The sequence below is a fragment of the Rubripirellula lacrimiformis genome (assembly GCF_007741535.1).
In the GTDB taxonomy this organism is placed as follows: domain Bacteria; phylum Planctomycetota; class Planctomycetia; order Pirellulales; family Pirellulaceae; genus Rubripirellula; species Rubripirellula lacrimiformis.
The window spans coordinates 2,422,202-2,537,544 of the sequence record NZ_CP036525.1; the positions used below are offsets into that span (position 1 = coordinate 2,422,202).

The 115,343-nt window shown below is 56.5% G+C and carries 80 protein-coding genes and 1 pseudogene (2 of these 81 running past the window's edge); 13 read left to right on the plus strand and 68 right to left on the minus strand.

The window, feature by feature from the left end; all coding sequences use genetic code 11:
* From K227x_RS08615 to acnA, 3 genes are all read right to left on the minus strand, one after another.
* A protein-coding gene (locus K227x_RS08615; RefSeq protein ID WP_145169137.1) for a DUF1549 domain-containing protein crosses the window boundary here: on the minus strand, positions 1 to 937 show its 5' portion. It extends 842 nt beyond the left edge of the window; 937 of the gene's 1,779 nt are visible here — the first part of the coding sequence; it begins with the start codon at positions 935 to 937; its stop codon lies off the left edge, out of view.
* Positions 938 to 1,252: 315 nt separating this feature from the next.
* Positions 1,253 to 1,780, minus strand: coding sequence for a peptidylprolyl isomerase (locus K227x_RS31375; RefSeq protein WP_315854346.1), 528 nt, complete (start codon positions 1,778 to 1,780; stop codon positions 1,253 to 1,255).
* A complete protein-coding gene (gene acnA, locus K227x_RS08625) occupies positions 1,662 to 4,367 on the minus strand; it encodes an aconitate hydratase AcnA (protein ID WP_145169139.1) in 2,706 nt (901 codons plus the stop codon). The genes K227x_RS31375 and acnA overlap by 119 nt, the downstream gene beginning before the upstream one ends.
* Before the next feature lie 338 nt (positions 4,368 to 4,705).
* On the opposite strand from acnA, the gene K227x_RS08630 reads away from it, so the two are divergent.
* A complete protein-coding gene (locus K227x_RS08630) occupies positions 4,706 to 5,668 on the plus strand; it encodes a hypothetical protein (RefSeq protein ID WP_145169140.1) in 963 nt (320 codons plus the stop codon).
* Between the two features lie 290 nt (positions 5,669 to 5,958).
* Here K227x_RS08630 and K227x_RS08635 read toward each other — a convergent pair whose 3' ends face one another.
* On the minus strand, positions 5,959 to 7,083 hold the full coding sequence (locus tag K227x_RS08635; protein ID WP_145169141.1) for a glycosyltransferase: 1,125 nt from the start codon (positions 7,081 to 7,083) through the stop codon (positions 5,959 to 5,961).
* 591 nt (positions 7,084 to 7,674) lie between these two features.
* Here K227x_RS08635 and K227x_RS08640 point away from each other — a divergent pair.
* Positions 7,675 to 7,875, plus strand: coding sequence for a hypothetical protein (locus K227x_RS08640; RefSeq protein ID WP_145169142.1), 201 nt, complete (start codon positions 7,675 to 7,677; stop codon positions 7,873 to 7,875).
* Between the two features lie 95 nt (positions 7,876 to 7,970).
* Here K227x_RS08640 and folP read toward each other — a convergent pair whose 3' ends face one another.
* The 5 genes from folP to K227x_RS08665 all read right to left on the minus strand — a co-directional run bounded on the left by folP (position 7,971) and on the right by K227x_RS08665 (position 12,153).
* A complete protein-coding gene (gene folP, locus K227x_RS08645; RefSeq protein WP_246146678.1) occupies positions 7,971 to 8,843 on the minus strand; it encodes a dihydropteroate synthase in 873 nt (290 codons plus the stop codon).
* Positions 8,844 to 8,848: 5 nt separating this feature from the next.
* Complete coding sequence (lptE, locus tag K227x_RS08650; protein WP_145177511.1) at positions 8,849 to 9,400, minus strand: LPS assembly lipoprotein LptE; 552 nt, start codon at positions 9,398 to 9,400, stop codon at positions 8,849 to 8,851.
* 8 nt (positions 9,401 to 9,408) lie between these two features.
* Entirely contained in the window at positions 9,409 to 10,884 is a 1,476-nt protein-coding gene (locus tag K227x_RS08655) for a tetratricopeptide repeat protein (RefSeq protein ID WP_246146679.1), read from the minus strand.
* An 87-nt stretch (positions 10,885 to 10,971) separates the two neighbouring features.
* Complete coding sequence (recO, locus tag K227x_RS08660; protein ID WP_145169143.1) at positions 10,972 to 11,763, minus strand: DNA repair protein RecO; 792 nt, start codon at positions 11,761 to 11,763, stop codon at positions 10,972 to 10,974.
* Between the two features lie 66 nt (positions 11,764 to 11,829).
* The gene (locus K227x_RS08665; protein ID WP_145169144.1) at positions 11,830 to 12,153 is read right to left on the minus strand and encodes a hypothetical protein; all 324 of its coding nucleotides are present in this window, start codon (positions 12,151 to 12,153) and stop codon (positions 11,830 to 11,832) included.
* 329 nt (positions 12,154 to 12,482) lie between these two features.
* On the opposite strand from K227x_RS08665, the gene K227x_RS08670 reads away from it, so the two are divergent.
* Complete coding sequence (locus K227x_RS08670; RefSeq protein ID WP_218933866.1) at positions 12,483 to 15,878, plus strand: DUF11 domain-containing protein; 3,396 nt, start codon at positions 12,483 to 12,485, stop codon at positions 15,876 to 15,878.
* A 187-nt stretch (positions 15,879 to 16,065) separates the two neighbouring features.
* Here K227x_RS08670 and K227x_RS08675 read toward each other — a convergent pair whose 3' ends face one another.
* The 3 genes from K227x_RS08675 to K227x_RS08680 form a co-directional block, all read right to left on the minus strand.
* A complete protein-coding gene (locus tag K227x_RS08675; protein WP_246146680.1) occupies positions 16,066 to 19,506 on the minus strand; it encodes a PVC-type heme-binding CxxCH protein in 3,441 nt (1,146 codons plus the stop codon).
* Positions 19,507 to 19,550: 44 nt separating this feature from the next.
* Positions 19,551 to 20,513 carry a ThuA domain-containing protein gene (locus K227x_RS31105; RefSeq protein ID WP_246146681.1) on the minus strand — a complete coding sequence of 321 codons (963 nt, stop codon included), beginning with the start codon at positions 20,511 to 20,513 and terminating at the stop codon, positions 19,551 to 19,553.
* 2,743 nt (positions 20,514 to 23,256) lie between these two features.
* Positions 23,257 to 24,552, minus strand: coding sequence for a glycosyltransferase family 4 protein (locus tag K227x_RS08680; RefSeq protein ID WP_246146682.1), 1,296 nt, complete (start codon positions 24,550 to 24,552; stop codon positions 23,257 to 23,259).
* 338 nt (positions 24,553 to 24,890) lie between these two features.
* Here K227x_RS08680 and leuB point away from each other — a divergent pair, with 338 nt between their 5' ends.
* From leuB to acpS, 5 genes are all read left to right on the plus strand, one after another.
* On the plus strand, positions 24,891 to 25,964 hold the full coding sequence (gene leuB, locus K227x_RS08685) for a 3-isopropylmalate dehydrogenase (protein WP_145169146.1): 1,074 nt from the start codon (positions 24,891 to 24,893) through the stop codon (positions 25,962 to 25,964).
* Between the two features lie 3 nt (positions 25,965 to 25,967).
* Complete coding sequence (locus K227x_RS08690) at positions 25,968 to 27,053, plus strand: phosphatidate cytidylyltransferase (protein WP_145169147.1); 1,086 nt, start codon at positions 25,968 to 25,970, stop codon at positions 27,051 to 27,053.
* Positions 27,050 to 27,829, plus strand: coding sequence for a TatD family hydrolase (locus tag K227x_RS08695; protein WP_145169148.1), 780 nt, complete (start codon positions 27,050 to 27,052; stop codon positions 27,827 to 27,829). Before K227x_RS08690 ends, K227x_RS08695 begins: the two co-directional genes overlap by 4 nt.
* Positions 27,830 to 27,953: 124 nt before the next feature.
* A complete protein-coding gene (trpS, locus tag K227x_RS08700; RefSeq protein WP_145169149.1) occupies positions 27,954 to 28,931 on the plus strand; it encodes a tryptophan--tRNA ligase in 978 nt (325 codons plus the stop codon).
* A 20-nt stretch (positions 28,932 to 28,951) separates the two neighbouring features.
* Positions 28,952 to 29,338 (plus strand): holo-ACP synthase, encoded by a 387-nt coding sequence (gene acpS, locus K227x_RS08705; protein WP_145169150.1) that lies wholly within the window; start codon positions 28,952 to 28,954, stop codon positions 29,336 to 29,338.
* Positions 29,339 to 29,520: 182 nt separating this feature from the next.
* Here the strand turns inward: acpS and K227x_RS08710 are convergent, their stop codons facing one another.
* Positions 29,521 to 29,820, minus strand: a complete 300-nt coding sequence (locus K227x_RS08710) for a hypothetical protein (protein WP_145169151.1) — start codon at positions 29,818 to 29,820, stop codon at positions 29,521 to 29,523.
* A gap of 40 nt (positions 29,821 to 29,860) precedes the next feature.
* Here K227x_RS08710 and K227x_RS08715 point away from each other — a divergent pair, with 40 nt between their 5' ends.
* From K227x_RS08715 to K227x_RS08725, 3 genes and pseudogenes are all read left to right on the plus strand, one after another.
* Entirely contained in the window at positions 29,861 to 30,178 is a 318-nt protein-coding gene (locus tag K227x_RS08715) for a co-chaperone GroES (RefSeq protein WP_145169152.1), read from the plus strand.
* A gap of 84 nt (positions 30,179 to 30,262) precedes the next feature.
* Positions 30,263 to 31,879, plus strand: coding sequence for a chaperonin GroEL (groL, locus tag K227x_RS08720; RefSeq protein WP_145169153.1), 1,617 nt, complete (start codon positions 30,263 to 30,265; stop codon positions 31,877 to 31,879).
* Positions 31,880 to 34,138: 2,259 nt separating this feature from the next.
* A pseudogene (locus K227x_RS08725) lies at positions 34,139 to 35,502 on the plus strand (IS3 family transposase); the annotation flags it as partial.
* A 358-nt stretch (positions 35,503 to 35,860) separates the two neighbouring features.
* Here K227x_RS08725 and K227x_RS08730 read toward each other — a convergent pair.
* From K227x_RS08730 to K227x_RS08780, 11 genes are all read right to left on the minus strand, one after another.
* Complete coding sequence (locus K227x_RS08730) at positions 35,861 to 36,928, minus strand: acyltransferase family protein (protein WP_145169154.1); 1,068 nt, start codon at positions 36,926 to 36,928, stop codon at positions 35,861 to 35,863.
* 230 nt (positions 36,929 to 37,158) lie between these two features.
* Positions 37,159 to 38,505, minus strand: a complete 1,347-nt coding sequence (locus tag K227x_RS08735; RefSeq protein ID WP_145169155.1) for a nucleotide sugar dehydrogenase — start codon at positions 38,503 to 38,505, stop codon at positions 37,159 to 37,161.
* 147 nt (positions 38,506 to 38,652) lie between these two features.
* Positions 38,653 to 40,236 (minus strand): tetratricopeptide repeat protein, encoded by a 1,584-nt coding sequence (locus tag K227x_RS08740; RefSeq protein ID WP_145169156.1) that lies wholly within the window; start codon positions 40,234 to 40,236, stop codon positions 38,653 to 38,655.
* On the minus strand, positions 40,233 to 42,017 hold the full coding sequence (xrtU, locus tag K227x_RS08745; RefSeq protein WP_145169157.1) for an exosortase U: 1,785 nt from the start codon (positions 42,015 to 42,017) through the stop codon (positions 40,233 to 40,235). Before xrtU (K227x_RS08745) ends, K227x_RS08740 begins: the two co-directional genes overlap by 4 nt.
* Positions 42,018 to 42,203 (minus strand): hypothetical protein, encoded by a 186-nt coding sequence (locus tag K227x_RS08750; RefSeq protein ID WP_145169158.1) that lies wholly within the window; start codon positions 42,201 to 42,203, stop codon positions 42,018 to 42,020.
* A gap of 494 nt (positions 42,204 to 42,697) precedes the next feature.
* On the minus strand, positions 42,698 to 45,160 hold the full coding sequence (locus K227x_RS08755) for a polysaccharide biosynthesis tyrosine autokinase (protein ID WP_145169159.1): 2,463 nt from the start codon (positions 45,158 to 45,160) through the stop codon (positions 42,698 to 42,700).
* A 1,450-nt stretch (positions 45,161 to 46,610) separates the two neighbouring features.
* The gene (locus K227x_RS08760; RefSeq protein WP_145169160.1) at positions 46,611 to 48,455 is read right to left on the minus strand and encodes a hypothetical protein; all 1,845 of its coding nucleotides are present in this window, start codon (positions 48,453 to 48,455) and stop codon (positions 46,611 to 46,613) included.
* The gene (gene xrtU, locus K227x_RS08765) at positions 48,452 to 50,161 is read right to left on the minus strand and encodes an exosortase U (protein WP_145169161.1); all 1,710 of its coding nucleotides are present in this window, start codon (positions 50,159 to 50,161) and stop codon (positions 48,452 to 48,454) included. Before xrtU (K227x_RS08765) ends, K227x_RS08760 begins: the two co-directional genes overlap by 4 nt.
* 271 nt (positions 50,162 to 50,432) lie before the next feature.
* Positions 50,433 to 51,599: a glycosyltransferase family 4 protein gene (locus K227x_RS08770; protein WP_145169162.1), complete on the minus strand. Its 1,167-nt coding sequence runs from the start codon at positions 51,597 to 51,599 to the stop codon at positions 50,433 to 50,435.
* Positions 51,599 to 52,549, minus strand: coding sequence for an NAD-dependent epimerase/dehydratase family protein (locus K227x_RS08775; RefSeq protein WP_145169163.1), 951 nt, complete (start codon positions 52,547 to 52,549; stop codon positions 51,599 to 51,601). Before K227x_RS08775 ends, K227x_RS08770 begins: the two co-directional genes overlap by 1 nt.
* Positions 52,546 to 53,412 carry a class I SAM-dependent methyltransferase gene (locus K227x_RS08780; protein WP_218933867.1) on the minus strand — a complete coding sequence of 289 codons (867 nt, stop codon included), beginning with the start codon at positions 53,410 to 53,412 and terminating at the stop codon, positions 52,546 to 52,548. Before K227x_RS08780 ends, K227x_RS08775 begins: the two co-directional genes overlap by 4 nt.
* Positions 53,413 to 53,726: 314 nt before the next feature.
* On the opposite strand from K227x_RS08780, the gene K227x_RS31380 reads away from it, so the two are divergent.
* Positions 53,727 to 54,071, plus strand: coding sequence for a DapH/DapD/GlmU-related protein (locus K227x_RS31380; protein WP_315854347.1), 345 nt, complete (start codon positions 53,727 to 53,729; stop codon positions 54,069 to 54,071).
* Here K227x_RS31380 and K227x_RS08790 read toward each other — a convergent pair.
* The 43 genes from K227x_RS08790 to nusG all read right to left on the minus strand — a co-directional run bounded on the left by K227x_RS08790 (position 54,068) and on the right by nusG (position 111,736).
* Positions 54,068 to 55,111: a glycosyltransferase family protein gene (locus tag K227x_RS08790; RefSeq protein WP_145169166.1), complete on the minus strand. Its 1,044-nt coding sequence runs from the start codon at positions 55,109 to 55,111 to the stop codon at positions 54,068 to 54,070. The genes K227x_RS31380 and K227x_RS08790 overlap by 4 nt on opposite strands.
* 34 nt (positions 55,112 to 55,145) lie before the next feature.
* On the minus strand, positions 55,146 to 56,492 hold the full coding sequence (locus K227x_RS08795) for an O-antigen ligase family protein (RefSeq protein ID WP_145169167.1): 1,347 nt from the start codon (positions 56,490 to 56,492) through the stop codon (positions 55,146 to 55,148).
* Positions 56,492 to 57,817, minus strand: coding sequence for a glycosyltransferase (locus K227x_RS08800; protein ID WP_218933868.1), 1,326 nt, complete (start codon positions 57,815 to 57,817; stop codon positions 56,492 to 56,494). The genes K227x_RS08795 and K227x_RS08800 overlap by 1 nt, the downstream gene beginning before the upstream one ends.
* Positions 57,814 to 58,734, minus strand: a complete 921-nt coding sequence (locus K227x_RS08805; protein WP_145169169.1) for a glycosyltransferase family 2 protein — start codon at positions 58,732 to 58,734, stop codon at positions 57,814 to 57,816. The genes K227x_RS08800 and K227x_RS08805 overlap by 4 nt, the downstream gene beginning before the upstream one ends.
* Before the next feature lie 10 nt (positions 58,735 to 58,744).
* On the minus strand, positions 58,745 to 60,202 hold the full coding sequence (locus tag K227x_RS08810; RefSeq protein ID WP_315854348.1) for a lipopolysaccharide biosynthesis protein: 1,458 nt from the start codon (positions 60,200 to 60,202) through the stop codon (positions 58,745 to 58,747).
* Positions 60,203 to 60,204: 2 nt separating this feature from the next.
* Positions 60,205 to 60,615: an acyltransferase gene (locus tag K227x_RS08815; RefSeq protein WP_246146683.1), complete on the minus strand. Its 411-nt coding sequence runs from the start codon at positions 60,613 to 60,615 to the stop codon at positions 60,205 to 60,207.
* Positions 60,616 to 60,719: 104 nt separating this feature from the next.
* Positions 60,720 to 62,153, minus strand: coding sequence for a hypothetical protein (locus tag K227x_RS08820; RefSeq protein ID WP_145169172.1), 1,434 nt, complete (start codon positions 62,151 to 62,153; stop codon positions 60,720 to 60,722).
* Positions 62,154 to 62,316: 163 nt separating this feature from the next.
* Entirely contained in the window at positions 62,317 to 63,414 is a 1,098-nt protein-coding gene (locus K227x_RS08825; protein WP_145169173.1) for a nucleotidyltransferase family protein, read from the minus strand.
* Positions 63,380 to 64,093: an acylneuraminate cytidylyltransferase family protein gene (locus K227x_RS08830; protein ID WP_145169174.1), complete on the minus strand. Its 714-nt coding sequence runs from the start codon at positions 64,091 to 64,093 to the stop codon at positions 63,380 to 63,382. Before K227x_RS08830 ends, K227x_RS08825 begins: the two co-directional genes overlap by 35 nt.
* Positions 64,090 to 65,292: a UDP-N-acetylglucosamine 2-epimerase gene (gene neuC, locus K227x_RS08835; RefSeq protein ID WP_145169175.1), complete on the minus strand. Its 1,203-nt coding sequence runs from the start codon at positions 65,290 to 65,292 to the stop codon at positions 64,090 to 64,092. Before neuC ends, K227x_RS08830 begins: the two co-directional genes overlap by 4 nt.
* Before the next feature lie 11 nt (positions 65,293 to 65,303).
* Positions 65,304 to 66,341: an N-acetylneuraminate synthase gene (gene neuB, locus K227x_RS08840; RefSeq protein ID WP_145177520.1), complete on the minus strand. Its 1,038-nt coding sequence runs from the start codon at positions 66,339 to 66,341 to the stop codon at positions 65,304 to 65,306.
* 32 nt (positions 66,342 to 66,373) lie between these two features.
* A complete protein-coding gene (locus K227x_RS08845; RefSeq protein WP_145169176.1) occupies positions 66,374 to 66,994 on the minus strand; it encodes an acetyltransferase in 621 nt (206 codons plus the stop codon).
* Positions 66,994 to 68,202 carry a LegC family aminotransferase gene (locus K227x_RS08850; RefSeq protein ID WP_145169177.1) on the minus strand — a complete coding sequence of 403 codons (1,209 nt, stop codon included), beginning with the start codon at positions 68,200 to 68,202 and terminating at the stop codon, positions 66,994 to 66,996. The genes K227x_RS08845 and K227x_RS08850 overlap by 1 nt, the downstream gene beginning before the upstream one ends.
* Positions 68,199 to 69,194, minus strand: a complete 996-nt coding sequence (locus tag K227x_RS08855; RefSeq protein ID WP_145169178.1) for an NAD-dependent 4,6-dehydratase LegB — start codon at positions 69,192 to 69,194, stop codon at positions 68,199 to 68,201. Before K227x_RS08855 ends, K227x_RS08850 begins: the two co-directional genes overlap by 4 nt.
* Before the next feature lie 279 nt (positions 69,195 to 69,473).
* Positions 69,474 to 69,692 (minus strand): hypothetical protein, encoded by a 219-nt coding sequence (locus K227x_RS08860; RefSeq protein WP_145169179.1) that lies wholly within the window; start codon positions 69,690 to 69,692, stop codon positions 69,474 to 69,476.
* Positions 69,693 to 70,058: 366 nt separating this feature from the next.
* A complete protein-coding gene (locus K227x_RS08865; protein WP_145169180.1) occupies positions 70,059 to 72,683 on the minus strand; it encodes an O-antigen ligase family protein in 2,625 nt (874 codons plus the stop codon).
* Positions 72,684 to 72,778: 95 nt separating this feature from the next.
* Positions 72,779 to 73,759 (minus strand): GDP-mannose 4,6-dehydratase, encoded by a 981-nt coding sequence (locus tag K227x_RS08870; protein WP_145169181.1) that lies wholly within the window; start codon positions 73,757 to 73,759, stop codon positions 72,779 to 72,781.
* A gap of 34 nt (positions 73,760 to 73,793) precedes the next feature.
* On the minus strand, positions 73,794 to 75,041 hold the full coding sequence (locus K227x_RS08875; RefSeq protein WP_218933869.1) for a glycosyltransferase family 4 protein: 1,248 nt from the start codon (positions 75,039 to 75,041) through the stop codon (positions 73,794 to 73,796).
* Between the two features lie 2,193 nt (positions 75,042 to 77,234).
* Positions 77,235 to 79,625, minus strand: a complete 2,391-nt coding sequence (locus K227x_RS08880) for a polysaccharide biosynthesis tyrosine autokinase (RefSeq protein WP_218933870.1) — start codon at positions 79,623 to 79,625, stop codon at positions 77,235 to 77,237.
* Positions 79,626 to 80,506: 881 nt separating this feature from the next.
* Entirely contained in the window at positions 80,507 to 82,063 is a 1,557-nt protein-coding gene (locus K227x_RS08885; RefSeq protein ID WP_218933871.1) for a tetratricopeptide repeat protein, read from the minus strand.
* A 294-nt stretch (positions 82,064 to 82,357) separates the two neighbouring features.
* Positions 82,358 to 84,016 (minus strand): exosortase U, encoded by a 1,659-nt coding sequence (gene xrtU / locus K227x_RS08890; RefSeq protein WP_145169185.1) that lies wholly within the window; start codon positions 84,014 to 84,016, stop codon positions 82,358 to 82,360.
* A 656-nt stretch (positions 84,017 to 84,672) separates the two neighbouring features.
* Positions 84,673 to 85,266, minus strand: a complete 594-nt coding sequence (locus K227x_RS08895) for a PEP-CTERM sorting domain-containing protein (RefSeq protein WP_218933872.1) — start codon at positions 85,264 to 85,266, stop codon at positions 84,673 to 84,675.
* A 395-nt stretch (positions 85,267 to 85,661) separates the two neighbouring features.
* Positions 85,662 to 86,903, minus strand: coding sequence for a glycosyltransferase family 4 protein (locus K227x_RS08900; RefSeq protein WP_145169187.1), 1,242 nt, complete (start codon positions 86,901 to 86,903; stop codon positions 85,662 to 85,664).
* A gap of 813 nt (positions 86,904 to 87,716) precedes the next feature.
* Positions 87,717 to 88,904: a glycosyltransferase family 4 protein gene (locus tag K227x_RS08905; RefSeq protein ID WP_145169188.1), complete on the minus strand. Its 1,188-nt coding sequence runs from the start codon at positions 88,902 to 88,904 to the stop codon at positions 87,717 to 87,719.
* A gap of 61 nt (positions 88,905 to 88,965) precedes the next feature.
* On the minus strand, positions 88,966 to 90,435 hold the full coding sequence (locus K227x_RS08910; RefSeq protein ID WP_145169189.1) for an O-antigen ligase family protein: 1,470 nt from the start codon (positions 90,433 to 90,435) through the stop codon (positions 88,966 to 88,968).
* Positions 90,436 to 90,661: 226 nt separating this feature from the next.
* Entirely contained in the window at positions 90,662 to 90,850 is a 189-nt protein-coding gene (locus tag K227x_RS08915) for a hypothetical protein (RefSeq protein WP_145169190.1), read from the minus strand.
* Positions 90,851 to 91,189: 339 nt separating this feature from the next.
* Complete coding sequence (locus K227x_RS08920) at positions 91,190 to 92,005, minus strand: glycosyltransferase family 2 protein (RefSeq protein ID WP_218933873.1); 816 nt, start codon at positions 92,003 to 92,005, stop codon at positions 91,190 to 91,192.
* Between the two features lie 182 nt (positions 92,006 to 92,187).
* A complete protein-coding gene (locus K227x_RS08925) occupies positions 92,188 to 93,336 on the minus strand; it encodes an acyltransferase family protein (RefSeq protein ID WP_218933874.1) in 1,149 nt (382 codons plus the stop codon).
* Complete coding sequence (locus K227x_RS08930) at positions 93,333 to 93,710, minus strand: methyltransferase domain-containing protein (protein WP_145169193.1); 378 nt, start codon at positions 93,708 to 93,710, stop codon at positions 93,333 to 93,335. The genes K227x_RS08925 and K227x_RS08930 overlap by 4 nt, the downstream gene beginning before the upstream one ends.
* Before the next feature lie 30 nt (positions 93,711 to 93,740).
* The gene (locus tag K227x_RS08935; protein ID WP_145169194.1) at positions 93,741 to 94,892 is read right to left on the minus strand and encodes a glycosyltransferase family 4 protein; all 1,152 of its coding nucleotides are present in this window, start codon (positions 94,890 to 94,892) and stop codon (positions 93,741 to 93,743) included.
* A 549-nt stretch (positions 94,893 to 95,441) separates the two neighbouring features.
* Positions 95,442 to 96,401, minus strand: a complete 960-nt coding sequence (locus tag K227x_RS08940; RefSeq protein ID WP_145169195.1) for a glycosyltransferase family 2 protein — start codon at positions 96,399 to 96,401, stop codon at positions 95,442 to 95,444.
* 13 nt (positions 96,402 to 96,414) lie between these two features.
* Positions 96,415 to 97,554: a glycosyltransferase family 4 protein gene (locus K227x_RS08945; RefSeq protein WP_145169196.1), complete on the minus strand. Its 1,140-nt coding sequence runs from the start codon at positions 97,552 to 97,554 to the stop codon at positions 96,415 to 96,417.
* Between the two features lie 312 nt (positions 97,555 to 97,866).
* Positions 97,867 to 98,988: a glycosyltransferase gene (locus tag K227x_RS08950; protein ID WP_218933875.1), complete on the minus strand. Its 1,122-nt coding sequence runs from the start codon at positions 98,986 to 98,988 to the stop codon at positions 97,867 to 97,869.
* A 29-nt stretch (positions 98,989 to 99,017) separates the two neighbouring features.
* Positions 99,018 to 100,427: a lipopolysaccharide biosynthesis protein gene (locus K227x_RS08955; protein WP_218933876.1), complete on the minus strand. Its 1,410-nt coding sequence runs from the start codon at positions 100,425 to 100,427 to the stop codon at positions 99,018 to 99,020.
* A gap of 927 nt (positions 100,428 to 101,354) precedes the next feature.
* On the minus strand, positions 101,355 to 101,591 hold the full coding sequence (locus K227x_RS08960) for an acyl carrier protein (protein ID WP_145169199.1): 237 nt from the start codon (positions 101,589 to 101,591) through the stop codon (positions 101,355 to 101,357).
* A gap of 2 nt (positions 101,592 to 101,593) precedes the next feature.
* On the minus strand, positions 101,594 to 102,544 hold the full coding sequence (locus K227x_RS08965) for a ketoacyl-ACP synthase III (protein ID WP_145169200.1): 951 nt from the start codon (positions 102,542 to 102,544) through the stop codon (positions 101,594 to 101,596).
* Positions 102,531 to 102,806: a hypothetical protein gene (locus tag K227x_RS08970; RefSeq protein ID WP_145169201.1), complete on the minus strand. Its 276-nt coding sequence runs from the start codon at positions 102,804 to 102,806 to the stop codon at positions 102,531 to 102,533. Before K227x_RS08970 ends, K227x_RS08965 begins: the two co-directional genes overlap by 14 nt.
* 241 nt (positions 102,807 to 103,047) lie before the next feature.
* Positions 103,048 to 104,088 (minus strand): LbetaH domain-containing protein, encoded by a 1,041-nt coding sequence (locus tag K227x_RS31575; RefSeq protein WP_145169202.1) that lies wholly within the window; start codon positions 104,086 to 104,088, stop codon positions 103,048 to 103,050.
* 12 nt (positions 104,089 to 104,100) lie between these two features.
* Complete coding sequence (locus tag K227x_RS08980) at positions 104,101 to 105,339, minus strand: DegT/DnrJ/EryC1/StrS family aminotransferase (RefSeq protein WP_315854349.1); 1,239 nt, start codon at positions 105,337 to 105,339, stop codon at positions 104,101 to 104,103.
* 11 nt (positions 105,340 to 105,350) lie between these two features.
* The gene (gene rfbA / locus K227x_RS08985) at positions 105,351 to 106,262 is read right to left on the minus strand and encodes a glucose-1-phosphate thymidylyltransferase RfbA (protein WP_145169203.1); all 912 of its coding nucleotides are present in this window, start codon (positions 106,260 to 106,262) and stop codon (positions 105,351 to 105,353) included.
* 265 nt (positions 106,263 to 106,527) lie between these two features.
* A complete protein-coding gene (gene rfbB / locus K227x_RS08990) occupies positions 106,528 to 107,580 on the minus strand; it encodes a dTDP-glucose 4,6-dehydratase (protein ID WP_145169204.1) in 1,053 nt (350 codons plus the stop codon).
* 828 nt (positions 107,581 to 108,408) lie between these two features.
* Complete coding sequence (locus K227x_RS08995) at positions 108,409 to 111,156, minus strand: O-antigen ligase family protein (protein WP_145169205.1); 2,748 nt, start codon at positions 111,154 to 111,156, stop codon at positions 108,409 to 108,411.
* Positions 111,157 to 111,178: 22 nt separating this feature from the next.
* Positions 111,179 to 111,736 (minus strand): transcription termination/antitermination protein NusG, encoded by a 558-nt coding sequence (gene nusG / locus K227x_RS09000; protein ID WP_145169206.1) that lies wholly within the window; start codon positions 111,734 to 111,736, stop codon positions 111,179 to 111,181.
* Positions 111,737 to 112,129: 393 nt separating this feature from the next.
* On the opposite strand from nusG, the gene K227x_RS09005 reads away from it, so the two are divergent.
* Complete coding sequence (locus K227x_RS09005; protein ID WP_145169207.1) at positions 112,130 to 113,566, plus strand: IS4 family transposase; 1,437 nt, start codon at positions 112,130 to 112,132, stop codon at positions 113,564 to 113,566.
* A 1,321-nt stretch (positions 113,567 to 114,887) separates the two neighbouring features.
* On the opposite strand, the gene K227x_RS09010 is transcribed toward K227x_RS09005, so the two are convergent.
* Positions 114,888 to 115,343: the 3' portion of a TIGR04283 family arsenosugar biosynthesis glycosyltransferase gene (locus K227x_RS09010; protein ID WP_218933878.1), read on the minus strand. Its footprint extends 258 nt past the window's final position; only the last 456 of its 714 coding nucleotides appear in the window; its start codon lies off the right edge, out of view — the gene reads right to left on this strand; it ends in the stop codon at positions 114,888 to 114,890.

Here is a 115,343-nt window from a genome sequence, read left to right on the forward strand (position 1 = left end):
GGTAATCCGGCTGGCCACTGCGAACGCCCTGCAGCCCGTTGCTCTTCGCACTGGTATAGAACGCCGCCAATTGATGGAAGTCGGTTTGAAGTCCTTCACGCGGCGATTCGACGTCGCCCAAGTTGACGTTGCCAAGAAAGTCATCGTGGCACTGAAGACAGTCGATTCGCAGTCCCAAAAACGCACGCGACGTCCGAGCGGCTAACCGAATCGGATCGGGTGAATTGTCGTTGCTGTCGTAAGTCGAGGTCAGGAAATTGACTTCGGGTTTGTCGGTCCAGAGCCCTTCGGCCGTGATCAGTTGGCGGACAAGTTGGTCATAGCGAACGTTGCCGGCGAACTGTTCGCTAAGCCAGATTCGAAATCGACGACGTCGATAGACGACAAACTGACCCTCGTCCGTACCGACCAGGAACCTTGTCCAGCGTTCGGACCAATAGTGGTGGAATCGTGGATCGACTAGCAGCCGTTCCAGGTGAGCGTCGGCGCGTGCATGTTCGGGCAGTCGCTCGAGCTCTCGAATCTCTTCCAGCGACATCCCGCTGCCGACCATCGCCAGCGAAATCCGTCGACAGACCGTCATCCAGTTAGCAGGATCGGCCGGTTGATATCCTGATTCGGCCAGCGAGTCTCGCCACGTCGAATCCAGATTGGCGACAGTGTGGACCAGGTTTCCCGGCTTTTCCTCGTAGCCTGCCTTGTCCACGTCGCCCGCGGGATTTTGGTCCGGCGAGGCTATGGGCGATGGCGGCTGCAGGGCGTCGGTGGCAGGTTCGGCTGCCAACGAATCGTTGGTGACCGCGACTGCGTGTGCCGCCGCTTGGGGTGTCCCCGGTTCCGATAGTCCAGCCGCCATGTAACCGAAAACTAGCAACATCAGCAGCCCGAACCAGCCCCATCGAGCCGCCATCAGCAGAAAGGTTTTGGAGCGTGACATCGACACGGCAATCGAAAGAGGAGATTCGGGGCGTATGGAATGATTCGCCCTGACTCTCTCTATCTTGGCAGATGCGCCAAAGAAAAACGCGAAAATTCGCCGCCGAACCCGGCTGATCCAACAGAACGATACAAACGAAAAAACGCCAACCGATGGGACATCCGAATCCCAGGCTGGCGCGTATCAAAGATGTCTGAGGCATCGATCTCGTTGCGGACGTCCTAAACTTGGTCGGGCGTCCTTCACCGACGCAGGGAATTCTGGCAAATCCCACTGCGTCCCTCATGCGATCGAAGCTCCCCTACCCTGCGGCGATCAGTCGGTTCGCTCGGTGACTTCTAGCAGGTGGTAACCGAAGTCGGTTTTGACGGGGCCTTGGACTTCGCCCACTTCACCGCCAAAGACGGCGGCGTCGAATTCAGGCACCATTTGGCCAGGGCCGAACGAACCCAGTGCGCCGCCTTGGGCACCCGATGGGCAGGATGAGTGGGAAGCCGCCAGAGCAGCAAAGTCGGCTCCTTCGGCAATCTGTTTCTTCAGGTCCAAACATTCTTGCTCGGACGAAACCAGGATGTGACGGGCGCTTGCTTTGGGCATCGAATAGTCCTCGGGTAGCCGGCTCCGAAACCAATCGACGGAGGCCAGGGAAACAAAACTAGAATTCCGCGAGCAAGCCCGCGGATTGGGAAAGGAAACGTCCGCGACCGTAGCCGCAGATCGATGTTTACTTGGACAGGTTCCGCAGGACCGTCGGCAGGATCCCACCGTTTCGGTAGTACTGCATTTCGACGGGCGTATCGATTCGCACGACACATGGGAAGGTCTTGGCATTGCCATCGGCATCCGTAGCGGTGACGGTGATCGTCGAACGCGGTTGCAGGTCGTTGGACAGTTCAGGAATGTCGATCGTTTCTTCGCCGGTCAGCCCCAGTGATTGCCAGGTTGCGCCGTCGGCGAATTCTAGCGGCAGCACGCCCATGCCCACCAAGTTGCTGCGGTGGATCCGTTCGTAGCTGGCGGTGATCACTGCTTTGACGCCCAACAGCATCGTGCCCTTGGCGGCCCAGTCGCGGCTGCTGCCGGTGCCGTATTCGGCACCCGCCAACACAACCAACGGTGTTCCCGCGGCTTGGTACTTCATCGACGCATCGTAAATGCTCATCACGTCGTTGGTGGGCAGATAGCGAGTGACGCCGCCTTCGGTCCCGGGGGCCAGTTGGTTGCGGATACGAATGTTGGCGAAGGTTCCGCGTACCATGACGCGGTCGTTCCCGCGGCGGGAACCAAAACTGTTGAAGTCGCGGATGTCGACGGACTTGTCACGCAGGTAGGCCCCAGCAGGACCATCCGAAGCGATCGCTCCGGCCGGTGAAATGTGGTCGGTCGTGACCGAATCATTCAACAGAGCCAATACGCGAGCACCGTGGATCGGTGTGATGTCCGGAACGTCTTGTCCGGTCACGGCATCCAAGAACGGTGGGTGCTGGATGTACGTGCTCTCGTCGCTCCACGGATAGATCGCCCCGGTCGCCACTTCGATGGCATTCCACAGGTCGTTGCCTTTGACGGCTTCCCCGTATTCTTTGGTGAACATTTCGGGCTGAATCGAACTGGCGATCGTTTCGCGAATTTCGTCCGCGCTGGGCCAGATGTCTTTCAGGAACACGTCTTTCCCGTCATCCCCCTTGCCGATCGGTTCGGTCGCCAAGTCGATGTCGGTGGTGCCGGCGAGGGCGTAGGCGACGACCAGCGGTGGGCTGGCCAAGTAGTTGGCCTTGGTCAGCGGATTGACTCGGCCTTCGAAGTTGCGGTTGCCCGACAACACGGCCGACGCAACCAAATCGCTGGTCTTGATCGCGTTGGCGACCGGTGCCGGCAATGGTCCGCTGTTTCCGATGCAGGTCGTGCATCCGTAGCCGACGGTTTGGAAACCTAGTGTGTTCAACGATTCGGACAGACCGGCTTTGTTCAGATAGTCGGTGACGACGCGTGATCCCGGCGCCAGCGACGTCTTGACGTGCGATGGTACTTTTAGACCCTTTTCGACAGCCTTTTTGGCCAACAGACCAGCCCCGATCATCACCGATGGGTTCGACGTGTTGGTGCAGGAAGTGATCGCGGCGATGACCACCGCACCGTGCGTGATTTGGCTGCTGTGTCCGTTGTCGATGACTTCGGCGACTTTGCCCAGTTCGTTTTTGTCGAGTCCGAATCCGACTTTGCCGATCGGAGCGGTCAACGAATCATTGAACGACTTCTTCATTTCGGTCAGCGGGATGCGGTCCTGCGGTCGTTTGGGACCGGCCATGCACGGAACCACGGTACCCAAATCCATCGACAAGGTTTTGGTGTAATTCAGTTTGGGACCGTCGTCGGTCCGGAACAGGCCCTGTTCCTTGCAATAATTTTCCACCAATTGGACGTTGGCTTCAGTGCGTCCGGTTTGACGCAAGTAGTCCAATGTCACGTTGTCGACCGGGAAGAAACCCATCGTCGCACCGTATTCCGGCGCCATGTTGGCGATCGTGGCTCGGTCGGCCACGCTCATCTTGTTCATGCCGGGGCCAAAGAACTCGACGAATTTGCCGACCACGCCCTCATCACGCAAAACTTGGACGACCTGCAGGACCATGTCGGTCGCGGTGGCGCCAGCGGGCAATGCACCGGTCAGTTCGAAACCGATCACTTCGGGCATCAACATGTACAAGGGTTGACCCAGCATGTTGGCTTCCGCTTCGATGCCGCCGACGCCCCATCCCAGCACGCCCAGACCATTGATCATCGTGGTGTGGCTGTCGGTTCCAACTAGCGTATCGGGAAGCGCGACAGGACCGTCTGCGGTTTCTTGGATGGCGACGACGCGAGCCAAGTATTCCAAGTTGACTTGGTGAACGATGCCGACGTTCGGCGGCACGACCGAAAAGTTATCGAACGCTTGTTGGCCCCAACGCAGGAATTCGTAACGTTCGCGGTTGCGATCGAATTCGATCGCGACGTTTTCTGCCAATGACGAGGCGGTGCCGAAGTTGTCCACTTGGACGCTGTGGTCAATGACCAGGTCGACGGGGATCAACGGGTTGATTTTCTCGGGATCGCCACCGATTCGCTCCATCGCGCTGCGCATCGCTGCCAAGTCGACGACGGCCGGTACGCCGGTAAAGTCCTGCAGAACGACGCGGTAGGGTTTGAACGGCACTTCCTGCTTCGCGGGGGCAGCGGCGTTCCAGGCGGCCAGATTTTTGACGTCGTCTTCGGTCACCGAAAACCCGTCGCAATTGCGAAGCACGGCTTCCAGCAGAACTCGGATCGAAAACGGCAGCTTGCTGATCTCGCCCAAACCGGCTTCTTCCAGTTTGCTGAGCCGATAGATCGTCGCAGTCCCGTTGCCTGTATCGAACGAATCGCGAACTCCAAATGGGTCAAACGTCACGGTGTTATTCTCTTACGAATGAATGGATTCGAATGGTCTGGCGCGGAAGGCGAGGCCAGTGGCGGGTGATCGCGAAAGAGCGGGAAATGCCGCATAAATCGCAGCGACAGTCTAACAATTCGTGACCGGGCTGTCTGCCGGCATGCCGCCACGATCGGACAAGGGCGGCAAGATTCGCTGTTCTGGCCAGCGGAAACGCACTAATCCGCCGATGTCAAGATGGCGAAACTTTGCCGGTCCTTTCGGTTCTTTTGGTCATTCGGATTCTGACGCGTCGATACGTCAATAGCGACCATGCGGATCGTAAGCGTTAGCCGACCAGAAAGCCGAGTTTATCCATGTCAGTTCATTTTTCATCAAAGCGTTCATTCATCGCATCGGTCGTCGCCGGTGGCCTGCTGATGATGGCCCCCGCGATGGTGGCCAATGCGGGGTCCGGTTGCGGCTGCGAAGCCAGTTGTGGCTGTGGCGTGATGGCCGAGCCTTCCTGTGGCTGTGGCGAACCCGCCTGCGGTTTTGATGGGCCAACCTGCGGGTTTGAGGAACCTGTCTGTGGTTTCGAAGAACCAACCTGTGGATTCGACGGCGGCAGCGGTGGCTGTGGATGCGGGAAATGCGGCGGTGGACTGAATCTGCCAAAAATCCCGCGGATCCATCTGCCCAAAATCAACATGAAGCGGACGCTGGTCTACAAGGCGCTCGACGGAGTCGCCGGGGGGATCGAAAAGGTCTTCGGATTGGATCAGTGCCATTCCGGCTGTGGCACGCCAACCTGTGACGATGGATGTGACGCCGCCATGCTGGGCGAATTGGTCGTCCCCATGCCGCCCCAAATGCACACCTACGCCGAACCGATGCACATGCACAGCGATTCGGTATACGAGGGATCGGTTCACCACAATTCGGGGCACCATGGATCGTCAAACGTCGTCCAGCCACATGCCAACACTCACGGGCACGCGGTCGAATCGCCACAGTGGCAGCAAACGCCGCCCGTGGTCGCACCGCAAACCAAGATGCAAATGAGTCAGCCCCGAATCACGCCTCAAGCGTCCCGTCCACAGGTGGCACCGATTCCTAAATCGAATGCCCCCATGAATCGTCGCGCCGTTCCGGCCCCGGCGATCCCAGAAGACAAGTCATTGTTCGACGCTTTGTCGGATCCCTTCAGCGACGATGAAGTCAGCGTTCGCCGGATCCAAACCGTGCGTCCAAGCAGCTACGAAGCCCCGGCTCCGTCGGTGCCCCGCCGCGCCCTGTCCAGCTCGGATGAAACATCCAGCCGCCGCACCCATCGCTAGTCGATTTGGCCGCTAGCCTGGGTTGGGTTCCCCCAGATACCCCGGCATCGCCCAAACGCCAGCGCGGTCAAGCAATTCGTAGCGGAAGTCGCCAAAACTTTCGGTGATTCAACATCCATCGGCCGAAACTCTTGGCCAGTTGCGGTACCAGAAACCGCGCAAAACGTGGGCGGTGATGGTGAATCAGCCAAAGAGAGATGGGTCTGCGTCGATTACGATGCCGCAGAACTCCCTGCACCGGCAACTCCCTGCCGCAGAACTCAGCGGCGCAGAGCTCAGCGGCGCAGAACTCAGCGGCGGCCCGCCAGATCCCGATAGTGACTGCGGTAGGCATCGATCATCGTGGGGATCGAGAACTGGTTTCGCATTCGTTGGCGGTTGGCTTCCCCGACTCGGTCGGCAAGGCCCGCGTCGTTCAACAGCGGATCGGCTAAACGGGCCATGCTTGGGCCGTCGCCAACTTCGAAGGTTTGCTGGTCCCAGGTTTCGCCAAACAGTTCGGCGGATCCTTCGACCCGGCTGCAGACCGCCGGTCGCCCCGCCGCCATCGCCTCCATGACGACGTTGGGCATGCCCTCGTAACGGCTTGGCAGGATCAGCACACGGCAGCCACGCATCAACGGGGCCACATCGGATTGCCAAGCAATGCGTTGGGCTCGATGAGGCCCGATCCGGTCAATCCAGCGGTCGATCACTGCGGATTCAGGCCCGTCGCCAACGATCAATAGTCGCCGCGACGTGCCCGACGGTGCGATCGTGTCGATCTGGTCGCGAAGCAGTTCGATGCCCTTTTGTGGATGCAGTCGGCCCACGAACAACGCGACCGATGCGTCGGCCGGCCAACCCAATGTTTGCCAGTCAAACGCGGGTGCGGATGCGAAACGCGATACGTTGACCGCGTTGGGGATCACCCGAGTTTGGTCGGCTGGGCAGTTCAGCCGAGTCTCCGCGAACTGACGAACCGCATCGCTGACACACACCACACTGGTCATCTGCTTGACCGCCGATCGTTCGATTCGGCATCGAATGGGCCTGGCTTCGGCGACGCGCAATCCCCCGACCCGGACCTCAACACCCGCCGATTTGGCGGCATGCGTACCAATCACATTGGCATGAAATAGAAACGTTTGGCAGACATCCGGACGCGACTGGGTTAGCCAATGCTGGACCTGGCGATAGGCCGATCGAAGCTGCCAGATGGAATCGGCGCCAGCGGACTCGACCGGTATGTCGGCGTCTTGCAGTCGACGCACCAGGGCCGCTTGTGGATCGTCGCCGTTGGGGCCACCTGGCAACCTGCCAATGGAAAACACTCGCACTCGGTCGCCCGTATCCGCCAAGCCAAGGGCCAGTTCGGTCAGGCAACGTTCGGCACCGCCGACAAACAGTTCTGTGATGACAAAGTCGATTCGCATACCAGCATCGTCATGGATCGGGCCGCGTCGGGCAATCGCACAGCACGCGAGATTTTCCGACGCGGGGGCGGGGGGCGGGTGCGGCAAAGCTTTTCGTAGCGCAAGTCGCCAAGACTTTCGGTGATCCCACACCCATCGGCCGAAACTCGGGGCGACATCCGCTACGGAAAACCGCTCCAAACATGGGAATGGAAGCTTCACGGCGTTGGGCACGGGAGCAGATCCCGGGACGATTGCAAATTGCCCAAGTGATAAACCGGCGAAAGTTGACGTAGCCGCGATTTTCGATTCGACCGGAATCAGAGGACGCCTAATGTCGCTTCGTTGCGCTATGCGTGGCATCTAATGGCGGGTAATGTTGCGTTGCGGCCAGTCGCCGGATTCTGCGGCAATGGAAATGATCGTCACGATTGATTTAACCTGAACCAATTCCAAGTGGATTGAAGTCCGTCTTGCGATTTGACGTCTCGTGCTTCGTGGCGGTGACCGATGTTTCCAGTAGGACGGTTTCAACGCGGCTTGAAACGTCTTCGACTTCGTTTTTCACCGCCAGCCGCCGATCATTCCCGCAAGAACGACCGAGACAAGACGATGAACTTTGCAACTTTCACGATCGAGTCAGTGCACGGTGTCAAGCAAACTCTGACGCTGGGAGATTTCACGGTCGGTCCGCAGCCTGCCTCGGCCGCGCCGCCGAAGGATTCAGGTCAGGCGGCCCGCAGCCTGGATAGCCGGGTTTCGGATGGTCGAACCCCAGCGGCCGCACGGATCGACAAACCGATCGCTCGCTAGAGTCGATATCGGCGATGCCGGGGGATGTCAGGAAATCTGGCGAATCCCACTGCGGCGCGAGCCAATTGGGATGTCTGGAATTTCGGCGAATCCGGCTACGTGCCGGTGGTAGGACCGTTCAGTCCACCCACGGCGGCGAATAATCGTAGCCCGGCTACCGTTTCGCGAACGTCGTGAACACGAACGATGTGCGCTCCCGCGGCGGCCACGGCCAGGCTGACCGCTAAGGTTCCAGCCATCGTTGCCGCGGGCGAATCGCCCACCAATTTGCGAATGAACCCCTTGCGTGAATGGCCGATCAGAATCGGGCATCCCAGGTCGGTGAACCGGCCGGTTGCCGCCAACAGATCCAGATTGTGTTCGTGCGTCTTTCCGAATCCGATCCCAGGGTCCAGGCAGATTCGATCGAGCGAGATTCCTGAGGCCAAACAGAACTCTTTTCGCTCGATCAGGTACGAACGAATTTCGTCCACCACGTCGGCGTACTGCGGGGCATCCTGCATCGTTTGCGGAGTCCCCCGCATGTGCATCACGCAGACACCGACTTTTGTGCGAACCGCCACGTCGACCATGGCCGGGTCGCCTTCGAGTCCGGTGACATCGTTGATGATCTCGGCACCGCAATCGATCGCGGCTTGCGCCACCGCGGATTTACTGGTGTCGATGCTGATTGGAATCGTTAGCTTTCCAAGCAGCGCATCGATGACCGGGATCACACGATCTAGTTCTTCTTGTGTGCCGACGGGATCGCTGTAGGGCCGAGTGCTTTCACCGCCGATGTCGATGATGTCCGCGCCGTCGGCCTGCATCTGCAAAGCGGCATCCACGGCGACCGATAGATTTTGATGTTTGCCACCATCGGAAAAACTATCCGGCGTGACGTTCAAGATGCCCATCACGCGAGGCCGTTGCTGGAACGTGATCGTCCGTCGGCCCAGGTTCCACCCCAGCGTTGGTTCAGGCGTCATCGCAGTTACCAACGCATTTCCATCTGAGACACGATGCGTTCGGCCAAGTTTTCGATGGCCACTTGCATCGCCGAATCGACCGACTGGCCGGCTTCGGGAACGAAACGTGAATCTTGGCCGAACCCGATGGCGAATTCGCCGGTGGGTGTGATGGCGTTCTGCATCAACAGTTCGCCGCCGCGTCCTGTCCAAGATGCACGCACTGAAATCGCCGCGTCCAACGCACGCGGGTCATCGGTGTCGGTTTCCGTCAGAACTCGTTTGGATTCGTTGATCACTCGACAAACCAAGGTGCTGTCGGCGTTCGGATCGTGAGTCACTTTGTACGGGGTGCGGTCTTCGATTTCCTTCTGCAACGCCTCGGTCAGCCGAACACCCAGGTCATGGCGGAAGGTCTCGTTCCGAACGATCGGTACGTGGATGGTCCGAATGCCGGGGCGGAACAGCGATGCGGACCCAAACCGATAGGTCGCGCAGCCGCCGCTAACCAATAGCCCACTGACCAGCAATGTGCCGGCCAACGCGACGATGGAAACGACGGCATCGGTACGAGGCATCCGTTGGATCATCTGCGAATCGTCTCCGTCGGTGCCGCCGAACTGTCGCCGCCTTGCAGCTTCAACGGGTTCTTCGGACGCGATTCGGGGAAGATGTTGGTTAGCCAACCCAGACGCTGGGTCGGAACCGCAGGCAGCTGTTGAATTTGTGGCAGTCGTTTGCGAGCGATTTCAGCCTGCGGGGTGTCACCGTAACCGTCCAGCAGTTTCTGATAGTAGATTGCCGCCGCGCGATACTCTTTGCGTTTCTCGCGGAAACTTGCTTTCGTGGCCAAACGTTCGGCCCGGTGGTAGGCAATTTCAGCGGCAGCTCGGGCCACCATGTCGCCGTATTTCGGATCCGCCATCTTGTCGGGGAACCGTTGTCGCGTTTGACGCACTAGCGTTTCGGCTTCCTCGAGCACCAGTTCGCTGTAGTGCGGACCAGCATAGATTTCCAGTTTGCAGCGCAGGCCCAACAGGTGTGCCAGGAACAGGTGTTCGCTGTCGGGGAACGTTTCCCGCAGGTCCATCAGGAATTCATCCGCTTCTTCGAACTTGCTTTGGCGAATGTATTCTGCTGCCGCCGCCATCGTCGCGTCGTCCGCCAAACGTCCCGTCGGATCGTCGTAACGGATCTGGTCCAACACACGAATCGCATGCCCATCGGTATCCAAACGCGGTCGCGATGGGTCGGTCAGGTTCAACGTGAACCAGCTGTCTTCGTCTGCTTTAACCGTGTCGATCCAGTAGCGGCTGATCGAAAACAATCTTGCTGCGACCTGATCGTTGAACCGGTTGCGTGGGAAGTCTTTTTGCAACCGTTCGTAGGCGTCGCGTGCCTGTGTCAGTTGGTCTGAAAAGAATAGGCTTTCGGCCTGCATGAACAACGCGTCCTGTTCCAGCGCCGATCCCGGCGCGGCCTCGGTCGACTTGCGGAACTGTTTAGCGGCCTGAGCGAATGTTTTCTTGCGTTCGGTTTTTTCTTGGTCTTTGGCGGTCCGGAACAATCGGTCGCCTTCCTTGTAGAACACCTTGGCGCGTTCGCGGTCTTCTTGTTCGCGGCCGGTGATCAGGTTGGTGACCGACTTGGCCGTTTGTTTGGTCTTCTGCGTCAGCGACCCATCGGCGTTGGCCACGGGATTGCTGGCGTCGGCAATTTCTTCGCCGGATACTTGTGCGATCGGGTTGTCAGCCGATGGAGTCCCGTCGGCGACTGTTCCGTAGTTGTCGCCATAGGGGTCGGCGTCACCGGATCCAAACGGGCCGGCCATGGAACGGCATCCACCGACTAGCGTGATGCCACCGGCCAATAGCCCTAGGCCCAACAATCGGCGGCCGATTCCGAAATGACTGATGGCCACATTTCCCAATGTCACGTTCCCCAGCGCCAGTTTCCCGATCCGTCGTTGCCGGCGATCGGCTGAAATCAATGAATGGGAGTGCGCCAAACCTGGGTCCGCCGAGTGATCGTTGGGCATTGTTTTGTTCTCGTTAGCCGACATCGTTTTCCTGTCCATGGTTTGATCGTTTCGCATCCTGCGATCGTCTCGACCGACCAGCTTTGCTAGTCGTTCATCAATTTCGACCGATCAGCGATTCTGGGCTGGCGGCGTTCCCGGCGGGGAAGCTTCGGGGGTGATCTGTGTCGGCAAAAACGCCTGCATTCTTGGCACGTTCCCGATCACCGTTGGAATGTATCGGTTCATGATCGCACGCAGTTCGCCATAAATACTGCGGGCGACGTGCGTTGGCAGCGTTGTCGTGGCAGCCTGCAATTGGCGGATTTCTTCGACGATTGCCGCTCGCACCGAAATCGATTGCTGTTGTTTGGATCGGCACCCGCCGCAAACCACGCCACCGGCTGACAACGAAAACGAGATCCGCGGAGTGGTTTCGACGGCTCCACCACAATCCGTGCACCGATCGGTTCCCGGCGCATGGCCGAGAAGTCGAAGGATTTGGCAATCGAAAAACAGCAGTGTCGATGCGACATCGCCGCTGCCGTCAATCTGTGCGAGGGTTTGGATGGCCAAGTCGTAGACTTCGGGATGAGGGTCGTGTTCGTCCGTCAACAGTCGCAGCATTTCCGCGACGTAGTAGCCTGCGTAGACCCGCTCGAGCGATTTCTCGCCGCCGCGGAACCGCCGGTGCAGTTTGGCTTCGGTCAACAAATCGAGCGTATCGGCAGACTTCTTTAGAACGACTACACGACAAACGGCCAGCAGGTCAAGCGCGCCTTCGAAAGGGCCCTTGGGCCGGCGGGCTCCTTTGGCGATCGCCGATATCCGGCCAAAGTCACGCGTCAGCAGCGAAACGATCAAACTCGTTTCGCTGAACTCGATCGTTCGCAGCACGATTGCGGTGGTCTGTTCGGCCGCCAAGGGAGGCTTTCAACAAAGGAAATGTCGGGGGGGGAAGTGAGGTGTCGGGACGATCGGGAATGCGGGCTACAGTTCGCCCATTTCACCAAGCGTCGCCAGCAATTCGCTCATTTCGGCCGCCGCATGAGCATCACCCTGCTCTCTTGCCTGATCGATGCCGTCACGAAGGTGGGTGCGGGCGCGGTCGACTTCGTCGATGTCGACCAGCAATTGGGCGGACATGAAAAACGCCTGAACGAAGGGCGGCGTGTCCTTCATCAGAGCTTCGAAAAGATCCAAGCTTTTTTGGTTCGCACCTTCGCTTCGAAGTTCCATGGCCAGCGAATATCGCAGGAAATTGTCGGTGGGATCATCGGCGAGCATCGATTCAATTTTCTCGCGTCGACTCATGGCAGGGTTCCGGGTTTCGAATGAAGGTTCAGGGGGGGCGATCGGTTGCAGCAGTCTGCGATCATCATTGTCGGCCGAAAAGTGCAGACGGAAAGGCGACAACGGTGTCCGGTAGCAAGTTGCGACATGATTCTGCGCCAGTTTCACGTGGTCCGCCATGCGGCGTTTCACGCTTTGACGACCCTCCGAAGCGTTCGAACAGGCACAATCGTCAAATTTAATTCAATGCGTACAGGTACAGCCGCCGATAACACGAATGATTGAAGACCTCTCCGCCAACGCTTTGAGATTGACGCATGGACCGCGTGAAACGCCGATTTACTGTCGCTATGGCAGCGATCGCTATCCCCGCCCTACTGTTGTTGATGATTTCGATGACTGATGCAGCACAGCCGGATGGTGCTGCAGTGGCTGTGGCCGTCGGAAATGGCGACAGCGTCGAAGGTGGCGAGATTCGACAGGTCGTCGGCAAACAGCTTGAACGCGGCGGGACTCGCCCGGGATTGCTGCAGTCGATCCTCAGCGGTTCGACCTCCAACCGTTCCACCACTCACAACACCACGGCGCGAAGCGATCAATCGCGTGGATTGTTGGATGGTTTGTTTGGTGGTAATTCGTCACGCACCAGTTCGACGACCACTCGCCATACAACCGCTCCACGCAGCGGAACCGCGAATTCAAACACAGCCAAATCGGGCAGCGTGAACTGGGAAGGCATCCCTTACCACGAAGCCGATGCCAGCAACGCACGAACGGTTCCAGCGCCCATTCGCGATCCCAAGCAGGTTGCCGCCGACTCTTCGACGCGAATCATCCGCGGCGGATCGACCAATACCCGCACGGTTCCCAATCAATCATCAACCGCGTCGACCTCGACCCGAACGATGCAGGCGCCGACAATCGCTCGTCGTCCTTCGGCTCCCGTATTGCCGACGCCACCCGCCGATAGTGTCCAGTACCGGATGTCGGCAACGACCGGCACCGCCAATGATTTGTCGACGACGTCCAGCAGTCGCCGCAGCAATCGCCGTGACGTCGACGCGTTTGCCGTCGCGAAAAACAGCACCTCGGATTTGAAGGTCACACAGGCGCCGGAAGCACCCGCCAGCGACGATGTTGTCGATCTGGTACCACGGGTCAGTCGTCGCACGATCCCTGCCACCGTGGCCAAGACCCAAGTGGCGAAGCCAGCCGAAACGAAAGCTGTGCCAGCGGCGACTGAAACCATCAAGGCCGATTCGACCAAGGTGGCTGCAAAACCGGCACCCGCCAAGACAAGCGTCCCAACGGCCGATGTGCCCAAGCGAGCGGTCGCCGCCGAAACCAAAGTCGCCGAAACCAAAGTCGCTGAAACGAAGGTCGCCGAAACGAAGGTTGCTGAAACCAATGTCGCCGCGCCCAACGCTACCGCATCGAATGTTGCTGCCACCACACCCAAGCCGACTGCCGCACCCGTGTCGGGAACGCCTGCACTGACCGCATCACCTGCACCCGCAGCAAACTCGGTCGCTACTGTTCCCAGCGCTTCCCTGGATGCCCCATCGGCCGCCAGCCCCGCATACGTGACACCTGTGGATCCCGCGACCACCCCGGTTCCCACAATGACGATGTCCGCCACACCACAGGCCGTTGCATCGGCGCCACCTGTTCCCGCACAACCATACGCCGCATCAATGCCTAGTAATTCAATGCCTAGTAATTCAATGCCTGCGTCCTCGGTATCGCACCGAGCCGGACCACCTGCTGCTGCGTTCGCACCTGCCCAAGCATTGCCAAACGGTACCCAGTACGGATCCCAAGCGACCAACTTTGGTCCGTCCGGCCAAATTGCGATCGGGTCGGGGTTGCCACAGGGTGGACCACGCGACATCAAGTTCGGCGGGACCAACATGAACGGTTCGGTTGCCACGCAAGACAATTTTCAGCCGACGCCATCGATCACTCGGCCCTACGTCAGCACGCCAAGTTCGTCGCTGCCAACGTACGAAACCGCCCGAGCGACACGCGATCCGTTTGACGATCCCTATGGTCGCCGCGACGACCGACACAGTTTTGGTGCTGGACCGACCAGCCCGAATTTGGCCGACCGTAGCATGGGACCTGCGACGACCGCAGCAACCAGCCGGAATCCCAACGCGGGTCAATCGTCGGCTGGCGACGCAACGTCGTCGGTACCGATGCACCCGATCGCCGGTTACACCGCGTCCGGTTCGCAGGCTACCACGGCCCAAGGCGACAACTTCAAACGTACCAACGACGATTCGCGAAATCGAATGCGAACCGGTTCCGGCCAAGACCATACGGTCGCAGGAGCTGGGATGGCATCGTCGGAACTGCCTGGCATTCGAGTCGTCACCCGCGGCCCGAACGAGGTCATGATCCGTCAAACCAACGAATACGAGATCCGAGTGGAGAATCGTGGTTCGATCAACGCCGAAGGGTTGATCGTGCGAGCGATGATTCCCGACTGGGCCGAAGTCCGCGGACAAAACGCCACCCGTGGCGAAGTCGAATCCCAAGGCGAAGGATCCATCGAACGATTGGTCTGGAAAATCGACCAACTGCCCGCCGGTGCTTCTGAGAAACTGTTCGTGCGGCTGATGGCTGCCCGCAGCGGTACTCACGACGTGGACGTCGACTGGACTCTGATGCCGCAGAAGACCGTGACCCAGATCAAAGTGCACGAACCGCAATTGGATCTGACCATCGAAGGTCCTGATGAAGTCGTCTATGGCCAGTCGCAAACTTACAAGGTTCGTGTGCTGAACCCCGGTGACGGCGTCGCACCCAATGTGGTGTTCACGTTGTCGCCAAATTCGGCCACGCCGCAGACTCAGCGAATCGGAGACATCCCGGCCGGTAAAGAAGCTCAGTTCGACGTCGAACTGACCGCCCAAGATCTCGGGGATCTGAAAATCCACGGTCTAGCGGCCGGTGACTACGAGCTTCGCAGCGAAGCGACCAAGACGATTCGCGTCTCGGCTGCTCAGATCGAAGCCGTCCTGAACGGACCTGAACTGAAGTACCAAAACACCGAAGCGATGTACAACCTGCAGGTTGAAAACGTCGGGTCGGCCACCACCGAACGTGTCGTCGCTTCGCTGCGATTGCCAGCCGGTGTGAAGTACCTGGGCGGAATCGAAGGAGCCCAGTTGCGTGCGAACACCCTGACCTGGGAAATCGCCAGCTTGGCCGATGGTGCCACACGGGACTATCAGTTCCGCTGCAACATGACAGCCACCGGCGAACACGTCTTCTCGTTCGAATGCAAAGGCACCGCCGCGGGACACGCGGATGTGGCTTTGACGACGCGAGTCGAGTCGATCTCGGACTTGGTGCTGACGATCCATGACCCCATCGCCCCGGCACCCATCGGCAGCGAAGTGACCTACGAAATCGTTGTTCGCAACCGCGGCAGCCGAGAAGCCAAAGACGTCAAGACTCTGGCTCAGTTCAGCCACGGCATCGAACCACAACGCGTCGAAGGCCAAAGTGGCGAAGTCGTGACCGGGCAAGTGGTGTTCGATACGATCCCACGAATCGGTGCGGGCGAAGAAGTCCACATGAAGGTCGTCGCGATCGCTGACCGGGCCGGACACCACCGCTTCCGAACCGAAGTTCGATCGGGTGACACTGTCTTGGTCGCCGAAGAAGCGACTCACTACATGAGTCCTCAGGCCGACCGCGTCAGCCGACGCAGCAGCGACAGCAAGCAGATTCGCTAGTTCAGCGACCTGCGGTCGATCACTGACAAACACGAAACGCCGAGCCGATTCCAATCGGGCTCGGCGTTTTTCGTTGGATCACCACGTAGCGCAAGTCGCCAAGACTTTCGGTGATCGGCCGCATTCACCGAATCGGCGAACCGCGGCGCCGGCGAATTCCGTTGGCCTTCGAACCCCGCGCTCGGGATCACGAACCTGCCTTTTTCAGCGACGACAGATACTCGACCACGTCGATCAAACCTTGTTGATCCATCGTGTGATGCAGGTTGTCTGGCATGATCGACTTTTCGGACTTCTTTAGCACGTCGATATCGTCCCGATCGATTTTGCGATCGATCGCATCGATGGTTCGGATCGTGACTTGATCGGGCGTCTCAGAGATTTTCAGCCCGTTGATCACCTGGCCGGACACGGTCAGTGCGATGAACATTTCGTAGTCGTGGCTGATCCCCGCGCTGGGCGCTAAAATCGCCGTCAACATCGCTTCCCGCGATAGCTTGCTGCCGATTTCTGAAAGGTCGGGACCGACCGACTTTCCGAACTGCTGGACGATGTGACAGTTGGCACAGGTTCCCACGGTCCGGAATAGTTCCTGGCCATGCGATACGTCTCCTTTCATCGTCGCCAACTGATCGATCGGTGGCAGCGGCTTTTGGTCCTTTTGGGTGATCTGTGGGAACAGTTTGGCGGCTCGTTTGCGAATGTCGGCGTCGTCGCTGCGAGCCAGCAGACCGCCAGCCAACAGTTCGGTATCGGCGGGCAGTTGATCTTTGGTCGCCAAGTCGATCAATCGCTGCTGACCACCCTTGGCTCGCGACAGGCCGACGACTGCGGCATGCCGGACATCAAAAGGACGATCCGGTTTGCCGGCGGTGTCGCCAAGCATGTTGATCGCACGTTGATTGCCCAGCAAACCTAAAACTCGGGCCACCTCGCTTGCGCTCGGCACCGATTCGCTGGCGAGTGCTTTCCGCAGAATCTGCGGCCCGCCGTCCATTTCGCCCAGCATCGACGCAGCTTCGACTTTCGTCGAATCGTCGGCCGCGCTGGTGCACAATTCGATCAGACTGGTTTGGATGTCGACCGGGGTGAACTGTTTGATCAGACGCAGGTATTCGGCCGTACCGCGGCTTCGGTAGATTTGGCGGTCGACTGCGCCTTTCGCCTCGGGGTGCTGCGAAATGTCAAAGCCGTCGATCCGTTCGATCGCCCGAATGATGATCGCATCATCGCGTGCTGATCCCGATTGCAACGACAACAGTTGCTGCATTGAACTCGATCGAACCGCCGGATCGTGGTATTCCAGCGACCGAAAATAGCGATCGGTTGCGGCCAGTTCAACCGATGGATCCGCGATGATTTTGGCCATCATGTCTGCCGCCTTGGGGGCTCGAATACGCCAAACAATGTCGCGTCCCGCTGCGGTCGCTGCGGAGGTCGGGGCCAGATTCAAGTAAGCGTCGAAACACTCGGTCGCACGAAGCTCGCTGCCAATACCCAAGGCCTCCAAATACCAGCGGTCGCGTCCGTCATGCTGGGACGCAAGTTGGGCCCAGACGGCTGGCATGGTGGGCGATGTGTCGTAACGCAGCGCCGTTGCCAATTCGCGGCGCACCGCTGGGGATGGATCCGACGCCACCGATTCGCAAGCGACGGAGATCGGCATTTTTAACTGTTTGGCCAACCGGATGCCGGTGATTCGCAGATCGGCATTTTCGTGGGCCAGTGCCTTGGCGACGTAGGTTTCCCCTTTCGATTCGATGCGTCCCAGCAACCACAACGCGCGGGCGGCTAGTCTTGGATTGGGATCGGCAAACAGTGTGGCCAATTCAGATTCGGCGCTGGCGCCCATCGATTCAATCGCCTTCAACGCCTTGTATCGAACGGCCAAGTTCGGGTTGCGCAGTGCGGATACCGCACCGGCGGCTGTCGAGTAGTCGAACTTGGGTGAGCGATATTCCGACCCGGGCGGCGCGATGCGGAACAGTCGCCCGCGGTCGGTGTCGCCTTGGTGGTGACCGCCCACGCCGGGGTCGTACCAATCGGTGACAAACAGCGATCCATCGGGTGCGACGCAAACGTCCGCCGGGCGGAACCATTGATCGCGTTGGCCGGTCATCATCGGTTCGATGGTCGCGGTGTACCCTGCCCCGTCAACCTTGGCTGGATAGGCGCGGACGACATTTGGGCCGGGATCACAGTGGATCACTTGGTCCCAAAAACGCTGGGGCAACAAACGGCCTTCGTAGACGCAAATCCCCGATGGTGAACCCGCACCGGTTTGCAACATGTTGGGGACAACGCCAGGGTCGTTCAGGTGCCAGTGACGTAGCGGGATTTCGGCTTCCCAGTTCATCCGCTCGTCTCGCCATCCAGCACCGGTCAGTTCGTCTCGGTAACCATAGTTGCCTTGTTCCATCACGAAGTTGATGCGAGTGCCTTGGTTACCGTCATCGTCGTTGTCGCTTTGCCAAAGCGTTCCAAACGAATCGATGGTGGTTTCCCAGTTGTTTCGGAAGTTGTGAGCCAGGACTTCGAAATTCGATCCGTCCACGTCGCATCGAAACGGCATTCCGCCGTACAGGGGTTGGCCGTTGTCGACGACTGGGCGACCGTGGATGTCGACGACGGTGTTCCCATCGGCGTCTTTGACCTGCCCGCCGGTGTTGCCAAAGTTCCAGTACAAGCGGCCGTCGGGGCCAGGCAAAAACGAGTGGGCCGAGTGGTCGTGTTGCGGTTGTCCGGTCTCGGTAAACATCGCTTCTTTGCGTTCCGGGATGTCGTCGCCGTCTTCGTCAATGAAACGCCAAATGGTCGGGGACGCGCTGACAATCACCTCTTGCCCCTTGCCTGAACCCAGCACGCACAGTCCCATCGCTGAATCGATGTCACTGCCTTGATAGAACGTTTTGACCGAATCCATCACACCGTCGCCGGTGGTGTCTTCCAGGATCAAAATGCGATCCCCTTCGGGGCGTGATCCCGCATTGCGGCGATAGTTCATCACGTCGCAAACCCACACCCGGCCGCGATCATCGATGTCCAGATTGGTCAGGCTGCGCAGCATCGGTTCGCTGGCCGAAAGAGTCGCTTCGAGTCCGGACGCGATTGTCAGCCCGTCCAGCGCGACGGCGGGTTCATGTGAATCGGCTGCGGTTGTGCCAGTCGCTGAATCACCGATCGCCGGCGGTGCGTCGGCATAGATCGCAAACACGACACTGGAATGCGTGCCATCGTTTTGCGATGTCCCGCCATCGTCCAACGCGCCGGTGACGGTCAACTTGTTCATGCCACCCGCAATCCGGAAATGCAGGACGCTGTTGGCGTGAACGCCGATCGCTGACGAACCGATCGGTTGGCCATCGACCGACCATGGCTTGCCTTCGCAATTCGCATTGCGGTGGACTTTCCCGAAACCGGTTGATGCCGATTGCCATTTCATGTCGACCAACGATTGCTGGCCGTTTTTGCCGTGCAGCGTGGGATCGATCCAATCGGCCCAATCACAGCTGTACCCGTCGCCGCCATCGGTGGCGACCAGGTACAGGTCTCGGACTCCCTTGACGGATACTTCGATGTCGACTCGTTGGCCCGGCGTTTGGGACGTCACCACGGGCGACGCAAACAATTCTCTCGCTTTGGCGCCGCCGGTCTTGCGTGACTGGCTACGGTTTAGCTTTTTTTTTTGCCGCTGCTGCTCAACTTGAATTCGTCAGCAAGTTGCTTGGCGTCAAAATTCTTGGGCGGATCGTAGTCTTGGTTCTCCAGCAACACGTCGACCGTTACCGGTTGTCCCATCGATGAACCGGACTTCGCGATGTCCTGGCCCGCGGTCCAGCGAATCGCATTGATGATCAAACGCCGAACATCTTCGTGCCCCCAGTTCCAATGGTAGTGCCCACCGGTGAATCCAAAGGCTCGGCCGCCTTCGGGACGATCGTAGGTCCAGGCCACGGTTTGCTTTTCGCCAGCGGCAACACTTTTGCGAACCGATGGATTGCCGCTGTGCGGTCCGTCAGAGCGACGCATGGTTTCGGGGGGCGCTACGGCGGCCAAGATCGGCGTCACCGCGTCGTTGTCTTTGAACCGAATGTGAAAGTACCATTCGTCGTTGGTCGAGAAAGGTTTGACACCGCGAGTGACCGGATGTTCGGGAAGCGTCTTGAAGTCACCGACCCAGTGTGGGTTGACGCTGTAGTTGACCTCGAAATGGCCGCCCAACAGATCCAAGAACGCGTCCCCGGTCGGTCCGGGTACCGTTTCGACAGCGTAGTGCAGGCACACCAAACCGCAGCCGTCGTTCATTCGTTTGGCGAGTGTTTCAAGATGCGGGATCGCCAGATGACGACCGCCACCGTCGCCGTAGATCACGATCGTGTCGGCGTTTTCGATCAACGTTTCGTCTTCCGGCCAACCGCGGACCAGCGTGATGTTGGCGTCGTCCGTGCTGGCCCGAAGCGATTCTTCCAACACCTTCAGCCCCGCGTAGTGTTCGTGAGCACCGTAGCCGTGCGATGGGTTGCCGGCCAACAACAGAATCTGAGTCGGATCAGCGGCGTCGGAAACATTGGCAACCAAAGTCGCAACCGCACAGCAGAATGCGAGCGACAGGGGGCGAAAGGAGCTGGGGAGCATGGTGGGGAGTTCTCGCGTCGGGTGGGATTTGACGGTAGTGGCGTCGAACATCCCCTTAGTTTAGCAAGAACCGGCCTCGAAGCGACCATCGGGCCACAATTGATCCGGCAGGCATGGCGTGCCAGTCGCTCCAAAGGCGATTCCCCCCCGTTTCGATTGCATAGCCAGTTGTCGTTTCACCGCGAGACCACCGGCCCACGCGTGTTCGGTCCGGTGCGCGCGGGGCGATGCCCACGCGGTTAAACGACTAGGCCGCGGGCATACCGGAACCTCGCGCAGTGCACCGTTCACCTTCGTTTAACCGCGTGCCCACCGGGCCGCGCGTTTTGGGTCGGGTGCGCGCGGGGCGTTGCCCACGCGGTTAAACGATTGGGCCGCTGTCATGTCGGGAACCTCGCGCCGTCCATCGTTCACATTCGTTTAACCGCGTGCCCATCGGGCCGCGCGTTTTAGTCTGGTGCGCGCGGGGCGATGCCCACGCGGTTAAACGATTGGGCCGCTGGCATGACGGGAACTCGCGCCGTCCATCGTTCACATTCGTTTCACCGCGTGCCCACCGGGCCGCGCGTTTCACGTCTGGTGCGCGCGGGGCGTTGCCCACGCGGTTAAACGACTAGGCCGCTGGCATACCGGAACCTCGCGCCATCCATCGTTCACCATCGTTTAACCGCGTGCCCATCGGGCCGCGCGTTTCAGGTCGGGTGCGCGCGGGGCGTTGCCCACGCGGTTAAACGACGGGGTGGCTGGCGTGGCGGGGACTTGTGCAGCGTATGGTTCACGTTCGTTTCGCGGCGTGGACGTCGGGCCGCGCGTTTTCGGTCGGGTGCGCGCGGGGCGTTGCCCACGCGGTTAAACGACTGGGCCGCTGTCATAACGGAACCTCGCGCCGTCCATCGTTCACCTTCGTTTAACCGCGTGCCCACCGGGCCGCGCGTTTCAGGTCGGGTGCGCGCGGGGCGTTGCCCACGCGGTTAAACGACTGGGCCGCTGGCATGCCGGAATCTCGCGCCATCCATCGTTCACCTTCGTTTCACCGCGAGACCACCGGGCCGCGCGTTTCAGGTCGGGTGCGCGCGGGGCGTTGCCCACGCGGTTAAACGATTGGGCCGCTGGCATACCGGAACCTCGCGCCGTCCATCGTTCACATTCGTTTAACCGCGTGCCCATCGGGCCGCGCGTTTTGGGGCCGATGCGCGCGGGGCGATGCCCACGCGGTTAAACGATTGGGCCGCTGGCATAACGGCGCGCCGTCCATCGTTCACCTTCGTTTCACCGCGAGACCACCGGGCCGCGCGTTTCACGTCTGGTGCGCGCGGGGCGTTGCCCACGCGGTTAAACGATTGGGCCGCTGGCATGACGGGAACTCGCGCAGTGCATCGTTCACATTCGTTTCACCGCGAGACCACCGGGCCGCGCGTTTTACGTCTGGTGCGCGCGGGGCGATGCCCACGCGGTTAAACGATTGGGCCGCGGGCATGACGGAACCTCGCGCCGTCCATCGTTCACATTCGTTTAACCGCGTGCCCATCGGGCCGCGCGTTTTCGGTCGGGTGCGCGCGGGGCGTTGCCCACGCGGTTAAACGACTGGGCCGCTGGCATACCGGGAACTCGCGCCGTCCATCGTTCACCTTCGTTTCACCGCGAGACGACCGGCCCGCGCGTGTTAGGTCGGGTGCGCGCGGGGCGATGCCCACGCGGTTAAACGATTGGGCCGCGGGCATACCGGGAACTCGCGCCATCCATCGTTCACCTTCGTTTCACCGCGAGACGACCGGCCCGCGCGTTTCACGTCCGATGCGCGCGGGGCGTTGCCCACGCGGTTAAACGACTGGGCCGCTGGCATGACGGGAACTCGCGCCGTCCATCGTTCACATTCGTTTAACCGCGTGCCCACCGGGCCGCGCGTTTTCGGTCCGATGCGCGCGGGGCGTTGCCCACGCGGTTAAACGATTGGGCGGCTGGCATGACGGGAGCTTGTGCAGCGTATGGTTCACGTTCGTTTCGCGGCGTGGACGTCGGGCCGCGCGTTTGGTCTGGTGCGCGCGGGGCGTTGCCCACGCGGTTAAACGACTGGGCCGCTGGCATAACGGAACCTCGCGCAATGCATCGTTCACATTCGTTTAACCGCGTGCCCATCGGGCCGCGCGTTCGGTCCGGTGCGCGCGGGGCGTTGCCCACGCGGTTAAACGACGGGGTGGCTGGCGTGGCGGGGACTTGTGCAGCGTATGGTTCACGTTCGTTTCGCGGCGTGGACGTCGGGCCGCGCGTTTTCGGTCGGGTGCGCGCGGGGCGATGCCCACGCGGTTAAACGACTGGGCCGCTGGTATGACGGGAACTCGCGCAGTGCACCGTTCACCTTCGTTTAACCGCGTGCCCATCGGGCCGCGCGTTTCACGTCTGGTGCGCGCGGGGCGTTGCCCACGCGGTTAAACGATTGGGCCGCTGGCGTGGCGGGGACTTGTGCAGCGTATGGTTCACGTTCGTTTAACCGCGTGGGCATCGCGCCGCGCGTGTCAGTACCGATGCGCGCGGGGCGTTGCCCACGCGGTTAAACGATTGGGCTGCTGGTATGACGGGAACTCACGCAGTCCATCGTTCACCTTCGTTTCACCGCGAGACGACCGGCCCGCGCGTTTCACGTCCGATGCGCGCGGGGCGTTGCCCACGCGGTTAAACGATTGGGCGGCGGATTGTACGGCGTGGCTGATGCCGACGCCTTCACTCGGTGAGTCGCCGCGGTGAGTTACCGCAGCAGGTTGTGGTAGACATCCGCTGTTCCTGACGCCATTGCCAGGTCGGAGAATCGTTCGGCGTGACTTTGAAACGCGTTTTCAGACATCGTCGTCCAGTCGAATTTGCCGGTTACTAGGTCGGCAATCGAGTCGGCCAAACTGGACGCGTCGCGTGGTTTAGCCAAAAAGCCTTCGACGCCATGGGTGACGGCTTCCGGTGTCCCCTCGACGCGCGTTGCGATCACCGGGACAGCGGCCGCCATCGCCTCCAGGACCACCATCGGCAATCCTTCGCCGAATAGGCTAGGCAGGATCATCGCATCGAGTTCGACGAGCGCTTCGGGGACATTCGACGTGAAGCCAACTTGTTCGACTCGATCGCGAATCTCCAGTGCAGCGATTTGTTTTTGGATGCCGGCTTCGTAGTCCGCCGTTTCAAAGGGGCCAATGACGCGAAGCACAACGTCGTGTCCGGCATCGCGAAGTTTTGCCAAAGCGTCCAACGCGATTTCCAGTCCTTTGCGAGGACGCATCAGGGCCACCATTCCGATCGTCCATCGTCCACCAACCACGGGGTACCGTGTGCGCGGTGGTCGAATCGCGGGGACCCCGTTGTGCACGACGGTCACTTTCGAAGGGGCGGCGCCGCGTTCGATGCAGTCCTTTCGCAGGCTTTCCGAAACCGTGATCAGGTGCGAACAGCTGCGTAGAGATTGTTTTTCGATCCACGCGTTGACATGGTTGGTGATCATTCGTGACGAGTCGCGAGCCGCCGGGCTGTGGACGTGGTAGATCCACGGCACGCCAGCCATTCGTGACGCCAACGCCGTGATCATGGCGGTCCGCGGCGTGTGGGCGTGAAGCAGGTCGTATCGATATTCGCGGATCAAGTCGCGGATGCGGCCGACGGCTCGTAAGTCAAACCGATGAGCCATCGACGCGTCGTGTCCGATGCCCCAATCAGGCGATTCCTCGTTCAACATCTCGGCAAACTTGCCCGGTTTGACACAAGCGAAGTCGGCGGCGACACCAAATTTTGGCAGGCAGCGTCCCAGGTGGGACTGGACCCGTTCGGCTCCGGAAAAGTGTTCTCCGTTGACGACATGCAGAACTTTGACGTCGATGACCGGATTACTGGTCGGATTCTGGCTGAGGGAATTGGCTCGGCTAAATTGCGAACTCTCAGCGGCCGATTGGTCTGCGGTCGGGGCCACGCCCAGCCCAGGGTTCGACGCCAGCGGCATGGTGGCCGCGGTGCCCGACGCCGATTCGTTGGCTGTGTGTTCAAAATTGGCAGGGGACAGCATGGAAAGCAGACCTAAGAGCAAAAGTGGACGATCGATAAAAAATCTAAATCGATGAAACCCGAAAATGCGGATTCGCCAAATGTTGGGTATCCGTCGAAAGTGTGGGATGCGTCCGTCGGACCCGCCGCTGCCAACCGGAGTCGAAGTTGCCGGATCAGCGAAAACGTCCCGGTTGTTCCGGTCATGCTGATCAGGAGACTTTCGGGTCGTGCCTACTGCTTCGGACATCGCTGGGCTAGATTGGTGGCCGGCGCCGCTCTGTGATCCGAGATCGTTCGGTGGTGCCGAACCCCCCACTCCTGAATCCAACGTCGCCCCTCTAACCCTGAACGAATCCGTTGAAAGCCAACCTCGTATTGCTGCCCGGTGACGGCATCGGTCCTGAAATCGTTGCCCAAGCCCGTCTGGTTCTCGAATCCGTGGCCACCCAATTCGGGCACGAATTCTCGTTTGCTTCTCACCAGATCGGCGGAATTGCCATCGACAATGGTGGCGATCCGTTGCCGCAAGAAACGATCGATGCCTGCCGTGCCTCGGACGCGATTTTGTTGGGTGCGGTCGGTGGCCCCAAGTGGGACGACCCATCGGCGAAGACTCGCCCGGAAGCCGGGTTGCTGAAGATTCGCAAGGAATTGGGGCTGTTCGCGAACCTGCGCCCGATCAAGTTGTTCAAGGAATTGGTGGATGCATCGCCGCTGAAACGCGAGATCATCGAAGGCACCGATATCCTGTTTCTGCGTGAACTGACCGGCGGAATCTACTTTGGCCCCTCCGGGCGCGAAGGCAGCGGGGCGACCGAATCGGCTTTTCAGTCGATGGTCTACAGCGTCCCCGAAGTCGAGCGGATCGTTCGCTTGGCTGCCAAAGCCGCCCAAGGCCGCGACGGTCGGTTGACCAGCGTCGACAAGGCAAACGTCCTAGAACCCAGTCGGTTGTGGCGTCAGGTTGCCGCTCGCGTGATGGCCGAAGAATTCCCGGATGTCAAATACGACGTCGTTCTGGTCGACGCGATGGCGATGCACCTGATCAACCGGCCCAAGGACTTTGACGTCGTGGTCACCGGCAATATGTTCGGCGACATCCTGACCGACGAAGCGTCGATGTTGCCCGGTTCATTGGGAATGTTGCCCAGTGCATCGTTGGGCGACGGTGGCCCCGGATTGTACGAACCGATCCACGGGTCGGCCCCCGATATCGCTGGCAAGGGGATCGCGAACCCGTTGGCCACGATCCTGGCCGCGGCGATGCTGCTGCGTCATTCGCTGAACTTGACCGCCGAAGCCGACGCGATCGAAGCCGCCGTTGGGCGAGTTCTGGCTGACGGACTGCGGACCGCCGATATCGCTCGTGGCAGCGATTCGATCGGTACCGAAGCGATGGGAGCCGCCGTCATCCAACGGCTGAGCGTTTAATCCATGGAATGGCTGTTGGCACAATCCGATGCGGCAGCTTTGCCAACCAAGGCGGCTGCGAAAGCCGTCACGGCGGCGTCGGCGACCCAGTGGAGCGATCCGCGGATCTACATCCTGCTGGCTGTGATTCTGGGCACGCTTGGGATCGCCAGCATCGTTGGCGTGATCCTGGCAAGACGCGAAAAAATCGGCATCGAAACGGCGCTCGTTCGCCGCTTCAACCATAAGCTGCGCGTGTGGTGGATGATGGTCGTCATCTTCACCTTTGGATTGCTGCTAGGCCGTATCGGTGTCGTCGTCCTGTTCGGGTTGGTGTCGTTTTGGGCGCTGCGAGAATTCATCACGATGACGCCGACCCGTCGCGGTGATCACCGCACCCTGTTTTGGGTGTTCTTTATCTTTACGCCGCTGCAGTACGTGCTGATCGCGCTGGGCAGCACGCCGCCGGTTTCGCTGGGCGGGCACAAAGGGATCGACTATTACGATTTCTACAGCATCATGATCCCGGTCTATGCCAGTTTGTTCATCCCCGCCCGTGCCGCGATTGCCGGTGATTACAAACGGTTCCTCGAACGCAGTGCCAAGATCCAATCGGGGTTGCTGATTTGCGTCTATTCGCTCAGCTATGCACCGGCGCTACTGGATCTGAAACTGATCCAGACCAATGGCACGCCATGGCAGGGCAGCACCGTTAGCGTGTTGATCTTTTTCGTGCTGATCGCGCAGTTGGCGTCGGTGTTCGAACGCGCCTGGGGGAAACTCGCTGGCCGCCATGTGATCGCCGAAAAAATCAATGCTTCGCGAACTTGGGAAGGGTTCGTGGGGTCCATGGTTACGACGGGGCTGGTCGCGGCGACCCTGTATTGGGCAACGCCGTTCTATCCCTGGGAAGCCGGCGTTTTGGGAGCCGTTGTCACCGTCATGGCCAGTGCTGGAACGATGACGATGAGTGCGATCAAGCGGGACCGCGGCGTGACCGATACAGGCACGTTGGTCCAGGGGCACGCCGGTGTGTTGGACCAGATCGACAATATCTGTTTCGCCGCCCCGGTTTTCTATCACCTGACTCGCTTCTTTTGGTCGGCATGACACTGACGCTTTTTGATACGCACGCGCATCTGAATTCGGACACCTTTGCCGATTCGGTCGACGAAGTGGTCGATCGGTCGCGTGCCGCTGGGGTCACCGGCGTGATGGTCATCGGTATCGATGCGGCCACCAGTCGGCGAGCGTGCGATTTGGCCGCCCAGTATCCCGGTTACCTGTACGCCGTCGTCGGCATTCAGCCCAATTCCGTTGCCGAGGCTGCCGAAGACGATTTTGCCGTGATCGAAGAACTGGCCGGGTATCCCGGCGTACGCGGGATCGGCGAAACGGGCCTGGACTGCTATTGGGACGATACGCCCATCGCCGACCAACAGGTCTATTTTGATCGGCACCTGCAACTTTGCCGTGACACGCAGTTGCCGATGGTGATCCACATGCGTGAAAGCGGCGACCTGATCCGCGAACAATTGGCCCGTCAAACCACGGTGCCGCCCGGCATCATGCACTCGTTCACCGGGTCGATGGAACTGGCACAGCAGTTCTTGGCGATGGATTTGCACATCAGTTTTGCCGGAATGGTGACGTTCAAGAAAAGCGACGATCTGCGCGATGTGGCCCGCCAAGTCCCCGAGGACCGTCTGCTGGTCGAAACCGATTCGCCCTACCTAAGCCCCGAGCCGCTGCGAGGCAAACGGCCCAACGAACCGGCCCGCGTCGAGCATACGCTGCGTTGCCTCGCCGAAGTGCGTGGCGTCACCCCCGAATATCTAGCGGCCCTGACCACCGAAAACGCCAAAAGATTATTCCAGCTTCCTTAACGAACTCGAACTCGAACTCGAACTCGAACTCGAACTTTTCGGCCCACACTCCCCCCGTATCTTGGCTCGCTCTCGCGAACTCCACCGTCAACTCCTCAGTCTCCCATCACCCTGCGTTTTCCTCATGCGTGTACTTTCCGGAATCCAGCCTACTGGCCGACCCCACTGGGGCAACTTCTTTGGCGCCATTCGTCAATACATCGATTTGCAAGAAGACAACGACGGCTTCTATTTCATTGCCGACTTGCACGCTCTGACGACCGTTCGTGAACCGGATCGGTTGCGTGGCTATGTGATCGACGCCGCCCTGGATCTGTTGGCTCTGGGGTTGGATCCTGCCAAAGCGACGATGTTTGTCCAGTCGCATGTGCCCGAGGTTAGCGAGTTGAATTGGCTGCTGCTTTCGGGGGCACCAATGGGGGTGCTGGAACGCTGTCACGCCTACAAAGAAAAGAAGGCCAAGGGGCTGCCCGCCGATGCGGGATTGTTCACCTACCCGGTGCTGATGGCGGCCGACATCCTGGCCTACGACTCCGAGGTCGTTCCGGTCGGCGAAGACCAAGTGCAGCACATCGAAGTTTGCCGTGACCTGGCCGGCAGCTTCAACCATTCCTTTGGCGAAACCTTTGTGTTGCCCAAAGCTAAGACATTGGTCGATGGTGCGAAGGTTCCTGGCACCGACGGCCAAAAGATGAGCAAGAGCTACAGCAACACGCTGCCGTTGTTTTGTGACGACAACTTGGACACGGTCAAAAAGATCAACAAGCAGATCATGCGGATCACCACCGACAGCCGGCCGATGGAAGACCCCAAGGAACCCGAGGGCGACCATCTGTTCCAGCTGTACCGCCTATTTGCCGATCCGGCCGATACCGAAGCGATGGCCGCCAAGTACCGTCGCGGTGGATTCGGATATGGCGAAGTCAAAAAGGCGATCGCCGAAGCCAGCGAGGAGTATTTTGGCCCGGCGCGTGCAAAACGCGCTGATCTGGAACAGAACCTCGACTATGTCCATCAGACGCTCCGCGAAGGTGCCCAGAAGGCTCGCGTTGTTGCCGCCGATGTGCTTTCCCGGGCCCAGAAAGCGTGCGGGCTGAGGTAGCGGTCGGTTAGAATACCGCCATGGCAATCTTGGGGACCGGAACGGAAATCATCGAATGCGTCCGCATCAGTCGGATGATCGAGACGCATGGCGAACAGTTTCTGGAACGGGTCTACACCTCGGATGAAATCGCGTACTGCCTGGCTGGCGGGAGTTCGACCCAGCATTTCGCCAAGCGATGGGCGGCGAAAGAGGCGACGGTGAAAGCCATGCGATGCCGCAATCAGGGCGTCCGCTGGACCGATATCGAAATCTCGTCCCCCGCCGGGGAAGGCCCCACGATCCTGTTGCACGGCGCGGCCGCCGAATGGGCACAGCAGGTCGGGATCGAAAAGCTGCACGTCGCGTTGGGGGCCTGCCGAACGCACGCCACCGCCTACATCCTGGCAACGGACGAATTGGAATAGGCCCCCCAAAAAAAATCCCCAACCCGTCGTGGGATTCGCCTGAATTCCCTCCCCCCCGGCTGCACGATTTCCCAAGCCGCCAGGACTTCCGACAAAGCACCCGAACAAGCACTCGTCCATCGCGTTGCCTGGCAAAAACCGGCTCAACCGCCTTCGCCCGAGCCGATCGTCGCTGGCGGTCATTAGCCAGATGGGATCACACGCGGGGAGAGCGGGCACCTGACGTGCACCGATTGGCACTCCTGCCAAATTGGATCGGCCGAGACACCGTAGCCCAGCACCATATCACGTAAGTTGTTTCCCGCGAACAGTTTGCGGATGCTTTGGTGCGACTGGCACACCGATTGCTCTCTGAGGCAGGTACGTTGGTATTCCTGCCAAACGTGCGCTAGTGATCTAGCCCGACCCTGCTGCCAACGGCTGCCCACCTGCGTGGATCCGATGTCGGCGACCACGGCTTCGGGCGATTCATATTCAGTCACTCACATCCGTTTAGTCATCCAAGAAAAAGGTACCACGGAGATGGCAACAGCCACGAAAAACAAGTCAAAGGTCCGCCTGCAACCGATGGGCGAGCGAATCGTTGTTCAACGAGTCGAGAGCGAAGAAACCACCGCTGGCGGCATCGTGCTTCCCGATTCGGCTCGTGAAAAGCCAGCCCGTGGCACCGTGGTGGCCATCGGCAGCGGCAAACTGTTGGACGACGGAACCCGCGCCAAGAGCCAGTTGAAGGCCGGCGAAGTGGTTTTGTTCAGCAGCTACGCTGGCGAAACTGTCGAAATCGATGACGTCGAATATCTGTTGATGCGCGAAGAAGACGTCCTGGCCGTCGTCGAGTAATCCTCGACCGGTTCATCAGTCGAGTCCTCCTCGCTCTGTCATCCGATATCCCATCAACCTAACATTTAACAAAGAATATTCCTCATGCCAAAAATCATTGCATTCGACCAGGAAGCACGCGAAGCGATTCGCCGCGGTGTTTCCAAGTTGGCTCGCACCGTGAAGGTCACCCTGGGCCCGAAAGGCCGCAACGTCATCCTGCAAAAGAGCTTCGGTAGCCCAACCGTCACCAAGGACGGCGTCACCGTTGCCAAGGAAATCGAACTCGAAGACGTCTATGAAAACATGGGCGCCCGAATGGTTCGCGAAGTCGCCAGCAAGACCAGCGACGTCGCCGGCGACGGAACCACCACCGCCACAGTGATGGCCGAAGCGATCTTCAACGAAGGCCTGAAAGCCGTTGTTGCAGGCGTCAACCCGATCCAAATGAAGTCCGGTATCGAAGCCGCCGTTGCGGATATCACCGACAAGCTTCACAAGATGGCCACCAAGGTCAAAGACCAAGAAGCGATGGCCAACGTCGCGACCATCGCCAGCAACAATGACCGCGAAATCGGTGACCTGTTGGCTGACGCGATGAGCAAGGTTGGCAAGGACGGCGTCATTACCGTCGACGAAGGCAAGAGCCTGAAGACGGAACAAGAATGGGTCGAAGGGATGCAGTTCGACCGCGGCTACCTGTCGCCGTACTTCGTCACCGATTCAACCAACATGTCGGTCGTCCTCGAAGACGCCTACATCCTGGTTTTCGAAAAGAAGATCAGCAACATCAAGGACATGGTTCCGTTGTTGGAAAAAGTTGTCCAACAAGGCAAGCCACTGTTGATCATCGCCGAAGATGTCGACGGCGAAGCACTGGCCACTTTGGTCATCAACCGTCTTCGCGGCACCTTCACCGTCTGTGCCGTCAAGGCACCCGGCTACGGCGATCGTCGCAAAGCCATGATGGAAGACATCGCGATCCTGACCGGTGGACAAGCCATCTTCGAAGCCCTTGGCACGAAGCTGGAAACCGTTGACCTGCCGATGCTTGGCCGTGCCAAGAAGATCATCATCGACAAGGACAACACCACGATCATCGAAGGTGGCGGTAAGAGCGCTGACATCAAGGCTCGTATCGATCAAATTCGCCGCGAGATCGAACTCAGCAGCAGCGATTACGATCGCGAAAAGCTGGAAGAACGATTGGCCAAGCTGGCCGGTGGTGTTGCGAAGGTCAACGTCGGTGCGGCGACCGAAAGCGAAATGAAAGAGAAGAAGGCTCGCGTCGAAGACGCCCTTCACGCAACTCGCGCTGCTGTCGAAGAAGGCATCCTGCCCGGTGGTGGTGTTGCTTTGTTGCGAGCATCGTCCAGCGTCACCCCTGGCGATTCGCTGACCGAAGACCAAATCGTTGGTTACAACATCGTCAAGCGAGCTTGTCGTGCACCGCTGACCATGATCGCAGAAAATGCTGGCCAAGACGGCGGCATCGTGTGCGAGAAGGTTTTGGCCGGCAAGGGCAACAGTGGCTACAACGCACTGACCGACGTCTACGAAGACTTGGTCAAAGCCGGCGTCATCGACCCAACCAAGGTAACGCGAACCGCATTGGCCAACGCCGCCAGCGTCGCAACCTTGTTGTTGACTAGCGATGCCCTGGTTGCTGAAAAGCCAACCGGCAAGAAGTCCGGAACCGGTGGCGATCACGACATGTACTAAGCCACCCCGCTTAGTCATCGATCGATCAACCATGATCAACGAAAAACGGCCGACGCAAGTCGGCCGTTTTTTATTTGCCCATCATGAACAAGCAAGGCGGAAATCGGTTCACAAGAACATCGCACGAGGCAAGTCGTTGGCAAAGTCGAATGCCCAACAACATTCACCAACCGCCCTAGATCTCGCGCAGGTCATCATTCCCATTCGTTTAACCGCGTGCCCACCGGGCCGCGCGTCCCATGCCAGATCCGCGCGGGGCGATGCCCAAGCGGCGAAACGACAGGGCCGCTTTCGTAACGGAACCTCGCGCAGTTCATCGTTCCCATTCGTTTAGCCGCGTGCCCACCGGGCCGCGCGTCCCATGCCAGATCCGCGCGGCGCGTTGCCCACGCGGCGAAGCGACAGGGCCGCTTTCATAACGGAGCCTCGCGCAGTTCATCGTTCCCCTTCGTTTAACCGCGTGCCCACCGGGCCGCGCGTCCCATGCCAGATCCGCGCGGCGCGTCGCCCACGCGGCGAAGCGATAAGGCCGCTGGCATACCGGAACCTCGCGCCGTCCATCGTTCCCCTTCGTTTAACCGCGTGCCCATCGGGCCGCGCGTTTTGGGTCCGATGCGCGCGGCGCGATGCCCACGCGGCGAAGCGACACGGCCGCTGGCATGACGAGAACCTCGCGCCGTCCATCGTTCACCTTCGTTTCACCGCGTGCCCATCGGGCCGCGCGTTTTGGGTCTGGTGCGCGCGGGGCGATGCCCACGCGGTTAAACGATTGGGCCGCGGGAATGACGGGAACCTCGCGCAGTTCATCGTTCCCGTTCGTTTAACCGCGTGCCCATCGGGCCGCGCGTTTTCGGTCTGGTGCGCGCGGGGCGATGCCCACGCGGTTAAACGATTGGGTGGCGGGAATGACGGGAACTCGTGCAGTTCATCGTTCCCGTTCGTTTAACCGTGTGCCCACCGGGCCGCGCGTTTCATGCCAGGTCCGCGCGGGGCGATGCCCACGCGGCGAAGCGACACGGCCGCTTTCATACCGGAACCTCGCGCAGTTCCTCGTTCCCATTCGTTTAACCGCGTGCCCACCGGGCCGCGCGTCCCATGCCAGATCCGCGCGGCGCGATGCCCACGCGGCGAAGCGACACGGCCGCTTTCATACCGGAACCTCGCGCCGTCCATCGTTCACCTTCGTTTAACCGCGTGCCCACCGGGCCGCGCGTTTTGGGTCTGGTGCGCGCGGGGCGATGCCCACGCGGTTAAACGATAGGGCCGCTTTCATAGCGGAACCTCGCGCAGTTCATCGTTCCCGTTCGTTTAACCGCGTGCCCATCGGGCCGCGCGTTTCATGCCAGGTGCGCGCGGGGCGTTGCCCGCGCGGTTAAACGACTAGGCGGCTGGTATGACGGAACCTCGCGCCATCCATCGTTCCCGTTCGTTTAACCGCGTGCCCACCGGGCCGCGCGTCCCATGCCAGATCCGCGCGGGGCGATGCCCACGCGGTTAAACGATAAGGCCGCTGGCATGACGGAACCTCGCGCAGTTCCTCGTTCCCGTTCGTTTAACCGTGTGCCCATCGGGCCGCGCGTTTCACGTCGGGTGCGCGCGGGGCGATGCCCACGCGGTTAAACGATAGGGCCGCTTTCATAGCGGAACCTCACGCAATGCATCGTTCCCGTTCGTTTAACCGCGTGCCCATCGGGCCGCGCGTTTCATGCCAGGTGCGCGCGGGGCGATGCCCACGCGGTTAAACGATAGGGCCGCGGGCATGACTGGAACCTCGCGTAATGCATCGATCCCATTCGTTTAACCGCGCGTATCTGCAGCAGCGTAGGCCGGACCAAGCGAAGCGCCGCTCCGGCTTGCGTCGCGGCACCTAGTAATCGTGATTGCCGGATCTGCGTCGCTCCGCTCCTTGATCCTGCCTACTTCATCGGAATGATTCGACCTTTTGAAATGCCCGTCCGCTAACGCGACCACGGCTCACCGAATCGGCATGTCGCTACGCATTCAGGCTTCCCCCGTTTGGTCGTGTGTCGGAGCCCGCCGCCATCGCAGTGTTGGATTGCTGTAATGACCGCTGTCGCCACTCTTTGGGTCACCTGCATGCCCATTTATCCGAAGCCGCTCAAGGATCGCCTGTTTAATAACCAGAGTGCCGCAGACCGCTCGCGAAAATCCTACTTGCGAGTTCTCGCATGGCCCTCTGTGCCAACATGCGTGAGACAACTTTGAATTTCATCAGAGTTGAGGGCATGGAGCATTCGCATGACCGATACCGCCAACAAAAAAATTGAAAAAGATCCCGAGGTGACACAGAAAGCGGCCCGTCGCCGCTTCACCGCCGACTACAAACGCCGTATCGCCCTGGAGGCCGAAAGCTGTAGCGAGCCCGGAGAAATCGGGGCGTTGCTCAGACGCGAGGGAATTTACTCCTCGGTCCTGGCAAAATGGCGTCGTCAATTGCGGGAGGAATCATTGTCATCATCGAAAAAGTCTAACGGCAAAACTTCACCAGCCGATCAACTCAAACGTCTTGAACGTGAGAACGAGCGGCTCAAGGAGAAGCTCCGCCACGCCGAGCTGATCATTGACGTCCAAAAAAAAGTCTCGGAGATGATGCAGATACGATCACACGAGAAGGACGACTGACAGCCGCCAAACAACTGAGTGAAACAGTCGGCGTCGCGGCTGCTTGCCGTGCGATGAATGTGTCGCGTGCGACGTTCTATCGTCGCCGCGACCCCGATCGACAAGCCGCGCCGAGGCCGGCGCCCGCTCGAGCTCTATCACCGCAAGAACGCCAAGAAGTACTTGATCAACTCAACAGCGAGCGTTTCGCTGATCATGCACCACGACAGGTCTACGCCAAGTTGCTCGACGAGGGCGACTACCTGTGTAGCGTGCGAACGATGTATCGCATCTTGGCCGACAATCAAAGCACACGCGAACGACGAAACCAGCTGAAGCATCCCGAGTATCGCAAACCAGAACTGCTCGCCACCGCGCCCAACGAAGTCTGGTCTTGGGACATCACCAAACTCAAGGGCCCCGAAACATGGACGTACTACTACCTCTACGTGATTCTGGACATCTACAGCCGCTGCGTCGTTGGCTGGATGCTGGCCGATAGCGAGAGCGCCGACTTGGCCAAGCAGCTGATTGAAACCACGATCGACAAGCAGAACATTCCACCCGAACAACTGATCATTCACAGCGACCGGGGACCTTCGATGACATCTCACAGCGTAGCGCAGCTACTCAGTTCGCTGGGCGTCACCAAATCACACAGCCGACCGCACGTCTCCAACGACAATCCGTTCTCGGAAAGCCAATTCAAAACGATGAAGTATCGACCTGAGTTCCCCAAACGCTTTGGCTGTTACGAAGACGGCTTGCAGTTCTGTCGCACGTTTTTCACCTGGTACAACAACGAGCACTATCACAGCGGCATCGGGTTGCTAACTCCATCATCGTTGCACTTCGGCCGCGCCGAGGAAGTAACTGCCGCTCGCACGCAGACTCTTCATGGTGCGTGGAAAAAAACACCCGAGCGTTTCGTTCACGGAATTCCCAAGCCAGCAAGTGTTCCCCAAGCCGTCTGGATCAACCCTCCCAAACCAATCGATGAACGCAAAAGGGAAGCCCCCGAGCCAACCTGCCCGGGAGCTTCCGAAGAAACGTCTTTGACGCACCCTCGATCCGATTATCCCTTGGACGGTTGCGTCCCCGCAGAGCCGCCTTCCGTTTCACCGGACGAATCAACCTTACCACCGAAAACACCTTTGAACACCCGAGCGATGCCTGAAAAAATCCCGGGGGTTTGGGGGCTGGCCCCCAAGTGCGCTGGCATCAATCACTGAACCGTTTAGAAAGTTGTCTCAATGTCGTTGACACATTCCGTGGCGTCCAACTCCCCCAAAGCCGTATTGCTTACGGCCTCGTTTGCACATCGCTGATGAGCTTCTTTCCGAATGAATTTGACGGAGATTAGGCCTCGCTGACGCGGTAAGGGTAATGCCTTTTAAGCGAATTGATTGGTTTCTCAAACAGAATCCATGACAGGGAGGACAGGAGGATCGTTAGGAGGGTCAGCAGCAGGGTTCGCAGGATCGCATGCCACGGTGAAGGTACCCACGCGTTCAGGTCAATGTTCAGGGAATAAAAGCCCCCAAGCACTGGAAGGTGCCATACGTAGATTCCGTAGCTGATTCTGCCCAGGTAAGTAACCGCTGGTAGACGCAAAAGTTTTAGACTCGGCGATCCTGAATTGATGGCAACTAGGAATATCATTGGCGCAAACAGCATCGCGTACGCGATTGGTGCTAGCACTCCCAGGACGGTCCAGCTAGCACCAGCAAAAAGCGCTGCCGACATGGCTAGGCCCAGCCACAGGCAGCCTCTGGCGTTGCGTTTTAATCGGTCGATGTTCTGCGTGTCCGACTTCCAAATGGCGAACAATGCGCCCAACGCTAGCGGTTCGAAACAGCATGGTGTCAGCTGTTGAATTGCCGTTAGTGAACCGCCTGCAAAGTAAATGGCGAGTCGGGTGATGATGCCCAATAGAATCAAAACATATGAAACTCGCTTAATAACCGTGATCGAACAAAGGAGGACAATCCATGGCCAAGCGATGTAGAACTGCTCTTCAACTGCAAGTGTCCAGAAATGGTTCAGGGGAGCCCAGTTCTCGGATCCAAATGCTTTACCAATGTTGACGGTGTAGGTAAGGAACCAAACAAGGTTCGATCGTAGGTTCGGTGTCAGGAATCCAGCGAAAACGATGATTCCCAAATAGTAGAGCGGGAATATCCTCAGTGCTCGTCTTATGTAAAAGCGTCCAAGAGTTGCCAGGTTCGATTGCGATTTGGAGAGTCTTTTGCAGTCAAGTAAAATTCCTGTAATCAGGAATCCGCTTAGCGCAAAGAAGAGTTGAACACCTGGAAGGCCAAGCCTTGAAACCAGGAAGCTTGCGCCTCCCGCAAAGTGCGCGGCCATGACTGCGAACGCCGCGGCAGCGCGAAGGGTGTCGAATTCTGATATGTACTTTGGTTTCAACGGTTGGCAATCAAGATCCAGGGAACGGCAATTGTCTTCAGTGAACGCCAGTTCGATCGCTCTCCTGCGAAAGCGTTTCGGCGAAGGAAGCGGCTAGGATGCCTGGCTGTTGAAGACGATTCGTTTTGTCAGGCTGTCCTTTTCGCGAGAATCAGGCTCGCTTTCCACTTCAACGAAGCATTGGATCGCTACCTAGAAGGAGCGTGTCCAGTGACTCTCTATCGCGTGGGCTACGCTTTGTGGATTTTATCGCGACCTTGGGTCACGAACTCGGTCGCGTTTCTGGTATCGATCACCAGCGGCGAATGCTTGACGATGAAGTCGTAGTCGTAGTCGCTGTGATCGGTCGCGATCAAGACACAGTCCATTGCCCGCAGATACTCCGGCGTTAGGTCAACCGACTTCAGCGATGGTAGATCTTCGTAAGCACGCTTGCTGGGAAGTTCGGGGATATGTGGGTCGTTGTAGCTGACGTCGCCGCCGCGCTCCAGCAGCATGTCCATCAGTTCAAATGAGGGACTTTCTCGTGAATCGTCGACGTCTTTTTTGTAGGCCATGCCCAGGATCAAGATCCGGCTACGGCGAATCGGTTTGCCGGCGTCATTCAACGCCTCGGCCAATCGCGAGATCACGTACTCGGGCATGCGAGTGTTGACCTCACCGGCCAATTCGATGAACCGTGTTTGCATCTTCTCGCGCCGTGCCAGCCACGACAGATAGAATGGATCGATCGGAATGCAGTGACCGCCAAGTCCAGGTCCAGGGTAGAAGGCTTGGAAACCAAACGGCTTGGTCTTGGCTGCGTTGATCACTTCCCAGACATCGATTCCCATCTTGTCGAACAGGACCTTCAGTTCGTTCACCAGGGCGATGTTGACGCTGCGATAAGTGTTTTCCAGGATCTTGCAGGCTTCGGCGACCTCGGCCGAACTGACAGGGACGATCTGTACGATTGCCTGCTCGTACACTTTGCAGGCCAAATGAGTGGCTGTCGCATCGCAGCCGCCCACCACTTTCGGGATCCCGGCAGCGGTGTAATCGGGGTTGCCCGGGTCTTCGCGTTCGGGGCTGTAGGCGACGAAGTAGTCTTCGCCCGCTTTCAATCCAGCAGGGTTGGCTTCTAGGATCGGCAGCATCACGTCGCGAGTGGTGGTCGGATAGGTGGTGCTTTCCAAGATGATGATCTGGCCGGGACGCAGCACCTTGGCGATCGCGTCGGTGGTGCCTGTCACGTAAGCCAAGTCTGGATCGCGGGTTTCCGACAGCGGCGTCGGAACACAGATCAGGATCACATCCGCCTCGGCCAGACGCGACATGTCGGAAGTTGGTTCTAGTTGGCTATCACCGATCCATTTGGCAACGGTTTCCGACGCAATGTGCCGGATGTAGCTTTTGCCCGCCAGCAGCGAGTCCACTTTTTTCTGGTCGACATCAAGACCGAGGCACGAAAAACCAGCATTGGTGAACGCTGAAATCAGCGGCAGCCCGACGTATCCCAGACCAACGATCCCAATCTTCGCATCTTTGGATTCAATGCGGGCTGCAAGCTGGGAGGCGACGGGAGATAGGTCAGGCATCGTATAGAAATTTAGATAGAGGGAGGATGAGTATCAATTGTGCGGACGAAGATTCTGGCGGTCAAAATGTGCCGAACACCTTCTGGCTGTACGGTCCGAAGTCCGCCGTTCTCCTTCAGTTGGGGAGCGGCACGCTATCGGCGTCTGCTACTCTTTCGACGTGTCGGTGTCGGTGTCAGCAGGGTTTGCCGTTTTAGAATCGTTTTTTTCGGGCTCTGCAGGCTCTGCCGGAGATCCAACTGCGTTGTCTCCTTCATCTGCCTGAGCCGCCTCGGTATGCAGTTTGGCGATCTCGTCGTCACCGATCGCCTCGTAGCATTTCGCCAGGGAAAGGTGCGCATTCTTGGCTAAGCTTGGGACGGATACCGCACGTTCTAGGTCCGGAATCGCGTCCTTGGGACGTCCCAGTCGCAGCAGAATCTGGCCTCGCGTCTCATAGAAATGCGGAGTTGCGTTCGGCGTTTGGCGGATCGCTTGCTCTGAAATTTGCAGTGCACGTTCCAGATTGCCTTCGTCTTTCGTTGATATCGCGACGGCCAGGTTGTTCAGGATTGCACCGCTGTTGGGAAGTTCCTTGGCAGCCAGTTCCAGCGACGTTTGTGCACGGTCCACATCGCCCTTCATCAGTGCCGCGGTGCCGCGAATGAAGTGAGCGATTCCTGGTGAACTTCCAGATACCAATGCATTTCGCACCGCGACTAGTTGTTCGTCATCGTCGTTCAGGGTGGCCAGCACCAGATCGGCAACCACCGTCAATACACGAGGATTGTTGGGGGCATTTCGCAGCGCGACCTGCAGCATCTGCAGCGCTAGCAGTCTTTCCTGCTTGCTGTTCGTCGATGTGCTTTCCATGTGCTTGATCCAGGCGACAATTCCGTCGCCCAATGCCATCGCCAATGTCCGTTTGTCTTCGTCCGTTTTTGCGCGGCGAATGGCTGCTTCTAGCGTGCGGATGGCTTCTGCGTGTCGCATCAAAAAAAGTTGATTCTGTGCAACGGCAAGCGCCAAAATTGAATTGGTGGGGTCTTCTTCGATCAGTTGGTTGACGGAATCTAGCGTTCGGGTTGCCAAACGATCAGCTAGGGCGTCGTTCCCTTGGCTGCGAGCCAAAGCTGCGGCCTGCAAACCTCGCATCGGTTGGATTCGCGACAAATCATCAAGCAACGGAATCGCTTTGTTGAAATCGCCATTTGCGATCAGATAGTCCGCATACATTGTTTTGATCGCAAGATCATTTGGGGCCTCGCTGTACAGTAGTTTTAGTAGCTCCCCGAACTCGTCTTTTTCGGGGACCGACAGCGTCGACCAGTCTTTCCCTACAAACTCGTTTTGCAGCAACCATCGCGCCGCGGGATCATGACGTTTGGTGGAGACAAGCGTCCGCATCATTTCTGTGGCCGTCTCGCGTTCGTCCAACGCATCCTTCGTCAATCCGAGACGATATAGCAGTTGAGTATCGTCAGGCGTTAAGCGGATCTTTCGATCAAGGACCAATTCGGCCGTACCGTAGTCATCGCGTTCAATTGCAGTCTGGAGTTGGCGATCCAACAGGCGTTCACGCCACCCAGATTTCTCAGACCAGGCTGCGATCGAGCTGACAACCAAGGTTCCGATCACCAGGATCGCAATCATCGACTTGGGCACGTCTCGTACTGGGAACGATAGGAACCATCCAGCAACAAATTGCCTGCTCCATCGCATCCAGCTGAGTGGGTTGAAGTATTGGATCATGACGTCGGTTGGGATGCAGGGAAAGGTTGGGGGTTCGCTTCGCTGGCCAATGTCTCGGCAAGCGATTCACGAACCTTGACGAATACGCCGCGTAGTTCCCGAAGGTCGGAAGGGCTAAGTTTTTCGGCGGAAGCTACCCACAGTTGAATCATCGCGACGGGGACGGCGTCTTGGTCCACGAGCCCCATCCGTCGCTTCAATCGCATCCCTAGGGATTGCATTGCCGTGGGACTCTCTTCGATGCGTCCGTTTTGCGAAACGGATGAAAAGAATAGGTAGCTCTCTAGTCGTTCTGGCTGCGTCTTTCGAAGTCGGACAAAAATGAATGGTGACGGTCCCATGTCTTCATCTTCGCCGGTTGTCACATTTTGGGACGCGCCGTCGTCGTTTTCACCCACCAGGATGTCGCGATCGAGGACCTTCCAGCCGATTTGCGCGTAGCCGTTGGTCGGTTCCCACCAACCCAGCAGCGGTTGTGTGATCTGGATCTGCAGTCTCGCATTTCGGAAACTGCCCTCCCAAACATCGTTTCGCAATCCAGCACCGTTGGATTGTGGGGTCACCCCGGATTCGTAATTTTCCAATTTAACCGAATTGGATTCAATCGAGTCAAAGAAGGAATCGTCCGTTTGCAGCAGTATATCACGGGCGGCAATCGATTCTTCCTCGTCCGTCGTTGTGCGCAAAGCTTGGACGGTGGATAGCGCTGTTAGAATCGCAACGATTCCCAGCATCCCGGTCCATAGTACGCGCGGGACGGGTTCGCTGTCAGCCTGGGTAAGGTCGCCGCGGCGCAGGAATTGAGACTGTTCTTCGAAAGCACGATTTTCGTCCATGACAGACACGCGGTTCCATAGACTGACCAACGGGTTCCTGTCGGTTTCGTGATTCGGTTCGATGAAGTGGAACGCGATGGAAATCAGGAAATGGAACGAATACAGGACGCCTACGGTGATGACCGTCGCAATCGCCGTCATCGCAAATGGGTACCAGCCGATTGTCAGGTCTGCATCCAACACCTCGATCGCAATGACGTGCGAGACTACTCTTGCCGTGTTGATCGTGATCGTCGTCAGGAATGCTGCAATCGCATACAGGGGCAACAGCCAAAGGCTGACCCTTTTGATGGCCATCAACGCCAACGCGATGAACAGAATGCAGTAGAACGATAGGAATCCTGCGCTGGCCGTGCTGGTCAGCACCTCCGCTTCGAAAAGTTGGACCACGCTGCCGCTAAGCGAATGCGGGATTTCGAATCGGTCCAGAAAGATGCTAGAAAACCAGGCGGTCAAGCGATCAAATCGTTGCAGCAGCGACCCGCTCAGCTGAAATGGCGGTTGCAGAATGCAAAGCAGCGGAGCGGTCAGTGCCGCTAGGCTGGTGCGAATTTTTCCACCCGCATAATTGAAATGGGATCCCAGCACGAGCACGAATGCCAGTGCCGAAAACCAAGCGTACGAAAGCAGAATGGCCAGGACCAATGACACGGTGGCTAAGAGGATGGGGAGCCAACCGACCCAAGTCGAAGGACGCCGAATGCTGTGGTCTGTTCTTTTCCAGTACAGGAATCCGACGAATGCGAAGGCGATGGGGACATAAGCAAAGGTTAGGCTGCCCATCAAACCGGCCAGATACACCAACAACAACGGCGCCGTTGGAATCATCAATGCCAGCCAGAACCTAGCGTTCGCCCCCGCTTTGCCTAGTAGGCCGTCTGTGCCGGGGGCGGCAAGTTCATCTAGCTGTTGTGACGCGCCGGCAAGCGTTTCGTCCGATGTCATTCATTTAAGCAAGGTTAGAGGAAATCCAGGATGGGGGCGATGGATGGGAATCACTTTAATCGGCAGTGCCCCGGTGAGCCCAGTATCCAACAAAAGAATCAAATTATAAACAACATCCAAGTTCAATTTTGATGATTCATAGGGCGTATTGGGATTCGCCCGAATTTCAATATGGTTCAGATTCATCGGCGCGTCCAACGACACCTAAAACCTCTGCATTCTATTGAGGCCAAGCCATCCCTCGCTTACGCTTCGGGTTATGAAGCGATCCGGTCGGGCCATTCCATTTGTAGCGCAACGGCGCGAGCCGTCCGGTGTTTTGGCATGTGTCGCGGCGTTTGGTCAGCCGCCGTGCGCTACAGAACGTCCGGCTTAAAAACAGCCTCGGAGAAGCGGAAGCATCCTGCCGGTAGCCTCGGCCACCGGATTTGGCATCTCCCCATGATCTTCTCGGCCCGTCCGAGAAGATCATGATTTCATCAGTCATCGCAAACCGTGGGGCCCGCCCCACGGCAAAGAGCTGCCGCCGCTACGCGGCTAAGCCGGACGTTCTCTAGCGCTAGGCGGCTGGCCGATGAAATGATTCAACCCCTTTCAGGCTAACGCGTCCAGAGTCTGCAGCACTTCGGCTACGAGATTTCGGTTACGGGGGAGTTGTCCCATCAAATTTGTTTGAACCCCTAACGGTCCAGCAACTCTTCTTGGGCGGGCTGTTCCATTACCTTGGCGATCGCAGCACCCCGGCCGGAAATGATTCGAGGTTCCGAGCGTCGTCGCGAAGACTTGTCGCCTTTTCCGGATCGGTAGTAACGTGAAGTGTGGCGCCCGTATCGGTAGTAGCCATAACCGCGATATCCATCGCTGGCACCAGCTTCGTCCGAGTTATTGATGACAACACCTAGGATCTTGGCACCCACGGACCGCAGGATACTGATCGATTCCTTGGCGTTGTGGCGACTCTTGCGACGAATCCGAAGTGCGACGATGACACCATCGACAAGGCTGGCGGTGATGCTGGGGTCGGTCACAACCAATAGCGGCGGTGTGTCCAGCATGACGTAGTCAAACTTCTCACGCAGCATCTCGATCATGTTCTGCATGTCGGGCAGCGTCAGTGCCTCGGCCGGGTTGGCCGGGATCGCACCGCTTGGCATCACGAAAAGATTTCGCAGTGGCGTTTGTCGGCACGCATCCATGGCTTCGCATTCGCCATTCAAGACCTCAGACAGCCCGGACAAATCGGCCATGTCAAAGTTGTCGGTCAACTGCGGACGCCGAAGGTCACAGTCGATGACCAGAGTTCGTTTACCGCTTTGAGCGATCGAACAGGCCAGGTTCCCTGCGATCGTACTTTTCCCGTCACCGGGCAGCGGGCTCGTGACTTGGATGACTTTGCCACGTTGTCCGGTCAATTCAAAGAAAACCGAAGTCCGGCAAGACCGAATCGCTTCGGCCGGGATCGATGCCGGCATATGCACGACCGCCAAAGACGGGTCGAACTTCTCGTAAGGATTCGTCTCGCCCTTGGCTACCTTTTTCAGTTTGCCCTTGAAGAACGGGATGTGTGTCAGCACAGGAACGCCCAGAATGTCGGCGATCTCGTCTGGATCGCGGAACGTGTTCGCGTTCTTTTCCAATAGCAGTGCCAGACCACAACCGAGCAAAATTCCTAGGATGCTTCCGCCACCGACTGTCTTTAGCAAGCTGGGGCCGACCTTGTAGGCCAGGGAAGGCGCGGTCAGTTCGATGACGCGAGTGCCACGTTCGTCTTCGGATATTGTGACCCGCGCCATCTGTTCTTCTAGCTGGTTCAGCAGGTCACGTGTGCGTTCGATTTCGCGTAGTTGAGCTTGGTTTTCTTGTTCGAATTGAGCCAGTTTGGCTGCGTCTTGTCGTTCAACAGTGATCTGCCCATCAAGTTCCTTGATTTGAGCTTTCAGCAAATCAATTTGTGCTTTCGATGCCAGCACGACTGCATTGACTGCTTCGACAGCTCGTTCTCGTGGATCCGCCAGGGTTTCGCTCATCAATTCCATCACACGACTGGTTTTTTCTTGAACCAGTTTCTGCAGCTCTCTTCGCATGGTCGACAATTGAGCGTCAAGGACTTTGACCGATGGGTGGCTAGGGCCAAACTCAGCTTCGAACTTGTCGCGTTCGATCATTAGTGGAACAAGTTCTTGGGCAAGGTTGTTCGACGCAAGCTGCGAGTCACCTTGTTGCAAGTCAGACAGGCGGCCTTGTGAATTGGGTAGCGAGAACTTCTTGTCCAGCAACTCGCCGATGATACTAAGCCCTAGGAGGGGATCGTCACCTGATTCTCGAATGATCGATTCGATGGCAGCCACTTCCACTGATTTTTGTCGTAGCTTTTCGACTACCTCACTACGGCTGCCGACCAAGAACAGTTGTCGTTCGCGGTGCGGGTTGATTGCCTTGCCCTCCGAATCCCAGGCCAGCGGTGCGTCACGACGGAACTCGCGATACCGGCTTTCTAGCTCCAGCATTTTGGGGTGCAGCTGTTCCATTCCGGTCGAGATCAGCTTGATCAGGTCTCCTCGCGAGCTTTTGTAATTTTCGTTGTAGAAGGCTTGCAGTGATTCGCTGAAGGCTTGGACGACAGGTTGGCACAGTTCTCTATTTTCACTTTCGAAATGCAGCAGCGCCACCACCGATTGTGCCGTCCGCACATCGTCCACTTCCGGTTCTAATTCCATTGAACGTAAAGCTTGCGACGTAAAGGCCTTCGATTCGTTCTCGAATTGTTTATGGAACGGATGCAATTTCGGGTTTTCAAACGCCGCTTCCATCACTCGGTCGCTGAAGAGTTGAGACTCGACAATGTCCAGGCCCGGGACGCCTCCGACAATTTCCCCTGTCATCGAGTCCAACATGGTGGACTTGTCGGATTCGATCATCAGCCGGGTAGTGCTGCGGTAGGTTTCCGGCAACTGCAGGTAGATCATCAATCCGCAGACTGCCCCAATTAGAACCGGGATCGCAACTGCCCAGCGATAACGCCAAACAGCCGCGGCCACGTTGATGGCTTGTTGTTCGGGCTGCGCAGATGACCCAAAGGCAGTGCTGGGATCGGAAAGGCGCGAGTCGGAAAAACGAGGCTCGGGCAATGGGGTGGCTTTCATCCGGAAGGTTCTACTGAAGGTTCAGGGCGAAGAATTGCAGAGAAGATGAGGCCTCTAGTCTATCGTGAACAGACAGAAAACAAGAGCAAAAGATATCTCAGAAAAGTCCAGAAAGTGCCGCCATGTTGTCTGATTGTCATAACCGTTACGAAGTGCGGGTAGCGAAGAACATCGTGACGAGGTGGGACGCGCCCAATCGAGTTGGATGCGCCGATCACGTGTGGAATTTTCCGAATCTGATGGTTTTTTCAGTTCTTCACAATTTGCACGCCCGCCCTTCATGGAGTTCTGTCCCGCTGATCCATTGGATGGCGCAAGCTAGCTGCCCGCTGCTGAACGGAGGTCGTGATCTCGAAGATCTGACGACCGTTTTCAAAACCGGCGTTAGCCGGAATGTATCAGCTTGCTGGACAGCGCCATTTGAATTGGCCGAACCACGCTAGACGCGGCAATGTGCCAGGAGTGGCCGTGGCTATCGGCCCGCTGATCGAGTGAGCCGTGATCGCGTAAGCGGCCGGGCATCTTCCCCATTGCCCGCGGCCCGTGGCCTCACGGCCAGCGGCTCACTATGGTGTCGACAGTTTAACCAAATCAGCGGTCCTCCAGCGCCTCACCGCGGACCCTGCAAGGCACTCACCCCCCCCTTTTTAGGCCGTTTTCGCGTGCCGGAACGCACCAAGAGTTTGTCGACTGAATGAGCCGTGATCGCGTAAGCGGCCGGGCATCCTCCCCATTTCCCGCGGCCCGTGGCCTCACGGCCAGCGGCTCACTAAGGTGTCGACAGTTTAACCAAATCAGCGGTCCTCCAACGCCTCACCGCAGTCGCTGCGAGACACTCCTTCCGCCAGTTTTGGGCCGTTTTCGCGTGCCAAAACGCACCAAGAGGTTGTTGATTGAGTGAGCCGTGATCGCGTAAGCGGCCGGGCATCCTCCCCATTTCCCGCGGCCCGTGGCCTCACGGCCAGCGGCTCACTAAGGTGTCGACAGTTTAACCAAATCAGCGGTCCTCCAGCGCCTCACCGCAGTCGCTGCGAGACACTCCTTCCCCCCCTTTTTAAGCCGTTTTCGCGTGCCGGAACTCCCCAAGAGTTTGTTGACTGAATGAGCCGTTAGGCGATAGCCTCGGTTGCGTTCCCCAGGAACCGGTGCGGTCGGCCTGCTGATTTCGCAACCGGACACGTAAGCGAGGGATTCATTCCGCCACTCGATTCCGCTTCGGGTTGTGATTCCAATCCTACTTTCTCGACAACGACCAAATCAGCATTCCGCTATCGCCCAAACGGCTCGCATTCAGATTAGAAACTGGATTCGACTGACAAACCGCCAAGAGTTTCGGCCTCGTCTGCGGGATCATCGAAAGTCTTGGCGACTTGCGCTACGTCTTGGCGACTGCCGTATGCGAAATGCCTCCCCGGTCTGTCGGATGGCTCCGATCAAGTCGACTGTCCAGCTACGGGGCGGTCGGCGATTCATCTTTTTTTTTCGCCGCTGCAGCAAGGACACTTTCGATCTGTTGGACGATTTGCAGAACATTGGGGCTTGGTCCAAATGCCTCTTTCGCCAAATGCAAATTCGCCCTGCTGGATTCGATATCACCCGCACAGGCCTGCCAGGCGGCCAGCGAAAGTTCCGGATACCCACCGAGTGGCGATGCAGGGTCCAATCCGGTTTCCGCTTCCGCCGTCGGTACACTGTGTTCCAGGATCCGGCACCAAATGCTGGCTTCCTGTGCGGTTAGTGATTCCGGATCGGATGCCAGGAGCGAGTCTCCGTTCATATGCCCCAGCCCGGTGGCTTGAAAACGCCAGATCGCCACGAACGCAAGTCGAATAGGGAGTTGAGCCTGTAGCATCCGCCCGGTCTGGTGGGATTCTTCCAGCCCCGAATCGTTCCCATCGATTCCCGCAGCGATCGCCGAGGTTACTAGAAAGGCGGGCTGACTGGGGTTGGCCAAGGTGGACTCCTTGGCGGATTCGAGTCGGTTCATCGTATCGGCGTCGACCCAAGCCAGACCACGCTGAGACGTGAGCAAGGAAAGATCCCAGATCAGCGAACTGACTTCGGAGGAACCGCTGTCGAAATCGACCGCAAGATCCAATCCACCCGAGAGTGCCGCACCGGCGCCATCCGGAAGCACATCCGCTTGTCGGGCTGCGGCCAACCGACAGATCGTCCGGGATACCAAACGACGCAGTACGGCGGTTTCCTGTGGTCCCAATGGGGACGTTGGCTGATCGACAGACGCAAGCGTTTCGCGAATCTCGATCCAGTTGGACGTTAGGCAGTTGCTCAATAGGTTCGGCAGGAAATCGGCGATGCTATCCCGTCTAGCTGATGAAAAGCCTTGGATTTCCGCTTGCTGGTATCCCTGTTGGATATCCCGGCGTGCCTGGTCATTGGGCGACGATGCTGAATTCAGTTGAATCAGCAAACGCGATAACGCGATCGCTGCACGAGTTTCTCGCTCCGATGCATCGTCGAGTGTTAATTCAGAAATGGTCCGCTGCAGTTTGGCTAATTCGTCTAAGCCTGTGTCGATGGCTTGCTGTGTGGGGGCCAGCGGGCTGGTGATCGATGCCGATTGCCACGTTTTTTCGATCCACAGCCAAGCCATCAAGGTCGCGGCACGTCGCACCGTTTGATCTTTGCTATAGGTCCCCGCGTCGTCGGACGGGGAGTGGTTCGTCGCTGAGTCAGCGGCAGATTGCTGAATGATTTTGGCTAAATCTTGTTGCCGTTCGTCCAACTGAGCCAAATTCAGTTGCCCCGAAACGATCGGTGATTCAATCAGACGTAGAGCCGCGTCGTGGCGGCGAGGCGAAGTGGATGCTTGGATGGATCGAGCAAGCGTTTGTGTGCTTTCACGATACTTTTTGATTTTCAGCCGGACATCTTCGACGCCCTGTGCATCGACACCTTGATTGGATCTCTGGATTAAACGGTCAAGTCGATCGGCGTGCCGTTGTGAAAATTCCAAACGTTGCCACGGAGACGCAGTGTCCGGTGCATTGGGTTGTCGTCCGATCCGTCGCATCCGCAGATCTATTTCAGATCCCAGTTGAAACAGTTCGATCGCGGGGGTGTCGGCATCGGCAAACGCTTGCTGGTATCGCTGTTGTGCACGCCCGAGTTCGGTTTTGTAGTCTGCCGCCAGTTGCGATTTGCGGTACCACGATCCGTATAGCAACACGCAACCGACCGTGATTCCAAACAGCAACGTCATCGATGCGTAGACGATGTCCCGGTTCGCGGTAGAGAGCGACTGCGGTACGTCCGCGTCTTCCGGATGGTTCATGGCGATGGTGGTGGTGAAGATGTGCCTGTTTCGCCAAGCGTGGCCTGGTAGTCTTGGCGGAGCTTGGTTTGGGTGTATTGACGAATTTTCGTCATCGTGTCGACAACCGCTTGTTTCGCCTCTGGCGTGATCGGTTGGGCGTCGGTCATCCAGTACTGCAGCATCAGAGTTTGTGCCGTACCTGATGTTTCCGCAAAGTCATCCAGGATCAGCGGATAGAACGGCGCCATGGCTCGCGAATAAGGCGAATGGCCGGGCGTGCGTGGGATTTCCCCGTTGGAATCGACCCCTGTAAAAACCAGGCAACCGAAGGTTCCGTCGGTGGCGGCGAAGTCCGCTACCACGATCGGGTCGGCGATCCCGGGCACCACGACGGTCCGCCGCGATTGCATTTTCCAATTCTGTGCCTTGTAGCAAAACGTCAGTTCGTGCCATCCCATGTACGGCTGGCTGAGCACGAATTGCCCCGGGTTGCCATCAATTCCGCACTGCCAGACGTCCGAGTTCATGCCGTGACGAGCGTTGCGATCACCATGGGGATCACGGCTGGCCTGATGGGCGACGACACTGATTGGCAAATTGGCATCGCTCAGGAAAGCCGGTGATGGTTCGTACAGGACTTGGTCAGTGGCCACCACAGGCCGCACGTCAGGCGTTGTCATCCAGTAACTCGTTAGCATCGCTACGCCACACAGAATCGCGACGCCGATGGTTCCTTGACGAACCATGCCGAGGGATCGCAGCGATTTGGCCCAGTCGAGTGAATCAACGCCCGTAGAGGCCGCCGCACGCTCACGGACTGTGCCGGTGTGTGTGCCGTCTGCCACGCTTTTCGCAGTCGCCCACGGGATCAGTCCGATCAGATGGTCGAACGAAACTAGCATGCCGGCCGCGATTGCCAATGCGAAATAGCCCACCAGTTCATGCCGGATTCCCGTCGAAAGATCGATGCCGAACCAGTCTTCGCCCAACGCGATGGCTGTCACGCGGACAACATTCCCCACGATGGCAAAGAAGAACGCTAGCAGCAGGTACAACGGTGTCAGCCAGACTCGTCTGCGTTGATACACCAGCACCAAAAATGCCAGGAAGCAGATCGTGAACAACGACTGGACTCCGCTGCAAGCTTCTGCCACGAACAGAAATTTCGAAGTCAGTTCGATCGTGTTCCCCCTCTGGACGTGCAGCACACCAAACACATCCAGCAAGATGCTAGACATGTCGGTGGTGGTCCGCTGCAGCCTAGCCATGATGGTGTACGTGCCCAGTTGTGGCGCCCGGATGAACATCACCATCGGGATCGCTAGGTACGCCAATGATCGCCCATCGGGAGCTCGCTGGGCTGCCAGAAAAGATGTCGTCAACAGGATGAAGCTGATCGCGCCCAGCCAACTGGACGACAAGATCGCAGCAGCGATCAGAAAGGCTAGGGCCAAGGCCAGCGGCAATCGCGACCAGAGGTTTTGTGGCAAACGGATTCGGTGGTCAAAACGCAGGTACGCAAGCCCACCCACCGCAGCCAACAGGAACGGGAAGTATTGGTACAGATCCTGGTTCCACATCGCCACGCAGTACTTGGCCAAAAATGGCAAGCTACCCAATAGCAACAGTCCCCAAAACAGAGCCGCAGCATGGTCGCGCGGATCCAGTTGGAACCCTCGGGAGAGCTCGTAAGAGGTGTCGCTAGGGTTGGTAGAAACGCTCATCACCGAATCTTAGTCAGGCCACCGTGAATTGTCGTGTCGTAGCTATCGCAGGATGGATTTTTAGCGATCAAGAATCGCCTGATTAGCGGCCTCTTTGCGATTCCATGGTCCCGCTGCGTTGATTGAAGTTTGCTACGGAGTCTTCGGTCGTTGTCATGGTCAAAAAGACTTGCCGAGCCGTCTAAACGATGCAATTTCCATGTTGAACTGAATTGTGTCCTTGGAACAACAGTTGGTCTTGCATGCGATTTGGCAAGTCGAGGTGCAATCATCACGCGTGGTTTTGAATGGTCGCAGAAACTGCCGATTGGAACTCCGAAACGAAACGGTCTTCTCGGTCCTTCGATGCGGACTGAAGTGTGTCGACGGTAGGGCGAGTCGCAGACGCCGTTGTCGCGATTGCGATTAGTTTTTCAGCGAAGTCGTCCGCGGAATACCGATTGAAGAAAGTTGCATTCTTGGGGGCTTGTTCAATGTGCACATCAAGGTCCGAGAGCAACAGAGGGGTGCCGATTGCTTTCGCTTCTTCGATTGTGGTGCTCCAGCCCTCAAAAAGAGAAGGATTGATCAAAGCCACGCAGTTGGATCGCAGCCCCTTTAAGTCATCAAATGGTATTCGCCCCAGGATTCGGAAGTTGTTCTGTAAGCCAAGTTTCGATACACGCCGCTGGATCGATTCAAATATGGAAACGCATGATGGATGAGATGCTCCGCCGGTAACCGCGATCACGGGGCAATTCTTGTCAGAATTTAGTCGTTCCAATGCATCGACTACGAGTGAGTGATTTTTGTGATTCCAGAATTGATTCGGAAGTAAGAAGAATCTTTCTGGTAAAGAATATTTGCTTCGCGTCTGTTCTGATGCCTCTGTCGTAGGCGGTAGTTCAAACGGTGTTGAAAAACGAACCACCGAGATTCTTTCTTCCGGGACACCGTAAAATCTCCTGCAATCGTTCGCTGCATCTTGGCTGCTGACGACAACCTGCCGGCGAGTTGAAAATTGCATTCGAAAGCCGATTTCCCGTCTCCAGTACTGCTTTCGCGGAAACATTTTGGGGAAGTGTCTGTGTTGGAAATCAGGTGCCCAAGCAAGTGTGGGAATTGGGAAATTGCGTCCGTAGAAGTCAGCGTTCTCGAAGACGACATTGGTGTCTTCTGACTCGAACGCCGCTTGCGCAACTTTGTCGCAGCCAGTTATGACGGATTTCCATCGTCTGCGAGCGATCGCGTCTGGTGTAAAATCGCCGCATTCAATCAGTCGTGTTCCTAACGTCTTTTTTAACGGTTCATGGTCTTCGTCGGAGATTCCCGGCCCGTGGAACATGATGGGATTTAGGTCGTGGCCGTTTTGCTTTTGCAGTACTCGGCATAGATTCAACAGATAATTGGCACCACCCTGCCATGCCTGGCTACCAATATGGCGAAAGGCAATGTTCACTAGCAGGACTCCGCGTTCTTTGATCGGAAGGACTCAATGACTCGCCCAATGCCCGACGCTAGATCGATCTTGGGCGCAAAACCTATCTCCTTTAATCGATGCGTAGAGGCGACTAGCGATTTGGGGTCTCCCGATCGTTGCTGCTGGTTAAAGCTGGCTTTCAGCTCTCCTCCCCAGGATTTTGTGAATACCGACGCGACATCGGAAACGGAGACGCCGGTACCACTGCCACCATTGAAGATCGGGCATGCCTCGGAACATGCGGGATGGATTTGTTGCAGCAATTCGGCGACATCTTGAACGTGGATCCAATCACGAAGCTCGTTGCCTGTTCCGCCAAGTGCGAGAGTGTCGAGGTTGTTCTTCTGGACTGTCTCAGCCTTGCAGCAAAGGTCGTAGATCAGTTGTTTTTCCAGCCCTTCGCCGTAAACCGAAAATAGCCTGCATATTGCAATTCTTAAGCCAAAGTTGTCGCAGTATGATTTGGCTAAAGACTCTAGCATTGCCTTGTGCGTGCCATAGGGTGAAAATGGATTCAGGCGGGCGTCCTCGGCGATGGGGCCGATGTGTCCAGCGCCGTAAACTGCAGCACTGGACACGATGACGATGGGAACATGTGGGCAGGTCAATCGAACCCATTCAAGTAGCTGGCCTGCCGCTACTACGGTTCGCAAGAAGTCTTCTGCTGGGTTTTCAAAAGATCGACCGACATGCGATCCGCCGGCTAAATGAAAAATGGAATCGATCTGGCCGCAGCGACGTTGGATCAGTTGCAGATTGGCATGGTCAATTTCACCGTTGATCCATTCGGTAAGCCCGAAGGAATGGTAGCGTGGTTGGCTGATGGATCCATGCCCAATTCCTACCACGGCATTGTCCGATCGGCTTAGCTGCACGGCGAGGGTTCGTCCGATGAATCCACGCGCTCCGGTGACTAGAATTGTGCTCATGTTGATTTCTTTCGGCAGATGAAGCTGACCAATCGGCCGGGTTTACGGTAACACTTCGATGCGAGGGTGGACGCTGTTTTGAAAATCATTGGACGTGAAAGTACCCAGTGCACTGCTCGGCCGGCAAGCTTCGGTTTCACGCGACTTGAAACGCTTGTGCACAGCTCGTCTTTGGTTTTGGGGGCGTAGTTGATGATCGAATCAAACTGATGCAGTTCATGGTCGATCTCAAGTCCGGCGTCGTGGTAGGCATCGCGATACTGGTTGATCTGAAACGCATTTTCACCCCCATACAGATTGTGTAGGGGGTGCGATTTCTGAAACTCCTTCAGCGAATCATCGTCGTCGATCAGGTGGTCTCGAAATGCAATGAGTGTGCCGCCGGGTTTCAAGACGCGGCTCATTTCCGCTGCCATTTGGCCCAGGTCCGCAGCGTGATGGACCACTTGCCGAGCAATGACCAGGTCAAACTCGTCGGTCTCAAATGGCATGGATTCGCCGAATTGCTCAATCACGTCAATCGGAAGGTTTTCGGGGGCGGCAACCGAGCGGATCGCTGCTGCACCGACGAATGGACTAGAGTCTGGTTCCAAAGCGACGACTTGCCATCCTTGTTTTGCTAATGCGTAGCTGACGATTCCATTCCCCGCTCCTACATCCAAGGCACGCCCCGCTGGTTGGGGTATGTGTTCTTGCAGAGCATTCCATTCTTCACTGCCTGCGTATCTGCGGACCGCATCGATTACAGGGCGGTCGAAATAGCACTGACGTACCAGGTCTTTTTGGTCAGGTTGCGTCAGAAGCCAAGAGACGGCGTCCTCCCAGGACACGAATCTTGACGTCTGATCCGGCTTCGTTGACACTCTGACTTCTCCATGTGGTTGGTTCATTTGCATTCAGTTCTATCCATCTTTTCAAACGCTGCCCGAGGTTACCCTTGCTTGCTACCCTGAAAAACATCATCTCCGCACCACGGATTTGGCAACTGCAGCGGCGTGGTCTTATCGTCGATTGCGCAGACAATCAGTCAATTCGACCGTTTCGGATTCGGGGAAAGCTAAGCGGTTCAAGTCTTTGCGTTGGTAGCGGGTCGATTGTCCATGCGAATATCAATTTCGACCGCGACGGAGCGTCCGTAGTCGTTGGGAATCGCGTATTCATTGGTCGGTCAAATTTGGTGACGGCCAAAGGTATCACTATCGAAGACGATGTGATGGTTTCCTGGAATGTCACGGTTGTTGACCATGATTCGCATAGCATCAACTACAGGCAGCGTCACAACGATGTCGCCCAATGGATTCATGGTGTTAAAGACTGGACTTCCGTTCCTGTTGCTGAGGTGCGTTTGAAGTCGAAATGTTGGATAGGAATGAACGCTACGATCTTGAAGGGAATTGTTGTCGGCGAGGGTGCTGTTGTGGGGGCGGGTGCTGTTGTGACGCGAGACGTTCCGGATTGGACCGTTGTGGCCGGCAATCCCGCTCGAGTGATCAAGGAAATTCCGGCAATTGAAAGATGTTAGCCATTCACTGCCTCGTCTGTCGAACCGGATGGAGGGGATTGCTCGCGATGCGACCGATTTTTTAGACGATGCTTGATCAGCCGATATTGCATCCCTAGACGACGGCGCAAATAGGTGCTGCCAAACAGTCCTTTCAGTGACTTTTGGATCGACTTCTCACGGCCATCGTCAACGCAAACATTGCCGGGCGGAAGGAATGGTGATGCGGATGCTTGGGCCGCATTTTGACGGCTCGCACGGCAGTGTTCCCCCGAACCATCAAATCCAATGTTCTGCACGAGGCTTGCCGGGGGGAAGAGTGTGCACATCCGACGGTTAAAGGCATGGTAGTGAAAGTGGATCGCCCAGCTATTAACCAGTCCTCGTTGCTGGAGTTTAAGTAGTACGTCGTATGGATATGAGTTATTGAAGTTAAATTCCTTGCCGCGATCTCTCGCGACGGGAATCTTGAAGTCACCCTTCTCACGCGCGGCTATGAATTCAGTCCAGCGGTCTGACCAAGTTGCCCAGCCCCAACTGGTCGTTAATCTCGCGAATGACGCGAATCCCTGGGTCGTGTCGTGTGCGTGCCCGGAAATTTGCAGAACCTTCGGGCAATCGCGATATTTGATCAGATATTCTTTCATGTAGGTGAGGAAGTTCGATGAAACAAGTAGGTCGTCTTCTAAGACAACGGCGTGGCCGTGCTTTTCGCAAAGTTGTGTGACAGCTGACACTATGGATTCCGATAGTCCATGATTGGTTTTTGACACGGAAACGGACACCGAAATTCCGACTTTGGAGTTTTTCTGCTCGAACGTTTTGGCCACTTCGATGGTTTCTAGAACCAACGATCGATCGATCGCACTTTTCGGTCCGTCCACAAAGATACAAATCGTGGCGTCTTCGAAGCCCTCGGCAAGAGACAGGCGATCGAGGGTCAATCGAAGGTGTTGGGGGCGTCGAAAGGCAAAAACAGCGACTGCGAGCCTGAGGTCTGTGACTTCCGAAAAAGACAGGCTTGTTCGAGTTGTCATTGTTTGCTTGTTGTCTAAGTTCAAAATTTAGCCATCCGTAAAGCCGTTTTGCTTTTCTTTATCTGCCTTGGTGAGCTGGTTCGATGTGCATCGAATGGCGAGGGTGCGTTCGCGAGTTTCTTGGCGACAAAGAGGCGGATGCGGTGCGTCGCTGAATATCCATGTAAACCCATCCGACACAAGCTGATATGCAGAAGAACGGTGAGGATCCGAGGAATGTGCCTTGTTTGAGCATCAGGATTCCATTGAATGTCAGTAATGCAGCAAGCAAGCACATTTGGGATCGCACTCGTGGCGGAAGTGTTGGTAAGCGAAGGATTCGGCGAAACTGAATCAGTGGCAAAATGGCCACTGCTGCGAAGATTGCTAGGCCGATAATCCCCTCTTCTAGGAGTATCTCCACAGGCACGTTGTGTGGATAGATTCCGAAAATGAGCCAAGAACTACTGGTGCCGATTCCCGCAAGTAACTCGAAGATATTTCCGTCAGTGTAGATTTGCAGTGCATCACCAGCCATGTTCATGCGTTCGCGTTGTGCCACTTGCATCCCGCGGACGTGCCATCGGCTCATGAAAGCAGAGTTGTGGACTAGGAAGTAGGACGCGAGTCCGATCGCAGCAATGAAGGTCAAGGCTCCCGTTCCGGCCTTTCCACTGGCCTTTCTGGCAGCGATCGGAAGGAAGATTGCTGCGGTGGTGAAGACGGCGATGAGCTGTCCACGTGATCCGCTGCGGAAAATGACAACGGCAGACAATACCGCAATTGCACCGTGAAGAAGCAGCAGTTTTCGATCGTCGCTCTTGGAGTACATCGAGAACAGGCAGCACAGCGCGACAGTGCCGGCATAGTTTGCAATGGCCAGCGGGTTGGTCTCCGCAGTACGCCCATTCGATTGGCTGATTAAGAGCCCGCGTGCTCCAAACTGCCCCAAGATAGTTCCAAGTAAGATCAGTCCGCCTAAAAGCACTGTCGTCTTCACCGCGATATCGAGCTGTTCAGTATCAGCGGAGCAGATCGGAGCAATGAAGGCGAACGTCAGGATGTAGGGAAGAGTCTTTTGGAACTGGATAATAGAAAATGACGAGTCAGTGGTCCACATCAACGACGCAAATGTGAAAGCGAGAAGCGTTGCATAGTAAAGTAGCTGAGGGGGGTACAGTTTCAGCGATAATACGGGCATCCTGGTTTTGCGGATATAGGTGTAGCTTGCCGTCGTTGCGATCAAGGCTACCAGTATGTTGACCAAAGCGGTTCGAGAGGTGAAGAAGCTCTGTGACTGTTGTAGAACACCTTCCATCGCGAGCATTCCCCAAGCAGCAGCTAAGCCCACGCCAGGGTGCTTGAATGCAAGAGCGAACAGGATTGCGAGGCATAGCACCAGCAAGATTGAAATCGCGATTAGCACTAGTTCGGTCCGATCTGCTTTTGGGCGTTGTTAGTTGGCAGGAGCGAGTTTTTGGCGCGTTTCAAACGCACGATCGTGTTGAACACCGTCCAGCTCTCGAGTGCTGCGAGTGTCGCGGAGACTCTGGCGTTGCCGGCGAAAGTGCCGCCATGGAGTTTCTTCATTCTCGCGTGGTAGTCGTTCGTGAACTCGTCGACAGTTGCTTCTAATGGACGCGAATCTTCTGTCGAGCAACCACGCCAATTGCTGTAGAGTCTGATTAGTTTTTTTGCAGCAACATCTTGATGCCACTGTTGGTGCGTGTGCAAGCGAGTGCTGGCTTTCAGTGTTTTGAGACGATGGCGATTCGATTCCAGCAAAATTAGTTTGCTGATTGCCTGCGTCTGGTTTCCGACCAGGTACCCCGTCACTCCGTCCAGAATCTGTTCTGATTGCCCGTTGTCACCTATCAAATTACTCAATGCGATGGTTGGGATACCAAGACCAGCTGGTTCGCAGATCGAACTTGCAAAGCACTCTCCCGACGGACTGGCGAACAGTTGTACGTCCCAGCGGCTGACCCACTTCAGTAGCGTTTCGTAGTTTGTCGTTTCGTCATGGTTGACGAATCGGGTGCCCCATCGCTTGGTTAGACGGTTGACTTGGTCCTTGTACGGCAGTCCTACAGAAACCCATTTCGAATTTGGGACTTGTTCCAGTATCGAGTTGATCGTGGATTCCGTGTCTCTTCGCCACTTCGATGGGTGAGCCCTGCCAAGTCTTCCAATCACGAAGTCGCTATTCTCGCGACTTCCGGGGGCGTTCTCTGAGTCGTGGTCGGGCGTCTCGCGATCGGGTGACGAAGGAGAAAACGGAGTCATGCAGACATAGTCTAGATTGCTTCCCAGGTTGGTTTGGGAAGCAGGATTGCCTAGCCATTTTGAGATTCGGTAAAGGCTGTAGATTCCAACACAGCAGGTTTTTACCGTCTTGAGAATTTCTCTGTTTTCTGGAGGTCTGCCGAACACGGGAGTCGAAACTAGTAGCGTTTCGGACAGTCTCGCTTCGCTCATGAGTTTCAGGAGCAAGGGTTCGTTGTAGGTCGGGCCGTGTATGTGAATCACGTCCGGTTGCAAATTCGAAAGGAATTCCTGTTGCCCTGCCTCGTCGGGAATGACATGGCATTCGACTTCACTGTCAGCCTGGATCATTGATCGGCGTGGACCGTCGGCTGCACCGATCACCACAACCTGATGTCCCATTTTCGACAATCTAGTTGCTAAGACTTGGCCAGCCTTTTGGATTCCTCCCAAGCTGTAGTTTGGGATAATCTTTACGATGATCATGGGGTCGGCCTGGTGTTTTTTAGCATTCCCGCAATCACGTACAGCGGATATCCAACAAAAAACTTTAGTCGCATCCGTCGCAGGTTCATCCAAAGCGATCGACGAAAAATGTCCATCGAGCTTCGTGTGAATCCTGATTTTGCCAGTTTTAGGGACATTGCCCTTACCCGCATCCCAATGTGCTGGTCCCGGTGGCGTTTGTAGTCCTTCCCGCCCGGGTATCGGCCGGACTTCTCTGCGTCGATCAGCATCCGTGCTCCTCCGTGAACTTTGTGCATCGATTTGAGGATGTTTTGATCGTGATTGCGATAGCCCAACATGAGTGGGGAGTGGATCTTCACAAATCCGTCGCAGGTTCCTAACCGGAACAGCATGTCGCTATCGGTTGCAGCAATGTCTTTTTCTAGAAAGCCGCCACTGTCACGAAATGCAGAAGATTTGATCATGCAGACCCCCGTCCCAAAATAGAACCCGCATTGCAGTGATCCTTCAAAGTAGTTTTTGTAATTGGACATGTGAAGCGGTTGGATGTGTACCTCATTTAGTTCCGATTCGTCACTGAAATAACGGAGATCCCCCGCAATGATTGTTGGTTCGTAGCGTTGCGCCGCTTGCATGAAGGTGTCGAGCGACCATGGGAATAGAATGTCGTCACTGTCTAAGAAAAACAGGTACTGTCCCGTCGCAATTTGTGTTCCTGCATTTCGTGCTGCCGCGCACCCTAAGTGATTCCTTTCAAGAACTGTCACCGCATCCCCATATGAACGAGCGCAATCAATCGTTCCATCGGATGATCCGTCATCGACAATGATGACTTCAAAATCGCGAAATTCTTGATTGAACACGCTGTCTAACGTACGCGCAAGAAGCTTTTCTCGGTTGTATGTTGGAGTGACGATAGAGATTGCTGGATTCACGGTGCGGTTCCTAGGCTGACTTAAGTTTTGTCGTGATGCGGTGTTTTAAGTCGATCCATGGTTCGGTCCATTGAGATAGAAATCCATAAATCCCGAAGAACAGTGCAGCTTGGATCATTAGCGATGTCAGCGGAGACCATGTCGTGCCGCGATAGGCCAACCATCCGAGTGGCAGAGATGCGAAAGCGGACAGCAATATGGGCATTTTCATACCGTCGATGATGTCCCGGATTTGTACTGGGGTTGGTTTGATCGCGAATAAAATCGTGGGAATTCGAAGCAGGCATGCGAGAACTGAAAATGTCCAGGCCATTGCCACGACGCCGCTGCTGACGGATAGGGCGAACCCCGTCACCATGACAACCGAGTTGGCAAAAACGATCTTAAAGTATCGTCCGGTTTGCCCCATCGGCAATACCGTCCAGGAAGTCGCAGGAGCAGTGGCGGAAGCCAACAGGCACGGCGCAAGTGCGTTGAAGATGGGGATGCTTTCTGTCCATTGGCTTCCCAGCATACAAAGCACGATCTCTTCACCTGTGAATACGATGAACACGCACAGTGGGATTTGCAGGAGCATGGCAATTGCATAGCCCTTGCGGAAGAAGCTGCGGAATTGAGCAGGAGAATCCTGGAGCTTGCTAAGGACAGGGATGACGACTTGGGTGAGCGGTCCGTTGATCTTGGTCAACGGCAGCAACAGTAGCGAATAGCTCTTGGCGTAGTAGCCGAGCACTTCTTCGCCCCACACTCGAGCGATTAAAATATTGTCGGCGTTGCGCGCCGCGTAGTTGACCGTGTTGGATGCCGTGAAACTTCCACTCATCTTCAAGTTTGGAACCGATTCGCGAATTTCGAGTGTAAGTGTCGGTACAAATTTGCTGTAAACGCTCAAAATGAAAGCCTTTGCGATGACGGTAACCGTAAGCTGCAAAAGCAATGCCTCGAATTGGAAACCGGCTGAGGCAAACGCGATTGCCGCCAATCCGCCGATCACCAGTGCACCAACATTTGCAATGCCGATCTGGCCGAAAGCAAGCCTTCGTGTGAGGATTGCGTTGTGCTGCACACAGTACGCTGCAATCAGAATGTTGAATCCCATGACAATGCTGGCGATCCCCGCTCGCGGGTCGTCGTAAAACAGCGAGATAAGAGGGGACAGACAGGCAGTCAGCAGCCCTAACGCCAGCCCAATTCCAACGTTGAGCCAAAAGAAAGTCGAAAGCTCTTTCGATGAAATTTCCTTGCTTTGGATGGTCGCTAGCGATAGTCCAAAGTCGCCGAACAGGCCGACCACTCCAGTGATGGCAGCCGTTTTCGCAATCAATCCAAAGTCTTCAGGGCGTACCATTCGCGCCAATGCAGCGGTGATCGCAAGACCCAGGATTGCCGAGGTCATTTGCGTACCCGCCACGACCACACTGCCCTTCAGTGTTTGGTTGGATAACTGTTTTTTCGGAGGGGGGGTCACGGTTAGAGGAACTTACCCTCGCGTTTTAGTTTTTCGTAATGTTCCGTGTCTCTTGACTTAAATACTTCAGCAGGATGCCCGCCAGCGATCGCGCATTTCGGAACATCTTTGACCACGACACTGCCGGCTTGAATGATTGCGCCTTCTCCGATCGTAACACCACCCAAAATGATTACTCGGTCACCAACCCACACGTTGTCTTCGATGCGGATGGGTTTGTAGATGTATGACGTTCCATAAGGAATGGCGTTTCCGTGGTCGTAGTCATGGATTTGGGTGATCATTCGGCACTCGCACCCTGAATGGAAGTTGTCGCCGATTTCGACCGCGCCCGCACCGACGATGTGCATTCCATTAAAATTTGTATTCGCCCCCAGCACCGTATGGCTGGTCACGTGGCTGCGGAAATTCACTCGAGGATAGGTTTTGTAGGATCGGCATAGCCTTGAAACTCGCCACGACCAAAAACGTCGCCTGACGTGTTTAAGCGTTCCGTGAATGAGGTAGTGCGAAATGTTCATGCTGTGGTCTCCGCTTCTAGCTCTGGTTCGTTAGATGAATATCGCCACCAGCCGTGTTTCTTAGACTGTTTCCAATTCGTTGGGATCTGCTGACGGTTCGAAATGTTTTCAATCAGTGTCGCTGCTAGAGAGCTTGCCTGCGGTCTAGATGGGGAATTGAAGCCTTCGCAAAAGTAAGAAATCGCTTTGCGGAACGCACCTCGATCCCGTGTTTCAATATCCGCAATCAAATTGCTTAGGTCATGGGCTGACGTAGCGGTCTGGCATAACCCATGTTTCTGGAATCCGTAAACGTCGGTGTTCGAGTCAGTTTCCACCGTGATGACTGGAGTCTCCGCCATAGCGGCCTCGAGCATCATTGATGAGGGGCCGCAGATGATCACATCCACGCTTTTGCAGAACGCGAAGGAGTTTACCGTCTTTGCATCATTTCGGACGACGCTCCCGGCTGGACATTTGCGAATGAGCTTGTCCACTTCGGATGCCGGAGTGCTCGGGTGAAGGCGGAGATGGATTTCAAAATCAGGGAGTGATTTTTGTATTGTCGTAATGATTTCGATGGTGCTCGCCGTCTGGTCGAGAGCATTGCAGCACAGGCCGATTCGCTTCGGCGATCCCGTCCATCGCGATTCGTTCTCGCTCTTGCTGTATTTGGAAATTCCCACAAGGAATACTTTGGATCGACTTGCTTTGTTGGCGTATTTCTCGGCCGCGTCTTGGCCATCCAGGAGTGCATAATCGAAGTTGAGTGGGGGGAAGTGCTCGGCTACACATGCATGTTGAACGTAGATGGTTGGGATGTTCGAATGGCGAGCCGCTTGTTCGAGTGTTCGAAAGAACGCGCTGTGGTCATTGGAAATTACAATGCAGGATGGCCTCGATGACGCGAACGCCAAGCGAAACGCAAGGTAAGTTCCATGAATCTCGCAATAAGTTGCCACACTGTGCCTGAAAGATTTGCGTCTGTATCCTTTAGATAACAGTGCCTTTAGCATCACCAGTGGAATGAAAGGGATTCGTAAGCGATTCGCATGAGTGGACACGCATTCTTTGCACTGTTCGTCAAACCAGAATGAGTCGGTAGTCATTTCGTCGAAGATTGGGCGAATGGCCAGCTTCTGGTTTGTTGTCGATGCAACGAATAGCGGTTGGTTTGCATTGAAAGGGATTGGACGTGCATTCTCGAAGACTGACTTGGCAGAACGAGCGATGGCAGCCGCAAACCCCAAAGTCCGTGGCAGGAATGCGTGCGGACGTCTGTAGGGTTTCAGAGTGGCAAGTAGACCCTTTTCGAACTCCGGGTAGCTTGCCGTTGGGTTCAGTTCGAAAATGTCGAGATTGAAAGTTTGGTAAATCAGGCGGAAGTAGTTCACGGTCGATCTTGCGATTCGAAAGCGGATGGATGTCGATCTTTTTGAGTTGCGTGGCATCGCTTAAGGTCTTCATCGGTACCAAGCATGTCGATGACGTCTAACAGGCTTCTGTAGCGTTGGCGGCGATGTGCGCCCACGCTCGGAAAGCGCGGACCAGTGCAAACAATATTGATCGCAAAGGGATCTAGTCTGGCTGTGGCAAGCAAGTTGCGAAGCATGGTCATTGGATTCCGCGAGCCTGAGCCAATTGGCTGGGGAGTCCAACATCGATCCAGCTATCGATCGGATAGATCCCAACGGAATCGTTTCGATCCATCTCGGCTTGGATCACATCCGTGATGGGAGTGAATTCCAGTGGAACGGTTTGAATCACCTTCGGTTCTAGCACATAGATTCCCGCGTTGATGATTTCGCGGTGGGCCGGCTTTTCCACCAAACGAGCAATGCGATTGCCTTTCAGTTGCAAACACCCAAACGGGACCTCGTGCGTGTAGGTCCGCGTTCCCACCGTAATTTGGTTGTTATCTTCGCTGTGAGTTTCCAGCATCCGTTGGACATCAAACTCGGCGATCAGGTCACCGTTCATCGCGATCAGCGGGGCCTGTAAATTTTGGTCCTTCAACAACGCCAGCGAGCCGCCGGTTCCCAAGGGTTCTTGTTCGCGCAAGTAGGTGATTTCGCAGCCGAATCGTGAACCATCTTGGAAGTGGTCTTCGATCACTTCGGCTAGATGATTGACCGACAGGTAAATTTTTCGAACACCGGCGCCAACAAAGTGCAGCACGATTCGTTCTAAGATCGGTCGTCCAGCCACTTGCACCATCGGCTTGGGTAGGTTTTGGGTGATTTTCCCTAGCCGTGTCCCCTTCCCTCCTGCCAAAATCATGGCCGCGTTGGGAAGTGACCGAGGTTGAACGATTTCGTGCAGCAGGTGCAGACCCTTGGGAAAGCCTTCGTCATCGACAATGGGCAGTTGCCCGATCGAAAAAGCCTTCATCAGATCCAACGACTCGGTTCGACTGGTCGCCTCGCTAACCTGATGAAATTTGGGTTTTAGTAGGGGCGTGATGGGCGCGTTGATATCGTGCCCTGAAATCAGCGCACGTCGCAGATCGCCGTCGGTTAGCAGGCCAATCAGCTTGCCACCTTCGTTCACCACCAATGCAATGCCCGAGACGCCAGCGTCAATGGCTTGCATTGCGTCCAGGATCGTTGCGGTCTGGTGGACCGACAGTCGGTTTAGCCGCTGGCTGTCGTCTAGCGTTTGGGGAGCCATGTCGATTTCAGTGTTGTGGTCGAAGTGGATGGGGGCGATCATCCGTGGATTGCTGATGTCGAAGCAGCATTTCGCAGATTTTTAGATCGATTTCGGTGTCGATGTCATGGGATTTGTCCGGTGGCATCACAAACGCGACGGCGTCGTCGGTCACGATCGATCCGGACGATCGCATGGCGTCAATTTTTGAAATGTAGATCGCACCGTTCAACGCGTAGACCGGTTTTAAATCTTGCCGCCGCGTTGCTGTGATCTGTTCTTGATAAGCATGAAGTTTGCCGTTCGCATCGATCGTTTTCATCCAATTGGGATGCTTGGATGCTGGGCACACCGAAACCAGGCTGCTGGCCCCACTGGATTCGAAATGCTGAATCGCATGGCTTAGGTCGGTCGCGCTGCGAAGCGGCGAAGTCGGTTGCAATAGCACCATCGCGTCATAGCCGAATACGTTGTCCACCGCATGGCACACCGCATCAAAACTGGTCGCAGTGTCCGTGGATAGTTCCGGCGGACGCATGAAGGGGACATCGGCACCAAACGAACGGGCTGTGTCCGCGATCTGTTGACAATCCGTTGACACGATCACATGGTCCAATTCGCGGCACGCATTGGCCGCATCGATCGTCCATGCAATCAGCGGACGACCGCCTAGCGGTTGAAGGTTCTTTTGGATGATCCCCTTACTGCCACCGCGCGCTGGGATAATGCCCAGGTACTTCATTGGTTCGTCACGTTGTAAAACTGTTTCTTTAGTAAACGTTCGTCGATGGTGGCTTGATGCAATACCGACATGATCTTTTCGACGGCGTCGCCATTGCCATAGGGATTGCTGGTCAAGCGACACTGGGATTGGAAAGCCGGATCCAATGCACGTTTCAGTGCACTCGATATACTATTGCTTTCGGGACTGCACTGGATCACGCTGTCGGCTTGCAGTCGCCCCAGTTGGCGATCACCGATGTTGACGGTCGGGATTCCAAAGGAGGGAGCTTCCAGTAGTCCGCTCGATGAATTGCCGACCACCGCATCGACGTATTGAAGCGCGGACCAGTATCTGAGTTGCCCGAGCGATGTGAATGCGGATGCAGTGCTGGGATGTGCGGCAGCGTATTGGTCAATCAAATCGCAGATCACGCGCCCATCGGCGTCCGCGTTTGGCTTCGTAAAGATCAAACGGATGTCCTGGCCTAGCATGGATAGTGAGTCCAGCAATGCCTTGAATTGTTCGCTAGCCGTATTGTGTTCCAGAGTCACCGGGTGATAGGTGATGATCAAGTTGTGGGCTGCCAGTTCGATCCCCAATTGCTGCTGCAAATCGTCGCGGCTAAGTAGCTTGGATCTACGAATCCCATCGACGCCTAGGCCGCCGACCAAGTGGACGCGGTCGGGCGATTCGCCCAATTGGATCACTCGTTGTCGGTACGGTTCGGCCGCAACGAAATGCAGGTGCGACATCTTGGTAATCGAATGGCGAATGCATTCATCGATGGCACCTTCGGACGACTCGCCCCCGTGCAGGTGAGCGATCGGAACCTTGGCATTCATGCCCGCGATCGCCGCGCTTAGCAGTTCGAACCGATCACCCAGTAGCACCAATAGGTCGGGTTTCAGTTGGTCCAAGGCATCCGCGATCCCGATGATGCCAAGCGCCGTCGACTTGGAAATGCCCGTTGGCGTATCCGACGACACCAGCATTTCGACCTTGCGATCGATTCGAAAACCATCCGCTTCGATTTCCCGATACGTCGATCCAAATTCCGGCGACAGGTGGGCGCCGGTGGCGATGACCTGCAATCGAAACCGGTCAGACTGGTCGATTTGATGCATCAATTCACGCAGCAATCCGTACTCGGCGCGCGTACCGGTTAGCACACAGATCTTCTGCGTTGAGATTGTGTCGATCGGTGCTGGATCGATCATGATAGGCTGGTTTACCATTGCACTTGTTCGTCAGGCTGGTAGTCGCGTTGGGCAACGCGTCCGACGACTTGGTCCCACTGGGTGGGGCTGATTCCCGTGCCGGGTCGTTTGACGGTCAAGTTGTGTTCGCCGAATGTTTCGCCAGCACGGATACCTGTCGCCGCGACGATTGATTTGCGGGCCACCGGGCGGTTGGGGACTTCGCTGACGCTGGGGCGTTTGATGCCATCGCCCAAGGCCGATTCGACATGCCGGATCGACGCTACCATCTGTTTCAGTTCGTCTGGCTCTAGGCTGGCGGCATGGTCAGGACCGGGCAGTTTGCGGTCCAGCGTGAAGTGCTTTTCAATCACGATGGCGCCTAACGCAACCGCCGCGATCGGAATTTCTATTCCAAGAGTATGATCCGAGTATCCCCATCGCGTGCCCAATGCGCATCCCATCGTTTGCATGGCACGCAGATTGACCTCTTCATACGGCGTTGGATACTGAGTCGTGCAGTGCAGCGTGATGATTCGCGATCGATCCGCGCCGCTCGATTCTAGAACTTCGATTGCGTAATCCACTTCCGCTAGCGTTGCCATTCCGGTGGACAGCAGGATCGGACGATTCGCCGACCCCATGCGTCGAAGGTACGGCACGTTGGTGATTTCGCCCGATGGGATCTTCGTCCAATCCAGCGACATGCCGTCCAGGAACTTTTCGCTAGCCAAGTCAAAGCCCGTCGACAGGAATTTGATTTGGCGGGCGACGCAGTGTTGGATCAGCCGGTGGTGGTCTTCGGCCGATAGTTCCAACTTCTTTAGCATCTGCAGTTGGCTGTCGCTGGTATCGTCATTGTCGCTTTGATATTGGGCTTTGGGAGCCGATTGGGTGACCAGTTCGGCCGCGATGAAGGTTTGAAACTTGACGTAATCCGCGCCCGCGCCTGCGGCCGCATCGATCAACTGCATCGCTAGGTTCAGATCGCCGTTGTGATTGACCCCAGCCTCGGCAATCACGATCGATCGCGGCAGCAGGTCGTGCGAGTTTGATACCGTCGGTGGCATGGCAGAACGTTGAATGGAGGGAGACAATGGTTCTATCGGTTGGGTCGGACGGTGCAGTCGTCGTCGACGTCACGGCGGACAATGGCACCCGCGCCGATCACACAGCGGTTGCCGATTCGGACATCTTGATGGATGATCGCCCCGCTGCCGACAAATGTGCCGTCGCCAATTCGAACGCCGCCGTTGATCAGGCTGCCCGTCGAAAGATGGCAATGGTCACCGACCGTGCATTCATGTTCGACCAACGACTTCGAATTCAATATGCAGTTCTGGCCAATTCGTGCGCCGGCATTGACCAGGCCGTGATGCATTACGATCGTGCCAGCCCCGATTGTCGTATCACCGGCAACATATGCCCATGGTGATACAATCGTCGCGCATCTGCCGCCCGCCGAAGCGACCAGTTGGAACAACCGTTTCCGGGTCGCGGCCGTACGGATCTGTCCGACAGCAACCAGAAACGTCAGCCCATCGTCGACCAAATTTGGGATCTGGTCATCGGTATGAGTGATGGGATGCCCCGCCACGGTTCCACCAACATCGTTTGCAGCAGCAGTGATGGCCGCGATTCGGTATTCGGCGGTTTGACCGATCACGTCGATACAGGCGGTGCAGTGGCCACCGCTTCCGATCAGTGCGATGTCCTTGATCATCACCGATTCTGGCTCTGACTCTGACTCGGTGACGATGATGGTGGCGAATCAATCGCGACTTGGACGCCGCTGGGCAGATTGATCAGTGATGCCTGTACCTGTTTGGCGACCGCTAAGTCCATCGCCGGGTTGTCGCAGTACATCGGCAAGTCGTTCATCAATTGCCAGGCCGGACGCAATCCGATTCCACGGCTGTTGGCCAGTGTCAGAATCGAATCTCGTTCCTTCAGCTGGTCCTGGTCCAGAACGATCGCAGCCAGCCAGAAGTTGCTTTCGGTGCCCGTCGGTTGGTCGACGAAGCGAACTCCGTCGATGGTCGAGAAGGCATCGCGGTATCGTGCGGCTAAGTTTCGCTTGCTAGCCAGGAAATGATCCAGCTGTTCAAGCTGTCCACACCCCAGGGCTGCGTTCAAGTTGGGCATGCGGAAGTTGTAGCCCACTTGATCATGGAAAAATTCCCACGCGTGCGGCACTTTCGCTGTGGTTGTTAAGTGCTTGGCCAATGGTCCCAGTTCGTCATCGTCGGTCAGAATGACGCCACCGCCGCCTGTCGTCGCGATCTTGTTGCCATTGAAACTGATCATCCCCAGGCGGCCGAAGGTGCCGGTATGCTGGCCAGCGACCTTGCTGCCGAGTGATTCGGCAGCATCTTCCACCACGGCAATTCCAAACCGATCGACGACGGCAATGATCGCTTGAATTTTGCAGGGGTGGCCAAACGCGTGCATCGGTACGATTGCCGTGATCGGCCGCCCGGTGGTGCGGTTGATCGTGACACCGTTTCGAACCTCGGTGATTTCAGCGAGGTAGTCGCCAAGTTTTTCCGGATCGAGGCCCAGCTGTTCGCTTTCGATTTCGACTAGGTGGGGAATCGCGTGCAGGTGGCTGACGGCATTGGCGGTGGCTACGAAAGTCATCGCCGGTACCAGCACTTCGTCCCCAGGTCGGACCCCGGCTAATTGCAACGCGACCAGCAACCCGGACGTTCCATTGGATACCGCCACCGCATACTTCGCACCGGTGATGTCGCACAGCATGCGTTCGAACTGATCCACGAAGCTGCCGACCGAAGAAACCCAGCCGGTTTCAACGCACTGTGCCACGTATTTGGCTTCTTGGCCGCCGAAGTAGGGTGCATGCAGCGGTACGGATTGATCACCGATCACCGATGCGATGGTATCAACGATTTGGTTAGGCAGAGTGTTCAAACGTTGTACGTCCCTGCTTTATAAAGTTTTAGGTTCGACGCATCGCGGAACCAGTCGATCGTTTGTTTCAGTCCACGACGGAGTCCGTCGTTGTCGCCATATTGCGGAACCCAGTCCGTCAATTTGGCGGCTTTGGAAGCGTCGGCACACAACCGGAATACTTCGCTCTTTTCGGGACGGATGCGTTGTTGTTCTTGTTCAATTTCAACTTCGACGGACATCAATTCGCAAATCATTGCCAGCGTGTCGGCGACTGAAATCTCGTAGCCCGTGCCTAGATTGATGACTTCACCGTTGGTGTTTTCGGAGCGCAAGATCGCTTCGAATCCGGCGGCCGTATCGGCGACGTAGTTGAAATCGCGAGTCGGGGTAAGGTCGCCCATTTTCAGTTTGGTCGCACCGGCCGCGACCTGTGCAATCACGGTCGGAATGACTGCTCGTGCCGACTGACGCGGGCCGTACGTGTTGAACGGACGTACGACTGTCACGGGCGTGTCAAAGGAACGGAAGTAAGAAAGGGCTAGTTGGTCAGCGCCAATCTTAGATGCCGAATACGGCGACTGTCCCTTCAGCGGGTGTTCTTCGTCGATGGGAACATAGTCGGCCGTTCCATAGACTTCGCTGGTCGAAGTGTGCAAAACTTTAGCGACGTCAAAGTCGCGAGCCGCTTCCAGGACATTCAGCGTACCGTGGATGTTGGTGTCCACGTAGCTGCCGGGCGCTTGATAGCTGTAGGGGATCGCGATCAAGGCTGCCAAGTGAAGCACGGCTTCGGTACCGCGTACGGCGTGGCGAACAAAAGTCGCATCCCGAATGTCGCCCGAGACAACTTCGATGCTGGATTTTGTTTGCTCGGGGATGGAGTCAAGCCAGCCCCACGAATTGAACGAATTGTAGGCCGCCAAGGCGCGTACGTCATAACCGCGCTGGACCAGAAGTTCAGTCAAGTGAGAACCAATGAAGCCATCGGCACCGGTGACAAGGATTTTCATATCAGGATGATGGTGAGAGTCTTAGGTGTCGTAGAAAAAGAATGTTCGAAAAGGTAGCCATGGGCAGCAAAGACCATTTGCGCCCCCCCTCACCCCAGCCCTCTCCCCCAGATTCCAACCAAGCTGCACTTGGATGGAATCAGGGGGAGAGGGGGCAAAAGGAAAGCGGTTGTTTTCTTTTGGCTCCCTCTCCCCCAGTGTCGGGCACGAGTTCTGCTCGTGCCCGAGACTGGGGGAGAGGAGGGCCAGTAGAACCAAGTCCTCGCCATCCTCACTCGTCTACTCAGTAAACTTGGCAGCCGCTCTCTCGCAGGCGGATTCGGCACTGACTTCGTGTTCCATGTCTGCCATCTGCTTCATCATGGCGTCAATCCGTAGGTTGCTGGGGGCGACCGTCCTGCAGGCTTGGGTCTGAAGCCGTGCGTCCGTACGGCGATCGACTATCCGCAACAGGCTGATGGATTGCAGTCGAATCGTGGAATTTGCAGGTGCTTTCACCTGTTGGCATAAATTGGATTTGAATCACTAACGGACAACTTGAAATGCTGCCGTGGAATCCATGCTGTCCTAAATCTAATCGGTTCCAATGCAATTTTGTGATTGCATTGCGGTCAGTGCGGACTTCGTCCACGTGGGTGACCGATGATGTATGGAAACCCAGAAGCGATCGTGTGGTTGTTGCTGGACCGGCGAGCCCGACGGGGGCGCTGGTCTGGCGCATGGGCTTGAGGATGATTGCGGGCGAATGCCGATTCAACCATCGCCCAACGGATCGGGGCGTTTTCAACATGGTTGGCTAGAGCGGATCCGGATAGCCGTTCTGGTCGTTACAACCCTTGGCGACCGGTTGGTTCGCTAGTGCAACTATTCCGCTTCCCCGGACAAGTCGATGGCCGCCATTTGTTTGATGACGTTTTCGAACCGCTTGTCGTCCGGGGTGATCTGGCGTCCCATGCGGGCTTGTTGGAGCGCTGTTTTGCGGTCTCCTGTGGATCGTAGCGTGGCGATCAGTTCTAGTCGCAGTGCAGCGTGGGCAGGGGCAATCGCGACCGCATTGGTGAAGCTCTTGATGGCTTCCTCTGGCCTCTGCAGGGCTAGCCACGCTTTCCCTTCCAACAGCAAGCAATTCGTTTTCTCTTCGATCGTTTCGCAGTCCTCGCATCCCAAGTTCTCGATCAGAGTCGGCAGCAGAGGGAAAAGTTCCGTCATTCGCCGAGTAGTGATTTCTCGGCTAGCGGTACGCATCACCGAGGGGGTGGTTGGCAGTGCTTTCAGCAGGTCCACATCTTTGTAATTCTGGGCCGCCCGTAACACGAACGTCGTTCGCGTCGGCGCCTGTACCAGTGAGTGGTTCCAAAACTGCTGTGCCAGATCATTCATTTGACCTTGCGCGGCCAATGTAGCCAGGCCTGATATTTGTAAATTTTGTCCGCGGTGAAGTTCCCCCAGTTGGGTTAGCAAGGTTTCGGTCACCAGCGGAGGATCGTCACGGCGTTGGTCCGATAGGAAATCCAGCGAGATTAAATTGCTGCGAATGTCGGTGGCCAGCGGTAGCCGGGCGAGGGCTTGTCGATACTGATCGGCGGCCAGTTGATATTCCTGTGGTTCCGAGGCCCACCTGATCTTGCCGCTTTCAATCAGGCCGATCTGAGGCGGTAATCCTTCGATGTAGCTGGCTGCATTTCGGCCGATCAATCTTCGATAAAGCGGGGACGTGATTCGGTAGAGTTCGGTCGCTTCATCGGATGTGCTCGGCCGGGCACCAGCGACCTCTTTGGCACGGGCCAATCGGTGGTCTATTTGTGCCAGCATGATCTGCCGATCGACCCGGTCCGGTCGGCCAGCCGCAGTCTGGACCTGTTGTTGCATTTTCAACAGTGTATCAGGTGCTGTTTGCCCGGCAGCGATCCGCATTTGGGCGGCGCGGATGGCCGTGGTCAAGGCGGCGTCGTTGTTCAGGGACTGAGTGCCCGCGAAGACGGCCCAAGTGGATGCCAGCAAGACCAACAGTGCGATCGGCGCGGAAAGTTTGGCCAGTCTTTCGTTGGCGGTAATCCTAGACAGCAGGCTAGGAACTTCGTCGTCTTCGTCCGAAATCAATACCTCGGCTTCACTGGATCGGGATACTACCCCTGCCATCAGCAGTACGAACATGATCAGGTTGGCCGGCAGTATCAAACCGAAGTCGAACGACTGGGAAAACAACACGGCAACTATGCAGTACCAGCCGGTAATACGAATGCCATGGTCGAGTGCATCGTGCGAAACTGAAATGGTCGTCAAGCACCAGATCAGGGCGGCTAGCAGCACCAGTGCCAATGAAATTCCTACCAGCCCCTGTTCGACAAATAATTCTAGCCACAGGTTATCGGCATGCAGGAACCATGACTTGGGAAGATCGTTCTGGTAAGGCAAGTAAGCGTAGGCATAGGACGAAAGCCCTGATCCTCCGGGCAGATATGACAGCCCCGCTTGCCATCCTTCGGGCCAATGCTGTAATCGACCATCGTTGGCTAGCGTCTGGGCATCCGAGGTGAAAACTTCTAGGCGTTTGATTGATTCAAGATCCAACTGCAACGGCACGATCAGAAATGCCACTGCAGCCCCAACCACTGCGATTGCGACCGGTACGGTTGCCCAGCCTCGGCGATTCCGCAGCCATCCGAATGCAACGGTGCTAGCCAGTACCGCCGCGCCCAGTCCGCCACGCGAACCGCATACCAATAACCCCACCACGCACAGAACGGCGCAGGTCAGGCCGATCGCTGAGTCGCGGTCGCTGGCCAGGGCAAACAGTTCTCCAATTTCGAAATCTTCGCCGTCGATTTCTTGACCGGTCAGCGCCGACAGACGCCACCCCAGAAGACCGAGGCTGGCGGCCAGGCCTAAGTTCAACGTCAACGCAGCATTGTTCCGGTTGATGAAGGTGGAAAAGTCCTTGCCATTTGAGTCTCGGACAAGGTCAAAAAACGGCAGTTCAGGGAGCGTCAGGGAAATCACGCCAAGCACCGAGATGATCGCGCCGGTGATTGCCACGCTGCTGAGCAAGCCGATCACTCTAGCCCTGGTGTTGAACACTCGAACCGCAGTCCACGCCAGCGCCAGCATCATGCCCAACCAGGCTGCGGCGTGGGCGGAATAGTCCGGAGCGACCGAAATGGAGAACGAACTTGGCAGCATCTGGGCTGGCAAAATCGGTTCCAGCCACTGCGTGTAGGCTTCGTAGGATCCGGGGCTTAGGAATTCCACGATCCCAGGTGATAGAGCGGCGGTCTGAAATTGCGAATACATGAACCAGGCCAGCAGCGGCACCAGCACCAGCATTTGCCGAGGCCGATGATAGGTCGACCAAGTGAACAGGGTTGGCAGAGCCAGCACGAATGCGGTGCCAATTGCCATCGCCGCCAACGCTTGCGTCCACCACAGCACGCCACCCAGGTCGATCGCGACCAGCAAAGGCAGAATCAGCAGAATGGCGGCAGAGGCCATCGTCGTGAAAATAGGTATTTGACGCGAGGGTTTCACGGAACGCGGGGTGTTAGAGAAGTTGGAGGCAGGCAACAAATCAGTTCATGATCGAGCTGTCAGGGCTGCAATTCACGTAGGTCGTGCTGGACCATGATCCGTACAATTTCGGGCAACTGAGTGGTGGCGGTCCAGCCAAGTTGCTGCTTGGCTTTGGATGGATTTCCCAACAGTCGATTGACCTCCGCAGGTCGCAGGTAGCGAGGATCCTGCTGGATATAGTCTCGCCAATCAAGGTCGACGACGCGAAAAGCAATTGCCAGAAAGTCTTCGACGCTGTGGTCGATCCCCGTCCCAAGGATATAGTCGTCGGGGGCGGGTTGTTGCAAAATTCGCCACATCGCATCGACATAGTCAGGGGCAAATCCCCAGTCGCGTCGTCCATCGAGCGACCCTAGCGTGATCGTGTCTTGTAGGCCCAAGGAGATTGCAGCAGCAGCTTTAGTGATTTTACGGGTGACGAAAGATTCACCCCGCCGAGGAGACTCGTGGTTGTAGCAAATCGCATTGCAAGCGAACAGTTCGAAGGAGTCGCGGTACAGCGTCGTCATTTGAGTCGCAAACGCTTTGGCGATCCCGTAGGGAGTGACCGGACGCATCGGCGTTGTTTCGTTCTGCGGGGATTCGTCGGGGCGGCCGAATATCTCGCTGCTACTGATGTGCAGGAATTTGGGAGGCGTGGGAAGATCACGCAGAATTTCCAGCAGCTTCAGGGTCCCCATCGCCGTGAATTGACAAGTCGATTCAGGAATCTCGAAGCTGGCTCCCACGTGGCTCTGACCGGCCAAGTGATACAGTTCGTCCGGCATTGTCTTGTGCAGAATGCGGCGAATGGTTGTGACGTCGTCGAGGTCGGCGTAGTGAAGAAACAGTCGTTCGTTGTAGACGTCTTTGTCGTAGAAAAGGGGATCTAGACGGGTGCGGACGGTTGAACTGTTTCGCCGGACCAACCCGTGCACGGTATACCCCTTGGCCAACAATCGTTCCGCCAAATAGGAACCGTCTTGTCCGGTGATGCCTGTGATCAGCGCGGTGGGCATGGGTGTGAATGAAAACGAGGGGAGAAGATTGCCGTTAGGATCCAGCAGATGTGCCATCGGTTGGCAGCAGTTCTTTCAGCATGGCACTAAACTGCTTGGTGACTACCGGTCGATCATAGCGCTGCAATGCGATTTCGCGGGCCCTTCGCCCAGCCTTTGCCAATTCTTCTCGGTTGCCAGCGGCTTTGGCGACTGCCGCGGCCATGGCACCCGCCTGCCCCGGCGGGCAAGTCCACCCCAAACGATGTCCGCTGACGGTTTGTGCCAGGTCAGTGCGATCATCAGCGATCGCCAACACAGCGCGGCCAGCCGCCAAAATCCCGTACAGCTTGCTAGGACAAAGGCAGCCAGTGATATTCGGATGCATCGATACAACGTGCAGGTCGGCCGCTGACAAACTTTCACCCAGCGATTCACGCGGCTGATAAGGCAGGAAGCGGACCCGATCCGAATCGCCCGCCTGATCCACCAATGCCTCCTTGACGGCGCCGTCGCCGACCAGCAGCAGGACGGCGTTGTCGGGCCACTGGGCGGTCCGGGTCGCGTCAATCAACACATCCAACCGCTGGGTCAGGCCCATGTTGCCACTGTGCATCACCACGATCTTGTCGCCCAAACCATGCCGGCTTCGGAATGGGTTTTTCGAACCGTCGATAGGCTGGATCGATTGGCAGTCCGACCAGTTTGGCAGCACTCGCATCTTGGCCGGATCGATCGACCACGGTGAGGCGATCAGGCGACGTTCCATGCAATCCCCCAGCACAACGACTCGGTCGGCCTGGTCGTAAGCCGATTTTAAGCGACGACGAAGCCGCCGCGTCAGCCAGCTCGTTTTGACCTTTCCGATCGCCTCGGCGACATCCGGATAAATATCCTGGAGATAGCAGACCAATTTCGCGTCGGTGCGTTTGGCGTACTTTGCCGCTACCAAGGGGAGCAAAAATGGGTCGGTTTCGCTGACCACCAGGTCAAAGCGATGCTCGGTCGATCGCAGGTACCGTCTGGCCGCCCATGAAAATGACGTCAGGTTCAGGAGCCGGCCGAATTTTGATTTCTTTTCAAAACTGGAATGCCGCAGACGGTGGATAATGACGCCATCGCGAGTTTCCGTCCCATGGTGAACATATTCGTCGGTGGTTGGGCTATTGGGCATCCCGCATATCACATGAACCTGGAAATCCTGTGATAGGTCGATGCATAGGTCCGCCAACAATTGTCCCGTTGCTTCTGAATCGGGCCAATAGCATCGGTTCAGAAATGCGACTGTTGGAAGTCGTGGCACGTCGACGTCGTTTGCAATGGGAAAGGTTGGAGGCACGTTTGACGAGCATGATTGGTTCGCTTCGGGGGTGCAACTGAATTGGGTTCCCCAGCGGGAATGTACCAAGATGACGGCACCCAGAATTCCTACAACCGCTGTATTTATACCTCTCCCCCATGTGAGCGGCCAAGGGGCTTCTCTGGCTGAATTCGTTTCGTCCGCCCCCCTCACCTCGATCCTCTCCCCCGCGGCCGCTGCGCTGCGGGTGGGAAGGAGGCAGAATGGGGGCGGAGCTGACGCCGCTTTTTGCCCCCTCTCCCCCGCATCGGACACGAGTTTTGCTCGTGTCCGAAGTGGGGGAGAGGGTTGGGGTGAGGGGGGCGCAGGGAAGAACGATTGCAAATTGCAAATTGAACAAAGCAAATTGAATATTGGGGGAATGGTTGGCGGCACTTCAGTTACCGCCGATTGCATTTCGGGCCCCCTCACCCCAGCCCTCTCCCCCAGATCCCCATCGAAGCTCCACTTCGATGGGATCCGGGGGAGAGGGGGCAAAAAGATGGCGAAGCCGGCGTTTCTTGGCCCCCTCACCTCGGTCCTCTCCCCCCGCGTTCGCTGCGCTGCGGGTGGAGAGGAGGCAAAATGGGGATGGAGTTGACGCCGATTGCCCCCCCTCACCACCTTCCTCTTCCCCCCCCCGCGTTCGCTGCGCTGTGGGTGGAGAGGAGGCAAAAAAGGGGCGGAGCTGACGCCGCTTTTTGCCCCCTCTCCCCCGCATCGGACACGAGTTTTGCTCGTGTCCGAAGTGGGGGAGAGGGTTGGGGTGAGGGGGCGCAGGGAAGAACGATTGCAAATTGCAAATTGAACAATGCAAATTAAATATTGGGGGAATGGTTGGCGGCACTTCAGTTACCGCCGATTGCATTTCGGGCCCCCTCACCCCAACCCTCTCCCCCAGATCCCCATCGAAGCTCCACTTCGATGGGGATCCGGGGGAGAGGGGGCAAAAAGATGGCGAAGCCGGCGTTTCTTGGCCCCCTCACCTCAATCCTCTCCCCCGCGGCCGCTGCGCTGCGGGGGGAGAGGAGGCGAAAAAGGAGAGAGGGAGCTGACGCCGTTTCTTGCCCCCCTCTCCTCAATCCTCTCCCCCCCCGCGTTCGCTGCGTTGCGGGTGGAGAGGAGGCGAAAAAGGGGCGGAGCTGACGCCGTTTTTTGCCCCCTCTCCCCCGCATCGGACACGAGTTTTGCTCGTGTCCGAAGTGGGGGAGAGGGCTGGGGTGAGGGGGCGCTGAGAAGAACGATTGCAAATTGCAAATTGAACAATGCAAATTGAATGTTGGGGGAATGGTTGGCGGCACTTCAGTTACCGCCGATTGCAATCTTGGCCCCCTCACCCCAACCCTCTCCCCCAGATCCCCATCGAAGCTCCACTTCGATGGGATCCGGGGGAGAGGGGGCAAAAAGGTGGCGAAGCCGACGTTTCTTGGCCCCCTCACCTCGATCCTCTCCCCCCGCGGCCGCTGCGCTGCGGGTGGAGAGGAGGCAGAATGGGGATAGAGCTGACGCCGATTGTCCCCCCCTCACCACCTTCCTCTTCCCCCCCCCGCGTTCGCTGCGCTGTGGGTGGAGAGGAGGCGAAAAAGGGGCGGAGCTGACGCCGCTTTTTGCCCCCTCTCCCCCGCATCGGACACGAGTTTTGCTCGTGTCCGAAGTGGGGGAGAGGGTTGGGGTGAGGGGGGCGCTGAGAAGAACGATTGCAAATTGCAAATTGAACAATGCAAATTGAATATTGGGGGAATGGTTGGCGGCACTTCAGTTACCGCCGATTGCATTTCGGGCCCCCTCACCCCAACCCTCTCCCCCAGATCCCCATCGAAGCTCCACTTCGATGGGGATCCGGGGGAGAGGGGGCAAAAAGATGGCGAAGCCGGCGTTTCTTGGCCCCCTCACCTCGGTCCTCTCCCCCCGCGTTCGCTGCGCTGCGGGGGGAGAGGAGGCAAAATGGGGGCGAGGGTGCAGTTGCGTTTCTTGCCCCCTCTCCCCCGCCGCCGCTGCGCTGCGGGTGGAGTGGAGGCGAAAAAGGGGGGGGCACCAGAAGGCGCAAAGACTCCCCTCCCTCGCTAGTCGCTCAGCTTCCTCAAAGAGTTTCGCTGACTGGCTTGCCAGTCAAGTCGCTGGCCGTTTGGCCAGCGGGCCACTCACGTCACGCTGCGGCTACTCGGTCGTTTTGACCGGCTCGCTTAGGGTAGCTGCGCGGGCGGGGTCGGCGTTCCGGCTGCGTTGGCTGCGGACGGTGATGGTTTGCCCTTTCGAGGCATCTAGATAGCGGTCGCTGCCATAACGGTAGTACGAATGTCCGTACTCGCCGCCGGGTTGTCCACCGTAACTATCGGACCAAGCTTGGCTGTAGGTTGCACTGTATCCACTGTCGCCGACGGCGTTGATGACCAGTCCGATGATATTGACATGCAACATTCGCAGCATGGTGATCGCACGCTTGGACATCGGTTTGATATTACGCCCGATTCGCATCACCACCATGACACCGTCGGCATAGGTGGCAACGTTGCTTGCATCGGTAACTGCCAACAACGGTGGCGTGTCAATGATGATCAGGTCGAACTGCAGTCGGGCTTCGTCCAAGATCTGTCCGAACTCAGGCATCATCAATGCTTCAGCCGGGTTGTTCGGACGGGGCCCGGAAGCTAACACAAACAGGTCTTCGGTATCGGTCGGGACTACGATGTCGGCCAACTGTCCCTCGCCGTTGATTAGCGATGTCAGCCCTAGTTCCGATTGGACCCCAAAAATCTTCGCTTGGGTCGGTCGGCGTAGGTCAGCATCGATCAGCAAGACTCGTTTGCCGGCACGAGCAACGCTGGCGGCCAGGTTGGCCGCAACGGTGCTCTTGCCATCGCCCGGCAGAGCGCTTGTGATCTGCAGAACCTGATATTCTGGTGGTGCCCCTGCCACCGGGAACAGGCTGGTTCGAACCGAACGCACAGCTTCCGAACACGGTGCGTGTGGGTGATGCAGCACGGTTACGATTTGATCCGTGTGAGGGAACAGGTCGTTCCCAGACGACTTCTTCAGCTGTCGCTTGCTGGGCGTCAGGATCACGGGTAGGTGAGCGAGGATCGGCAAGCCCAACAGGGTCGAAATTTCGTCCGGGCTGCGGAAGGTCCGTTCGGACCAGTCCCACAAGAACGCCAGCGCCCCGCCGGCCACTAGCCCCAGGAATCCGCCCATTACCAGTGCCCGCGATAACAGCGGCCCAACCAGCATGCCCAGCCCTGCAGGTCGCAGCACCTTGACGTGCAGTCCCGAATTCATGCCCGGTAAGTTCGCCTTTTCCAGTTGAGTGTCGTACAAATCCAAGGTTTCTTGATAGCGGGCGATGCGACGCAGGAATGAAGCGTTTTCGCCTTCAAATTCCATCAACTTCAAAGCCTTGGCGCGAACATCTTCCAAGCGTTTGGTTGTGTCCGCCACATCCTCGTTGATCAAGTCCTGCTTTTTCCGCAGACTGGAAACATACGTGGTAAGCAGTGCCTGCGCGGCTTCGTCTTGCCGCTTGACCACGTCGATCTTTTCAGGGCTAACGTTGTTGCGAGTTTGTTGCAATTCACGCAGTGCTTTTTCGGTGGCCTTTAGCTTTTGTTCGACTGTTAAGCGTTGCGGATGGTTGGCGGCGAATTGAATGGCCAGCATCTCGGCCTGGACACGCAAGTCCATCAACTGAGTTTGCAGTTCCAGATTGTCGTTGGGAGCTTCGACGATCGCCTGATGCATCTGTTCGATGTCGCGAACATCATCCAACAGGTATTGGACTTCTTGGAAGACGGCATAGGGATGTCGGCCGCCTTTGACCGCTTCGCGAATCAGTCGCAATTTGCTGTCCAGCTGACGAGCCTGTGACTGCAGGTTGTACAGATTGTCTTCCAAACGGATGGCGTCGTCGCGGTACGGATTGATCGCTTCGCCCTTCCCATTCCATTCCAGCGGAGCATTGGCTCGAAACTCCGTGAACTCATTTTCCAGTTCGTCCAGCTTGGGAATGATCGAATCGCGGCTATCACGAAAGAAGCCGACAACATTTTCGATGTTCCCTTGATGGCGACCATTGATGCTTTTGTCGTACGCGTCGACCACGGCATTGACGATCGCGGTGGCGACAGTCGGGTCGCCCGATTCGAAGGACACTTCGACGATTGTGCGATCGGGAGATTCAGCGCCTTCGAACGGTGGCGACAGCACCAAATTGGCACGGATCATATTGATCAATGAAGACACGTCGGCCGGTGTTTCATCAAACGCTGTCAGTTGGCCAATCGCGATCGCGTCGCTCAGCACATCCTGGGATGTCATTTCGGCCTGGATGAACGCCAAATTCGGGGCCGTTTCGACCACAATTTCGGACGCACTTCCTGTGTTGGTCGGGACATTTTGGCTGTAGACCTCGATGGTCGCCGCCGCCCGGAAGGTTTCGTCTTGAGTCGTGAAGAACCAATAACCCGCGCCCAAACCGCAAAGGATCAGCAACAGGATCACACCCTTGCGTCGCCACAACACACCGCCGACCGAAACATCGGATGGGCCGGACATCGGGGGGGCCATTCCAATGTCCGAACGTGAAGTCTGAGTATGAGATGCTGGCTGCATCGTGTTCCCAATCAATGGAGAAAAACTTTGGATGAGCAATTAGCCGGTCGCGGCGATCATTCGACGAGACGGAAATTTCACGAGGTGACAATTCTTTCGGACGATCTTTTCCCGTGATTCGGGGGACGATCGATTGAAGTGCACCTAGTGCTGAGGGGTGGCAGACGGTTCGAATGCGAGTGCACGACTGCTGAACAAAAATTCGCCTGTCATCGAAAGCCCAGGATACGCTGCCGTTAGGAAACAGTCAAAGTCTTGCCCCCTAGAATGGCCGCTTTCTTCCGGCTTGCGCCCCACCCAATCCGGGTAAATCCATCGATCGTTTTAAGCCGCAGAATCCGACGTTGCAGATGATCGGCGCCCTGGCACTCGGATGGCCTTTGCCAAATCTATTTGCAAGCCAATGCGTGGCGATGTCGGTGCCCCTGTCTATCAAGCTGCAAGCGATCAGTCGAAACAATTTTAAGGCGCGAGCGGGACATCGCCACATTGTTTCGTCCACTCTCCCCCCCCGTAATCTGCTGCGCGGCGGGTGGAGAGGGGGCAGAAAGCAGACGTGTCCACGCCGGTTTTTGCTTTGCCCCCCTCACCTCCATCCTCTGCCCCCCCGTAATCCGCTGCGCGGCGGGTGGAGAGGAGGCAGAAAGGGATGGAGCAGCCGGCGTTTCTTGCTCCCTCTCCCCCGCATCGGACACGAGTTTTGCTCGTGTCCGAAGTGGGGGAGAGGGTTGGGGTGAGGGGGCTGGCATGAGAGGGCATGTGGCGGAGCACACGCAGATTTGGGCCCCCCCTTCTGCCCGCGATGTCGCGGGGACATGAAATCGCTATTCGCCGGACGGGTTCTTGTCGGCCTGCTCTGGATCTGCGATGGAACCGTTCTCGCGAGCTTTGCGGCGGAACTGTTCCGCCGTTTCCTTGTCGCCCAACTGGTCATAGATTTTGGCCAATTGCAGCTGAATCGGGCCCGGTTGTTGGCTTCGTTCCAATGCCTTTTGGTAATCGATCGCGGCCGAAGGATAGTCTTGTTTCTTCAGATAGATCATCGCTCGCGTGTCCAGGTAGTCCGGATTCTCCGGTTCCGCCTGCACCGCTTGGTCGGCCAAGTGCAACGCTGCTTCTAGATCCGCTGACTCGGACTGCGCCATCAAGTATGCCAAGTTATTGGCGACGACAACCAGATTGGGGTCCAGAGCAACCGCTTGTTTCATGTTCAATTGAGCCAGTCCAGGCTTGCCCGCCAGCCATTCCAGACTGCCCAGCGTGAAGTGGGCCATCGCCGAACCATTTCCATCGGCGATCATTTGACGCATCGTCTTGCGACTTTCCTCTAGCTTTTCTGCCGACGATCGTGACACCTCGACCAGTCGTGTCAGTGCCGGTTGGCAATCGCGGTCATAGTCCAGAGCTACCACCAAGTACTTGAAACTATCCTGGATGCCCTTCGCTGCGTATTCGGTGTCAAACATCCGAATGAATACGGCGGCAAGCAGTTTGCGGAACGATTCATTGTCCTCCTGCGCTAGCCCTTCCTTCAACAGACGCTCGGCATCCGGCAGTTGCCCCATGTAAAACAGCGAAGTTGCGTACAGCAATCGATTCCGTGTGTCGCCCGGATTGCGAACGAATTGGCGTTCGAGTTGTCGTCGAGCGGTTGCCAGCGTGGCGCGAACGGCGTCCATGTTGTTCATGCGGGCTTCTAGTTCGGCCACCTGCAACCACAATTCAGGATGTTCCTCGGCAGCCGACCGAAAGTGTTCGGCCGATTTTTCTAGATCGCCGCCCACCAAGTAGTAAAACCCCCACGACTTTTCCAGGTCCGACGAATCGGTCTGGTCCGCATGGGAAAGGTGCCAGAACCACTCTTTCAAATTGGGCGCCTGCTTGGTCACGGCGACCTGTTCAGCAGTGCGAATTGCTAGGAATCGGTGAGCCGCTGGATAACCAGTCGAATCCAGTGGTGCCAGCGACTGCATCAATTCGCCGGCGCGTGCCATTTCGTTACTTTGTTCGTAAGACCGTGCCAGCGAGAAAACCACCTCGTTGCGATTGATGTTTTCGCCCAGCAAGGCCTTCGTCAGTAGTAGCCGAGCGGCTTCCGGGCGATCTTCTTGCAATTGCCGCAGACCACTGGCCCAGTACTTTTGCGCATTGGTCGATTGCCGGGCGTTGCCCATCGCGGTTGCCCCAACAAATCCAACCAAGGCAATCACGGCCGGAATGCCCAACAGTAGATCCCGGGTCAGTCGACGACCCGATGAGAAAGTATCCAGCAGCGTTCGCAGCGTCATCCCGGCACGGCCCAGCATGCGTCCCGGGAAACCGATGATCGATCCGAAGGTTCCCGCCACTCCGCCACGACCACCCTGAATCGGGCGGTTCATGCGGGACTGGCGGCGCATGATTCGCCGTGTTCGATACCGTTGGATCCATGAAAACATAGTAGGAAGACGCTGTGCTAGTCGTAGGTGAACGGAATGAAAACGGAAAAAAGACAAAACCAGGGCGTCGAGGGTAACGGTGAAAACACCGGCTAGAAGCCGTATGCGACGCCCTCATTTCAGCCCAATGCTTTTCGGTTTCAGCGGTAGTGGGATTCGCCAGAACTCCCTTTTCCTAAATAGCTCTCGATCTGCGATTCAATCATGGTTGGAATCCCTCGTTGGGCGCTGTGCCGATCAATCGTCACGCTTGGATCCTTCTAGAAACGCATGTTGCATCGCGGCCTGAAACAGTTGGTGGTTTTCTTCTTGCTGGGTGCGGGAAAGTTTGATCGGTGTTTCGTCCAGCAATTGGACCTGAATCACCCCGCCACCATAATCCTGTTTCTCACCCACGCCCCATCTCACTCGGTTGATCAGGTGCACCCAAGCATCGCCAAAGTGGGGTGGTGGCGGAACGCATTGACCGTCAGGGCCAATGCAACCAAACAGCACCTCGGCCCGTTCTAGCGGCGGACGCGATAACGTTAGGTCGGCGGCCACGAATCCGGGGGCCGATTCCAGTTCGTACGTCGAGCGATTCGCCACGTCCCAGCCGACGCCCGAATAGCACATTGCCAGATCGTGCCAGTCGCCATAGGGGCCGTCCAGGCTAATCAGAACGTTGCGGGGGCCGTTGCTGTATCGCCAGATGAAACTTTTCATCCCACCGAAAATCGATTCCTGTGTCTTTTCGTTGACGACAAAACCCGTTTGAGTCCAATCGCCCAGTGTCGCGGGCAGGAACGATTCGCCAACCGCATCAAAGTCGATCGCCGAACTGGCTGCCAGTTCGGTGATGCTGGCTTGCCGCATCGAGATACGCGAAAATTTTGAAAACGCAAACGCGCCGCCGATCCCCAAAACGGCCAAGACACTGCACAGCACCATCACCGTCACGGTCGATACCTTCGAATCTAGCCAGGTCGAGATCATTCCGCGTTTCTGGTCGGAATGCGAAGCGGTGGGGGCTTCGTCCGAAGTCGCAGTCGTCGGCATCAGGTAGCGCCAAAAATGGTCACTACTGGTCGCCATCAAAACGCCACCGGCGAACGTCGCCATTCCTAATAGGTCATGCCGCAGTCCCGACGATAAATCGATTTGATGTTTCGATTGCATGTAGACCACAAAGAACACTCGCACCGCGTTGGCCACCACCACCCAGAAAACGACCTGAATCGCTAGGCCCAGGATGCGGCGAACGCGATAATCACGAAGCACGCCATATCCCACACCGACGGCGATTGCGGCAAACATCGAATGGATCCCGCTACACGCATCGGCGATCGCAAATTGATGATCGGGCGTTTGGATCTCCACTCCGGTCGACAGATGCAACACGCCCATCAGGTCCAACCACAGGCTGGCCAACCAGGTGGCCAATTGTTGCATTTCGACAACGAACCAGCTGTCCCAAAGTACCGGCAGCGGAACGCAGGCGACCAGCATCACCAGGGGCCCACGCATTCGGCGCACGCCATCGCTACCCCAGGCCAACGTGATGCCCGCCATGATCATGGTGATGATGGCCGGCGCCGCCATCCAGCGGCTGGGCAGCACGTAGGTGCCGACGGTGAATCCTGCTGCCAGTATCGTCCAAAACAGGACGCGTGGTGACGCTGTGAAGGACGCGATCAATGGCTCGCTTCGATATCGCATCCACCCAAGGCCGATGGCGAATGCAGCCATGAAGGGGACATGGTGATAATAATCCCGACCCATCATCCAGCTGCCCAATTTGGCGACGGGAAGCACCAGGGCAAGACCGATCAACCCGATCGCTGCCAGCAGGTAAATGGCCGATTGGGGAATGCCAGAGGCGCGATGGGATTGAACGGGAAGAGTTTCAGTTGCCATAGGGTGCTAGGTCGAATCGGATGCCATGTTGCCGGCGGCAAATCGCCGTGGGCCATGATCTTCGGGGGGGGGAGTCAAGTTGGTTCAAGCGTACAGTAACCCGCCCGAATGTCCATTCCTATCTTATGCCAACCGAATCGAATCGCAGGATTCAAAGCTGCGGATTAGCGGGTGTATCAGCTTGCCCAGTCAGCACATCGTATGTTCGTTTCGGTGCAAGGAAAGCTGCATTCATCGACGTCGCCGTCCGCTAGAGAACGTCCAGCTTACGACAGCCTCGGAGAGGCGAAAGCATCATGCCGGTGGTCTGGGGCACCGGCATTTGGCATCTCCCAATGATCTTCTCGGCCGGGCCGCCCGGAGGCGGCCCGGCCGAGAAGATCAAGATTGCGTCAGTATCGCTAACCGTGGGGCGCGCCCTACGGCAAAAAGCTGCCGCCGCTCTGCGGCTAAGCTAGACGCCATGCGCTAGCATCCGGTCAACACATGATCGCCTCGGTCCCGTCCATCCGCAGCGAATCATCGTTCCCCGACACCGCCAACCGTAGGACTCATCTTCACGTGATCTGCAAACGTAGGTCCATAAAAAAAGGCTCCGGGAAAATTCCCGAAGCCTTCGTTCAATCAATTGGTCGAATCGCCGCAGCAAGTCGCAGTTATGCAAGTTGACGCTTGCGACGCAGGCGAACTGCACCACCACCGACGACAGCCAAGCCGATCAAAGCCATGGTCGTTGGCTCGGGAACCGCGTAGATTCCGTTGATGGTGTAGCTACCACCCTGAGGGACACCGAAAGCTGAACCAAATACAAGATCAAGCGTGCCAGCGAAAGCACCGGGATCAACACCTGCAAAGGTGAATTCAAGGAAGCCCGGTGCGCCGAGGAGTGGCTTCCCAATAAAGGAATCAAACCCATCGATGGACGCAGTTGCGGTCAACGTGCCTGATCCGCTGATGCCATTTAGGCGAACGATAAGGTCGTCGGTGCCATTCAAGCCCGTGGGGCTGATCAAGGCTGCCAAGTTGGTATAGGAAAGGGTTGACCCATTTTCGACAGTAACTGCACCACCAGAGACAGTCGTTGCACCGCCGAAGACCGAGCGATTTGCTACTGTTCCTGTTACGCCTGCTCCCGAACCTGTACCTGGGCCGTAAAAATTGTCGATCAAAACGAACGCGGCGTCCGCTTGGTTGGCGGTTGCCAGGCTGGCCACGACTAGGGCAGCCATCATCAGAGCTTTTTTCATCATGTTGTTTCCGTGCGAGTTGATTTGCTGCGTAGAGCGAAATGAGTTCATGGTTAAGGTCCGGTTTTTCTGAGAATTCTCTCACGGACGGAATTTACGATAACTCAGGGCCCCCCCACGGTCAAGCGAATTGGTAAAAGTTTTTTATTCGGGCTAATCCTCCCAGATTGACAAGCGAAATCGCGATTTGATCGATGATTTGCTTGCAAATCGATAATCACGATCAGTTTTCTAGTCGGGGGGCGGGCGAGCGGACGAAAAATTTTTGCCGGATGGGGAAATTTTCTTCCGGGAACAATGGCGCAGACCGCGCGGGGCTGGCGGTTGATGGGGGGCGTCCATCAGGCGGCGCTGATGGAGGATGTGCTGCAATGGGTGGGAGATACCGCTATTTGCGGCTAGCGAGCAGCAGAAGATGCGTGCGAGTGAGCCGTATCGCTGGCCAAGTCGCCCAAGACCGGCGTTCGGGCCGCTTGTGCCCTGCCCATCATTTGCGCGTAAATGTCCGTCATGGTGGCAAAACGCTGGCGAATGTCGAATTGGGCAATCACCTTTTCGCGAGCTGTCGCTCCCATACGGCGTCGCAGTTCATCGTCTTGGATCAATTCGCCTATCCGCTGTGCTAGCTCGACGATATCTCGCGGGGGAACTAAGTACCCGTCCACGCCATCGTTGACGCATTCTCGGTTGCCCGGAATGTTGCTGGCCACCACCGGAACAGCGCTGGACTGGGATTCCAGTAACACGAGCGGCATTCCTTCCCACAGCGATGGTAACACCATCACATCTGCCAGCGGCAACAACGCAGCCACATCATCTCGCCAACCCAGCAGATGGATCCGATCGCCACATCCGGCCGCAGCAATCTCTTGCTCCAGTCGCGGCCGCAAGTCACCTTCGCCAACTAAGTAAAATTCAGCCCGGACACCGCGGCCCAGAATTTCGATCGCGGCCTGCACGAATGCCAGCGGGTTCTTTTGATTCCACAATCGGCCCACCATCATCACGACAGGCAGCCCCGCATCCCCCGGCAACGTTTCACGGCGCAGGCGATGTCGCAGATCCGCGTCACTGTGCGGTTTGAATTGTGTGGTGTCGACCCCATTGGGGATCAGGTGGACTCGGCGGGGATCGATGCCCAGGTCGTCGATCGCGATCTGCCGATCATTGGGATTCAGGCATACCAACGCGTCTGTCACTTTCCCACAGCGTCGTTCGCACCATTGGTAAAAACGTCGCACGGCCGCCCGCCGCGCGGCCGGAAACGCAAACCCGTGCACCGTGTGAACCACATGCGGTACGCCCGCCGCCGCTGCTGCCAATCGTCCCAAAACACCGGTTTTCGACGAATGAGTGTGCACAATGTCAAAGCGGTGCTTGCGCATCAGATCGCGCAGTCCGCAATAGGCCTTGTAATCGTTCAGAGGCGACAGCGATCGGATCAACCGCGATTCGGAATGACAGGTGACGCCCATCTGCTGGGCAGCGTCCGTCAACGGCCCTGGTTCGCACGTCAACAGATGTCGGTCATAGATATTCGGATCCAGCCGACGAAGTTCTTCCAGTGTGACCCGTTGCACGCCACTAAGCATGGGGAACAGCTGAACGTGCAGGATTTTGATCTTGGCGCGATCGTTCACGTTGAGGCCGTTGAGTAGGAAGATGAGAGAATCGCGGACATCCAGGGTGATTATTGAAGTGGACGAACGGACTGGCTAGGTCAGTAGTTAAATTAACTAGTGGGCGGAGAATAGACAAACACCCTTTGGAGGGGCGTGGGGGAGAGTTGTTGAGAGGGGGCCGGTTGTAGCCAAAAAAGCGGCTAGGGGACTGTTTCGCTTTCCGTATAGCCAACAGGGCGACACTCAAGCCTGCGGCGCGTGCCCAGAGAAGCGACCAATGCCCGCCCCACCAACGGTCCCAACGTGGCGACAGCTCCCTGCCGTGGGGCTCGCCCCACGGATGCAGCATGTTTTACCTGCTGCTAGAGGAACGCTTTGTCAGCGCCCGAGGCGCGAGCCCTCCGGTCTCGGAACACAGCAAAACGCGGGAAGAACCGGACGCTAACGAGAAAGTCCGGCTTAGCCGCGGAGCGGCGGCAGCTCTTTGCCGTGGGGCGGGCCCCACGGTTAGCGATGACGGACGAAATCTTGATCTTCTCGGCCGGGCCGCCTGCGGCCAGCCCGGCCAAGAAGATCATGGGGGGATGCCAAATCCGGTGGCCGAGGCCACCGGCATGATGCTTTCGCCTCTTCGAGGCTGCTTTTCCGGACGTTCACTAGCGCGCATGCGGCTGATCGGGGGCGAATATCTCGCACGGTGACAAAGTAGGTGGCATTGGCGCGAGTCCACCGGTCTTCGGGTGCACTTGACCGGACAGCTCGCGCCGTTTCGCTACAAAGGATAAGTGCACTGCGGCATCGCTCCACGGTGCCTGTCGCCCCGAAGCAAGCTCAGCCGCGGTCCGAATCCCGATCCAGTGCCACCTCGCGGACCATGTCCCAGATCTGCCGCATCTTTTCGTCGCGGTTGTAATGCTGTTTGGCTCTTTCGCGACCTGCGTCACCCATCCGCCGGCGAAGATCGGGATCGGCTACCAGTCGCGACATCGTGTCACGGAGTTCCTCCGCATGCTCGTTTTCGAATAGCAGTCCGGTTTCGCCATCCACGACCGCTTCTGCGATTCCACCCACGCGTGAACCAATCACTGGCTTGCCGCATGCCATCGCTTCCAATGTAACTTGCCCCAGCCCTTCGAATCGTGACGGGATCACCAGCACATCGATCGCATGCATGATGGCCGGGATGTCATTTTGCTGTCCTACAAAATGAACGTTCGCGGGCGCAGGTGAGGTGAGCGAGCGATGGAATTCTTGATCCTGGGGTGAATCGTCCCAGCTGCCGATTGCCAGCACGTGGACGTTGGGAGCGCTTCCAGTCAATTTCGAAAATGCGTTCAACAAAACGTCATGCGCCTTGCGGTGGGTGACCGTGCCGACGATTCCAAGCACCACGTCATCCGGGCCAAAGCCCAGGGACTGGCGTTTGGCTGCGCTCTGTTCTTGCAGATCGGCAGATTGGAAACGCTGGAAATCTACACCGTTGGGCAATAGCCGGATTCGATCGCGGTACCAGCGCCGTTGCCAAGCTGGGTACTTGCTGGCCACCGGGCCTGAGATGATCGGATTGCGTTTCACTAGCGGCAATTGGAACCAGTCCAGGAAACCATGCGGCTTGTCCAGTTTGTCCCACATGACATTGGGGATGCCCAGGGATTTTGCCGCGACGCCGACCGTTAAGAGTCCACGCATGTCGTTGCAGAACACGGCCGCCGGACGGATGCGTTTTAGTTCTCTACGCAGCGTCCAAGTGTAACCCGCCAAGTCCTTGGCAAGTCCCACTCGCCGGCCGATTCCGTCACGGTAGATCGCACCACCGTAGCGTCCCAGCGATTCCGGATAGGGAGTGATGTGAGTATCCCAGCCGTCGGCCGCCAGTCGTTCGGCAAACATCCCGCCGCCGGGCATCATCACTGTGGGGGCAATCCCCGCATCGCCCGCGTGTTCCAGCAGCGACATCATCGTCCGCTGCTGGCCAGCGATGACTTGGGGGTAACTTTCAACAAGGACTACGGGAAGCATGAGTGAAGAGTGAAGAGTGAAGAGTGAAGAGTCTGGGGGACGTGTTCCATGGACGAATCGGCTAGCCTTCGGTGACTCGTTTTGCCGCCGGTTGCCAGGTGGTTGGGTTGAACGTTTCGGCTGGGTCGGTGTCGATGAACAGGCTGCGCAGCCAGCGGGGAATCTTGCGATGCAAGTTCAGGTCAGGCGCCAAGCCAGACGCCTCTAGTCGTGCGAATGCCAAAATCATCCCCATCAGGAACCAAATATTGCGCTGCCGCAGACCCAACATCGTGGCGTTGTACAGGCAGATCAGCACCATCCCCACCAACAGGCAACGGGCCAGCATGCCATACCACGGATAGACACAGCGGCGCGCTGCGTTGAATCCGGCCACAAAGGTCGATCCGATCAATAGCATGAACGCCCCCAGGCCTAAAAAGCCGGTTTCCAACATCAGGCTGAAATAGGTGTTGTGGACCTCGCCACCGGTGGCCGCAAAGGAAGATCCAAATTTGGGGCCGGTGCCCAAAACCGGTGATCGCCAAAATTGATCAATAGCCTCACTAATTTGTTTAGGGCGGGTATTGTCGAGTTTGCGTTCGCCGCCGGACCATTCAATCAGCAGCACCGCCGGGCGCTGCCACGAAGGCGTGGTCATCAGTGAATATTTGCCATCGTACATAGACCAGGCAACCGCAAAGTAGGCAACTGTCGCGGCAGCAAATGCGATCGATAAATTCAATAGTTGAAATCGGTAGACCACGATTCCCGATCGGATCGTGCTGATCACGATCCAGGCAACTCCAACCCCCGAAAATCCGATCATCAGTGCGGCGGTGCGACTGCCGGTGCCAATCGCGGTCACGAGGGCGGCAGCAAAAATCGCAAAGGCCAGCGCCCGGACGGGAATCGGCAACCCGCGCCGAACCGCAATCATCAACACCACCAACAACAGTGGTAGGATCATCGACGGCACTTGGTTTTCGTTCCGTAGCGTCGAGCAAATCCGCCCGGTTTCTTCGCGAGCCCAGCCGGGGGCCAGTCCGGCCATCGCTGCGGCGCCGACGAAGGAGGCAGTGGCCATGCCACCCACCCAAGCGACGATCGCACCAATCCACCGCTGCCAGGTGTCCAGCACCTGCAGGCAGGTCCAAAGAATGACCACCCCATAGCAGTAATTCACGGCCTCCAGCACCGAATACGCAGCCATTTTGGGAGACGCGTACCGCGGTGGCGCAGTCACGATCGCAATCAGCGATGACGACAAACAGATCATGCAAAAGAAGGTGCCCCACAGATAGATGTGCGACGTTGTCCGGTTGGAAAGGCGTCCCTTGATCAAGAAGGGCCAGCAGGCCCACAGGCACAATAGACACAGTTCGACGATCGTGAACTTTTCCCGCACGATCGGCAGTTCAGGTGTCTTCAGGATCGCGGTGCCGAATAGGGCCGCATAGAAAAACACCATCGGCTGCCGAGCACCAGCCAGCAGCAATCCGCCCCCCAATAGGCTGGCGACGATCAGGATTTCAAACAGGTAGTCTTGCAATGGGGTGGGTGTAGGTAGAGAGGGGGCGAATGAAGCAGACTGATAGGGGCCCGGCAGTCGTCGCCATTTGCCCGGGACGACCGGTCAATGGCCGAAACGCTTGTGGTGGGATTCGACAGAATTCCCTGATGGCAAGGGACTACTGGCGAAGATCACGACCTAAAAAGTCCAATACCCAACCCCCACGAAAGCTCGCGTCCCTACTGCAACTATCGGCAGAAGAGCATCATCGCGTTAGGCGGCGAGCATCAAGCGGTTGATCCGCCACGAAGTACCATGACAAGGATAGTCGCCAAGCGTACAGCGTGTCAGGCAAATTTGGACCGGATGGGCAGAGGTTCCCGTAATCCAGCAGGATGGCAGGCTCAGGTGCAGGACAGCAAATGCTGATCGATAGCCGGGTGAGGAAGAGCATAAGGCGGCCATCGAAACCAGCGTCTCAGCCTCGCTCTATCTCCTTTTTTAGTCTCCTCTTCCCCTTGCTCGCGCAGCGAACCCGCGGGGGGAGAGGATCGAGGTGAGGGGGGGCAAAAACAATTGCAAATTGCAAAATGAACAATGCAAATTGCCCATTGAAAATCCCGCCACCGGCCTATGCTTCTCGCTGCAAATTTTCATTTTGAAATGTTCAATTTGCAATTTGCAATCTCTCCCCCCTTACGACAGCCCTCTCCCCGATCGCGGAGCTCCAGTGGGGGGAGAGGAGCGAGGTGAGCGGGCAAAAACAGCGTGCTCCTTCCTTCCTTCTCCTCCCCTATCCTCCCGCCGTTTCCCGCAGTCCCATCAGTCGCCGAATCGGCGCCTTCACAACGTTCGGGATCATCGGGTAGATCGTACGAACCGCGGGATAGGCTTCCATCCACAGTGGCAGTCCGAACTGACGCCGGGCGATCCGGCACAGCCGCGACAGTTCGCGATTCTGGTCACTGACCTTGAACGAGCGTTGGAAAAAACTCTTGCCGTGAGCCCGCCGCATCACGACCGCGTGAGGCAGGTTGGCGACTTTGTGTTTTGCCGCCACCCGCAAGAAGAATTCAAAGTCGATCAGGTAAGGCTGTTTCGGGTCATAGTTGATTCCCTCATCCAGCAGGCTGCGGCGAAACATGATCGCGCTGTGGCAATAGGGGATGCACTTGGCCGACATCCGTCGGATGTCCGCATCGGTTTCCGGGTACAGGCGAACATAGTGTTCATCTCGCTGGCTATCCTGCCGATCCTCACCGCCACCGACCCAGGCGTGATCCGGATGCGACTGCAGGAACGCGACCTGATCAGCGATCCGATCCGGATAGGCCACATCGTCCGCGTCAAGATTGGCGACAAAATCGCCACGAGCCTCACGGACCGCCATGCCAAGCGCCGCGGCCCGTCCCATCCGATCCGCGTGAATGACACGAACTCTCGGATCCGTGTACGAATCCAAGATTTCCCCTGTCCCATCATCCGAACCATCATCAATGATCAGGATTTCCAGGTCGCGGTCTGATTGATTCAGAAGACTATCCACCGCAGCCCGAATCCACTGGGTTTCGTTATAAACCGTGATGATCGCGGTTGTGGAAAGGGGCATGAAGGAAACAGTGGGAGGGGATGACATGGTTTGGAAAGCGTTGCTTGGAATTCAAAAGAATTTAGGAAGAGGACCCCGATTAGCGTTCGCGTGCTTTTGCGAACGCGAAACATCGTGTGAATGGAAATGGTGCTGTGTGCATCGCCTTCTCGATGAATCGCGATCGCCTGTCAAGCTGATGCCTATTTCGTCGCTTCAGTGCTGGTCGACATTGTTTCGGTTTCGGTTTCGGGTATGGACTTGTTCCTTGCAAATCGCCGTAGTTTGAAGAACGGTTTTTCGATCAGGTGATAGGAAATGATTGCAGCCGCGAATAGAACTCCAAAATTTTGAGGTGACTGTGTGATCCAGTCTCCGCGACTCTCGTCAAGGAAAAGCATGTTGTAAAGATACAGGCTGTACGATAGGACGCCGATGCTAGTGATGGCTGGGTGATTCAAGAACGTGAAATACCATGTGTGCTGGGGCTGCGTTAATAGCGTAATTAGCAGCGTGATCGCTGCGATTTCAAGCGAAAGTCCGAAGGGGAGTCGATAAAGTCCTCCGAATTGCGAGTTCAGCAATGGAGACGCAATCAAAATGAACGAAAATGAAGCGATGACCGCAGAGTGCCGTCGCCATTGATGTGAGTGGTTGGCGAATAGAGTTCGGAATCGCGGCCAGCGTTCATGGCATAGGCCTAGCAAGACACCGCCCGCAATTGCATCGTAGGACAGCAAGAATCCGATCGATGGACGAAGGGTGGGCAGCAGGGCGTAAGTTAGTACGCGAGAGATAGGGCCAGCAAGCATGACCGCCCAGAGTACGGGCCAAAGCAGGTCCCGCGCTCGCAACCAAATCACCAATGGCCATGATGCATAAAATTGTTCTTCTACGGCCAGTGTCCAATAGTGAACCACAACCCAAATCCCCAAAGTCCCCATGCCAAGCCATTGAACAAACAGTGACTCCAGATTCATCGTAAATGTGCCGGCACAAAGAAGGCTCTGCCAAGTGACGCTCAGATAGCCGATTGTTGATAGGGCCGCGACAAGTGCCAGGTAGGTGTAAAATGCTGGGAAGATGCGAATGACGCGTCGGATGTAAAAGTTTCTGACGTTGAAATCCCCGTGCTTTGCGATTTCTCTCGATGACAGCGTGTAGATTAAAAAACCGCTTAACACGAAGAAAATCCGAACGCCCAATCCTCCGTTTTCAAGGAATATGTTTTGCATGAACGACGGTAGAGAGTAGCTTCCGTGGCTGATCAGCACGAGCGCGATGGCGATCGCGCGAAGGCCGTCTAAACTAGCGATTCGCCCCTGCGCTGCGTTGGGGGGGAGCGAGGTCAAATTTGTTCTCCACCGTTGCAGGCGACGTTTAGCGACGATGACAGCCCATGGGTTGAAACGACGACGTCGCAGGGCCGATCGCTGATGGTTGCGTCGAGAGTATCGAATGTTCCTAGGTGGGTATCCCCGAACTGACTTGCCCGTCTGACGCACTCAGTTTCCATGTCGATGTCAACACATGGGTGTCCCTGTTCGGGGAGCATCTGCATCATTTCGCCGCGGTCGCAGCCAATGTCTAATCCTCTTAATGATTGCGATGGCGTGTCGCCGGTGATCGCTGCTAGCAACGTTGCGTAGAGGTCGTTGTGTAACGCGGCTACCTTTTCACACGGTTGAGTCGAGATATCACGCGGATTATTCGTTCTCGTGTTCATGAAATGCTCGTCAATGTGATCCGTTGCTGCTTACTTCTTCGGGCACAATTGTTCGTAAATTTTTAGATAGCGCTCTGCCATTAGCTCGCTTGAGAAATTCTCACGCACGCGTTGTGCCGTCGCGCAGGCCTGTTGTGATTGTTCATCGGGATCACTCAACGCCCCACTGATTTGCGTCGCTAGCTGCTCGCTATCGTTTTCGGCAAAGTACCGCACGCCGGAGTCGGAGGCGACTTCGCGGAAAACAGGGATATCGCTGGCGACAATCGGCCGTCCGGTCAGCATCGCTTCAGCTAGTGCTAAGCCGAAACCTTCATGAATCGAGGGTAGGACAACGCAGTGCGATTGTGTCATCGTCGCGATCACTTCACCCTGTGGCACCCAACCACGAAACTCGACTTGCTCGGTGACGCCCAACTGCTTGGCCAGCATCGCAAGCTGATTTCGCTGGGGGCCTTCACCGACCAGCACTAGCTTCACCTCAGGAAACTGCTCGGCTAATTTCGGCAAAGCTTTTACGATCAATGCATGCCCCTTTTCTGGTACCAACCGCCCCACGGCAATCAACTGCTGCGGAATGACCGGTTTCGCATTGGCGCCAAACGACTGAATCTGCTGAACGTCGATCCCGTTGTAAATCAGTTGGTGCTTACTGTCGGAAGTATCCTGCACTGTATTTTGGGAATCGCGATCCAGTTCCGGTTTCGATGCAGACGCTAGTTTCGGGTGGCTAAGGTCGATGTTGGTATCGCACAGGAAATCGCTTGCCCCGTAGGACCGTGCCACGGTTTTGGAAATATAGACCAGTCGATTGCAATTTCGCTCGGTTCGTCGCGTCGAGCACTTTAGGTATGCGTTGAGTGATCCAAACAGTTCGTGGTAGGTGGTGACCACACCTGGAACCTTGGTCTGCATGGCAATTCGCCTCGCGACGTTTCCCGGCAAACAAAAGTTGGTATGAACGATGTCGGGTTTCTTAGCGCCGATCCAATTCCTGAATTCCTCCCCGAACTTTCGCTCTTGCTTCCAGACATGCCAGGGAAACCGTTTGGCAGGCACAACGATGTCATAAGCCACGACACCGTCGGGGACAGCTAGCTCCTCCGTCAGGTAGCCGTCGTCAAAACGCACGTAGCTGACGCTATGTCCTTCTGCGACTAAACGGCGACTGATGTGATCCATCAAGCTCCATATCGCGCTCTCGCGTTTTCGGTCGACAAAGCAAACGTGAATCACCAGGTCACCAATTCATATTGTGTGTTGCCAGCGGACGAAAGCGAAATCGCTTTCGCCGAATTTCCTAAACTGTTTCGGCGAACCAAACGCATCATGGTCCGTCGACCATCGTCATCGTGCGCAGGCTGGAGTGGCCGTAGTTTGATATGCGAGTGAACCCGTTGTTGGGCAACTTCGAATCCATCGTGGAAACTACACGAAGACAAAAGCTCTCTGGTGGGATTGAATTCAATGTCAATGTTAAACGATTTTGAGGAGCTGTTCTTGAACCACTTCAGCCTGTGGAGGGCAGGGGAATGCAACCTGTGAATTTAATAACGGAGATATTGGGGATCTCGTTTGTCAAATCGCAATCTTGGACGGGGGATTCCATTGACTGACTGTTGAATGGAGTTTGCCGAAGGACAGGACCCTCTAGTACAAAACGCTTAGTCGCTTTGCGGTGTGTACCGCCAACGTTCGGGTCAATGGTTTTGGTTCAATTGACGACGCAAGCTATTTGCGGGGTGGTGCTTGTGTTCGCCCTGTGAGCATTCCCCACACCCGCCCTGGAGCTTGCTTGATGAACCCCGGATTGCTTGCAAGAGCCCCTAACGCATGGAGGATTCGCCCGCTCTTCAATGGGTCCATCACTGCGCCATACTGAATTGTCTTTCGACACATGGCGATCGCCTCGTCAATTTCTTTTGAAAGCAATTGGTGAGGCGTGCCTGCAACCAGCTGGCGAATGCTTTGAAGAACCTCAACCATGCCGGCGAACATTTGGACGCGATTTGAGGTCAATCCGGACTGGTTGATTTCCGCGAAATACATCGGCTCGTCAATGACTCCAAGACTTGCTCCAGCAATCATTAGGTCGAACAAGAAGTGGTAGTCTTCGCCATATCGGAACTCCGTTCGATAGCGAATCGGTTCTTGCTCCAGAAAACTTCGCCTTATTAACGGCTGTATGATTCCCAGGCCAGTGTGCTTAATGAGTTGCTGCATTCCAATTGTGATTAGGTCATCGGCGTTTGGTGATGTCTCGATTTGATCGAGCCAGCCCATTCTCTTGCGCTTGGAGTTATGTGCGGGATTGCAAACCCATTGGTTATCGCCGATGACGTCTAGGCCATTTGCTTCTGCAACGTCGATCATCCGGCCTAGTCGGTCCGGCGATATCCAGTCATCCGAATCGACCATCGCTATCCAGTCTCCCTTGGCCGCGTCGATGCCTCGATTGCGACAGGCACTTGGCCCACAGTTTTCCGGCTGCGCGATGATCACCATTTTGTCGTCGGTAAATTGTCGCAAGCGTTCAATGGTCGTGTCGGTGGAAAAGTCGTCGATCGCAATGATTTCAATAGCGATAGAGCTGCTTGCCCTAACGCTCGTGATCATTCGGTCAATCGTGTTTGCGGCGTTGAAGCATGGGGTGATAACGCTTACGGTCGGTAGGCTTTCGCTCCCTCTCATTTTTGCTGCACCGTCAATGGGTCAGGCCTTCCAGTAAGTGGCAAAGTTGCTTGATTCCGGAAGTCTTGTCGAAATTTTCAGCGACATGCTTTCGTGCATTTCCTCCTAAGCGTGTCCGCTCCTGTTTAGACATCAGCTCTAAAACTCGCGCCGCAACATCGTCGGCGGATTGAGGTTCAACTAAAAATCCGGTTTCGCCGTTCACGATCAATTCGGGGGTTGCACCTGCACGCGTCGCAATCACCGGCTTTCCACTGATTCCCGCCTCTACGGGTATGCGTCCATAGGCTTCTCCGTCACGCGACAATGCCAATACAGCATCGGCAGCAGCGTAAACCGATGGCATTGAATTTTGATGGCCAACGAAAATGACAGCATCCCCAAGTTTCGACGCCATGTTTTGGCAGTGCTGCACGTAGTCGGGAGCCTCGGTTGGACAGGCGCCCCCGACAATGACTAGTACGGCATTGGGCTGGCGTCTCGCGATTTGCTGCCAAGCCTCGATTGCAATGTCTTGGCCTTTCCGTGACTCCAGGACGGCCGGAAAGACAAAAGCCACCTGCGATTGTTTGATCCCCAGTTTCAACCGAGTCGCATCGCGATCCGATGAGCGTACTTCGCTGGTGTCCACGCCATCATAGATCCTGTGAATCGGCGTTTTTGTACCGCTGCTACGAGCTTGTGTTGCAACAATGTCGGACATGGCGATTATAAGATCGCACTTGTCCAGGTCTGCTTTGGAGAATGGAGCCTGGTGGAAAAGGCTTCGGATATGGGCAACCACTTTGCAGCCTTGTTTTTTAGCAGCAGCGATGTCCCAGCAGTCTCGTCGTCGGTACAAGTTGAAATATGCAATGTCTGGCTTGAACTGCTCGATCTGCTTTGAAAGTGCCGCTGCGCGGAGGTGTTGTGCGATCCGGTCATGTCCTCGAATGCTGGTTTTGGCTGATTCCGGCATCCACCATTTCGGCTTTGGAAACCGATGCACCACACAGCCGGGGATCGTTTTGTCGTAATTGTCAAAATGTGGAAGCGGGTAACGCACGCAAATTCTTTGTGAAATTCCGTGTGCAGCCTGGTGCAGAAGGTAGGAGTTCAGGCACGCTTCAGCGCCTCCCCACCACTGGCTGTTGTCGACATACATGACTTTCATTCGTGGATTTTACTCGTGGCTGTTTGTCGGGCGTAGGGGGTTTGCGGGCCTGTCATCGTTTGTGATGTTACGGGGGGCTAGGTGATCAGCCAGTATCAGCTGGGTGTGTTGGGCGTACTGATTGATGACTCGACGGCGGGTCTTCTGACGAATGGTGGGGGAGGGGGAAGCAAGCTTTGCGGGTTGCTGCTGGTGGGATTCGGTTCTAAATGACGAAGCGTCGTTTCGCGATCGATCAAAAAAAGCCGTCGGTGAATTCCGCTCGCATCGAACTCGTGTGATCTTATTCGGGATAATGGGGAGCTGGACGTCTCAAAGTGTCGGCTTGCGATAGATCGATCGTCTGAGTGACGCGCCGAGGCGGGACAGGGCCAGCAAGGTCCGGGACTGAGAAACTGCGTGCAAGACTGCAAACTCTCGAGTGCCGAAGCAATCACGGTTCTTCGAAAGCAGTTGGACTCTGGCTCGCTTTGACCCGCCGGGTTCTTTGATCATTCGACATACAAGACGACGCCGAGTTTCGCGTAGCGTATCGGATTGTCTCGATAGCAATGTTGCCGCCAATTCACGGTACCCGTTGCAATGTGCAATAGCATTCTCCATACGCACTTCGTGGTCACTGTATCGATCTGACCAAGAGTTTGGCGTGAAAACGCGGTAGGTCGCCATAGGTTCAGGAAGGTAGACCGCTCCGCCGTGTTCTGCTGCAATGGCATGGATGAATATGTCTGAAACGGTGAGTCCGCTAGTGCCGTGGAAGAACTGCTGTATTTCCAGTGATGCGCGTCGAGTAATGAGCGTTGCGGCCGTCGGTATTGGCCCTCGCGGTCGAAGTGTGATCTCCTCGGCCGGCACTGTCGTAGTCATTGTTGAATACTGTCCGCCGATTTCTTTTTCTCCCGTCTGTGAGTTTACCTTGTGGACTGGGTGGAAGCATAAGTCACACGCGTTGGAGGCCGAAATGGCTTCAGTCTGCATCGACAGTTTTTGGGGATTGCACCAATAGTCGTCGCCTTCGCAAAGTGCAAGGAAATCGCCCTTCGCCTCTGCGAGCAGTATCTCAGGCATAATGCGGCAGCCTTTTGAGTACTGGTTTTCCGTTTGGATAATTGTTTTGATTATCGATGGATAGCGTGCTGCGTACCGTCTAATGATATCTGTTGTGTTGTCAGTTGAAGCGTCATCATGAAGGATGATTTCAATCGGGAATGTCGTCACTTGTTCGATGAATCCTCTGATCGTCTCTTCGATGTAGGATTCGTGGTTGAAGGCGGCGCAGCAGATGCTCACAACGGGCTGTGTCTGTGTCCAGGAATTGACTATTTCTTCCTCCGTCCTTGCGCTAGGCCAGTGGCGTTCTTGGGAGCTGGTGTTTTGAGTTGTTCCTTTGATTCCTTCCTCATGGTCTTTAGCTCGGTTTGGGTTGTCTGGCAAGGTTCGGTCTTTGGTCTTGGGTGTGCGCGTTAGGATGCGATTCTCTTGCTCTTCAGCGAGGCTATGATTGCAACGGCTTGGAAACTAAGGAAATACGCGGTTGCGGCGTAGGTGATTAGCGCCCCGCCGCCTAAGGCAACGAGCTTGTAGAAAGGTGCCCAGTCTAATTGGGCTGACGCAAAATAGCAGGCAATGGAAACCAGCATTGCTAAAGCAAGGTTCGGAAGGACGTCGGATGCCTGCTCCTTTAGGGTGTATCCGAGTAGTGAGCTCGAGAAGTATGAGTTGGGGGCAAACGCCAGGAGAGAGCAAAGGATCTGCCCGTACAGGATGCCTTGGATCCCAAGCCGAAAGCTGAAAAAAAGAACTGCGGTTATCATGAGCTTCTTGAAGATTTCGAGCCCCAGGAAAAGGTCTGATCGTCCTTTGACTTTCAGCATTGCAAGGTTCACCGCGTGAACCGGATATAGCGTTTTCGCCAGGCATAGCAGCGGGAGCATTGTGGCTGCTGGTAGCCACTTGCTGTCGAGGAAAAAGACGATGAATGGGTGCGCGAGGGCTGCCAGCAGTAGCATGCACGGGAAGAGGGCGAAAGTGGTTAGCACAATCGTCTTGCGGAAACCGGATTTGAGTCGCTTGTCATCATTTTGGACGGTGGCGAGAGCTGGGTAGGTAACCGCTTGGATGCTGGTGTAGAGGTTTTGGATTACTAGGTCCGCGAGCCGAGTTGCGAAATAGTAGATCCCCGCGACAGGGCCGCTGAACACCTTCGCGATAACGACGACGTAAAGGTTGTTGAAAACTGTGTCGAGGAAACCCGAGAGGAAGAGCTTGTATCCGAAGGCGAACATCGCCTCGAACGCTGATCCGCTGACCACTGCGGTGGGGCGCCACTTCTGGAAGTGCCACAGTAGAAGTGTGCTGAGTAAAGCCGTGAGTATGGATTGAGCGACTAGCGACCAGACTCCAAATCCCTTGAGTGCAAGCCCTATCGCAAGAAGCCCCGCGATGATCCCTGACGGCAAGTTTATTAAAACTTTTAAACGGAAGTTGAGTTCTCGGGTTAGTTGAGCCTCTTGGACCGTTCGGAGAGAGCTGATTAAGATTGAAATTGAAGCGACGCGAATCAGTGCCGTCAGTCTCGGTTCGGCATAGAAGTTTGCAACAAGGGGGGCGGTCAAGAAAAGCAGTGCGTAGGATAAGACGCCAAAGCAGATGTTGGAGTAAAACGCAGTATTGAAGTCAACTTGCTTGGCGTCGGGGAGTCTAATGAGTGCTTGCGAGAGCCCTGAGTCCATGAGCGAGCCGCCGAGTGCAATGAACACACTCATCATCGCCACCAGTCCGTAATCTTCGGGGGCGAGTAGCCGAGCAAGGAAAATCTGGATGACGACGCCACTGCCCCTGCGGAGCAGTTGTTCGCCGAAGCTCCAGAGCACTCCACTAATCGTTCTGGATTGCAAGCTGCGCGCTGCGGCTCTGCGTTGCTGTGGTGTGTTCTCAGTGTTCACTATGGAAGTCGATCATCGATCTCGGAAGCCAGTCAAGTCAGGAAATGGGTTGGCTCTAGCAGAGCGGTGTTTTGCAATGGTTTCGATCAGTCCCCCGTCTTCGGCGGTAAATTATGCAGGGAGGGAGCGATCGCGATTTCTCGGCCATTGCAAAGTGTCGGCTGGGGTGAGATTTCAGTCGTTGCAAGTTCCGGGAGACGAGCTGTTCCTCCGGGTAGCGAGTGGGCGGTTGTTCGTCGTTTGGGGAAGCGGGTTTTCGCCAGTTGTGCGCCGTGCAAACGTAGAAAGGCCGCTCCCTCGTTCGTATGTGGCGGTGCAGTTTGTGGGTTCGTTCTCACGCAGACGCTGCAGAGTTGGTCGCGTAAATCGCTCTGGCACGAGGCGGGGTATTCGACTCGATGGGCTATCAGCGAGCTACTTGGCGTGGAAAGGGTTTCAGGAAGATCGCCGGTCGTCAGGCTTTCTTGTGTCTGAACACCTCTCTGGGCTACGCCTGTCCGGTCGATACCGCTGCGGATTGATCGGAGGTGCTGCACTCCCTCGAAGAAGAGATTGGTCTGGGGTGTTATTGAGAGGTTGCAGCAGCCGACCGTGTCTCTCATTCTGTGTCTATCAGGTATGCCTTTGTGTTTCAAAGGGGGCCGTGGTCTACTGGCGAAGTGAAGTGGCAAGCCGTGGGGGGGCGTGCCGTCGCACGGTTGGCTTAATGGAGTGCACGACGAATTTCTTGTTGCGGGAGAAGTTGAGCACCACGCTTCCTCGTCAGGCTCGGTATGTTTGTGTACCGAGTTATCACAGTGCTGGGGACTTTGGCTGCGTTCTGAGTAATCTTGAGGATTGCTGTCACGCTTCTGCCTAGTTTCGTTCGTTGACAAGGTCTGCGTAGTCGTTTACACACCTAATTGATTTGATGTCAACTCCTTCGAGTTCAATTTGGAACTTTTCCTCGATTTCAAGCATTATCGACATCTGGTCGAGCGAGTCAATGTCGTGGCTATTGAATGGGTCATGTGCTGCAATGTCTTTGAGGTCGTCCCGTTTGGTTGCATTGACGATGCACTCAACAATTGTTTTGTTGATATCTGTCTCCATGTTTACTTGCTCCGTTTGAGTGTAGTTACAAAACTTGAGAGGCCAACTCCAAATCCGGCTAAGAGCAGGTTCGTGGGGGGGGCTGTTTCCTCCTGTAGTACCTTCGCCAGCATTAGTGGGATCGATGAACTCACGGTGTTACCGGTTGTCTCGGCAGTAAATGCTATCTTAGAGGGTTCGGCGTGAATTGCTGCCGCTAGTGTCTCAACAATGAATTTGCTCCCCTGGTGAATTAGGAAGCGGTCGATCTGGTCAATCGTTAATCCATTCTCGTAGAGACAGTCGTTGATCTCTCTGGGGACATGTTTCGCAACAAAACGAAATACGTCGCTGCCGTTCATCGAAAGTGTTCGTCTCGGATTGTCAATCGTTCTGATTGCATTGCTGTGTTTGCTGTCAGTTAGATACCTGGATCTGCCCAGGGTGTATTTTGGATTTGACGAGATTAAAGTGCATGTCGCGCCATCTCCGAAAAGCAGTGCCGTGTCTCGGTCTGATGGGCTAACGACTGCTGAGTAGGGGTCGGCGGTAAATAATAAGCCGTTTTTTATGCCGTTCTCTCGCATGAAGCCGATCATGATGGAGGCCCCGTGCACGAATCCCGTGCAGCCTAGGGAGATGTCAAAGCAGGCGATTCTTTTAGACAGCCCAAGTTTCTGATGGACGATTGAGCTTGTGTGAGGTATCCCGCCAGCGTCTGGGTTTTGCGTAACTACTGCTAAGCATCCGATCTCTGGATGGATGTGGCATTGTTCGGCGAAGTCTTCATGTGCTGACACGCACATGTCGGAGGTCATTTCGCAGTCGGGCTTTCTCGCCAGTTTCGTGAACCCGAGCTTTTTGCTCACGAAACCGTCAGTTGCTCCAAGTTTGTGTCCAAGCTCAAGCGTGTCAAGACGCGCACTTGGGAGATAGCATCCGACTTTCTCGATTCCTAGTTTATTGTTGACCAAAGTACAGCGATCCTATTTTTTCGTCGTTGCAAAGTAGTTTAGCTTCAAAGAACTGTTTGCCGATCTTGCGGCGGTGCTCAATCACGCATGATCCACCTATCGGTACGGAGTCGGCCCTCACGCGTCCGAAGATCAGCTTTCCCATTTTTCCGTCATCGGTGCCTTCGAGCATCGCTTTGTATGTCGCCACGACGTATTCTATATAGGTTGCAGAATCGACCAAAGGGAAGCAGAACAGCCCTGAAGTGGAGTTGAAGTTCACAGTACTCAGGATTTGCTGTTCGTTGCAGTTGTACCGCTCCAAAATCGGTTCGTCTGTCTCTACAAGGTAAACCGTTTTGTGAGAACTTCGGTACGTCGCAACAAGTCTGTCAGTTTGAGATGGCTTGCTCGAAACGTTCGCGTGATTTCCAGTAAATGTGTGGAACTGGAAGTCAATGTTCGTAGGGTTTACGAGACTTTCGGTAATCCAGTCGAAAACTGTTGTAGCCGATAAGTACTTTCTATTTCCCCTTAGTCTGAACCTTGGATTTGAGCTGGGAGTGTCCATTGTTTTTTACATATGCTTTGAGGTTTGCGGTGTGTGGTATCGCGAAATTGCCGGAGACGTCTCCGTATGACGGTACGTCACCTATGACTACAGAGCCGATTCGGATTCTTGCGTTGTTGCTTATTTCACAGCCTTCGGAGACAATCGAGCCGGCGCCGATCCAGGAGTTTTCGCCGATGACTACACGCCCGCAAATGCAAGCCGTCGACGCGATAGTGCAATTGTTGCCAATTTGGCAATCGTGGCCGACGTTTGAGGATATGCCAATTGACACATCGCTTCCGATTGTCGTGCAGTTTTGGAAATGAGGAGCAGCGGCTACATTGGCACGGGCATGGATATGGCTGTTGGGGCCAACCGTAAGTCCTCCATAGTACTCAAAGGCTTCAAGTTGTCCCTCGATTTGTTTTGCGAACAATCCTCGTGTGCCTAGCGTGGCTAGTTCTTCAATTCTTGTGTTTGGTCCAATGTAGGTAGGGCCTGAAATGATCGAGTATGGGCCGACCTCTACATTGTGGTCAAGGAAGACAGGTCCTCGGATGATTGCGGTTGAATCAACCTTCGCGGACGGTGAGACAAAGGGGCTTGGATCCCTTGAATCGTAGCAGTGCTTGTGAATCGCTAGGTTGTGAAGGCGGTGAAACCACTCGCCTGCTTTCGTTGAAACTATCGTGGGCTTGTCTGGAGTTATCCCAAGTGCATCGACTGATTGTTGGTCGGTGAAAACAAGGTGGACATTGCTGTTTGACAATGCCATTTGGAGCCATTTCGAATTTCCCGCGAATACGGCTGATCCTGGGACCTCGGTGAAACAATAGGATGTTTGGCTTGCGTGCGTTGGTGAATCTAGTCGGTGACCTGTTTCTGTGGTGACGCCGAGTAAATTTAGAATTTCTGTCGGGCTGTATGTTTGCGCCCGAGCGGGTTTGATAAACGCACGCCATCTGCGATACGCTTCGGTGTCGTTTTTAGGAAGTGAATTTGGGCTCGGCATCACGTTTTCCAATCAAAAGGTTTTGGTGGTCCCAGTTGAGTCTTCCGCCGAGGAAATTAAGTCGGCCACTTCATCAACTTGTTTGTTCAATAATGACGGGTAAATCGGCAGGCAAATTATGTTTTCGGCAGCAGTTCGAGCTGATTTTAGTTGCGTTCGATTTTCGTCGACTAGCTTTGAGTACATTGGCAGGTCGCAAATCAAGGGATGGAAATAGCGGCGGCCATTTATGCCTGCATCTTTCAGTTTCTGGTATAGCTCATCGCGGGACAAAGGGTACTCCATGTTGACCATGATCGGCATGTAAGATGCGTTGCCGATCGTGTCAGCGGGGTCTGGCAGCAATGTGATGCCCGGGATGTTCACCAGTGCGTTGCGATATCTTGCTTCGGTTTGCCGACGCCGTTTGATTGCATTGTCGATTGTCTTTAATTGCAGTAATCCCAGGGCGGCGTTGAATTCGCTCATTTTGCCATTGATTCCCGTCTCCATCACGGTGGTCTCGTCAGCGAAACCAAAGTTTTTGAGATGGTCGATTCGCTGCTTGATTTCAGCGTTCGGGCAAATTATCGCGCCGCCTTCAAATGTGTTAAACACTTTAGTTGCGTGGAAACTCAGGACGGACAAGTCTCCGTGCCGTAGCACGCTTTCGCCTTTATGCTTTACGCCGAACGCGTGTGCAGCGTCGTAAATGACCTTTAGGCCATGTGTGTTAGCTATCTGCTGGATGCGTTCGGTATTGCAAGGGTTTCCGTAGCAGTGAACCGGTAGGATAGCCGTAGTGCGTGGCGTAATTGCTTCTTCGATTCGTTCAGGATCAAGATTGCAGGTTGCGGGGTCAATGTCGACGAAAACCGGTTCGATGTTGTTCCACACTAATGAGTGCGCCGTTGCAACGAATGAGTAGGGCGTGGTAATCACTTCGCCTTTGATTTTCAGGGCTTGCAGTGCAGTGATTAATGCGATTGTTCCGTTGTTGAACAAGGCCACATGTTCGACGTCGAGATACTCGCAGAGCGCTTCTTCGAGTTGTTTGTGGAAGGGGCCATTGTTCGTAAGGATTTTGCTTTTCCAGATCTTTTCAAGATAAGGAATGAACTCTTCTAAAGGTGGCAGCGATGGCTGGGTTACATAGATCGGTTTCTTCATGGCGAGATTGTGGCTGTGTTTTTGTTGTTGGGTTTGCGGTTTGGTATAGACCTTGGTGGTGCGATCGCCGCAATGCCATGTTCCGTATGCGTCCACCTTCACGCTTAGTTTCTTTACTTGCCAAGCAATGACTGTAGATAAGTTCCGTACGCAGTGTTCTTGAATTTTGAGGCTTGGTCTGCTAACTCGCTTTCGGTAATCCAGCCATTGTGGAAGCCGATTTCTTCTAGGCAGGCAACCTTGAAGCCTTGATGGTGTTCAATCGTCTTCACAAACATGGATGCCTCTAGCAAGCTGTCATGCGTGCCCGTGTCAAGCCACGTGTGGCCTCTTCCCAGGACTTCAACACTCAGAGACGCTTCTTCCAAGTAACATCGATTGATGCAAGTGATCTCTAGTTCTCCTCGTGCTGAGGGCTTAATTGACTTGGCAAATTCAATGACGCGGTTGTCGTAGAAATACAGGCCGGTCACCGCGAAATCTGATTTGGGTGTGGCCGGCTTCTCTTCGATCGAAATCGCTTTGCCGGCGCTGTTGAATTCGATGATGCCGAATCGCTCGGGGTCGTGAACCTGGTACCCGAACACGGTCGCGCCGGATGTTTGCTCGGCTGCCGTTTTTAGTTTTGGCGAGAATCCCTGCCCGTAGAAAATGTTATCGCCCAGTACCAAGGTGACGGGATCGTCGCCGATAAATTCCTCGCCAATCAGAAAGGCCTGCGCCAAGCCTTCTGGTCTGGGTTGTTCGGCATACGTTAGCGAGATGCCGAAGTCGCTGCCATCGCCGAGCAGTTTGCGGTACTGGGGCAGGTCTTCCGGCGTGGAAATGATCAGCGTTTCCCGAATTCCCGCCAGCATCAATACGGACAATGGATAGTAGACCATCGGCTTGTCGTAGATCGGCAGTAGTTGCTTGCTGATGCCGCGTGTGACCGGGTGCAGACGCGTTCCCGAACCGCCCGCCAGGACGATGCCCTTGCGGATTGTCGCGGTTGAGTTCGGTGTGGGGCGTTGTGAGATTGGCATGGCGAATGGGGCGTGGGGGCTTTGGGCGTGGCGCTTGGATTGCGATTTCCATTCGCAGGTGGTTCGCTGCGGCAGTGATGCGTCGTAGCGATTGGGTTGCCCACAGCGGGTGGGCGCCCGGTCTGGCCCGGAGGCAGGAGTGTGATGTGGTTGGTTCGGGCGTTGATTGGTGATTGGGACCGGGCGTTGACGCGGTGGGTGATTGGGGACCGGACGCTAGCGCGTGGCGGCTGATGGCTGTTGTGGTGATAGGGTTGGTGGTTGGCTAGTTTCCTAGACGCTGCAGTTGGTACTGGCCGGAGAGGATTTCTTGCCACCAGGATTCGTTTTCGAGGTACCACTGGACGGTTTTTCGAAACCCCGACTGGTTGTCCTGCTGAGGACGCCAACCCAGTTCGTTTTTGATTTTGCTGGCGTCAATCGCGTAGCGGGCGTCGTGGCCGGGGCGGTCGGTGACGAACGTGATCAGCTGGGAATGTTCGCTGATCGTGGGCGACGCGCTGGGGCGGAGTTCGTCCATCAATTGGCACAACAGGTGCACCAGATCGATGTTCCGCATCTCGTTGTCGCCGCCAATGTTGTAGGTCTGGCCCGGACGCCCTCTTTCGACCACCGCCAATAGGGCTCGGCAATGATCGTCGACGTACAACCAGTCCCGTATGTTTTCGCCCTTGCCGTACACGGGAATCGATTCGCCGCGTAGGCATTTCAGGATCACGACCGGGATCAGCTTTTCGGGGAACTGGAATGGCCCGTAGTTGTTGCTGCAATTGGTCACCAGCACGGGCAGCCCGTAGGTATCGGACCAGGCGCGAGCCAGGTGATCCGACGATGCTTTGCTGGCCGAATACGGCGAATGAGGATCATAAGGAGTCGTTTCGCTGAACTGCCCTTCACTGCCCAGGGATCCGTACACTTCGTCGGTCGAAACGTGCAAGAAACGAAACGCGTCCGCTGCGTCGGAATCCAGCGATCGCCAATGCGACAGGCTAGCCTGCAATAGGTTGTAGGTGCCGATGACGTTGGTTTCGATGAACTGGCCGGGACCATCAATCGACCGATCCACATGACTCTCGGCCGCCAAGTGCATCACGGCATCGGGAGCGAACTCGGCCAAGCACTGTTGGACTGCGTCGGCGTCGGTGATGTCAACTTGGGCGAATCGGTAACCGGATTGGTCGGCGATGTCGGCCAACGAGGATAGGTTGCCGGCATAGGTCAGCGAGTCCACGTTCAGGACGTCGTGACCCTGTTGGACTGCCATCCGAACCAGGTTGGATCCGATGAATCCGGCGCCGCCGGTGATCAGGATTTTCATATCGGCAATAGCGATGAGTGGGCGGTGGCAGCGGGGGGATCTGGACATGATGATCCCGCCGTAAATCGGCGCAGACTTCGTCCACTTGGGTGACACAGTGTCGCCCTTTCGGAGGCTGGTCGATTAGCCGTTTTAGGGGGGGGGGTGGTCAGTCAGGAACTGCCCTCTCGAGCAATATCGTTGGAGGCCCTAGGGGCGTCAAGCTATTGGTCTGATTCCCACCGCATTGATGGGCGCAGCTGTGTCCGTTGGAACGGTTTTAGGGCGTGGAGGGGCGATAGAGTGAAGCGGATGTGTTGAGCGGTCGGGTAGGCAGTGGCTGGGCGCCATTTCAAACCCTTGCATGGCAACGGGACTTTTACGCGGCGGGCGCTTGTCGAGGTTGCCGTGGGCACTGAATTATCCAGGCGGAAAGAAGCCCTGCTGGACTTGGTCGACAGGGACGCGTTGGAGAACTGATTCAAGAATGACGCGAATGACACAAATGAGGAGATCTGGCTTGTGACGGGTGTTGTTCGTGTGATTCGTGGTTGAATGTTCTTTCTGGCGCTATCTGCTATTGGGTATCGCTTGGAACGGGACTGGATGCGGTCCATCAGACGGTTCGCCTGCGTCGTGGTCAGGCGGCAGCGTTAGCATTGCGTTGGCCGTATTCAGATAAAATCTATCCTCGGAAACGGAATCGTTCCCCCCGTCTCAAATTCACAATCTTCGATTTCACTTTTTCAATGAACTTCATTGACCAGTGGGACCCCTTTCAACCTGTGTCGACATCCACGTTCGTCGGGGAACGGAGTGTCAAAGTTGAAGTCGAGCTCGATTTTGAACTTAATCAGGAGCGGGGAGCGAGTTCGTCAGGGGGGAGGTGAGCGTTTGTTTGAGCGCTCGCTCGTCAGCCGTGATCGGCAGTGACAGTATCTCCATCGCTCGCGTGAGGACTTTGGGGTCCTGTTCGGTCGGTGGCATCGAGTTTTGCAGGCGGGCAGCGTCCAGTATCAGTTGACGCTGGCGGGCCATCAGCACGCTGCTGCGTTGTGCGTCATCGATCGAATTGCCGCTGTCTTGCGGCGGCAACAACTGGTTCAGTCGGATCGGCCATTGGCGTTTTCGAAGTTGTTGGATCACGGCCGGTAGACCACTCGGGTCCAGAGCCAGCATTCGTTGCCAGGCGTGGATCGCGATCGGCGTGTCCTGGATGTCCAACGCTGCCCGCGCGATACTATCGAGCGCCGACGGGGATTGGCCACGCAGCACGGACAGCTGGTCCAGCAGCACGCGGCAGGTTTCCGCGGGCGTGCCGGTCAGGTCCAATTGGACCAGATTCCAGCGAGCGATTTCCGATAGCGGGTTGGCCTCCAAGGCTTGGCGACTGAGTGCGGCGATCGATTCCAGCCGTGGGTCACGGTCGAGCGGTGGATCGCCAAATTTTGATCCCGACAATAGCGACGACGGACCGCCGCGAAGCGTGACCCAGCGGATTCGATGTGGGCGGGTCAACAGGGACGCTTGTTCGGCAGAAACGCCTTGTGTTGTGAGGGCCTGAATACGTTCGGACCGAAACAACAACCGCAGCACGCGAATGCGTTCCAGCATCAGCGGTTCACAATCCGGATACCGCTGGATCGCCAGATCCAGTTCGCGATCGATCGATTGCAAATTCGCGTATTGCACGGAGGTCAGGGTGCCGGGGGTGGACGTGCCGGATCCGCTGCCGCTTGCGTCTGTAAGCCATTGGCTGTGCCGCTGTAGTGAGTCGGCGGACGCGATCGCGGCGGCGCGGTTGGTCGACAAAATCAGTCCGGCGATGATCAGGACCGGTACCACCATCAGCATCAGGCTGCGGGTTTGCGACGGGGCAATGAACAAGCTTTGGAATTCTTCGAACCACTCCTCCGAGTCCGAATTGGTGACAGGGGACCTTCGTTCGCCAGCCGGGCGCCCGTGTGGCGATCCAGAGGTGGAGCTGGGATGAATTCCCTGCGAGTTTGTTTGGCGGTGCGGCGCGTTTTCGGTAGCTCGTTGACGGATTCGGGCAAACCGTTGATCGTGGGAAGGGTCGCGTCGCTGCCGTGGGGCGGCGGGAGTTTGGCGAGCGTGAACGGCTGCGGCCAACAGGGTTGCCGTCATCGCGATCGGCGGAAGCGTCAGGGCAAAGTCGAATGTTTGCGACGTCGCGATCGCGGTGGTGGCAAAAATACCGGCGAGCGCCAGTCCATAGTCGATCGGGTCGCTGGTTCGCAGCAATCGTCGAAATGCGACGATGGTGCCGATGCCGGCGGCCAGCAAGATCAGCGCCATCGCCAGGCCGCCTTCGACGAGCCATTCCAGCCATTGGTTGTCTGCGTTTCGGTACCAATTGCCGCCACCGGTTGCTTGGAACGGCAGATAGGCATAGCGATAGGCGCCCATCCCACCACCAATCGGAAACGACGCCAATGCCGAACGCCATGCATCGGGCCAGTGCCCAGCACGACCATCGCCAACCGGGTCGCCGGTGTGGTTTTCCAGCAGGCGGTCCACTGCGGTGGTTTCGATGCCTGCCGCCCCCAACGTCACCATTGCAATCGCGAACATCACTACAACCGCAAAAACCACGATGGGCAGCCGGCGTGATGAAGCAACCGTGATCACACAAATTGTTGCACCACAGGCGGAACCCAATAAGGCACCGCGCGAACCGCAGGCGACGATCGCGGCACTGATGAACACGGTGGCCAGGACGATCATCCACCAAGAAACACTCTGTGCCATCCGGTGAAAGTGACTGAATCCTCCAAATTTGTGACTGACCATCCCGTCGCTAGAACGGCGGTTACGCGATCGATACACCAGCAACCCGACGGCGGCGGCCAAACCTAAGTTCAGCATCGCGCCGGCGTTGTTACGGTTGATAAACGTGCCAAAGGGGTGCCCGATTCGTCGGTCTCCGAACAGAAATACACCCGGGGAAACCACGGATTGATAGAACCCCAATGCCGAATGGACCACGCCGACGATTGCCATGCCGATCATCATCAACAGCACCAGATGACGGTGACGAAAGATCGTGCCAGCCACGTAAGCCATGGCAGCCATGACCATCGCGAAGGCCGCAAAATTCTTGGTCAACCAAGCTGATACCGAAACGGGAAAGCTTTGTGGTGCCGGCTGGCCGGTGGCTTGGGGCAGCCATTGGGTGAACGCGTCGGCGGACGCCGGTGATAGGGACCACACGGTGCCGGAGTCTAGCGGAATCGATTGGGCCAGGGCCAGCAAACCGATAGCTGCCCACAGCACCATCGGCGATCGTTGCAGTCCGCGTTCTAGCGTTTCGGTGACGTAGTGTTGGACAATCGCAGCGGGCGACGCATTGATGAACGGTGCGGACGGGGTGCGGCGAGGGGGACAGGCGGATTGGACGAACCAAGTTGCAATCACCAGCGCCATGACCGCCACGCTAGATATCCACAGGTCCCAAGGCAATAATCCACCGCAATCCAACGCAACCAACCCCGGCACCGCTACGGTAGCGCATGCGGTCAGCGTCATCAGGTTGTGTCGCAGCATTGCGAGCGAATCGATTGGCAAAAGCGTCATCGGTGGGGCACCCAGGTTTCAGTCAGCCGATTACCTCGAGTTGGCAGTCGTCTAGCTTGACACTGACCCCCTGTTCCATGAAGCGGACGGACACCAGCAAGTGGGTTTCTTGAGTTCGACGCAGTACCGTGCCCTCGTATCCAGCAAACGCACCGCTTTTGACTCGGATCGTTTGACCAGGTTCGATGCGGGATTCGACAGCAAGCGGCACGTCCATCTGGATCAGGTTGAAGATCTGGCGAAGGTCAGTGACGAACGGTTCGACGTCATCGATCTTACTGGCTTGCAGAATACAGCCCGTACAGACCGCTTGGTAACGGGCCTCGTCGTCGTCGCCACAAACGAAAACATAGTTGCGGAACAACGGTTGATAGGTGACGCGGATCCGGCCGGCTGGCGATCGTCGGCGGTTGGCGATTTGGGGCGCGTAGTGAGAAACGCCAATCGTGCGCAAGTGGCGCATCAGTTGCTTTTCCTGGCGACTCTTGGTGTACATCAACCACCAAGTTCGCTGGACAACATCGTCATCCAACAGGAATGCGTCTGGATAACAGTCAGGTTCGGCGGGCAGAATAGGCAAAGGATTAGGTTGCTTGCGAATCGATCTCGGGTGTTCGTCAATAGCCGCAGCCTAGCGAATTTGACTCGGACACGCATTAGCAGACGAGCGGTATTCGTCATCCGTGTGGCCAACGAATGACAGCGTTCCCGTTTTCCTGGGGGTAAGGGAGGGAAAGATTGCAAATTGCAGAATGAACATTTCAAGGTGCAAATTTGGGTGGTGGAGGGAGGGGCTGACGGCAGGTTCTCCAACTGCCAATCGTTTTTCTCCGTACCCCCTCACCCAACGCCGTTAAGGAAATTTTTCGAGTGAATTAGGTAACCAGGATAGCTTTTGGAGGGCCATAAATGAAATAAGCCAGGCTCCCCCCAAAATCCTCGACTACATCGTCGAAAGAAAAGGAGCCTGGCTATGAGTAACAGTGGCAAGGATGCTGCTTCGAAACAGAAGCAATCAATGACTCAAGGTGAACAGCTGGCCAAAGCGATTCGCTGGATCGCCAACGACCAATTATTCGCAAAGGTTCGTGTTCACGGCAATGCCAATTGGGTGCCGACTCACTTGATGCAGGTCGCAATTCTATGGGTTTGGAGTAGTCAATCATTGCTCGTCGAATCCACCAAAGACGCGATCAAAAGTGTCGAGAGCTTATTCGGTACGACCGGGATTCATTCGTATCAGACGCTGATCACTGCACTGCAGAAGTACACCGAGCAAATCCTTCCGCCACTGGTCCAACGAATGCATCATTTGATGGAGAAGACAGATCAAGCAAGTTTTCGCATCGGGATTTGGTTGGTGTTGGCCGTCGACGGTTCCCGCTTGGATGCTTGCCGAACCCTGGCCAACGAGAAGCGGTTCTGCAAGCCAAAGAACAAAAGGGGATCGAAGAAGAACAAGAAGAACAAGCGTGGTCGACACGCCAACAAACGAAAACCGGTGAGCAAAAAGAAGAACTACAATCCGCAGCCCGTCGGTCCTCAAGTCTGGCTTACGCTACTGTGGCATGTCGGACAGCGATTGCCATGGGCATGGAAAATCGGACCGAGTTATTCCAGCGAACGAGCCCATCTGTTGGAAATGCTGAATGCTTTAGACCTACCGAAAAACACGCTCATCTGCGGTGATGCTGGTTTCGTCGGCTACGACTTTTGGAACGCGATCGACAGCCACGGCCATCACTTCCTGACGCGTGTCGGAAGCAATTGTCGCTTCCTGAAGCAACTTGGACGGGTTCGCGAACGTGATGGCATCGTGTACTGCTGGCCGAAAGAAAAACAGCAACGCAAGCAGCCGCCGTTGGTCCTTCGGCTACTTCGCTTTCACGACGGACGTGGCGAAGTCTATCTCGTCACCAACGAATTGAACTTACGCAAGTTAAGTGATTCGCGTGCTGGGGAAATTTATCGAAAACGCTGGGGAATCGAAGTGCAATTCCGATCCTTAAAGCAAACTTACGGTCGTTCGAAACTGCTCGGGCGAACGCCGGATGTCGTCGAGCACGAGTTAACCTGGTCGCTTGTCGGTCTTTGGATGGCGCAGTTACTGGCGCTTCGCGAACAAATCGATCGGATCGAACCGGCGGCTCAAACGAGCGTCGCGATGGTGTTACGAATATTGCAAAACATCCTGCACTGCCCCAACGAGATACCCGCGCGGGGCGAATCGCTTCGGAGTCTCTTGGCCGGTGCGTTGACGGATACATACGACCGCGCAAGTAAAAAGAAAAGTCGCAACTACCCACGCCGAAAAGAGGAACCCCGGACCGGCCCACCCACAATTGAACTCGCCACCCCAGAGCAACAGAAGCTTGCCAAAGCTACACTGGACCTCTCAAATGCAGCATGAAAAATGCTTAACGGCGTTGCCCCTCACCCCAACCCTCTCCCCCACGTTGAACGAGAGCGGAACTCGCGTTCAACGCGGGGGAGAGGGGGCTAAAGTTTTGCCCGGTGAGCGGCTTGTTCGTTGGTTTTTCCTTGCCCCTTCTCCCCCACGTTGAACGCGAGCAGGACTCGCATTCACCGCGGGGGAGAGGGGGCTAAAGTTTTGCCCGGTGAGCGGCTTGTTCGTTGGTTTTCCTTGCCCCCTCTCCCCCGGATTCCATCGAAGTGGAGCTTCGATGGGATTTGGGGGAGAGGGGTTGGGGTGAGGGGGCGACGAGGAGAGACGATTGCAAATTGCAAATTGAACAATGCAAATTTGTAATTGGGGGAATGGTTGGCGGCACTTCATCCACAGCCAATTTGCATTTTGAAATGTTCAATTTGCAATTTGCAATCTCCGTTCCCCCCCCTCACCCCGGCCCTCTCCCCCACGTTGAACGCGAGCAGGACTCGCATTCAGCGCGGGGGAGAGGGGGCTAAAGTTTTGCCCGGTGAGCGGCTTGTTCGTTGGTTTTTCCTTGCCCCCTCTCCCCCGGATTCCATCGAAGTGGAGCTTCGATGGGATTTGGGGGAGAGGGGTTGGGGTGAGGGGGCGACGAGGAGAAACGATTGCAAATTGCAAATTGAACAATGCAAATTTGCAATTGGGGGAATGGTTGGTGGCACTTCATCCACAGCCAATTTGCATTTTGAAATGTTCAATTTGCAATTTGCAATCTTCACTCCCCCCCCTCACCCCGGCCCTCTCCCCCACATTGAACGCGAGCAGAACTCGCATTCACCGCGGGGGAGAGGGGGCTAAAGTTTTGCCCGGTGAGCGGCTTGTTCGTTGGTTTTTCCTTGCCCCCTCTCCCCCGGATTCCATCGAAGTGGAGCTTCGATGGGATTTGGGGGAGAGGGTTGGGGTGAGGGGGCGACGAGGAGAAACGATTGCAAATTGCAAATTGAACAATGCAAATTTGCAATTGGGGGAATGGTTGGTGGCACTTCAGCTACCGCCGATTTGCATTTTGAAATGTTCAATTTGCAATTTGCAATCTTCACTCCCCCCCCTCACCCCGGCCCTCTCCCCCACATTGAACGCGAGCAGAACTCGCATTCACCGCGGGGGAGAGGGGGCTAAAGGGTTTGGGCGTTGGGGGGGATCGGTGGATTCTCCGAGTGACTTCTTCTTGCCCCCTCTCCCCCGGATTCCATCGAAGTGGAGCTTCGATGGGATTTGGGGGAGAGGGGTTGGGGTGAGGGGGGCCTGGATGCTGCGAGGGCACGGAGTTTGGGCGTTGTCAGTGGGGATGGTTTTGGTATCGGCGGGCTAGTTTGGCTGGTGAGGTGCCGGTGGCGTGGGCGATTTGTAGTCGCCAATTTTGGAGGGTTTGGCGGATGGGGCCGCGGGATCGCCAGCGGCGGGGGCTGATGGTCAGGGGGCCGGGGATGAGCACCGGACGGGACTGACGACGAAGCTTTCGCGATAGTTCGATGTCTTCCATCAACGGGATGTCGGGGAACCCTCCTTCGCGGCGAAATACGTCCGAACGGACGAAGATCCCTTGGTCGCCAAATGCGATCCCTCGCACACGCACTCTCGCCGCGTTGCCGCCTTCGATCGCTCGGAAAATCCATTCTGGCGACTCGATCCGTTGCCGCATCGCGCCCCACAGGATCGGATGATCGCCGGCTGCGGATCCCCCGATCGCGTCACAGGCCTGTTTCAGGCCGTCCGGATGCAATCGGTTGTCGGC

Excerpts from the sequence above, each read along its gene's own strand:
- K227x_RS31375 (WP_315854346.1), bottom strand. The coding sequence starts at position 1,780 with ATGCCGATGGCAATGCCAAGACCTTCCCATGTGTCGTGCGAATCGATA.
- K227x_RS08630 (WP_145169140.1), top strand. The coding sequence starts at position 4,706 with ATGTCAGTTCATTTTTCATCAAAGCGTTCATTCATCGCATCGGTCGTC.
- K227x_RS08635 (WP_145169141.1), bottom strand. The coding sequence starts at position 7,083 with ATGCGAATCGACTTTGTCATCACAGAACTGTTTGTCGGCGGTGCCGAA.
- K227x_RS08640 (WP_145169142.1), top strand. The coding sequence starts at position 7,675 with ATGAACTTTGCAACTTTCACGATCGAGTCAGTGCACGGTGTCAAGCAA.
- folP (WP_246146678.1), bottom strand. The coding sequence starts at position 8,843 with ATGACGCCTGAACCAACGCTGGGGTGGAACCTGGGCCGACGGACGATC.
- lptE (WP_145177511.1), bottom strand. The coding sequence starts at position 9,400 with ATGCCTCGTACCGATGCCGTCGTTTCCATCGTCGCGTTGGCCGGCACA.
- K227x_RS08655 (WP_246146679.1), bottom strand. The coding sequence starts at position 10,884 with ATGTCGGCTAACGAGAACAAAACAATGCCCAACGATCACTCGGCGGAC.
- K227x_RS08665 (WP_145169144.1), bottom strand. The coding sequence starts at position 12,153 with ATGAGTCGACGCGAGAAAATTGAATCGATGCTCGCCGATGATCCCACC.
- K227x_RS08670 (WP_218933866.1), top strand. The coding sequence starts at position 12,483 with ATGGCAGCGATCGCTATCCCCGCCCTACTGTTGTTGATGATTTCGATG.
- K227x_RS31105 (WP_246146681.1), bottom strand. The coding sequence starts at position 20,513 with ATGCTCCCCAGCTCCTTTCGCCCCCTGTCGCTCGCATTCTGCTGTGCG.
- K227x_RS08680 (WP_246146682.1), bottom strand. The coding sequence starts at position 24,552 with ATGCTGTCCCCTGCCAATTTTGAACACACAGCCAACGAATCGGCGTCG.
- K227x_RS08690 (WP_145169147.1), top strand. The coding sequence starts at position 25,968 with ATGGAATGGCTGTTGGCACAATCCGATGCGGCAGCTTTGCCAACCAAG.
- K227x_RS08695 (WP_145169148.1), top strand. The coding sequence starts at position 27,050 with ATGACACTGACGCTTTTTGATACGCACGCGCATCTGAATTCGGACACC.
- trpS (WP_145169149.1), top strand. The coding sequence starts at position 27,954 with ATGCGTGTACTTTCCGGAATCCAGCCTACTGGCCGACCCCACTGGGGC.
- acpS (WP_145169150.1), top strand. The coding sequence starts at position 28,952 with ATGGCAATCTTGGGGACCGGAACGGAAATCATCGAATGCGTCCGCATC.
- K227x_RS08715 (WP_145169152.1), top strand. The coding sequence starts at position 29,861 with ATGGCAACAGCCACGAAAAACAAGTCAAAGGTCCGCCTGCAACCGATG.
- groL (WP_145169153.1), top strand. The coding sequence starts at position 30,263 with ATGCCAAAAATCATTGCATTCGACCAGGAAGCACGCGAAGCGATTCGC.
- K227x_RS08735 (WP_145169155.1), bottom strand. The coding sequence starts at position 38,505 with ATGCCTGACCTATCTCCCGTCGCCTCCCAGCTTGCAGCCCGCATTGAA.
- K227x_RS08740 (WP_145169156.1), bottom strand. The coding sequence starts at position 40,236 with ATGATCCAATACTTCAACCCACTCAGCTGGATGCGATGGAGCAGGCAA.
- xrtU (WP_145169157.1), bottom strand. The coding sequence starts at position 42,017 with ATGACATCGGACGAAACGCTTGCCGGCGCGTCACAACAGCTAGATGAA.
- K227x_RS08750 (WP_145169158.1), bottom strand. The coding sequence starts at position 42,203 with ATGAATCTGAACCATATTGAAATTCGGGCGAATCCCAATACGCCCTAT.
- K227x_RS08755 (WP_145169159.1), bottom strand. The coding sequence starts at position 45,160 with ATGAAAGCCACCCCATTGCCCGAGCCTCGTTTTTCCGACTCGCGCCTT.
- K227x_RS08760 (WP_145169160.1), bottom strand. The coding sequence starts at position 48,455 with ATGAACCATCCGGAAGACGCGGACGTACCGCAGTCGCTCTCTACCGCG.
- xrtU (WP_145169161.1), bottom strand. The coding sequence starts at position 50,161 with ATGAGCGTTTCTACCAACCCTAGCGACACCTCTTACGAGCTCTCCCGA.
- K227x_RS08775 (WP_145169163.1), bottom strand. The coding sequence starts at position 52,549 with ATGAGCACAATTCTAGTCACCGGAGCGCGTGGATTCATCGGACGAACC.
- K227x_RS08800 (WP_218933868.1), bottom strand. The coding sequence starts at position 57,817 with ATGATCATCGTAAAGATTATCCCAAACTACAGCTTGGGAGGAATCCAA.
- K227x_RS08820 (WP_145169172.1), bottom strand. The coding sequence starts at position 62,153 with ATGCCACGCAACTCAAAAAGATCGACATCCATCCGCTTTCGAATCGCA.
- K227x_RS08825 (WP_145169173.1), bottom strand. The coding sequence starts at position 63,414 with ATGATCGCCCCCATCCACTTCGACCACAACACTGAAATCGACATGGCT.
- K227x_RS08830 (WP_145169174.1), bottom strand. The coding sequence starts at position 64,093 with ATGAAGTACCTGGGCATTATCCCAGCGCGCGGTGGCAGTAAGGGGATC.
- neuC (WP_145169175.1), bottom strand. The coding sequence starts at position 65,292 with ATGATCGATCCAGCACCGATCGACACAATCTCAACGCAGAAGATCTGT.
- neuB (WP_145177520.1), bottom strand. The coding sequence starts at position 66,341 with ATGCCACCGACGGTATCAAACTCGCACGACCTGCTGCCGCGATCGATC.
- K227x_RS08845 (WP_145169176.1), bottom strand. The coding sequence starts at position 66,994 with ATGATCAAGGACATCGCACTGATCGGAAGCGGTGGCCACTGCACCGCC.
- K227x_RS08855 (WP_145169178.1), bottom strand. The coding sequence starts at position 69,194 with ATGAAAATCCTTGTCACCGGTGCCGATGGCTTCATTGGTTCTCACTTG.
- K227x_RS08865 (WP_145169180.1), bottom strand. The coding sequence starts at position 72,683 with ATGGCCTCTGCCGCCATTCTGCTGATTCTGCCTTTGCTGGTCGCGATC.
- K227x_RS08870 (WP_145169181.1), bottom strand. The coding sequence starts at position 73,759 with ATGCCCACCGCGCTGATCACAGGCATCACCGGACAAGACGGTTCCTAT.
- K227x_RS08880 (WP_218933870.1), bottom strand. The coding sequence starts at position 79,625 with ATGTCCGGCCCATCCGATGTTTCGGTCGGCGGTGTGTTGTGGCGACGC.
- K227x_RS08885 (WP_218933871.1), bottom strand. The coding sequence starts at position 82,063 with ATGAACCGCCCGATTCAGGGTGGTCGTGGCGGAGTGGCGGGAACCTTC.
- xrtU (WP_145169185.1), bottom strand. The coding sequence starts at position 84,016 with ATGGCAACTGAAACTCTTCCCGTTCAATCCCATCGCGCCTCTGGCATT.
- K227x_RS08895 (WP_218933872.1), bottom strand. The coding sequence starts at position 85,266 with ATGATGAAAAAAGCTCTGATGATGGCTGCCCTAGTCGTGGCCAGCCTG.
- K227x_RS08905 (WP_145169188.1), bottom strand. The coding sequence starts at position 88,904 with ATGCTTCCCGTAGTCCTTGTTGAAAGTTACCCCCAAGTCATCGCTGGC.
- K227x_RS08915 (WP_145169190.1), bottom strand. The coding sequence starts at position 90,850 with ATGCTCTTCCTCACCCGGCTATCGATCAGCATTTGCTGTCCTGCACCT.
- K227x_RS08920 (WP_218933873.1), bottom strand. The coding sequence starts at position 92,005 with ATGCCCCTTTCCACAACCGCGATCATCACGGTTTATAACGAAACCCAG.
- K227x_RS08930 (WP_145169193.1), bottom strand. The coding sequence starts at position 93,710 with ATGAACACGAGAACGAATAATCCGCGTGATATCTCGACTCAACCGTGT.
- K227x_RS08935 (WP_145169194.1), bottom strand. The coding sequence starts at position 94,892 with ATGGATCACATCAGTCGCCGTTTAGTCGCAGAAGGACATAGCGTCAGC.
- K227x_RS08940 (WP_145169195.1), bottom strand. The coding sequence starts at position 96,401 with ATGAGAGGGAGCGAAAGCCTACCGACCGTAAGCGTTATCACCCCATGC.
- K227x_RS08945 (WP_145169196.1), bottom strand. The coding sequence starts at position 97,554 with ATGAAAGTCATGTATGTCGACAACAGCCAGTGGTGGGGAGGCGCTGAA.
- K227x_RS08960 (WP_145169199.1), bottom strand. The coding sequence starts at position 101,591 with ATGGAGACAGATATCAACAAAACAATTGTTGAGTGCATCGTCAATGCA.
- K227x_RS31575 (WP_145169202.1), bottom strand. The coding sequence starts at position 104,088 with ATGCCGAGCCCAAATTCACTTCCTAAAAACGACACCGAAGCGTATCGC.
- rfbA (WP_145169203.1), bottom strand. The coding sequence starts at position 106,262 with ATGCCAATCTCACAACGCCCCACACCGAACTCAACCGCGACAATCCGC.
- rfbB (WP_145169204.1), bottom strand. The coding sequence starts at position 107,580 with ATGAAAATCCTGATCACCGGCGGCGCCGGATTCATCGGATCCAACCTG.
- K227x_RS08995 (WP_145169205.1), bottom strand. The coding sequence starts at position 111,156 with ATGACGCTTTTGCCAATCGATTCGCTCGCAATGCTGCGACACAACCTG.
- K227x_RS09005 (WP_145169207.1), top strand. The coding sequence starts at position 112,130 with ATGAGTAACAGTGGCAAGGATGCTGCTTCGAAACAGAAGCAATCAATG.